This window comes from Microbacterium sp. FW305-3-2-15-F-LB2, from assembly GCF_058787255.1.
Genome location: NZ_JBYSZO010000001.1, coordinates 1290775 through 1401909 on the forward strand (window position 1 = coordinate 1290775; position 111135 = coordinate 1401909).

The following is a 111135-nucleotide window of genomic DNA, read 5'->3' on the forward strand; positions in this document are numbered from 1 at the left end:
GACCGCGCTGGGTGTCACGGCGGCCGACGCCATCGCGCGCCTCGAAACCGTCGAGATCGCGGAGCGCTGGCGCATGCAGCCGCTCGGTTCCGACCGAGTGCGCATCATCAACGACGCGTACAACGCCAGCCCCGACTCCATGGCCGCAGCGCTGCGTACACTCGCGCAGATCACCGGGCCGGAGGAGCGCACCGTGGCCGTCCTCGGGGCGATGAGCGAACTCGGCGAGTACGCCGACGAGGAGCACGATCGGGTCGGGCTGCTGGCCGTGCGCCTGCGCATCCAGCGGATCGTCGTCATCGGTCAGGATGCCCGGCGCATGTACCTCGAGGCCATCGCCCAGGGCTCGTGGGACGGTGAGGCGGTGTTCTTCCCGGATGCCGACTCCGCCTACGACTACCTGCTGGGTGAGCTGCGCGACGGTGACCGTGTGCTGGTGAAGTCGTCCAACTCCGCCGGGCTCAGGTTCCTCGGCGACCGTCTGGGAGAATCGTTCGCGTGAGATCACTTCTGACATCCGCGGGGATCTCTCTGGCCTTCACGCTCTTCCTCACTCCGGTGTTCCTGCGGGGATTCCGGAAGTGGGGCTGGGGACAGGTCATCCGCACCCCCGAGAACGTGCACAACCCGTCGCACGGTGCCAAACGCGGGACGCCGACCATGGGCGGCACGATCTTCATCCTCGGCACGATCATCGGGTACTTCATCGGCGCGTACGCCGGCAACAACCCGCCGACCGTGTCGGGTCTGCTCGTCCTGTGGCTGATGCTGGGTTTCGGTGTCGTCGGGTTCATCGACGACTACATGAAGGTCCGTTTCCAGAACAGTCTCGGACTCTCCGGGTGGCGCAAGATCGCGGGTCAGGTCATCGTCGCCGTGCCGTTCGCCATCGTGGCGCTGAACTTCCCGAACGCGTACGGGCAGACACCCGCGTCCGAATACGTGTCGATCTTCCGCGACATCCAGGTGCTGTCGCTGTTCGCGCTCGGACCGATCCTGGGGTGGCTGCTCTATCTGGCGTGGATCTCCCTGATCGGAACCGCGGCCTCCAACTCCGTCAATGTCGCCGACGGACTCGACGGCCTCGCCGCGGGCTCGGGCATCTTCGTGGTGGGCGCCTACAGCCTCATGGCGTTCTGGCAGAACAAGCAGATGTGCGCCGACGTGCTCGATCCCTCCGTGCAGGCCGGATGCTATGCGGTGCGCGATCCGTTCGACCTGGCGATCGTGTCTGCCTCGTTCGTGGGCGCGCTCGTGGGTTTCCTGTGGTGGAACGCCCCGAAGGCGAAGGTCTTCATGGGCGACTGCGGTTCGATGGCGATCGGCGGCGTGATCGCCGCGATGGCGATCCTGACCCGAACCGAACTCCTGCTCGTCCTCATCGCCGGCGTCTACGTCATCGCTTCGGGGTCGGTGATCCTGCAGAGGATCTACTTCAAGATCACGCGCGGCAAGCGGCTCTTCCTGATGAGTCCACTGCACCACCACCTCGAGATGCGCGGGTGGCCCGAGGTCACGATCGTCGTGCGCATGTGGATCATCGCCGGGCTCCTGGCCGTCTCGGGTGTCGGATTCTTCTACGTCGAATGGCTGGCTCGGGTATGAGCGCGGAGCGGGTGGCATCCCTGCACAGTTGGTATGCGGAGTGGCGCGGTCTGAGAGTTGCCGTGCTCGGCCTGTCTGTCACGGGCTTCTCCGCCGCGGACACCCTCGCCGAGCTCGGGGCCGAGGTGCTCGTCGTCACGGAGAAGGCCGATCCCGAGTACGCGCGGCTCGTGCCGGTGATCGGAGCGGAGCTGCACATCGGCCCGCTCGACGCCGTGCCCACCGTCCTCTCCGACTTCGCGCCCGACGTCGTGATCGCGTCCCCCGGCTTCCCGCCGACGCACCCGCTCATCGCCTGGGCTCAGGACAACGGCATCCCGCTCTGGGGGGACGTCGAGCTCGCGTGGCGGGTCCGCGACAAGGTCGTGCGCCCCGACGGACGCCCCGCCGACTGGATCCTCATCACGGGCACGAACGGCAAGACCACCACGACCCGCCTGACCGCCGAGATGCTCGTCGCGGGCGGTCTTCGCGCCGTTCCCGTCGGAAACATCGGCACACCCGTGCTCGATGCGGTCCGCGACCCGAACGGATTCGACGCGCTCGTCGTCGAGCTGTCGAGCCACCAGCTCTGGTACCTCAACCTGCAGACCGGCCCCGACGCGCTCTCTCCCCACGCGGCCGTGTGCCTCAACCTCGCCGACGACCACCTCGAGTGGCACGGCAGCTTCGCCGCCTACCGGGATGCCAAGGCCGGCGTGTACGCCCGGACCCGCGTCGCGTGCGTGTACAACAAGGCCGACGTCGTCACCCGCGAGATGGTCGAAGAAGCGGAGGTCGTCGAGGGCGCCCGCGCCGTCGGGTTCGACCTCGGCGTTCCGGGACCGAGCGACCTCGGCGTGGTGGACGGCATCCTCGTCGATCGCGCGTTCCTCGAGGAGCGGGCGACCTCGGCCCTCGAGCTCACGACCGTCGCCGACCTGGCCGAGCACGGCCTCGCCGCGCCCCACATCGTGTCGAACATCCTGGCCGCCTCCGCGCTCGCCCGATCCCTGGGCGTGGCGCCGGCCGACATCCACGACGCCCTCGACCGCTTCCGTCTCGATCCCCACCGCATCCAGGTGGTCGCCGCCCACCGCGGCGTCACGTGGGTCGACGACTCTAAGGCGACCAACCCGCACGCGGCGGGGTCGTCGCTCGCGGCCTATCCTCAGGCCGTGTGGGTCGTCGGGGGACTCCTGAAGGGCGTCGACGTCACCGACCTCGTGCGTACCCGTGGCTCCGCCGCCCGCGCCGCGATCGTCATCGGCACCGAGCGCGGTGACATCGTGGCCGCGTTCGAGCGACACGCCCCGGCGGTTCCGCTTTTCGAGGTCGACCACACCGAGACTGAAGACGTCATGGCACGGGTCGTCGAACTGGCGGCCGACGTGGCCCGGGACGGAGACACCGTGCTCCTGGCTCCCGCGGCGGCGTCGTTCGATCAGTTCAGCTCCTACGCCGACCGAGGCGAGCGATTCGCCGAGGCGGTGCGGGCGTGGATCACCGGTCAGGATGACGGCACCGCACGACCGTAGGACGAGGGGAACACCGCGTGACCACCACCGCACCCCCGCCCCGCCAGGCGCCGGATAGCGAGCCGGCCCGTTCCGGCCTCGCGGCCCGCGTCTCCCTCGGCCGCGCGTTCCAGCCCGTCCCGAGCGAGTTCCTGCTGATCGCGTCCGCGGCGCTGCTCCTCACAGGCTTCGGGCTGGTCATGGTGTTGTCGGCGACCTCGGCCGCCGACGGAGGGCAGAACCCCTTCGACCACGTCCTCAAGCAGGGGATCTTCGCGGTGGTCGGCATCCCGCTGATGTTCGTCCTCAGCCGGGCGCCCATGCAGTTCTGGAAAGGCATCGCGTGGCCCGTCCTCATCGCGGCGACGCTGTTCCAGCTGCTCGTGTACGTCCCGGGCCTGGGCATCGAGTCGTACGGAAACCGCAACTGGGTGCAGATCGCGGGCTTCCAGTTCCAGCCCGCTGAGTTCCTCAAGCTCGCCCTCGCCCTGTGGATGGCCACGGTCCTCTATCGGAAGCGCCGCCTGCTGACCTCGTGGAAGCACGTGTTCATCCCGGTCGTCCCGGTGGCGGTGCTCGTGATCGGGACGGTGCTCGGCGGTCGCGACCTCGGCACGGTGATGATCCTCGTGCTCGTCGTCCTCGGCGCGCTGTTCTTCGCCGGGATCAAGCTGCGGATGTTCATCGTCCCCGCGGTGCTGTCGATCGCGGTCGTCCTGCTCTCCGCCTTCGGCAGCGAGAACCGCATGGCGCGCATCGCCAGCCTCTTCGACCCCGACGACGCCTCCTGCTACTACACCTCCTGCTACCAGTCGCTGCACGGCGTGTGGGGTCTGGCGAGCGGGGGAGTGCTGGGCCTGGGCCTGGGCAACTCGAAAGAGAAGTACGACTGGCTCCCCGCGGCGGCGAACGACTACATCTTCGCGATCATCGGGGAAGAGCTCGGGCTCATCGGCTGTCTCGTCGTCCTGGTCCTCTTCGCGCTCTTCGCCGTCGGCGCGTTCCACGTCGTCCGTCGCACCGACGACGCGTTCGTGCGCATCGTCGCGGGGGGAATCACGCTGTGGATCGTCGGTCAGGCGCTCGTGAACGTCGGAGTCGTGCTCCGCATCTTCCCGGTTCTGGGCGTGCCGCTGCCGTTCATGTCGCAGGGCGGGACGTCACTGCTGTCGGTGCTGATCGCGTGCGGCGTCTTGCTGTCGTGCGCGAGGACGCTGCCTGATCGACGCGCCGTCACGGCCACCCCGGTACGGGCGACCAGGCGTCGTCGCACGAGCTCGGCGCAGCCTACCGAGTGACCGCGAGCGGGTGGCCGTGGGATCCGGGGTCCGTCGCTCTCGTTAGGGTCGAAGGGTGACGACCACCCTTCTGGCCGGCGGCGGGACCGCCGGGCACGTGAACCCGCTCCTCGCCGTCGCCGACGGCCTCCGTGCCCGCGCATCCGACGACGACGTGCTCGTTCTCGGGACTCGCGAGGGGCTCGAGGCGCGACTCGTGCCGCTGCGCGGGTACGAGCTGCTGTTCGTCGACAAGGTGCCTTTCCCGCGGCGTCCCGACCGAGCGGCCGCGGCGTTCCCGTCCCGGTTCCGTCGAGCGGTGGCCCAGGTGCGTCGCATCATCCGCGAGCGCGGTGTGGATGTCGTGGTCGGCTTCGGCGGGTACGCCTCGGCGCCGGCGTACGTCGCGGCCCGGTGGGAGCGCGTGCCCTTCGTCGTGCACGAGGCCAACGCAAAGCCGGGGCTGGCGAACGTCCTGGGAGCGCGAGCGGCGGCCGGTGTGGGCGTGGCGTTCGAGGGCACTCCCTTGCGCGGGGCCCGTGTGGTCGGCATGCCGCTGCGCCGCGAGATCGTCGAGCTCGACCGAGACGCCCTGCGTCCCGAGGCCGCCGCGCATTTCGGGCTGGATGCCGCGGCCCCCACGCTCCTCGTGTTCGGCGGGTCGCTCGGGGCGCAGCGTCTGAACGAGGCGTTCGGCGGGGCGTGGCGGGACGTGCTCGACGCCGGGTGGCAGGTGCTGCACGTCACGGGCGAGAAGTCCGACCTCCCGGATCCCGGCGTCGCGGGCTACGCCGTCGTCCGGTACGTCGATCGGATGGACCTCGCCTTCGCTCTGGCCGACTTCATCGTGTCGCGTTCGGGTGCGGCCACCGTGAGCGAGATCAGCGCGCTCGGAATTCCCGCGGTCTACGTCCCGTACGCCGTGGGCAACGGCGAGCAGAGCTTGAACGCCGGCTCCGCGGTACGCGCGGGAGCCGCGCGCCTCATCCCGGACGCCGAGTTCACCGCCGACCGCGTGCGGAGCGAGATCGTTCCTCTGCTGGCCGACGCCGACGGGCGGGCGGCGATGCGCGCCGCGGCGGATCGGACCGGAACCCGCGCGGGCACCGAGAACGTCATCGAGCTCGTCGACGCGGCGCTCTCGCGCTGAGAAGGCCGGCCCCTCCGCGCGCGCTGCGGCCCGGGCGCGGGCGTCGTCAGCACGGGCGCGCCGGGCCCGGGCGGTCGCTCGCGCGACGTAGGATCGCAAGGTCATGATCAGACCCGACCTGAGCCTCCCCATCCCCGAGACCATCACCTCCGCGCACTTCATCGGAGTGGGCGGCTCGGGCATGTCCGGACTCGCGCGCATGTTCCTCGACCGCGGCATCCGGGTCTCGGGTTCCGACCGCTCCGACAGCGCCGCGTTGCGCGATCTCGCCGCCCACGGCGCGACGGTGTACGTCGGTCACGACGCTGCTCACCTCGGCGACGCCGACACCGTTGTGCACACGGGAGCCATCTGGCCCGAGAACCCCGAGTTCGTCACGGCCAAGGAGCGCGGCCTGCACGTGATCCACCGTTCACAGGCTCTGCACTGGCTCATCGGTCAGCGGCGTCTCGTCTCGGTCGCCGGCGCGCACGGCAAGACCACCTCGACCGGCATGATCGTCACGGCGCTGCGCGAGCTCGACGCCGACCCGACGTTCGTCAACGGTGGCGTCATCGCTGACCTCGGAGCATCCAGCGGCACCGGGTCCGACGAGCTGTTCGTGATCGAGGCCGACGAGTCCGACGGCACGTTCCTGCTGTACGACACGTCGGTGGCGCTGATCACCAACGTCGACCCCGACCATCTCGACCATTACGGCTCCCGCGAGGCCTTCGACGCCGCGTTCGCGCGCTTCGCCGACGCCGCTCGTGAGGCCGTCGTCGTCTCGGCCGACGACCCGGGCGCGCGCATCGTGACGGAACGTCTGACGCACACGAACGTCGTCACCTTCGGCGAAGACGCTGCGGCCGACGTACGGCTGAGCGGCATCCGCACCGACGGTCCCGTCTCCTTCACGCTCGCCGCCGACGGCGAGAGCGTCGATGTCCAGCTGCGGGTTCCCGGAGCGCACAACGCGGTCAACGCCGCCGGGGCCGTCGCGGTTCTGCGTGTGCTCGGGTACGGCCTGGCCGAGGCCGCTCGCGCCATCGAGGGGTTCGGCGGCACCGTGCGCCGCTTCGAACTGCACGGCGTCGAGCGCGGCGTGAGCGTGTACGACGATTACGCGCATCACCCGACCGAGGTCGCCGCCGCGCTCTCCGCGGCGCGCACCGTCGTCGGCGACGGGCGCATCATCGCGATCCAGCAGCCGCACACGTACTCGCGCACTCAGGAGATGTACCGCGAGTTCGCCGAGGTCCTGGAGTCGCTCGCCGACCACACGGTGATGCTGGACGTCTATGGCGCGCGTGAAGATCCCATTCCCGGCGTCACGGGCGAGCTCGTGAGCACCGCGTTCGCCGACCCGGCCCACGTCCACTACGTGCCCGACTGGCAGAGCGCGGCGGACTACACCGCACACATCGCGCGTCCGGGCGACTACGTCATCACGCTCGGCTGCGGAAACGTGTACCAGATCATCCCGCAGGTGCTCGAGGCGCTCTCCCGCACCGAGGCCGCGGCGGTCTGAGCCGTGCGTCGACCCTCGCCCCTCCCTCCGACTCCCGGGTCGTCGCCCGGGGCGTCGCAGGATGCCGAGAAGGTCACGACCGCTCGCTCGTCCCGGGTCGTCCAGGGGGAGGTCCTGCCCCTCCCCTTCCCGGCCGACCCTGGCGAGGCCCCGTCGGATCCCGCCGACCTGGGGCTGCGCGACGTGTGGCGCGCGTCACGGGCGCGGCGGCGTGCGCTGCGGGCCGAGGTTCGGCGCTTCACTGTCCGCCAACGTCGGCGTCGGCGCATCTGGATCGGTGTCGGCATCGCTTTCGTCGTCATGGTGCTCGGCACCGCGGGTGCCGCGTACAGTCCGCTTTTCGCCGTCGAGCGCGTCGATGTCGTGGGGACCTCTCAGCTGGATGCCGGGGCCGTCGCCGATGCGCTGAGCGGTCAGGTGGGCACACCGCTCGCGATGGTGGATGAGAGTGCGGTCAAGGCCGCGCTCGTGCGCTTCCCCCTCGTGGAGTCCTACACGCTGGAGGCCCGCCCGCCCCACGACTTGATCGTGCGCGTCGTGGAGCGGACGCCGGTCGGCGTGGTTCAGACCCCGGCGGGATTCACGCTCGTGGACGCGGCCGGGGTCGTCCTGTCGACCACCCCGACCGCGCCTGGCGGGCAGCCCGTGATCGAGGTGTCGGGTGGCACGAACGGCGAGCCGTTCCACGCGGTCGGCCGCGTCATCCGGGCCCTTCCCGACGGCATCCGTTCGCAGGTGACCGGTGTCACCGCCACGACGCCCGACGACGTGACGCTGACTCTCGGTGCGACGGAGACCAAGGTGGTCTGGGGGAGCGACGACCGGTCGGCCGAGAAGGCCCGCGTCCTCGACCTGCTCATGCAGAAGAGTCCGCCCGATCGCACGCGCGAATACGACGTCACCTCGCCCGAGGCCGGCGTCCTCCGCTGATTGTCTCCGAGATAATCCGACACGCCGCGTGTCGGGCGGGCGTGACGGAGGCGTCCGCATACCTTCGAGCTAAGGAATTGCATACCGGGCAATTCTTTAACCCTCAACATGAGGTTTAGAGTTTCAGGTTCGGGGATAACGGAGGCCGGCATGAGCCAGAATCAGAACTACCTCGCCGTCATCAAGGTGGTCGGTGTGGGCGGAGGTGGCGTCAACGCCGTCAACCGCATGATCGAGCTGGGCTTGCGCGGCGTGGAGTTCATCGCGATCAACACCGACGCCCAGGCATTGCTGATGAGCGATGCCGACGTGAAGCTCGATGTCGGACGCGAACTGACCCGCGGCCTCGGCGCCGGTGCGGATCCCGAGGTCGGGCGTCGCGCGGCAGAGGATCACGCGGAGGAGATCGAGGAGGCGCTGCGCGGCGCGGACATGGTCTTCGTCACCGCCGGCGAGGGAGGCGGAACGGGCACCGGTGGTGCGCCGGTCGTGGCCAAGATCGCCAAGTCGATCGGCGCGTTGACCATCGGCGTCGTGACCAAGCCTTTCTCGTTCGAGGGTCGCCGACGTCAGAGCCAGGCCGAGGCGGGTGTCTCTCGACTGAAGGAAGAGGTCGACACCCTCATCGTCGTCCCCAACGACCGCCTGCTCGAGATCAGCGACCGCGGCATCTCGATGATCGAGGCGTTCGCCACGGCCGACCAGGTGCTCCTGGCCGGTGTGCAGGGCATCACCGACCTCATCACGACGCCGGGTCTCATCAACCTCGACTTCGCCGACGTCAAGTCGGTCATGCAGGGCGCGGGCTCCGCGCTCATGGGAATCGGGTCGGCGCGCGGTGCCGATCGTGCCATCAAGGCTGCCGAACTCGCCGTCGAGTCTCCGCTCCTCGAAGCCTCCATCGAAGGAGCGCACGGTGTCCTGCTGTCGATCCAGGGCGGATCGAACCTCGGCATCTTCGAGATCAACGACGCGGCCCAGCTGGTGAAGGAGGCCGCGCACCCCGAGGCCAACATCATCTTCGGAACCGTGATCGACGACACCCTCGGCGACGAGGTACGCGTCACGGTCATCGCGGCGGGCTTCGACGGCGGCGGACCGTCTCTGCGCATCGAGCCGGTGGGCGCGCAGCGACCGGTCTCGGCGCCGGCCGTTCCGGCGATCCCCGCCGACGACGTCGCGCGTGACCTCAACGCCGCCGAGGAGCAGAAGGCGCAGGCGCCCGAGCGCGCGCCCGAGCCCGCCCCCGTGGCTGCACGCGTCCCGGACACGTCCTACGACTCGGGTTTCGCCGATGACGACCTGGACGTGCCCGACTTCCTCAAGTGAGCACGAACGTCTGACGCAGCGGGTCCGGTGACACCGGGCCCGCTGCGTCGTCGAAGGAGAACCCATGGATGCCGCCCTCGCCGACCGGCTCGCCGACGTCGATGCGCGGATCGTCGACGCCGCCCGCGGCGCCGGCCGCGACCCCGACGAGATCACCCGGATCGTGGTGACCAAGTTTCATCCGGTATCCCTCATCTCCGACCTCTACGCGCTCGGCGTCCGCGACGTCGGAGAGAACCGTCAGCAGGAGCTCACCGCGAAGCACCGCGAGGCGGGTGGTCTCGCGGGGCTGCGGTGGCATTTCATCGGTCAGGCCCAGACGAACAAGGCCCGTGCGGTGCGTGCGGCGTCGGACGTGGTCCACTCCCTCGACCGGACGAGACTCGCCGATGCGCTCGACGCCGCGGGTGAAGGTACGGCGCTCGATGTGCTGCTGCAGGTGAATCTGACCGACGATCCCGCTCGTGGGGGCGTCGCCCCGGCGGATGTGGAGGCGTTGGCGACCCACGTGATCTCCCGCGAAACCCTGCGGGTCCGCGGCGTCATGGCGGTGGCCCCGCTCGACGAAGATCCGGCGCGTGCCTTCGAGCGCTTGCGCGCATGCTCCGACGTCGTGAGGCGGGTCGCGCCCGACGCGACCTGGATCTCGGCCGGCATGACGGGAGATTTCCCCGCGGCGATCGCGATGGGCGCGACACACCTGCGGATCGGCTCCGCAATCACGGGTCCGCGCCCCCCTCGCGACTAGCCTCGAAACAGACGAGCGAACGGAGGATGCGATGTCGAACCCGCTCAAGAAGACGATGGTGTACCTGGGCCTCGCCGACGAGGAGGAGACCTATGAGGAGACTGCCCCGCAGCCGGTCGCGCGCAAGCAGTCCGCGCAGCCCGCGCCGGTCGAGAAGGCCGCTCCGGTGACCCCTCTGCACCGGCCCGCCGTGGTGCGGCAGCCGGCCGCCGGCCCCGTGAGCGAGATCCTCACCGTGCACCCCAAGCAGTATCGCGATGCGCAGACGATCGCCGAGAACTTCCGCGAGGGGATCCCGGTCATCATCAACCTGTCGCAGATGAGCGACGCCGACGCGCGCCGCCTGATCGATTTCGCGAGCGGTCTGTCGCTCGGTCTCTACGGACGCATCGAACGGGTCACGAGCAAGGTCTTCCTGCTCTCGCCTGAGAACATCGCCGTCTCCGGCGAGGGTGCGATCGCGCAGGCCGATCCCGAGGCCGCCCCGTTCGCGTCCCAGTAAGCGATCGTGGCCGTCCTGAGCCTGGTCGGCTCCATCCTCAGCGCGCTCCTCTTCATCTACATCGTTCTCCTGTTGGCCCGGTTGGTCCTCGAGTACATCCCGATGTTCAATCGCGAGTGGCGCCCTCGTGGCGCCATGCTGGTGGTGGCCGAGATCGTGTACACGGTCACAGACCCACCCATCCGGCTCCTTCGGCGGGTGATTCCGCCCCTGCGGATCGGCGGGATCGCGATCGATTTCGCGTTCGCGATCACAATGTTCGCGTGCTTCCTGCTGTTGAGCGTCACGCGGTCGCTCGCCGCTCTGTGACCCTGCCATAGCCGTCGCCCTTCGACACCGGAGAAGGGCGGCGGCTATGCTGTTCCGAAGCGGTGTGCCCCGGTGCGACACCCCCCACGTTCCGATTCAGAGCTCTCGAAAGAGGAATCACCATGGCACTGACCCCCGATGATGTCGTCACCAAGCAGTTCCAGCACGTGCGTTTCAAGGAGGGCTTCGACCCCGACGAGGTCGACGACTTCCTCGACGAGATCGTCGTCGAGTGGCGTAAGACGATCGCCGAGAACGAAGAGCTGAAGGCCAAGCTGGCCGCGTACGAGTCCGGCGACGCAGCCCCCGCTGCGCCCGCGGCCGAAGCGCCCCAGGCCGAGGAGCCCGTCGTTTCCGAGGTGCCGGCTCCCGCTCCCGCTCCCGCCGCGGCCCCCGCCGCCGAGTCGGACGTGGCTCCCGCCGCGCAGAGCGCCGGCATCATCGAGCTGGCTCAGCGCCTGCACGACGAGCACGTCGCCGAGGGCAAGGCGCAGCGCGACCAGCTCATCTCCGAGGCTCAGGCTCAGGCGGCATCCATCGTCGCCGAGGCCGAAAAGCAGGGCCGCGATGAGCGCGCCCGTCTCGAGCAGGAGCGCACGACGCTCGAGGGCCGCATCACCGAGCTGCGCAACTTCGAGCGCGACTACCGTTCGCAGCTGCGCACGTACATCGAGGGCCAGCTCCGCGACCTCGACACCGCCGGTTCGTCGTCGGGCTCGACGCCCGTGTCGGCGATCGGTCTGTAGGCCGACTCTTTGCGCAGTCGATCTCCTCTGCGTTCGGCGGCGGCCGGCGCCCTCGTTGCGATCCTCGCGGCGACGGTGCTGGCCGCCGACCAGTTGGCGAAGACGCTGGCCATCGCCAACCTTCCGCCCGAGCGGGTGGTGCCGGTCATCGGCGAAGCCCTGCAGCTGTATCTCGTCCGCAATCCGGGGGCGGCGTTCTCGCTCGGCGAGAGCGTCACGTGGATCTTCACGATCGCGCTCGCGGTCGTGGCCGGCATCATCGTTTACCTCGCCGTTGCCCGGGTGCGTTCGCGTCTGTGGGCCGTGGTCCTCGGACTCCTCCTGGGCGGCGTTCTGGGGAATCTGAGCGACCGGCTGTTGCGTGCACCCGGCTTCCCGGTCGGGCACGTCGTCGACTTCATCTCCACGCCGTGGATGATGCCCGCGATCTACAACGTCGCCGACATCTTCATCGTGTCGATGATGATCTCCGTGGCGCTCCTGGTCCTCTTCGGTCTGCGGCTCGACGGCACGCGAGAGACGCGTGCTTCCCGCGCGGCCGCAGACGCCGCGGACGAGCCGGTCGAGACCCCCGGTGAGCAGGGCGCGCGCTGACATGGACTCGCGGAGTCTGCCCGTTCCCGACGGGCTCGAGGGGGCGCGCGTCGACCAGGCCTTGGCCAAGATGCTCGGTTTCTCCCGCACCTTCGCAGCCGAAGTGGCCGATGCCGGCGGGGTGACCGTTGACGGGCGCACGGTCGGTCGTTCCGACCGCCTCCGCGCCGGGACATGGCTCAGCGTCGAGTGGGAGCCCAAACGCGACCCCGAAGTGATTCCGGTCGAGGTCCCCGACCTCGGGATCGTCTGGGATGACGACGACATCGTCGTGGTCGACAAGCCCGCCGGAGTCGCGGCGCACCCGTCCGTGGGGTGGGAGGGACCGACCGTCCTCGGCGCCCTCGCGGCCGCGGGCTTCCGGATCGCTACCAGCGGCGCCGCGGAACGCCGCGGGATCGTGCACCGTCTCGACGTCGGGACGAGCGGCCTGATGGTCGTCGCGAAGACCGAGCGCGCCTACACGCTGTTGAAGGCGGCGTTCAAGGACCGCACGGTCGACAAGATCTACCACGCGGTGGTTCAGGGCCACCCCGACCCGCTCGCGGGCACGATCGACGCGCCCATCGGGCGGCACCCCCATCACTCGTGGAAGTTCGCCGTCACACCCGACGGCAAGGACTCCGTGACGCATTACGAGACCCTCGAGGCGTTCCCGCGCGCCTCCCTGCTGGAGATCCACCTCGAGACCGGGCGGACGCATCAGATCCGCGTCCACATGGCCGCTCATCGGCATCCCTGCGCGGGGGATCCGCTCTACGGGGCCGACCCCACGCTTTCGGCGCGTCTGGGTCTCACGCGCCAGTGGCTCCACGCTCACCGACTTGCCTTCGCGCATCCGGCGACGGGGGAGTGGGTCACCTTCGACTCGCCCTACCCGGCGGACCTGCAGCACGCGCTCGACGTGCTGCACGACGGCGTCTGACGCGCCCCGGATCGGCTCAGCGGCCGCCCTCGAACCGCGTCGGTCCGCTCGCGAGCGCCGCGCGCACGCGCCCCGCCATATCGGCATCCAGGATTCGTTCGATCTCGGCGATCGGATGCCATCCGACCTCGGTCATCTCGCCGTCGACCGGCTCGGGATCGCCGTCGGTCCACGTGCACGCGAACGTCAGATCGAGGTAGTCGCTCTGGTCGCCGTTGTCATACGTGACGCGGGGGATCTGGTGCACCCAGGCGAGGCGATCGACCCGGATGCGGACGCCGGCCTCCTCCTCGGCCTCGCGGGCGGCGGCGTCGGCGGGTTCCTCGCCGGGGTCGACGATTCCGGTGATCGGCGTCAGCCGGCCGGTGTCGCTGCGGCGACCGAGCAGTAGATCATCGCCGCGGACGATCACCGCGGTGACACCCACCAGCGGCAGCGGCATCGTGCCGACGTGACGGCGGAGTTCCAGGATGAAGTCGGGAGTGGGCACGCGCCCACGTTAACCCCGACCGATGTCGGAGGGGGAACGTACACTCGACGGGTGGCAGCAGACTCCTTCGTTCACCTTCACGTGCACAGCGAGTACTCGATGCTCGACGGGGCCGCGCGCATCGGCCCGATGGTGCAAGAGGCCGTCAAGCTCGGCATGCCGGCGATCGCCGTGACCGACCACGGCAACACCTTCGCCGCCTACGAGTTCTACAAGACGGCGAAGGATGCCGGCATCAAGCCGATCATCGGCATCGAGGCCTATGTCACTCCCGGAACGCACCGTTCCGACAAGTCGCGCGTCCGGTGGGGAACGCCGGAGCAGCAGAGCGACGACGTGTCCGGGTCGGGTGCCTACACGCACATGACGCTGCTGTCCGAGACGACCGAGGGCATGCACAACCTGTTCCGGCTGTCGTCCAAGGCCAGCATGGAGGGCTACTACTTCAAGCCCCGGATGGACCGCGAGCTGCTCGAGACGTACTCCGCGGGTCTGATCGCGACGACCGGATGTCCGTCGGGCGAGGTCCAGACCCGTCTGCGCCTCGGCCAGTACGACGCGGCCAAGGCGGCCGCCGCCGAGTTCCAGGACATCTTCGGCAAAGACAACTACTTCGCCGAGATCATGGACCACGGGCTGTCGATCGAGCGGCGCGTGATGTCCGATCTGCTCAAGATCGCGAAAGAGCTCGACATCCCGCTGCTCGGCACGAACGACCTGCATTACACGCACCAGCACGACGCCACGAGCCACGCGGCCCTGTTGTGCGTGCAGTCCGGCTCGACTCTCGACGACCCCAAGCGGTTCAAGTTCGACGGAGACGGCTATTACGTCAAGTCGGCGGCCGAGATGCGCCAGGTGTTCCGCGACCACCCCGAGGCGTGCGACAACACGCTGCTCATCGCAGAGCGCTGCGAGGTGGAGTTCAACACCTCCGCCAACTACATGCCGCGCTTCCCCGTTCCCGACGGTGAGACCGAAGACAGCTGGATGATCAAAGAGGTCGAGAACGGTCTGCGCGACCGCTACCCCGACGGCATCCCGGACGCGGTCCGCAAGCAGGCCGAGTACGAGACCGGCGTCATCCTGCAGATGGGATTCCCGGGCTACTTCCTGGTCGTCGCCGACTTCATCAACTGGGCCAAGGACCACGGCATCCGCGTCGGCCCCGGGCGTGGATCCGGTGCCGGCTCGATGGTCGCCTACGCCATGAAGATCACCGATCTCGACCCCCTGCAGCACGGTCTGATCTTCGAGCGCTTCCTCAACCCCGATCGCGTGTCGATGCCCGACTTCGACGTCGACTTCGACGACCGCCGCCGCGGCGAGGTGATCCAGTACGTCACCGAGAAGTACGGCGACGAGCGCGTCGCCCAGATCGTCACGTACGGCACGATCAAGGCCAAGCAGGCGCTCAAAGACGCGGGTCGTGTGCTCGGCTTCCCGTTCAGCATGGGCGACAAGCTCACGAAGGCGATGCCGCCCGCGGTCATGGGCAAGGACATGCCCCTCGACGGGATGTTCAACCCCGAGCACCCGCGCTACAAGGAAGCGAGCGAGTTCCGGACGCTCATCGAGACGGATGCCGAGGCCAAGACGGTGTTCGACACCGCTCTCGGTCTCGAGAACCTCAAGCGGCAGTGGGGCGTCCACGCCGCCGGCGTCATCATGTCCAGCGAACCGTTGATCGACATCATCCCGATCATGCGCCGCGAGCAGGACGGCCAGATCGTCACACAGTTCGACTACCCCGCGTGCGAGTCGCTCGGACTGATCAAGATGGACTTCCTGGGGCTTCGCAACCTCACGATCATCAACGACGCGCTCGACAACATCGAGGCCAACCGCGGTCACCCGCTCGTCCTGGAAGACCTCGCGCTCGACGACGTCGCGTCGTACGAGCTGCTGGCGCGCGGCGACACCCTCGGCGTGTTCCAGTTGGACGGCGGGCCGATGCGCTCCCTCCTGCGGCTCATGCGCCCCGACAACTTCGAGGACATCTCGGCGGTGCTGGCGCTGTACCGCCCCGGCCCGATGGGCGTGAACTCGCACATCAACTACGCGCTTCGCAAGAACAAGCAGCAAGAGATCGAGCCGATCCACCCCGAGCTCGAGGAGCCTCTGGCAGACATCCTCGACACCACCTACGGCCTGATCGTCTACCAGGAGCAGGTGATGGCCGTCGCGCAGCGCGTGGCCGGTTACACCCTGGGTCAGGCCGACCTGCTGCGCCGCGCGATGGGTAAGAAGAAGAAGTCCGAGCTCGACAAGCAGAAGGAGATCTTCTTCGGCGGTATGACCGAGCGTGGATTCTCGGACGAGGCGCAGCAGACGCTGTGGAAGGTCCTGGAGTCCTTCGCCGATTACGCCTTCAACAAGGCCCACACCGCCGCGTACGGCCTGGTCTCGTACTGGACGGCTTATCTGAAGGCCCACTATCCCGCCGAGTACATGGCCGCGCTGCTCACCAGCGTCGGCGACTCGAAAGACAAGATGGCGGTGTACCTCAACGAGTGCCGCCGCATGGGGATCCGAGTGCTTCCCCCGGACGTCAACGAATCGATCCGCTACTTCGCGGCCGTCGGGGAAGACATCCGCTTCGGTCTCGGAGCCGTGCGCAACGTGGGCGCGAACGTCGTCGACGGGATCGTCGCCGCGCGTGAGGCGGCGAAGTACAACTCCTTCCATGACTTCCTGTCGAAGGTGCCTCTGCACGTGGCCAACAAGCGGACGGTGGAGTCCCTGATCAAGGCCGGGGCCTTCGACTCGCTCGGCTCGACGCGCCGCGCACTCGTCGAGATCCACGAAGACGCGTGCGAGGGCGCCGTCCTCGACAAACGGCGGGAGGCCAATGGCGAGGTCGGTTTCGACTTCGACTCGCTGTGGGACGAGCCCCAGCAGGTGACCAAGGTGCCCGATCGGCCCGAATGGACGAAGAAGGACAAGCTCGCGTTCGAGCGCGAGATGCTCGGTCTGTACGTCTCCGACCACCCGCTCGCCGGCCTCGAGGTACCGCTCGCCAAGCACGCATCCACGTCGATCCACGACTTGCTCGCCTCGGACGACGTCCAGGACGGCGACCAGGTCACTGTTGCCGGACTCCTCACGAGCGTGCAGCATCGGGTCGCCAAACAGAGCGGCAACCCGTATGGAATGGTGACGGTCGAGGACTTCAACGGTGAGGTGACCGTGATGTTCATGGGCAAGACCTACGCCGAATTCGCTCCCGTGCTCCAGGCGGACTCGATCCTCGTCGTGCGCGGCCGAGTGTCGCGGCGCGACGACGGGTTGAACCTGCACGCGCAGTCGGCATTCACACCCGACCTCGAGGGTTTCGACGCGCTCAGCGGGCTCACACTCGTCGTCCCCGAGCAGCGCGCGAACGAGACCCTGGTGGGCGAACTCGCCGAAATGCTGCGTCGGCATGCCGGCGACACGGAGGTGACTCTCAAGCTCCACAAAGGTGGGACGGCGAAGGTCTTCGAGGTGCCGATGCCCGTGCGGGTGACCGCCGACCTCTTCGGAGAACTGAAAGGACTGCTCGGCCCGAACTGCCTGGGCTGATGTACGGGGCAGGTTGTCAACCCCGGGCGACCCCCGCGGCTGCGCGGCCAGTCTCACAATGACGACGGACGCCGGAGGCGTCCGAAGGAAGGACCATCGTGACCGATCGCTACGACGAATCGTCAGCGCAGGGCTTCGATTCGACGCCGGAGGGCGACTCCGAACGCTGGCGGGATGCTCCGCCGCCCGCGGCCGTCTCGGGCGTCACCGAGGGAGTGCGTGACACGCACTCCGACACCGGCGACATCGAGTTCGACGGGCAGGACGATGTCGCCCCGGCACAGCAGATGGGCGCGCGTACGCACGTCAACGCACGTCGCTCGACGCACACCGAGCTGCCCGACTCCGACGACCACGCGGCACACCACGCAAGCGAGACGTCTCTCCCGTCGGACGAGGCGCAACAGTACGGTGTGGGGCCGTTCTCGGTCCGAGAGGTCGTGCTTCTCGGTATCTGGGCAGTGACGTTCCTCGTGTCGTTCTTCCCGCTGAACAACCTTCCGGTGAACGTGCGTGTGCTCGGTGGCGGGGCCAATGTCTGGCTGTCGGGCCTCTGGTGGATCCCCGCCGTCGCACTCCCCACCGTCGCCGTCGGCCTGCTCGTCCTGCGTCGCCTCTCGCCGCAGGGCATTCGTCGGGTCGGATCCCTGGGCATAGACCAGTTCGCCTCGGTCGCCTTCTCCGTTGCGGCTCTCGTCTGGGTCGCCTGGGTCTGGGACACCGTGTCGGTGGTCGCGGAGACCGGGATCTGGACGCGCACCTGGGTCGTGTGGGTCGGTGCCGTCTTCCTGCTGGCCGGCGTCGTGCTGACGGTCTTCGCGCCGATCATCCCGCCGTTCGAGCAGGACTTCCAGGGTCGCCCCGAGACGCCCGCGCACCGGAATGCCCGGCCGGTCCGCGCCGTCGTGAAGCGACCCGCGCGCCCGCGCCCCGTGCGCGCGGCCGCGACGGTCGAGCACGACGGGCCCGATGATGACATCGCGGGGGAGCGCGGTCCGGTTCCCGGGAGCTACACCGGCTCCACCGACCTGCCCCACTCGCCCGAGGCCGAACCTGCGACCTCGGTCTTCCCCGCGCACGGCGACGCGCACGACACCGACGTGATCAGCGCGGGATCGTCGGCACCCTCCGCGCACGCCTCCGAGTACTCCGCCGCGGCGGGGCACGACGACGCCCCCCGCCACCCGCAGCCCCAGGCGTTCTGGGCCCTCGCCCCCGAGGAGCGCGACGTCGTCGACGACTACGGCACCCCGATCTTCCGCATCGGACCCACCGCGTGGGCACTGGTGATCGAGGACCGTGGTGAGACCTTCGTCATCCGCCACGACGACGGCCGCATCGGCTACTTGCACGACGTCGCCGGCGTCACGCGCGGCTGAGCACCGCCTGCGAGCCGCCCGCCCCACGGCGGGCGGCTCGTCGCCGACCGGTAGCCTGGAACCATGCTCCGCACCATCGATCTGCGCGGCCGCGTGCTCTCGCCGGCCGAGTTCCTCGCCGTGGTTCCCCGGGCCGATGCGGCTCGAGATGAGGCCCTCGCCACCGCCGCTCGCATCGTCGAGGACGTCGCCCGACGGGGCGAGGAGGCGCTGCGCGAGCAGGCCTCGGCTTTCGATCGCGTGAGCGACCACGACATCGCGGTTCCCGCCGCGCACCTCGACGAAGCTCTGGCCGACATCGATCCCGGCATCCGTGCCGCGCTCGATGAAGCCATCCGTCGGGTGCGCGCCGCGTCCGCGGCCCAGATTCCCGCGCCGTCAGTGACCGAGTTGGGCCCCGGCGCCCGCGTCACGCAGCGCTGGCAGCCCGTGCGCCGCGTCGGGCTCTATGTGCCGGGCGGCAAGGCCGTGTACCCGTCGAGCGTCGTGATGAACGTCGTTCCCGCGCAGGTGGCCGGGGTGCGCGAGGTGGCGCTCGCGTCGCCCCCGCAGGCCGAGTTCGGCGGTCGCGTCCACCCCGTGATCCTCGCCGCCGCGAAGCTCCTCGGTGTGACCGAGGTCTACGCGATGGGGGGTGCCGGCGCGATCGGAGCTTTCGCGTTCGGCGTCTCGTCCCTGGGGCTCGACCCGGTGGACGTCGTCACCGGGCCGGGCAACAACTTCGTCGCGTCCGCGAAGCGGGCCGTCGCGGGACGCGTGGGTACCGACTCCGAGGCCGGCGCGACCGAGATCCTCATCGTCGCCGACGGCGCGGCCGACGCTGCGCTGGTCGCTGCCGACCTCGTCAGCCAGGCCGAGCACGACGAGCAGGCGTCGGCCGTCCTCGTCACGGACGCGCCCGAGCTGGCCGACGCCGTCCGTGTCGCACTCGACACCCGCGTTGCGGCGACCCGCCACTCTGAGCGCGTTCGCGCGGCCTTCGGCGGTCCGCAGTCGGCGATCGTCCTGGTCGACGACGTCGCGCAGGCGACGGCGTTCAGCAACGCGTACGCGCCCGAGCACCTCGAGCTGCACCTCGCCGACCCGCGACCAGAAGACTTCGTCAACGCCGGTGCCGTCTTCGTCGGCCCCTACACCCCGGTGAGTCTGGGCGATTACCTCGCCGGCAGCAATCACGTGCTCCCCACCGGTGGTCAGGCCCGCTACGGCGCCGGTCTGTCCGCCGCGACGTTCCTACGGCCGCAGCAGGTGGTCGAGTACGACCGCGCCGCATTGGCCGCGGTCCACGAGTCCATCGTCACGCTCGCCGAAGCCGAGGCCCTGCCTGCGCACGGCGAGGCCGTCACGGCGCGATTCGCCGACTGATCGAGGTCTCGTCATGCACTGTCCCTTCTGCCGCAACCCCGACTCCCGGGTCATCGACTCCCGCACGAGCGACGACGGCCTCAGCATCCGTCGTCGCCGACAATGCCCGAAGTGCGGCGGGCGTTTCTCGACCGTGGAGACGGCGAGCTTGAACGTCATCAAGCGCTCCGGGGTCGTGGAGCCCTTCAGCCGTGAGAAGGTCATGTCCGGCGTCCGCAAGGCCTGCCAAGGACGACCCGTGACGGATGCCGATCTCGCCATGCTCGCTCAGCAGGTCGAGGAGACGATCCGTCAGACCGGGTCGTCGCAGATCGAGGCGAATGAGATCGGGCTGTCGATCCTCGGGCCGCTGCGCGACCTGGACGAGGTGGCCTACCTGCGCTTCGCGAGCGTCTACCAGGCCTTCGAGTCGCTCGAGGATTTCGACGCGGCCATCGCGCAGTTGCGCGCCGATCACGCCGCCCGGCCGGTGGGCGAGCCCGTCCCGGTCGACGACGTCCAGTAGCCTGGCGGGGATGTATCCCCTTCTTTTTCGCGCGGTCTTGACCCGCTTCGACCCCGAGTTCGCGCACCACCTGGCGGCCCTCGTCATCCGTGCCGCGGGGGTCTGGCCGGCGGCATCCGTCGTCCGACGCGTGACGGCGCCCGACTCCTCCACGCGGGTGCAGGCACTCGGCCTGACGTTCGACTCTCCCTTCGGCGTGGCCGCAGGGTTCGACAAGAACGTGACCATGGTCCGCGGTTTGGCCGCCCTGGGTTTCGGTCATGTCGAGGTGGGGACGGTCACCGCACTCCCGCAGCCGGGCAACCCCAAGCCCCGACTGTTCCGCCTCATCGCTGACCGCGCGGTGATCAACCGCATGGGGTTCAACAACGAGGGGGCCGAGGTCGCCGCACGGCGGCTTCGCTCCCTGCGTCGATCGCGTCGGCTTCCGGTCGTCGGGGTCAACATCGGGAAGAGCCGGGCGGTCGCCGTCGAGGACGCCACGACCGACTACGTGCGCAGCGCGCGTCTGCTCGCCCCGCTCGCCGATTATCTCGTCGTCAACGTGTCCTCGCCCAACACCCCGGGTCTGCGGGGACTCCAGGCCGTCGAGACGCTCCGTCCTCTTCTGTCCGCCGTCCGGGAAGCCGCCGGTGCGACCCCTCTCCTGGTGAAGATCGCGCCCGACCTCGCCGACGACGAGGTGGGGGACATCGCTCGGCTGGCGGTGGACGTGGGTCTCGCCGGGATCATCGCCACCAACACGACCATCGGGCGCGAGGGGCTGCGCACCGCCCCGGACACCGTCGAGGCGGCCGGTGCCGGAGGGCTCTCCGGCGCGCCTCTGAAGAAGCGCGCCATCGAGGTGCTCGACCTCGTGCGCGCCGCCGTTCCCGCCGACTTCGTCGTAATCTCGGCGGGGGGAGTGGAGACCGCCGCCGACGTCCGCGAGCGGCTGGCGCACGGGGCAACCCTCGTGCAGGGGTACACCGCGTTCCTCTATCGCGGACCGTTGTGGGCTCGGCAGATCAACCGCGGGCTCGCTGCACGGTCGTGACAGGGCCGACGCCGGCGCGGTGATCGACCGTCGCACGGCCACCCGCCGAGGACGCGGCCACCCGGAAGCGGCGACGGCGGCGCGTCCCGGGAGATACGCCGCCGCTGAGGCCGGATCCCGCTCAGGCGGGGTGCTGGCCGCGCTTGACCTGCGCCTTGGGCAGGCGCATGAACCGCATCTGCACGGTGCGCATCGCGGCATACCAGCCGAGGCCCTTTTCGAGCCGGCTTTCGCCGAACTTCTCTTTGGCGGCGCGCTTCACGCGGATCGACGTGATGACCATGTCGCCGATGACGAAGAGGATGAAGATCCACAGCGCCACGAAAGACCAGTACTGGAAGAACCCGTTCGGGACGAGCGTCAGAACGATCACGAGGACCATGAAGGGCATCACGCCCTCGCCGAGGTGCCAGCCCGCGTCCACGAAGTCGCGCGCGAAACGGCGCTGCGGACCCTTGTCGCGCACGGGCAGGTAACGCTCGTCGCCGGCGGCCATGCCGACGCGGGCCTTCTCGCGCTGGGCGGCGAGATCGGCGCGGGCTCGGGCCTTCGCCTCCTTCGTATCGGCCACGAGGGGACGCTTGCGCGCGGCCTCCTGCTCGGCCCGAGACGGCGTTGCGCGCCCCTTGCCCGTGGCGGTGGCATCCGATTCGACGGGGGTGTCGTTCGGGACGGGGGCGGGGGACTTGGCCACGGATAACCTCGAGAGCTCACTGGATCGGAGACTTAAGATTACCCGCATGACCCCTGACCTGTCCCGGCAGGATGCCGTGCGCGCCACCGCGTCCGACGGCATCCCCGCAGCCCTCGCCGATCTCGGTGCGCTCGTCCGCATCCCCTCCATCGCCTGGCCCGCTTTCGACCAGTCGGCGGTGGCCCGCAGCGCGGACGCCGTCGCCGAGCTGCTGCGAGGCACCGGCGTCTTCGAACGGGTGGATGTGGCGCGCGCCGCGATCGCCGACAGCGACGACCTCGGACAGCCCGCCGTGCTGGCATCCCGTCCGGCACGCAACGGTCGGCCGACCGTGCTGCTGTACGCCCACCACGACGTCCAGCCTCCCGGCGACGACGCCCTGTGGGACTCCCCGCCGTTCGAGCCCACGGTCCGCGATGGTCGTCTCTACGGCCGCGGGGCCGCCGACGACAAGGCCGGAGTCATGGTGCACGTCGGGGCGATCCGAGCCCTGAGCGAGGCGCTCGGCGATGATCTCGATCTCGGCATCGCGGTGTTCATCGAGGGCGAGGAGGAGTACGGCTCCCGCTCCTTCGCGCAGTTCCTCGTCGATCACGCGGACGTCCTCCGGTCCGACGTCATCGTCGTGGCCGACTCCGGCAACTGGGACGAGCGGACCCCCGGCCTGACGGTGTCGCTCCGCGGGAACGCGCGTTTCACGCTCACCGTGCGCACTCTCGCCCACGCGTCCCACTCGGGGATGATGGGCGGCGCGGTCCCGGATGCCATGCTCGCCACCGTCAAGCTGCTCGCGACGCTCTGGGACGACGACGGCGCTGTGGCGGTGGACGGACTCGCCGTCCGCGACGCCGAGACGCCCGAGTACGACGAGGCCACCCTTCGCGCCGAGTCGGGACTCCTCGACGGCGTGTCGCCGATCGGGCGCGACAGCATCCTGAGCCGGCTCTGGAACAAGCCGTCCGTGACCATCACCGGGTGGGATGCCACCCCGGTCGAGTCCGCGTCCAACACCCTGGCCCCGCAGACCCGCGTCGTCATCAGCGCCCGTGTCGCTCCGGGGCAGTCGGCCGAGGAGGCCTTCTCCGCCATCGAGTCGCACCTGCGCGCCCACGCACCCTTCGGTGCGCAGCTGGAGTTCAGCGATGTCGACTGCGGCGATGCCTTCCTCGTCGACACCGGCGGCTGGGCGGTCGAGGACGCCCGCGCGTCGTTCGCGGAGGGGTACGGGGTGGATGCCGTCGACGTCGGCGTCGGTGGCTCGATCCCGTTCATCGCCGACCTCGTGCGGGAGTTCCCCGGCGCCCAGATCCTCGTCACCGGTGTCGAAGACCCGCACGCCCGGGCGCACAGCCCGAACGAGTCGTTGCATCTCGAGACGTTCCGCAACGCCCTCGTCTCGGAGGCGCTCCTCCTGGAACGCCTGAACCGCCGTACCGTCTGATCGGGTCCACGGGGACGAGGCGGGCGTAGAATCGTCTCGTCCCCGCGACCGAACGACCCGAAGGGCCACGCCATGACCGACACGACACTGTCGCCCCACGCCGTCACCCGCGAGCACGGAGTCGCCCTGACCGACGCCGCTGCCGACAAGGTGAAGAGCTTGCTGTCCCAGGAGGGCCGCGACGACCTGCGCCTGCGCGTCGCCGTGCAGCCGGGTGGCTGCTCGGGCCTGATCTACCAGCTCTACTTCGACGAGCGGTACCTCGACGGCGACAAGGTCGCCGACTTCGACGGTGTCGAGGTCATCGTCGACGACATGAGCGTGCCCTACCTCGACGGTGCGAGCATCGACTTCAAGGACACCATCTCGGAGCAGGGCTTCACGATCGACAACCCCAACGCGCAGGGCTCGTGCGCGTGCGGCGACAGCTTCCACTGACGCCCGACAGGACGCTCCGGCGCCGAATCTCTCGGCCCCCGGGAATCGCGGATCACACCGCGAATCCCGGGGGTTTTCGATGCTTCGGTACTGGACGATTGGCCAGAGAACCGTAAGAGCTTGCTCTAGACTGTCGAGAGCAACATCCACGACCCGGAAAGGTGCACTGTGCCCTCCAAACGTCGCCTTCGTTGGGCAGCCGTCCCCGTCGGGATCGCTTCCGTCGCACTTCTCGCCGGATGCAGCACATCGCAGCTGCACGGGTTCCTCCCCGGCTTCGTGGACGACGGAACGCCTGCGACGAACCACACCGACATGGTCGCCGGTCTGTGGGTCAACTCGTGGATCGTGCTGCTCGCGGTCGGTGTCATCACGTGGGGCCTCATGCTCTGGGCCGTCATCGCGTACCGCCGCCGCAAGGGCCAGGCCGGTCTTCCGGTGCAGTTGCGGTACAACATGCCCGTCGAGATCTTCTACACGGTCGTCCCGCTGATCCTGGTCGTCGGTTTCTTCGCTTTCACCGCGCGTGATCAGAACACGCTCGAGACGCAGTACGAGAACCCCGATGTATCGATCACGGCATACGGCAAGCAGTGGGCATGGGACTTCCAGTACAACGGCACGCGCGAGGACAACTCCGACGCGGTGTACTCGATGGGGGTCCAGGCCAAGGCGACCGGCGAAGGTTACGACCTGCAGGACGTTCCCACGCTGTACCTCCCCGTCAACAAGACGGTGAAGATCGACCTCCGCTCGCGCGATGTCATCCACTCCTTCTGGATCATCGACTTCCTGTACAAGAAGGACATGTACATCGGTCGCGACAACGAATGGTCGTTCACGCCCACTCGTGAGGGCACGTACGAAGGCAAGTGCGCCGAGCTCTGCGGTGAGTACCACTCCGCAATGCTCTTCAACGTCAAGGTCGTCAGCGAGGCCGAGTACGAGTCGTACCTCGACTCGCTGCGCGAAGCCGGTGACGTGGGCGACATCAGTGATCTGTCCCGCCTGCAGAACCTCAGCACGGCCGGCGGCACCGAAGGGAACGAGTGATCATGGCCACGACTCTTCCGCTCCAGGGCACGGGGCCCTCGCGCCCGACGACCCTGCCGCCGCGCCAGGCAGCGCTGCTGAGCAGCACGCGCGTCGAACAGAAGGGCAACCTGGTCGTCAAGTGGATCACCTCCACCGACCACAAGACGATCGGGTACATGTACCTGATCGCCTCGGTGCTCTTCTTCATGCTCGGCGGTGTGATGGCGCTCATCATCCGTGCGGAGCTGTTCGAGCCCGGGATGCAGATCATCCCCACGAAAGAGCAGTACAACCAGCTCTTCACAATGCACGGCACGATCATGCTGCTCATGTTCGCGACGCCGTTGTTCGCCGGCTTCGCCAACGCGCTGCTGCCCCTGCAGATCGGTGCGCCTGACGTGGCGTTCCCGCGCCTGAACGCTTTCGCCTTCTGGCTCTTCCTCTTCGGCTCGACGATCGCCGTGTCCGGCTTCCTCACCCCTCAGGGTGCGGCTGGCTTCGGCTGGTTCGCGTATCAACCGTTGGCCAACGCGAGCTTCTCTCCGGGCGTCGGAGGAAACCTCTGGATGCTCGGTCTCGGCATCAGCGGTTTCGGCACCATCCTCGGTGCGGTGAACTTCATCACGACCGTCCTGACGATGCGAGCTCCGGGCATGACGATGTGGCGCATGCCGATCTTCTCGTGGAACACGCTCATCACGAGCATCCTGATCCTGCTGGCGTTCCCCGTCCTGGCCGCGGCGATCTTCGCCGCCGCCGCCGACCGTGTGTTGGGCGCCCAGATCTACAACCCCGAGAACGGCGGCGTGCTGCTGTGGCAGCACCTGTTCTGGTTCTTCGGCCACCCCGAGGTCTACATCATCGCGCTGCCGTTCTTCGGCATCGTTTCGGAGATCTTCCCGGTGTTCAGCCGTAAGCCGATCTTCGGGTACAAGACCCTCGTCTACGCCACGATCGCGATCGCGGCGCTGTCGGTGGCGGTGTGGGCGCACCACATGTATGTCACCGGTGGTGTGCTCCTCCCGTTCTTCGCGCTCATGACGATGCTCATCGCGGTGCCGACCGGCGTGAAGATCTTCAACTGGATCGGCACGCTGTGGCGCGGCTCGGTGACCTTCGAGACGCCGATGGTGTTCGCGCTCGGCTTCCTCGTGTCGTTCGTCTTCGGTGGTCTCACCGGCGTCATCCTGGCGTCGCCGCCGCTGGACTTCCACCTGTCGGACTCGTACTTCGTCGTGGCCCACTTCCACTACGTGGTCTTCGGAACCGTCGTGTTCGCGATGTTCGCCGGCTTCTACTTCTGGTGGCCGAAGTGGACGGGCAAGATGCTCAACGAGCGTCTCGGCATGGTCCACTTCTGGATGCTGTTCGTCGGCTTCCACATGACCTTCCTCATCCAGCACTGGCTGGGCGTGGACGGCATGGTGCGCCGCTACGCGGACTACGCCGCCGCCGATGGATTCACGTGGGGCAACCAGCTCTCCACCGTCGGATCGATGATCCTCGGCGCCTCGATGATCCCGTTCCTGCTGAACGTCTGGATCACGGCACGCAAGGCACCGCGTGTGACCGTCGACGACCCGTGGGGTTACGGAGCGTCGCTTGAGTGGGCGACCTCGTGCCCCCCGCCACGTCACAACTTCACGTCCATCCCGCGCATTCGCAGTGAACGTCCCGCCTTCGACCTGAACCACCCCGAGGCCGGCGTTCCTGTCGGTGTCGGTCCGGCCAAGGACGCCCCCGATGCACCCGTCGTCGACGCGGCGGCCGGAGAGGTCAAGTAACCCATGCGTACCAATGTCGGACTCTGGTGGCTCCTCGCCGCCTTCGGTTTCTTCATCGCCGCCGTGTACACGGTGTGGAGCCTCATTCAGCACGGTGGTGTCGAGTGGGTCGGCACCGTCGCCCTCGTCTTCCTCGGGCTGATGTCGTCGATGATCGCGTTCTACATCGGGCGCGTGGTCAAGGCGCAGCGTGGAGAGCTTCCCGAGGACTCGCTGACGGCCGACATCGATGACGGCGACCCCGAGATGGGCGAGTTCAGCCCCTGGTCGTGGTGGCCCATCGTCCTGGCGGGTTCGGCGGCCATCGCCGCGATCGGCCTGGCGGTCGGCAGCTGGCTCGTGCCGGTGGCCTTCTGCATCTTCGCCATCGCCATCGTCGGCTGGGTCTACGAGTACTACCGCGGGTACTTCGCGCGCTGATCCTGTGCCCCTTCGGTTGAATACGGCCGCCGTCTCTGACGCCGGCGCCCACCGTCCGACCAACCAGGACGCCGCGTTCGCGGCGTCCTGGGGTGCGGCGGTGGCCGATGGCGTCGGCGGTGGCCCCTCCGGCGATCTGGCGTCTGCCGCTCTCGTGCATCGTCTGGTCGCCACTCGCGGTGCCGGACTCGATGCCGACGGGCTCCTCGTGCGCATCCGCGAGGCGAACTGGGACATCCGCGCTCACGTCGAACGCAACCCGGCCCTGGAGGGCATGGCGACGACTTTCACGGGGGTCTTCCTCGGTGCGGGTTCCGAGCTGCTCCTCGCGCACGCGGGCGACTCTCGGGCCTATCTCCTTCGGGACGGAGAGTTCTCGCGTCAGACGCGCGACGACTCCTACGTGCAGGCCCTCGTCGATCATGGGATCATCTCGCCGGAGGCCGCGGCCGCGCACCCGCGACGCAACATCATCACCGCGTCGCTCGCGGGCTCTGAGGGAGACGTGGTGTCGGTCGCGACGCACGAGCCCCGGCTCGGCGATCGATGGGTGCTCTGCAGCGACGGACTCACCGACTATGTGCCCGAAGCGGATGTCGCACGCCTCGTCTCGGAAGCCGGCGACCCCCGTGCGGCGGCCGCCTCGTCCGTCGAGCTCGCTCTGGAAGCCGGCACTCGTGACAACGTCACGGTCGTCGTCTGCGATGTCGTCGACGATGAAGACCCGGATTCAGCGCCCGTCTTCTTCGGATCGGCGGCGCGGTGGTTCACCGAGGACGTCGAGACCGCCTGAGGGCGGCATCCTGACTCACACCGCGCTGGCGCGCGTGGCGAAGTCGTCGATCGCCCGGGTGGCGATCTCGACGCTCGCGGGCCCACCGTGCCCGTCCTCCTCGACGACGTGTAGGAGGCTTCCCGGCCAGGTTCGATGCAGTTCCCACGCCGTGAGGACGGGGCCGCTGATGTCACGTCGTCCGTGCACGAGGACTCCGGGAATCCCGGCCAGTCGATGAGCGCGAGCCATGACCGCGTTCTCGCCCGGCAGGAAGCAGTCGTTCGCCCAGTAGTGAGTCACGAGCGTGGCGAAGTTCAGACGGTGCCGTGCGTCGTCGTGCAGCGGCCCGGGGGTGGCGAGGGGCCCCAACGAGATATGTGTGGCTTCCCATGCATCCCACCGCTCCGCGGCATCCGTGCGCACCGCGGGGTCGACGTCGCGCAGGAGGCGGGCGTATCCCTCGATGGTCCGCTCGTCCGGGCGCAGAGGCTCTCGCAGGTGCGAGTGCGCCTCCGGGAACACCGGTCTCATGCCGTCGGTGATCCAGTCGATCTCGGTCCGCCCGCCAGTCGTGACCGCGAGGTTGACGATCTCCGTCACCCGCTCGGGATGTGCGAGCGCATACGCGAGCGCGAGCGTCGATCCCCACGAGACGCCGTGCAGCAACCACTCGTGGATGCCGAGATGCTCGCGTACCGCTTCGATGTCGGCGATGAGGTGGGTCATGGTCTGCGTCTCGAGCGTGTCGAGGCGGTCGCATGCCCAGGGGGTGCTGCGTCCACATCCGCGCTGGTCGATTCCCACGATGAGGTGCCGAGTCGGATCGAAGTGTCGACGGTAGCCACCCCGACCGAGCCCACCGCCTGGGCCGCCATGCAGGTAGAGCGCGGGGCGTCCATCGGGGTTGCCCGATGCCTCCCAGTACAACTGAGCGCCGTCGGGCCGAGAGAGGAAGCCTGTCATGAAAGGTTCGAGGGGAGGATGCACCACTGGGTCAGCCTAGGCCAGAGCTCGGGGCGGCTCTCCTCAGCGCCGGACGACCATCACGGTCGGGTCGAAGACGCGCTCGAGCGGGCCCTCATCGTTCTCGTACGGTTGGCCTTCGCGCACCCAGTACTCGTACCCGCCGATCATCTCGCGAACCTGGTACCCGAGCCGGGCGAACTCGAGGGCACCCTTCTGACCGGCGTTGCATCCGGGGCTCCAGCAGTACACCACCACCGGAATCTTGCGATCGAGTTCACTCGGGGCGCGATCGGCGATCTGGCGATAGGGGATGTGGACCGCGCCGGTGATGCGTCCCTGTGCCCACGCGTCGTCACCGCGGACGTCGACCAGGACGAAGGAGTCGCCCGCCCGCTGCGCGGCATAGACGTCGGAGGGATCCGTCTCGAAGGCGAGTCGGTGTGAGAAGTAGCTCTCGGCGTCGTTCATGGCACCACGGTAGAGCTGCGTGCCCCGGCGGGGGAGTGCCTGGGATGCCACTCAGCCACGGCATCCTGCCAGTTCGGCATCCCGTCGCGAAGAACCCGAGAACGACGGAACCCCGATGCCGAAGCACCGGGGTTCCGTCGTGATGACTACTCGCTCTTGTCGCCGTGAGGCGGGTTCTGCTCACCCAGGCCCTTCGGGGCGGGGAGCTCGACCTCGACGCGCTCACCGATTGCCATGTGAGGCCGGCCCTCGGCGTCGGCCCGAGCATTCGCACCGGCGATCTCGTCGGTCTCCTCGTGGTCGATGTGGTCGAGCTCGTGGTGCTGGTGAGCCACCGCGGAGTCGAGCTCGGCCTGCGTCAGCGGAGTGAGGCGGTCTTCGAAGAACCACCGCGACACCGAAGCGCGGAAGTTCTGGAGAGCCGAGATCTGACCCTTGGCGTTCGGCCGCACCACGAGAGGCTCGTACGTCTCGTTGTCGACCAGCTTCCAGCGCTCGTACTCGTCCACGGGCTGGTGGACCTCGATGTACTCGCCCCCGGGGAGACGCACGATGCGGCCGGACTCGTAGCCGTGCAGCGCGATCTCGCGATCCTTCTTCTGCAGCGCGATGCAGATGCGCTTCGTGACGAAGTACGCGATGATCGGGCCGACGATGAGCAGCGCCTGCAGGGCGTGGATGACGCCCTCCATCGTGAGGTGGAAGTGCGTCGCCATGATGTCGGACGAGGCGGCAGCCCACATGACCGCGTAGAACGTGACACCGGCGGCGCCGATGGCCGTGCGAGTGGCGGCGTTGCGGGGACGCTGTGCGATGTGGTGCTCGCGCTTGTCACCGGTGATCCACGCCTCGATGAACGGGTAGATCAGCACGAGCACGATGAACAGACCCAGCACACCGACCGGGATGATGATGTTCCAAGACCAGGTGTGGCCCCAGAGCACGAACTCGAGGTGCGGCGGGATCAGGCGCAGCATGCCGTCGGCGAAGCCGATGTACCAGTCGGGCTGAGTACCGGCCGACACCGGGGACGGGTCGTACGGACCGTAGTTCCAGATCGGGTTGATCGTCACCAGTGCGGCGATCAGCACGATCACACCGAAGGTGATGAAGAAGAACCCGCCCATCTTGGACGCGTACACCGGGAGGATCGGGTAGCCCACGACGTTGCTGTTCGTCCGGGCCGGGCCCGCGAACTGCGTGTGCTTGTTGATGATCATCAGCATGAGGTGCACGGCCAGCAGCGCCACGAGGATCGCCGGCAGCAGCAGGATGTGCAGCGTGTAGAGGCGCCCGACGATCGCGGTGCCCGGGAACTCGCCGCCGAACAGCAGGAACGACGTCCATGTGCCGATCAGGGGGAGACCCTTGATCATGCCGTCGATGATGCGGAGACCGTTACCCGAGAGGAGGTCATCGGGGAGGGAGTAGCCGGTGAAGCCCTCGGCCATCGCGAGGATGAAGAGGATGAAGCCGACGACCCAGTTCAGTTCGCGCGGCTTGCGGAAGGCGCCGGTGAAGAACACGCGGAGCATGTGCACGCCGATACCGGCGACGAACACCAGCGCGGCCCAGTGGTGGATCTGACGGACGAGCAGGCCGCCGCGGAGATCGAACGAAATGTGCAGCGCGGACTCCATCGCCGCGGACATCGCGATACCGCGCATCGGCTCGTAGGCGCCGTTGTAGTGCGTCTCGACCATCGAGGCCTGGAAGAAGAACGTCAGGAACGTGCCCGAGAGCAGAACGACGACGAAGCTCCACAGGGCGATCTCGCCCAGCATGAACGACCAGTGGTCAGGGAAGATCTTCCGACCGAGCTCTTTGACGATGCCCGAGATGCTCGTGCGCTCGTCGAGGTAGTTCGCGGCGGCGCCGACGAACCGGCCACCGAGGGGCTTGCCGTTGAGGTCTGCCTTCGGCGGGCCCGAGTAGACCGCCGGTTCGGTGGTCACGTTCTCCGTGGGGTGGGTGGCGGTGCTCATGAGCGCTCCCAGAAGCTGGGGCCGACGGGCTCTTCGAAGTCACTCTGCGCGACGAGGTAGCCCTCGGCGTCGACGGAGATGGGGAGCTGCGGCAGGGGACGGGCGGCCGGGCCGAAGATGACGGCCGCTCCGTTGGCGACGTCGAACTGCGACTGGTGGCAGGGGCACAGGAGGTGGTGGGTCTGCTGCTCGTACAGGGCGACGGGGCAGCCGACGTGCGTGCAGACCTTGGAGTACGCGACGATGCCGTCGTACGTCCAGTCCATGCGGTTGGTCTCGGGGTTCAGCTGCTCGGGCTGCAGACGCATGAGCAGGACGATCGCCTTCGCCTTCTCCTCGAGATAGCCCTCGTCGTGGCCGAGGCCCGCGAGCTCTTCGGGGATGACGTGGAACGCGGAGCCGAGCGTGACGTCGGCGGCGCGGATCGGCCGTCCGGACGGGTCGTGCGCCAGGCGCATGCCGCCCTTCCACATGGTGTGGCTGAGCGCCTCAACCGGGTCGACGTCCTGAGGGGCGAGACCGCGGAACAACGTGATGCCGGGGATCACCGAGGCGAGCAGCGCCGCGAACATCGAGTTGCGGATGATCTCACGTCGACCGAAACCGGAGTCTTTGTCGGCCTCGACGAAGGCGTTGATCGCACCTTCGCGGGTCGCATCGCGCCCACGCGTCGCGTGGCGGTCTTCGATGTGCTCCTTGTCGGACATGACCGACTTCGACCAGTGGATCGCGCCGATGCCGATCGCCAGCAGCGCGAACGCGATGCCCAGACCGATGAAGAGGTTGTTGTACCGGATGTCGATCAGCGCGCCCGACTCGATCGGGAAGATCATGTAGGCGATGCTCGCCCAGATGCTCGCCGCGACCGAGAAGTAGAACAGCGTGTAGACCGTGCGGACCGCACGCTTCATCGCCTGCGGGTCCTGATCGGTCATGCGCTGGCGGTGCCCCGGGATACCGGGGTTCTGCACGGGGTCGGGAACCGCGACGGCGAGCCCGGAGCCGGGCTTCCATGAAGCCCTCTCGTGCTCGAGTGCGTCTTCCTCGTGTGCCATGGTGCTCCTCGTACGTTACGTAATGTCGATGACGACGATCAGTTGGACTTCGCCGTGATCCACACGGTGAGCGCGATGAGCGCCCCGATGCCGAAGATCCAGATGAACAGACCCTCAGAGACCGGACCGAGTGATCCGAGTGCGTACCCGCCGGGGGACTCGGACTTCTGAAGGAACATCAGGTACGAGATGACGTCGCGCTTGTCTTCGGGCGTGAGGTTGAGGTCGTTGAAGACCGGCATGTTCTGCGGACCGGTGACCATCGCCGCATACATGTTGACCGGGGTGACCGTGTGCAGGTCGGGCGCCCACTTGCCCTCGGTGAGAGCGCCGCCGGCGCCGGCCACGTTGTGGCACATGGCGCAGTTGATGCGGAACAGCTCGGCGCCGTGGGACACATCGCCCTCGCCGTCGACGATCTCCTCGGATGGGTACGTCGGCCCGGGAGCGGCGGACTGCACGTAGGCGGCGATCGCGTTGATCTGCTCGTCGGTGAACTGCACCGGCTTCTGCGGAGCCTGCGGGCCCTGGGCCTGCAGCGGCATGCGACCGGTCGACACCTGGAAGTGGACCGAGAGCTCGCCGACGCCGAACAGCGAGGGCCCCTGCTGGCTGCCCTGCAGGTCGAGACCGTGGCAGGTCGCGCAGTTGGCCTGGAAGAGCTTCTTGCCCTCGTCGACCGTGCTGGCCGAGTTGGAGGCGCTCGTGGGGGTGTCGGTCGCGGCCATAGCGGCCGATGCGCCGGCGTAGATGCCGCCGGTCAGCAGCAGACCGATACCGATCAACGCGGCGGCGGCCAGGGGGCTGCGGCGTCCGTTGGAGCGACGCGGCTTCTTCTCTCGTGCCATGTGGGGTACAGCTCTCTTACTTCAGGAAGTAGATGACGAAGAACAGTGCAATCCAGACGACGTCGACGAAGTGCCAGTAGTAGGACACGACGATCGAGGTGGTCATCTCTTTGCGACCGAAGTTCTTCACGGCGTACGCCCGGCCGATCACGAGCAGGAAGGCGATGAGGCCGCCCGTCACGTGCAGGGCGTGGAAGCCGGTGGTCAGGTAGAAGGCCGACGCGTAGGGGTTGGCGCTGATGGGCATGCCCTCGGTCACCAGCGTCGCGTACTCCCACACCTGACCCGACACGAAGATCGCGCCAAGGATGAAGGTGAGGTAGAACCACTCCACCATTCCCCACTTGGCCAGACCGACTCGCTTGCCGGTGCGGTACGGCTGGTACCGCTCGGCGGCGAAGACGCCCATCTGGCACGTGACCGAGGACAGCACGAGGATGATCGTGTTGACGGTCGCGAAGGGGACGTTGAGCAGCTGCGTCTCTTCGGCCCATAGGGGCGCGGACGTGCTGCGCAGAGTGAAGTAGATCGCGAACAGGCCGGCGAAGAACATGACTTCGCTGCCCAGCCACACGATGGTGCCGACGGCGACCGGATCGGGCCGCTTCACGGCACGCACGGCCTGGGAGTACGTCGCTGGGGTCGTCACCATCCCATTATGCGGGATCCAACGCGGCGATATTCCCATCTCCCGCTGGAGTTATTCCATCGTCGAGACTTAGGGATACCTAAGAATCCGCAAGGAATCCCCGGTGCGGAACGGGTTCTCCAACCGTGCCCCACGACCGAGGACGACACGCCGTGTGTGGAAGGATCGTGGCATGGCGGAACCCTTCACCTGGCCCGATCTGCTCACCTCTCTGCTGGAGGGTCGCGACCTCAGCGTGTCGGAGTCGACGTGGGCGATGCGTCGCGTCATGGCGGGCGAGGCGACACCCTCTCAGCTGGCCGGCTTCCTCATCGCGCTGCGCGCGAAGGGCGAGACGGTCGAGGAGATCGTCGGGTTCCGCGACGCGATCCTGGAAGCCGCCGTACCGCTGCCCGTCCGCGCCGAAGTGCTCGACATCGTCGGCACCGGCGGCGATCGCTACGGCACCGTCAACGTTTCGACGATGGCGGCGGTCGTGGCTGCGGCATCCGGAGTCCCCGTCGTCAAGCACGGCAACCGCGCCGCCAGCTCGGCCTCCGGATCCTCCGACGTGTTGTCCTCCCTCGGTATCGCGCTGACCCTCGACCCTGACGCCGTGGCCGCGACTCTCGAGCGCACCGGCATCACGTTCGCCTTCGCCGCCGCATTCCACCCGGGATTCCGTCACGCGGGCCCGACGCGTGCCGAGCTCGGCGTCCCCACGGTGTTCAACTTCCTCGGTCCGCTGTGCAACCCTGCCCGCGCCGAGGCCAACGCGGTCGGGGTTGCGCATCTCGATCGGGTCCCGCTCATCACGGGCGTCTTCCGCACGCGCGGGGCGACGGCCCTAGTGTTCCGCGGCGACGACGGACTCGACGAGCTCACGACGACCGGGCACAGCCGCATCTGGGAGATCAGCCGGGGCGACGTGCACGAGCACGATCTGGATCCCCGGGATCTCGGCATCCCCCTGGCCGACATCGACGACCTGCTCGGTGGGTCGCCCGATCATAACGCCGAGGTCGTGCGACGGACGCTCGCGGGCGAGACCGGGGCCGTGCGCGACATCGTCCTGCTCAACGCGGCTGCGGGGCTCGTGTCGTACCGGTTGTTCCAGGATGCCGCCGAGGTGCAGCGCCCGATCCTGGAGCGCCTCGCCGAGGCCATGTCCGACGCGGCGGCGGCGGTCGACGATGGTCGTGCGCTGAAGAAGCTGGACGAGTGGGTGGCGACGACCCGCGAGCTGGCGGGCTGAACATGCACCCGCTCGACGCGCTCACCGAGATCGCGTACCTGCTCGAGCGGGAGAGATCGTCGCGCTACAAGTCGAAGGCGTTCCGCACGGCCGCCGCGGCCATCGACGGACTGAGCGACGAGGAGCTGCGCGATCCCGGGCTGCGCCGGCGTCCGGGCATCGGAGACTCGACGTTCGCGGTGATCCGCGAGGCGCTGGACGGCGGTGTGCCCGAGCGCTTGGCGGTGTTGCGCGCAGCGGCAGGGGTGGTCGGCGGGGGAGAACTGCGGGCGGCGCTCCGCGGCGATCTGCACAGCCACAGCGACTGGTCGGACGGACTGACGCCGATCGAGCCGATGGTCGAGGCCGCGCGGCGGCTGGGGCACGAGTACCTCGCGCTGACGGATCACTCGCCTCGGCTCACCGTGGCCAACGGGCTGTCGCCCGCGCGGCTGCGTGAGCAGATCGAGATCGTGCGCGGATTCTCGGACGATCGCTTCTCGCTGCTGACGGGCATCGAGGTCGACATCCTGGATGACGGCGGTCTCGACCAGGAGGACGCCCTGCTTCGCGAGCTCGATGTCGTCGTGGCATCCGTTCATTCGAAGCTGCGCATGGAGGCGCCGGCGATGACGCGTCGCCTCGTCGCGGCGGTCGGTGATCCGCGGGTGAATGTGTTGGGCCACGTCACGGGGCGACTCGTGGAGGGCTCACGCGGGACACGCCCGCCATCGGAGTTCGACGCGAGAGCGGTGTTCGCGGCGTGCGTGGCGTCGGGGGTAGCCGTCGAGATCAACTCGCGTCCCGAACGCCAGGACCCGCCGGACGATCTGCTCGCCCTCGCCCTGGCGGAGGGATGCCTGTTCTCGATCGACTCGGACGCGCACGCGCCGGGCCAGCTGTCGCTGCTGGATCATGGCGCGGCCCGCGCCGAGGCGGCGGGCGTGCCGGCCGAACGCATCATCACGACGTGGCCTTTGCACCGGCTGCGAGAGTGGCTCGCGCGCGACCGCTGACGTCAGCGGCGCAGGGCCGCGACGGCTCGGGTCATCGACGTACCGAGGTTCCACCGCTCGGCCAACTTCGCGGCGGCCTCGGCGCGGGCGTCGTCGACGAGGATGCGGTCATCGGTCGGGACGAGGTCGAGGTCGCGCGCGACCCGCACCACCGTCGGCGCCACGTCGAGGTACTCGCCGGCGGCCAGGATCTTGGCCCGTTGGGCGGGGGTTCCCGCGGTGCCGTCGGCGGCGGCGGCCCGGATGCCGTCGAGGTCGCCGGACGCGGCCAGCAGCGCCGCGGCAGATTTCTCGCCGATGCCCGGGACACCCGGCAGCCCATCGGAGGGGTCACCCCGCAGGGCCGCGAAATCGGCGTATTGACTCGCGCGGATTCCGTAGCGCGCCTGGACGGCTGCGTCATCGATGATCTCGAGGTTGCTCATTCCCCGGGCGGTATAGATGACGCGCACGGCGCGCTCGTCGTCGACGAGCTGGAACAGGTCGCGGTCGCCGGTGACGATGTCGACGGGGGCGTCGGCGTGGGTGGCGAGTGTGCCGATGACGTCGTCCGCCTCGTGGTCGGCGGCGCCGACGATCGAGATACCGAGCGTTTCGAGCGTTTCGCGGATGAGCGGGATCTGCGCCGTCAGCGCGGGCGGGACCTCTTCGACGTCGGGCGCGCCGTCGACGGTCTGCACGACTCGGTGAGCCTTGTACGTCGGAAGCAGATCCACCCGCCACCCCGGCCGCCAGTCATCGTCCCAGCAGGCCACGAGCCGCGTCGGTTCGTAGGTCGTGCCGAGCTTGGCGATGATGTCGAGCAGACCCCGCACGGCGTTGACGGACGTGCCGTCGTCGGCCTTCACCTTGTCGGGGACGCCGTAGAACGCGCGGAAGTACAGCGACGCGGTGTCGAGAAGCATGAGGCGGTCAGACATGCCGGGCCCTTCCGGCGATGATCATGGCTCGCCTCCGCCCATCGTACGGACCGCGACGTGCGGAGAACCTAGAGTGACGGGGTGTCCTTCGGCGCTCGCTTCCTCCGACCGTCCGCGGCCGCGCCCTGCCCGTGCGGGCGCGCGGTGTTCGGCGAATGCTGTGGGCCGCTCCTGGACGGCGCCCCGGCGCCGTCGGCCGAACGTCTCATGCGGTCGCGGTACACCGCCTTCGTGGTCGGCGACGCCGACCACCTCGTCCGGACGTGGCATCCGCGTACCCGGCCGACCGAGATCGCTCTCGACGACGACACGGTCTGGGAGGGGCTCGTCGTCGACGAGGCGGTCGAGGACGGGGATGCCGCGGTGGTCGTGTTCCGCGCGTCGTGGCGGCGCGAGAGCGAGCAGGGTGTGCTCTCGGAGCGGAGCAGGTTCGCGCGCCGCGGAGGTCGCTGGGTGTACGTCGACGGTGACGTCGGCTGACCCCGTCAAGCCCGGCTCCGGTGTCGGAGGCGGTGCGTAGGCTCGCGAATCGACACCCGATGAGAGGACACGCATGATCCCCGATGCGCTTCGCGATCTGCTCGAGAATCCGAACTACGGTGCGCTGGGCACCGTTCGTCCCGACGGATCGGTGCAGGTCAATCCGATGTGGTTCGAGTTCGACGGCGAACATCTGCTCTTCACCCACACGACGACGCGGCAGAAGTATCGCAACCTGCAGGCGAACCCGTCGATGAGCCTCATGGTCTTCGACCCCGATCAGCCGTACCGCTACATCGAAGTGCGCGGACGCCTGGTGGACGAGGTCGCTGATCCCGAGGGAGCGTTCTACGTGCGCCTCGGACAGCGCTACGGCAACCCCGCGCAGCAGGCGCCGCCCGACCGGGCGCAGCGCGTGATCCTGAAGATGTCGGTCGAGAAGGTCGGAGGGCAGTGACATGGAACGCATCGTGATCATCGGTGGGCACGGCAAGGTCGCCCTGCATCTGGCGGGTCTGCTGGCCGAACGCGGCGACCAGGCGATCTCTGTCGTCCGCAACCCGGATCACCGCTCCGACGTGGAGGAGGCGGGCGGTCAGCCGCTCGTACTCGACGTCGAGACCGCGGATGTCGACGATCTCGCCGCGGCCTTCGACGGCGCCGACGCCGTCGTGTGGTCGGCCGGCGCGGGCGGTGGCTCGGCGGAACGCACCTACGCGGTCGACCGCGACGCCGCGCAGCGCGCGGTCGACGCGGCCGGCCAGGCCGGCGTGCGGCGGTTCGTGATGGTGTCGTGGATCGGCTCGACGCCGGACCATGGCATCCCTCGGGACGACCCGTTCTTCGCGTATGCCGACGCCAAGCTCGCGGCCGACGATCACCTCCGCGCGAGCGACCTGGACTGGACGATCCTCGGCCCCGGCACCCTCACGCTCGACCCGCCGACCGGACGCATCACCACGGCGCCCCAGGGGAAGGCCGAGGTCGGCCGCGCGGATGTGGCGGCCGTCGTGGCGGCGACCCTCCTGCAGCCGGCGACGATCGGCCGCTTCATCCGTTTCGGTGCGGGCGACACGCTGATCGCCGAAGCCCTCACCGACATCCCCGAAGGAGAGAACGAATGACCGCCCTGTCCCCGAAGGCCGAGGCCCTCGCCGCCCTGCACCACGCGCCCGAGATCCTGCGGGTGGTGAACGTATGGGACGTCGTGTCGGCCCGCGCCGTCGCCGACCTTCCTCAGACACGCGCTCTCGCGACCGCCGGTCACTCGATCGCCGCGACGTTCGGGTACGAAGACGGCGAGAAGATCCCGCTCGATCTCATGCTCGACATGGTCGGGCGCATCGTCGCCGCGGTCGATGTGCCCGTCTCGGCCGACCTCGACTCGGGGTACGGCAACCCGGGCGAGACCGTCCGCCGCGCCATCGGTGTGGGCGTCGTGGGTGCGAACGTCGAGGACCGCATGCAGCCGCTCGCCGATTCGGTCGCTGCCGTCGAAGCGATCATCGCCGCGGGGCAGGCCGAGGGCGTCCCGTTCGTCCTGAACGCGCGCACGGACGCCGTCCTGAAGGGCGGCGACCGTCCGCTGCAGGACAAGCTGACGGATGCCATCGAGCGCGGCCGCGCCTACCTCGCCGCCGGTGCCACCACTGTCTTCGTGCCGGGGTTGCTCGATGCGGACTCCACCCGGCGGCTCGTCGACGGGATCGGGGAACGCAAGGTGAGCGTCATCGGCGTCCCGGGCGCGCTCACCGCGGCGGAATACGAAGCCCTCGGCGTCGCACGGATCTCCTACGGCCCGCAGACCCAGCGTGTCGCACTCACCGCCCTGCAGGACCTCGCGATCGACCTGTACGCCGACGGGGTCATCCCGTCGTCGGTGCGCGCGCTGAACTGAGGGGTCTCAGTCCTCGACGTCGTCATCGGGATCGTCCACGACCACGATGACGCCGTCGGGGATCGGGTCGCCCAGCAGCGGTTCGGCCGCGATCGTGAGGTCGATGGTGGCGCGCAGCAGTCCGCCCATCGTGGGCGAGCGCAACAACTGCATCTGATCGAGTTCCCCGAGCGGGGCGATCGCGGCGACCTGCCAAGCGCGCTCGAGCGGCTCCTCCGACAGCTCCACCTCGGGGTCCCATCGTGTCGCACCGAACTCCCGAGCACGTCCCAGGACGCGGCGGACGATGCGTTCGGCCTCCTCGAGGAGGGGCGCGAGCGCGTCGTTCCATTCGAGATCCGGGAGGGGACGCACCTCGGCCCGCGGATAGGGGGCGTCGTCGAGCCACTCGACGATCTCGAACCGCTCGGCGCCGCGGGCGACGATCGACATCTGCCCGGCCTGCGGCACGACGTGGCTGAGACGCGCCATCGTGCCGAGCGCGAAACGCTGGTCGCCGCCACCGGTCTCGGTGCCGCGCTCGATGAGGACGACGCCGAACTCCGGGTCCGCTTCGTCGAGCAGCATGCCCAGCATGACGAGGTAGCGCTCTTCGAAGATCCGCAGCGCCAACGGCGTGTGGGGGAAGAGAACGGCTCCCAACGGGAACATCGCGGTACCCATGGCTCCAGTCAACCAGCGCTGCGGGGGACCGGGGTCGTCACGGGAGGTTTCGCCGCCGTTCAGGGCGATTCGTCGCGAAGCGTCTCGTGAATCCGGTGGAGGTCCATCAGCAGCGAGCCGATCAGGACCCAGTGCTCGGGCGAGGGCGTCCGGATCTGAAGGGGCCGCGTCAGCGCGGGCTCCTCGGCGACCGGCTCGCGTTCGCTGCCCGGGTCGAGCGCGAAATCGAGGCGCACGTCGTGCGCCGCGCGGTGCAACTGCTCGGCGATGGCCCGGACGGACGGATCCTCGACGATGGACGACGTGTAGCCGTCGTAGACGGCGCGCGTCATCCCGACCGCCTGCGTCACGACCGGGGAGAACCGATCCAGCCGCGCCTGCATCTCGGCGAGGTCGGCACGGTGACGCGAGCTGCGCGGATTGAGCGAGAGGGAGTCCGCCCCGTCGCCGATCGCCTCGGCCGCGGCATCCCGGACGGGGCGCAGCAGGCGCGCCTCGAGCAGGAGCCCCTCGAGCGATTCGCGAGTCTGTGGGCTCTCGAGGGCGTCGGCGAGACGTTCCAGGGCCGCGGCGAGTTCACGGCCGAGGATGCCGAGCTTCTGGCGCGCCGGCGGGACGAGCACCGGCGGAACCAGCACGGTGTTCACCACGATGCCGATGATCGCTCCGATCACGGTCTCCACGACGCGGTCGAGCGCGTAGTTCGGTGTGGCCGTCCCGAGGGCCAAGACGAGCACCGCGCTGATCGCGACCTGGTTGGTGGCGCCGGGCGACATCCGCAGGGCCCACGCGACGAGGAGGGAGATGGCGCCGGCCAGCAGGATGACCCACGTCGGGGAGCCGAGAACGATGCCGAGCACCGACGCGATGACGACGCCGACGATCACGCCCACGCTCCGCTCGACGGCGCGCGTGAACGACTGGTTGATGCTCGGTTGGACGACCAGCACCGCCGCGATCGCGGCGAAGATCGGCGGAGGACCCGGCACGAGGATGTCGGCGACGATCCAGGCGGCGATCATCGCCACCGCCGATTTCGCCACCTGGAGGAACGGTCCGCGGCGCGCGGAACGGAAGCTCAGGCTTTCGCTCGGGAGTCGCAGCGGGAGGCGCATGAATCGAGCGTAGGACGCGCCGGCGCTCAGGACGGCCGGTCCAGCATGCCGGCGGCGTTGTCGGCGACCCATTCCATGAGCGGCAGGACTCGCTCCATGAGGTCACGTCCGAGGTCGGTCAGGGCGTACTCCACCCGAGGCGGCACCTCCGGGTAGGCGGTGCGCCGGACGAGGCCGTCGGCTTCGAGCGTCTTGAGGGTGCTGGCGAGCATCTTCTCGCTGATGCCCGTGATGTTGCGGCGGAGCTCGCCCCAGCGTTGCGTCCCGTCGGACAGGCCGACGAGGACCAGCACGCCCCACTTGCCCATCACGTGGTCGAGGACCGTCCGAGTGGGACATCCCTCCGTGAAAACTTCGGGACGCTCGGCGCGGATTTCCGCGAGACTCACCATCACGTGAGTACCTAACCACTAAGTGGGTACCGTCATTCCGGAATGTGCCCCTCCGAGACGCGTTGGTTTCGACATACCAACGAAAGGACACCCCATGACCCTCCTCGTCTCCGCCGCCACCGGCCACCTCGGACGACACGTCCTCGACGCCCTCCTCGAGCGCGGCGTCCCGGCATCCGACATCGTCGCCGGCGTCCGCACGCCCGCCAAGGCGGAGGACATCGCCGCGCGCGGCATCCGCGTCGTCGAGTTCGACTACGTCCGTCCCGAGACCCTCACCGCCGGGCTCGAGGGCGTCACACGCGTTCTGCTCATCTCGGGCACCGACGCGGACCGCGCCACCGGCCACCGCAATGTCATCGAGGCCGCGCGGGCCGCGGGCATCGAGCGCCTCGTCTACACCAGCGCCCCGCGCGTCGACGAGATCGAGTACGCGCTCGGTGCCGATCACCTCGCCACGGAGCGCGCGATCGCCGAGTCGGGAGTGGATGCCACCATCCTCCGCAACAACTGGTACAACGAGAACTACCTGGACGCCGTCTCTCGCGCCGCGGACTCGGGCGTCATCGTCGCCGCCGTCGGTGACGGGCACGTCGCCAGCGCGAACCGCCGCGACTACGCCGAAGCGGCCGCCGTCGCCTTGACCACCGACGAACTGCGCGGTCAGACCCTCGAGCTCGCCGGCGATGTCGCGTGGACGTACGACGCGCTCGCCGCCGCTGCGTCGGAGGTGCTCGGGCGCGATGTCGCGTACCAGGCCGTCTCGGTCGAGCAGCTCGCCGCCGGCCTCGAGCAGGCGGGGCTGGATGCCGGAACCGCGGCGTTCGTCGCCGGCATCGACGACGCGATCGCCCGGGGTGTGCTGTCGCAGACCGACGGCACGCTCGCCCGGGTCATCGGTCACCCGACGACGCCGCTCGTCGAGGGACTGCGCGCCGGCCTGAAGGGCTGACGACACCGGCGTGGGTCGCCAGGGCCTGTCGCGCAGGATCTCTTGCGGGCGCCAAGCCTGGCGACTCACGCCTGGCGACTCACGCCCTGCGGCGGGCCGTCAGCCTCCGCTCCCGCATCGCGAGGAAGAGCGGGAACGTGAAGGCGAACGCGGTCAGCCCGGACAGCACGACGTAGACCCACGCGTGCCGCATGCCTTGGCGACGTGCCTCGACGAGGATGAACACGCTGCCGGCCACGGCGACCACCAGCAGGTCGACGGTGATCGACGACACGGCGGGGCCGCTCGATACGAGGCCGCCGAAGAAGTCGGCCATCTGGACCACCGCGAGGACGTTGAAGGTCCACGTACCGACGAGTCCGAGGATCGACAGCACGAGGAACGCCGCCGCGAGCGGGGTCCAATCCTTGGTGAGAGCAGCCATGCACCGATCGTGTCGGTTGGGCCGCGAGCGATCCAGCCCCGCGCCCGTGTCGATGGTCCGCGGTACCGTCAAGGGATGGATGCCGCCCGTGCGACCGCGCTGCTCGACGAGCTCGACCGCGCCGCCGGCCGTCGGCTGCGGCACCTGACCGCCGACGCCGAGAGCCTGCGTCTCGATCGGGCGGATGCCACGGCCGACGACGAGCACGATCCCGAAGGTTCGACCCTGTCGGGCGAGTGGGCGCACGTCGATGCGCTCTCACGCGAGGCGCGCGAGGAACGAGACGAGATCCGTGCGGCGCGCGAGCGCGTGGCATCCGGCACCTTCGGTGTGTGCGAGGTGTGCGGCCAGCCGATCGCGGATGCGCGATTGGAAGTGCGTCCGACCGCGCGACGCTGCATCTCCTGCGCGATCTGATTCCGGTCCCCACGCGTAGGCTCGAGGGGTGGAACCGCTCCTCATCGTCCTGCTGTTCGCCAACGCCGTCTTCAACGCCGTCGTCTGGCCGCGGTTCTACCCGCGTATCGCGAAGGACCCGCGTGCCCGCGACGCCGCGGGCAAGCCCACGGCGTTCCTGATCGTGCACACCGTGTTGATCGCGATCGCTCTCGTGCTGGCGCTCGTGTCGGTGATCGCGGCGATCGCCGCCCTCGTCTCCTAGGCCGACGCGCGCGGAGGTTCGGTAGAATCGGGATGCGGGTTCGCCCGCCGCACCTCGTGCATCTACCTACCGGACCGGCAAGGCGGCACCGCCCCCTGCCCCGGAGATCCCCATGCACCACCCCGTTCCCACCGCCACGCACCGCCCCCTGATCCACCACACGGGCCTCTGGTATTTCCCGGTCGCCTTCGTCGCCCGGCTGCCGTTCGCGATGATGACGGTCGGTGTCCTGGCCCTCGTCGTGTCGGTGCGCGGCTCGGTCGCGCTCGGCGGCCTCACCTCGGCGGCCGTCGGCATCGGCGTGGTCGTCGCCGGCCCCATCCTCGGTGATCTCGCTGACCGCTTCGGGCAATCGCGCGTGCTCGTTCCCACGGGCCTGGCCAATGGCATCCTTCTCGCCCTCTTCCCGGTCGTCGTGGGCTCGCCGGCCGCCGACGGGTTCGTGCTCGCGACGGCCGTCGCGATCGGTCTCACCGGTCCGCAGACGGCGGCGATGTCGCGCAGCCGGGTCATGGCGCTGATCGGCGCGCGGGTCGTCCCCGAGCGGCGGGAGCGCACGTTCTCGCGCGCGATGGCGTACGAATCCGCCGCAGACGAGACGGCGTTCGTCATCGGGCCGTTCGTCGTCGGCGTGCTCGCGGCCGTGATCGCGCCGTGGGCGCCGATCGTCGCGGCGGCCGTGCTCAGCTTCGTCTTCGTCACCGCTTTCGCGCTCCACCCCACGGGGCGGGTGGTTCCGATCGCGGCCGAGCGCGGCGACATGGCCCCCGCTCGCGACCTGCTGCAGCCGCGCATGCTGATGCTCGTGGTGGCGGTGTTCGGCGTGGGCGCCTTCTTCGGCTCGACGCTGACCTCGCTCACGGCGTTCATGGAGGCCCGCGGCGCCCCCGAGGCCGGCGCGCTTCTGTACGGAGTCATGGGCGTCGGTTCCGCGGTGCTCGCGCTCGCGGTGGCCGTCCTGCCTGCGCGGTTCGCGCTGCGGTGGCGCCTCGTGGCCTTCGCGATCGTGCTGTTCGCCTCCGCGGGGGCCTACTCGGTGGGCGGATCCGTGACCACCGTGACGGCGGTGCTGTGCCTCATGGGCATCGGGGTCGGGCCGTCGCTCGTGACCCTGTTCAGCCTCGCCGGACACCGGGCTCCGGCCGGACGCACCGCCACGACGATGACGCTGCTCGCCTCGGCGCTGACCCTCGCCCAGGCGCTGTCCTCCGCCGTCACCGGCGCGGTGGCGGAACGCGGGTCGGTGGAGACGGCGATGCTCTTCCCGGCGGGAGCAGCCCTGCTCGTCTTGGCCATGGCGGCGCTCAACGCCGTCCATGCGCCCCGGTGGGATGCCGTCCGTCACTCGATCGGGTAGAACCTCCGGAGGATCAGACGCTGCCCGAACGTCCACACCGTCGTGACGGCGAGGTACAGGCCCGCGGCGAGCGGAACGAAGAGGGCGACGACCGCGGTCGTGAACGGCAGGGCGGTGACGATCCACCCGGTCCAGGCCGGGGCGGCCGGGTCCTGCGCCGGCCGAAGGAAGCGCCGGGTCAGCTCGCCCGCCCCGGCGATCACGGCGACGACGACGCCGAGGAGGAGGAGCGTCCCGGCATCCGCCGTTCCTCCGGTGACGGCGGCGAGCAGGCTCGTCCCCAGCGGCACGCCGGAGAGGGTCTGCGCGAGCAGCGCGTTGGCGTGGCCGCCGACCTGCGCGTGCAGAAACACGGCGTACAGCAGACCGACCACGGGGGCCTGGGCCAGGACGGGAAGGCATCCCGCGGTCGGTGAGACCCCGGCGTCGCGGTAGAGCTGCAGGGTCTCGCGCTGCAGGCGTTCGGGGTTCTTGCCCCACCGCTCGCGCAGGAGGCGCAGTCGTGGGGCCAGGCGTGCGCGGTCGCGCTCCGCGCGGGCCTGCGACACCCCGACGGGGATGAGCGCGGCACGGACGACGACGGTGACGAGGAGGACGGCGAGCGCCGCGGCCGCGCCGCCGGCGACGGGGGAGAGGAGGGCGGTCAGGGCGAGGAGGCCCTGGGTGGTCAGGTCGAGCAGGGCCGCCAACGGCGGCAGGGCGAAGAGGTCCAAGGAAGTGTCCGTTCGTGGGAGCGATCAGGGCGCGATCGGCCACGAAGGGATGCCACAGCGGTGCCGTCGACGGCGCCCGGGCGTTCTACGCGGCCGGAGCCGCGCGTCCGGGAGCTCGCGGGCGGGGGTGCCCGGCGGCGTCGGGATCGCTCTGCGCGAGCGGGGCGGAGGGGTCGATGGGCCGTGTCGGTCGAGCGGGGGGAGCGCCGGTGAGGAGCCGGAACACCAGCACGGCCACGGCGACCGTCAGCACCACGGCGGCCGCCAACGCCAGGGCGAGCAGAGGTGCGGGGGAGGCGCCGCCGTCGGGGGTGAGCGCGAGCTCCGCGGTGACGAGGAGGAGGTTCAGGGCGGTCAGGAACGACGCGATCATCCCGTGCCCCCTCTCATCGGTCCAGCCCTCACGCTACCAGCGGCCCGGTGGCTACGCTTTCGAGCATGACGACTCTCGTGATCACCCTGGTCGGCGACGACCGTGCAGGCCTCGTGGCATCCGTCGCCGACATCGTCGATGCGCACGGCGGCAACTGGGAGACGAGCGAGATGGCGGAACTGGCCGGAGCGTTCGCGGGCATCGTCGAGGTGTCGGTGGCCGCTGAACGGGCGGACGACCTGCGTGCCGCGCTCGAGGCGTCCGCCGAGACGCTGCGCGTGACGGTGCACGGTCCGGCGACCGTGCGCGAGACCGCGGCGCGGACGGTGGCGCTGACCGTGATGGGCAACGACCGGCCCGGGATCGTGCGGGAGATTACCGGTGCCCTGAGCGCGCGCGGCGCGAGTATCGAGCGGATGTCGACGCAGACGACGGATGCCGCGATGGCGGGCGGCCGTCTGTTCGAGGCGTCGCTGACCGCGACGCTGGGCGAGGACGGTCGAGTCGACGACCTCGTCGAGGACCTTCAGAACCTGGCGGCGGAGATCCAGGTCGACGTCACGCTGACCGACTGACGCGGATGCGGGCCACGAGCGCTGCGACCGCACGCCAGCCGACGAGGAACAGCAGCAGCGTGATCCCCGCGACGATCACGAACGCCACCGCGATCCCCTGACCGCTGAGCGCCCGGAGCAGCAGGCCGGCGACGAGCGTCACTCCCCAGACGGGCAGTCCCGTGCGGACGGGTGAGAAGGGGCGACGCCATCCCCGACTGACGATCCAGCCCAGCAGCATCGCCGCGAGGAACGGCCACGCCGTCGTGGCGAGCCCCGAGCCGGCGGGACCGAGCACATCGCCGTCGTGCGTGGCCCGACCGATCGCGGCGAACACGACGATGAGGACGGCATCGACGACGAGGGCGAGGAGGAGCGAGCGGCGATCGGGGGTCACCGATCCATCCTCGCACCCGGGCGAGGCGTATCGCGGGTCTATCGTTCCGCGCAGACACGGACGCAACGGCCGACGCGATCGGATGGAGTCTCCGACCTCCGGAGGTTCCCCGTGCATGACCGCGATCGTTCCGCCCCCTCATTCACCCCCGCGCGCGTGCTCGTGGCGGCGTCCGTACTCGCCGCGGTGGTGGGGCTGACTCTGGCACCGCGCACCATCGCGTGGCCCGTCCGCTCCCTGTTCCTGGATGCTCTCGCTCGCCTGCCCGCCCGAGTGAGCGACGTGCTCCTGGGCGGGGACGCGGACACCGTGCTGAACGTGGCCTTCTTCGTGCCGCTCGGAATCGTGGTGGCGATGCTGCTGCCGCTGCGGTGGGCGCCGGCATCCGTTGTGCTGGGGGCCGCGGTCTCGCTCGCGGTGGAGATCGCGCAGTCGGTGATCCCGGGTCGTGTTCCCGATGCGGGTGACGTCGTGGCCAATACGACGGGCGCCCTCATCGGCACGGTCGTGGTCGTGATCGTGCGGCTTCTCGCGCGGCGGTGACTCCCGGCCTCGTACGCCCGCCCGGTCGCCCTGCACGGGAGTCAGCGCGGCAACCGCAGCCGCGCGTGGAGTCCACCGCCGTCGCGCGGCCACAGTTCGAGGGTTCCGCGATGAGCGCGCGCGATCGATGCCACCAGGGCGAGCCCGAGACCCGCGCCATCGGCTCCGGTGCGGGTGCGGCCGGCTCCCCGGACGAAAGGCTCGGGGAGTGTCGCCACGAGTGCGCGCGAGAGCGCGGGGCCGGTGTTCGCGATGTTCATGACGACCGAACCGCCGTCGGCGGCGACGGCGACACGCACCCACCCACCGGCGACGTTGTGCAGGACCGCGTTGCGCACGAGGTTCGTCACCGCCTGGCGCGCGAGCAGGGCGTCGGCATCCGCGAGGATCCCCGCGGACTCCGTCATCGCGAGATCGACGCCGGACTCCTCGGCGTGGGGGCGCTCCTCGGCGACGACCGACTCGACGAGGGCGCCCATGTCGACGGCGTCGTGCGAGAGTGCACCGCCCCGCGACGCGCGGGCCAGTGCGAGCAGAGCCTCGGTGAGGCGGATGGCGCGCTCATTGGTGACGTCGAGCCGGTGCAGAAGGACGGGCAGATCGACCGCGGCCGGGTCCGCCCGCGCGACCTCGAGCAGCGTTCGCATGGTCGCCAGCGGGGTGCGCAGCTCGTGCGAGGCGTTCGCCGCGAAGCGCTGCTGTTCGTCCAGGGTCTCGGCGACGCGGGTGAGCATCGCGTCGAACGTGTCCGCCAGATCGGTGAGCTCGTCGCGGCGCCCGTCGAGGTCGACGCGGCGCGAGAGATCACCGTCGCGGACGGCTCGCGCAACGTCGGCGATCCTCGTGAGCGGGCGAAGCATCAGTCCGGAGACGATCCATCCGCCCCCGAGCCCGACGACAGCGAGACCCGCGACGGTGAACCAGGCGTAGCGGACGAACGCCTCGATGAGGTCGCGGCGTGCGGGCGTGAAGGCGCCGCTGTCGGAGAACAGGTTGCCCTCGGGTACGAATCGCAGCACGAGGAACCCCAGCGCGAACACCGCCGCGCCGACGAGGACCACGAACACGGCGTAGCTCAGCGTGAGCTTCAGCCGGACCGAGAGACCCGGGGCTCGCTCACGCATCGGCGGGACCCATCCGGTAGCCGACGCCCGCGACCGTCTGGATGAGCCAGGGCTCCCCGAGACGCTTCCTCAGCGTCGAAATCGTGATGCGCACGGCGTTCGTGAACGGGTCGGCGTTCTCGTCCCACGCCCGCTCCAGAAGGGTCTCGGCGCTCACCACCCCGCCCCCGGCGCTCATCAGCACCTGCAGGACCGCGAACTGCTTGCGCGTGAGAGAGACGTAGCGACCGTCGCGATACACCTCGCGACGGAACGGATCGAGCCGGATGCCGTGCTGCTCGAGGACCGGTGGGGTCGAGGCGGCGGGCCGACGCGCAAGAGCCCGCAGCCGTAGGACGAGCTCGCGCAGCACGAACGGTTTCGTGAGGTAGTCGTCCGCGCCGTTCTCGAACCCCGAGGCCTTGTCGTCGAGGCGGTCGGCGGCGGTGAGCATCAGAACACGCGGGCCCGCCGGCCGGGTCGACAGGTCGCGGGCGATCTCGTCGCCGTTCGGCCCCGGGATGTCACGGTCGAGCACGACGACGTCGTACGACGTGTAGCTCAGGAGGTCGAGGGCGGTGTGGCCGTCGCTCGCGATGTCCGCGGCGATGGCCTCCAGACGGAGACCGTCACGGATCGCCTCGGCGAGGAAGGGCTCGTCCTCGACGATCAGCACGCGCATGCCGTCATCGTAGGCGGGGACGTGTATTGCGGGTGTAAGTAGCGTGGGGTCATGGCGACCCGACTGCTGCTCCTGGCCGACACCCATGTGCCCACACGCGCGCGGGTACTACCGAAGGCGGTTCTGCTCGCGGCATCCGATGCGGATCTCATCGTGCACGCCGGTGACTGGGTCGACGCGGCCGTGCTCGATGAGCTGAGCGCCCTCGGTCCGGTGCTGGGGGTGTGGGGCAACAACGATGGCGCCGATCTCCGCTCCCGGCTGCCCGAGGTGGCGCGCGCCGAGATCGAGGGCGTGCGGATCGCGGTCGTCCACGAGACCGGGCCGGCGGTCGGGCGGGAGACGAGGATGGATGCCGCCTTCCCCGACACCGACCTCCTCGTCTTCGGCCACAGCCACATCCCGTGGGACACCGTGACACCTCGCGGCCTGCGCCTCCTCAATCCGGGTTCGCCGACCGATCGCCGCCGTCAGCCCGCGTGCACGTTGATGACCGCCACCCTCGCCGACGGTGGCATCCACGACGTGCGACGGCACGAGGTGTCGCGCGCTCCCGGTCGCTGACACCCGCGACGTCGGCGCCTATCGTCCGCGTATCGCCCGCGACATACGCGACCGCAACGCCGCAGACGCTGCACTGGGGACATGGCATCCTCGTCCACCGCGTCCACCACGCGTCGCGGCCTCGCACTCCTCGCGGTCGGCGGCGGCCTCGCCGTCCTCATGATCCTCGTCGCCGTCCTGTTGGCATCCACGACCGCCTCGTCGTTCACCGCGCGCGTCGTGGCCGGCGTGTCCTTCTCGCCCACGGAGACCGACGGCGTGATCGAGGAAGGAGCGCCGCTCTCGGTCGACGACGATACCCACGTCGCGATGACGAAACTGGACCCTGCGTTGCGCGATGCCCTCCGTGATGCACAGAACGCGGCGGCCGAGGACGGCGTCGTCTTCGACGTCACCAGCGGCTGGCGCAGTGTCGCGTACCAGCGCTGGCTCCTCGACGACGCGATCCGCACCTACGGCAGCGAGGACGTGGCGCGCGAGTACGTCGCCTCTCCCGAGCGCTCCAGCCACGTCACCGGGCACGCGGTCGATATCGGCTCCCTGGACGCCCAGCTGTGGCTGATGGAGCACGGTCGCCGGTGGGGGCTGTGCCAGACCTACGCCAACGAGCGCTGGCATTTCGAGCGAGCAACGGATGCCGGCGACGAATGCCCGACGCCGCATGCAGACGCCCGCGGTTGACACGGGCGGACGAAAAGACGGCGCCGACCCCGGAATCCGGAGTCGGCGCCGACGTGTCGAGCGTGGGTCAGACGCGGCGTGCGGCCGAGGTCATGGGGCACTCGAACGGGTCACGCGCGGCCAGGCCCACCTCGTTGAGGTACCTGATGACGATGCCGTAGGACTGCAGGAGCGACGTCTCGACATACGGCACGCCCAGGGTCTCGCAGTGCTCGCGCACGATCTCGCGCGTGCGGCTGAGATAGGGCCGCGGCATGTTCGGAAAGAGGTGGTGCTCGATCTGGTAGTTCAGGCCGCCCATGAGCCAGGTCGCCCACCACCCGCCGGCGATGTTGCGCGAGGTGTAGACCTGCTTGCTGAAGAAGTCGAGCTTGGCACCGGGTGCGATGACGGCCATGCCCTTGTGGTTCGGGGCGAACGAGGCGCCCATGTACACGCCGAAGACGGCCAGCTGCACGCCGAGGAAGGCGAACGCCATCCCGACGGGCAGGAAGATGAACACGGGGGCCACGAACACGGCGAAGCGCAGGGTGAGCAGCGCCAGCTCGGTCCAGCGTCCCTTGACCTCGCCGCGCGAGAGCAGGTGACGGAACGCGAGGGCGTGCAGGTTCAGTCCCTCGAGCGTCAGGAGCGGGAAGAACAGCCACCCCTGGCGAAGCGTGATCCAGCGGCGCAGGCCGCGAGCGGTGGCGGCGTCCTCGTCGAGGAAGGAGATCGTGTCGATCTCGATGTCGGGGTCTTTGCCGACGCGGTTGGGGTTGGCGTGGTGACGCGTGTGCTTGGTGGCCCACCACGACTGGCTCATGCCGACGATGCCGTTACCGATCCACAGCGCCAGGCGGTCATTGGCGCGACCGGAGGTGAAGATCTGGCGGTGATTGGCCTCGTGAGCGAGGAAAGCGACCTGCGTGAACAGGATGCCGAGGGCTGCGGCGATGAGCAGCTGGAACCAGCTGTCGCCGAGAAGGATGAAACCGGTGATCGCTCCGCCGAAGCCGAGCACGATCGCGGCGCCGACGAGGGAGTAGAAGACGGGGGTGCGGGCGAGGAACCCGCTCTCGCGAACGACCTGCGACAGCTCCGTGTAGGCCTTGGCGATCGGGGGGAATTCGGTGGTGCCGGAATAGGTCTGACGAACGGGGCCGAGACGGGACTCGACGATGGTGGAGGCGATGAAGATGCTCCTCGCGGTGATGACCGAAGTCGGGAACCGAGGCGTTTACCCGGGCTGTGGCCCACACTACGGGGGAGTCCATAAGGGTGCCGGTATACGACCTCATGCACGGCATACTCACCGGAAGTCGACACCTCGCGGACACCGCCGCATCGTTCGTCGGGTACCGCGTTGCGGGGAACGGCGAAGGCCGGGAGCCCGCCGAAGCGGCCTACCCGGCCTTCGCTGAGGAGCGTGAGCTCAGAGGGGGCGGATGTTCGCCGCCTGCATGCCCTTGGGGCCCTGCTCAGCGTCGAATTCGACCTTCTGTGCTTCCTGCAGCTCCTTGAAGCCATTGCCCTGGATCGCGCTGAAGTGCGCGAACAGGTCGGCCGAGCCGTCGTCGGGTGCGATGAACCCGTAGCCCTTCTCGGAGTTGAACCATTTCACGGTGCCAGTGGCCATCGTGTTCTTCCTTTTTCTTTTCGGGCCGCTGTTGCGACCGTGGGCGCCGCTCCGACGCATGCGGAGCGGACGTGGGCGCCGCGCGACCGGGAGGGTCGTGCGGAGTCGGTGAACGTCGATCGCGGCGCGGGCCGCGTCGACGGAGTCGTGGATGCCGAGATCTTCGCCGCGCGGCCCCTGGGCTTCGAAGCCCTCGGGGACGGCGCCGACGAAACCGGCGTATGCCGAGTCAGCCGTCGCGACGAAAACGTCGAGATCGGCCTGTCGCCACGACAGGGGCGGGGGGAGCAGAACAGACACGCAAACTTTCCGCGACCGAGGAGCGACCGAAGGTCGCTTCCGTGCAGGTCGCGCGGAGATGAGGAGGGAATCGCATCGACAACGGCTCGGTGCCGTGCGCCCGGCATCTCAGCGATGAGGCGGACGTCGATGAAGCAAGTCCCAGAACGAATACTCCACGGTAGCACGGAACACGCCGCAGACCTAAGGGTCTCGTGAGAGCAGACCCCGACCGCGGCGTCAACCGGTAGCGGGCGGCCGTTCCAGAGGCTGGGCTGAAGCCGCCCCATCGAACAGAGGATGACTCCATGACCGGCACCACGTCTGAACTCGACACGCTCAACGACCTGCTGAAGAAGTTCCGCTTCGCGATGCTCACGACGCGGACGACGGAGGGGGATTTGCACGCCCACCCGCTCACGGTGCAGGAGACGGAGTCTGACGGCGACCTGTGGTTTATCGTCGGGACGCATGCTTCCGCCGTCGAGAACGTCCGGCTCGACCCGAAGGTCGGGCTGTCGTTCAGCTCCGACGGACTGTGGCTCTCGCTCGCCGGCGAGGCCGAGGTGATCGACGACCTGGAGAAGCTGAAGGATCTGTGGTCCACGAGCGTCGAGGCATGGTTCCCCGACGGCCCGGAGTCGCCCGGCGTGACCCTCCTGAAGGTGTCGGCGTTGAGCGGCGAGTACTGGGGGAGCGCCGGCGGGCGCATCGCGACGGCGGTGGCCCTCGTGACATCCAAGGTCACCGGTGAGCGCCCGCGCGGCGAGAACGAGAAGTTCGACCTGCCCGCCTGACCGGCGGACAGGCCGTTCGGCGTCAGCCCGCGGGGTTGTCGACGGGCGCGTCGTCGGAATCGTCCGTGGTCGAGGGCAGGCTCGGGGCGTCAGCCGTTTCGAGCTCGTCGGGGCTGTCGGCATTGTCGGGTGTGGAGGTCATGGCATCCACCCGACCAGCCTCGCGCGATGAGCGCACGACCCTTGCGCGGGAGCGGTCGGTGTGCAGGGCGCAAGCCCCGAATCCGTGGGAGCGCGTGCTGGCACCATGACGCCATGGCACGACCTCCGTTGCGGACCAAACCCTGCGCCCACTGCGGCAGGCCTTTCTCCGATCGCAAGCGCTGGAGCGGGCGCGACCAGTGGGACGAGGTCCGGTATTGCTCGCGCGGATGCCGTGCGAAAGCGGCCACGCAGCGGCGGCGCTCATGAAGGCGGCGCTGATCCTCGCGACACAGCAGTTCGCGGAGCATCCGGCGTTCGCCGCGGACGACGTGGAGGAGTTCTTCTTCATCGAGTCGGGGCCACGGTTCGCGAAACTGCCCTACCACCGGCACAAGATCGTCCTGCTGGTCTCGGCGATGCGCCACACAGCCGCGCGACTTGAGGCCGAGGGCCGCACGGTGCGGAGGATCGCGCTCGAGGACAACCTGGGGTTCGCCGCGGGTCTCACGCGCCTCCTGATGGAGCACCGGGTGACCGAACTGACGTGGATGAGCGACCCCAACCGGCCGGTCGACGAGCGCATCGCCCGGCTGTGCGAAGCACACGGCGTCGCGACCGACATCCTTCCCGACGGGCTGTTCCTCACGCCCGAAGAGGAGGTCGACGCGTGGTTCGCGGAGCACCCGACTCCCCTGATGGAGGACTTCTACCACTGGCAACGTCGACGCACCGGCATCCTGATGGATGGCGGGAAGCCCGCGGGGCGACGGTGGAACTTCGACGCCGACAACCGCAAGCCGCTCCCGAAGAAGGGGATGGACCTCCCCCCGCTTCCGCAGCTCGAGCACGACGAGATCACCCGGGAAGTCATCGCCGAGGTCGACGAACGCTTCCCCGACTACCCCGGCGCGGCGACGGACTTCTGGCTCCCCGTCACCCCGGATGACGCCCGCGCGTGGCTCGACGTCTTCGTCGCCGAGCGCCTCGCCGACTTCGGCCGGTACGAGGACGCGATGCGGGCCGACGAGCCCTTCCTCTTCCATGCCGTGATCTCGCCGATGCTCAACATCGGCCTGCTCACCGTCGAGGAGGTGATCGCCGCCGTCACGCGGACCGACGCGCCGTTGGCATCCGTCGAGGGGTTCGTGCGGCAGGTGATCGGCTGGCGCGAGTACATGCGGGGCATGTACCGGGCGCACCCGAAGCTCGAGCGCGTGAACGCCCTGCACCTCGAGAAACGGGTGGAGAAGTACTGGTACTCGGGGGAGCGGATGCCGTCCGAGCTGCCGGTGCCGGTGCGGACCGTGCTCGAGCGCGTGCACCGCTGGGGTTACGCGCACCACATCGAGCGGCTCATGGTGCTGGGCAATTGGTTCCTGCTGCAGGGGTATGCGCCGCGCCAGGTCAACGCCTGGTTCCTCGCGCTGTTCGTCGATGCGTACGACTGGGTGATGGTGCCCAACGTCATGGGCATGAGCCAGTACGCCGACGGCGGCTTCGTCGCGACCAAGCCGTACGTCTCGGGCGGGGCGTACCTGCAGAAGATGGGGTCGTGGTGGCCGTCGGCCCAGGATGCCAAGGACTCGGTCTTCACCGAGGCCTACTGGGCGTTCCTCGAGCGCCACGAGGACGTTCTCGCCGGCAACCATCGGTTGTCCCTCGCGCTCGCGCAGATGCGCAAGCGGAGGGACGCCGCGGGATAGTGCGGCGCACCGGTCTTCTCGACGGGCTGGGCGCCGGGGGCGGGCGCGGGCCGAACTCCTGAGAAACCGGCGCGGCACCCGGCCCCTGCGGCGTCGGTGGGCGATGTGCGGCGATGACTCAGGAGTTCGGCACAGGTCAGCCCTTCAGCTTGCGGAGCGCGGAGCCCTTGTGGGCGGCCGTGGCGTCGGTCTTCTCGGACTTCACGATGTAGGCCGGGTCGTCGTCGGAGGCCGTGAACTTCTGGCCGTCGTGCTGGAAGTCCTTCGTCTTCTTCTCCACCACCTCGCCTTGCGTGCGGCCCTGGGACGTGTCCCAGCTGACGCGGTCGCCCTTCGACAGATCCTTCGACATGATGCGGTCCTCTCTTTCGGTCCCGCCATGCTCGCGAGGCGTCCGGGCGGCCCGTGGGGGATTGACAGGTGCCGGACGGTAGGCGACCGGGCCGCGAAGCGCAACAGGTCGCCCATGGCGGACGCCCTGCGTAGCGTCGAAGGATCCCACCGATTCCCCGGACGTGAGGAGCGCCATGACCACCCCCACCACCGCCAACAACGGAGCGCCCGTCGCCAGCGACGAGCACTCGCAGAGCGTGGGAGCCGACGGCTCCATCTCCCTGACCGACCACTACCTCATCGAGAAGCTCGCGCAGTTCAACCGCGAGCGCGTGCCCGAGCGCGTGGTGCATGCCAAGGGCGGCGGGGCGTTCGGCACGTTCCGCACGACGGGCGACGTGTCGGCCTACACGCGGGCGGCACTGTTCCAGCCGGGCGCCGAGACCGAGATGCTCGCGCGCTTCTCCTCCGTCGCGGGCGAGCAGGGCAGCCCTGACACGTGGCGCGACCCCCGCGGATTCGCGCTGAAGTTCTACACGACCGAGGGCAACTACGATCTCGTCGGCAACAACACGCCCGTCTTCTTCGTCAAGGACGGCATCAAGTTCCCCGACTTCATCCGGTCGCAGAAGCGCCTCCCCGGCAGCCACCTGCGCGACAACACGATGCAGTGGGACTTCTGGACCCTCTCGCCCGAGAGCGCCCACCAGGTCACGTGGCTCATGGGCGACCGTGGCATCCCGGCCTCCTGGCGGCACATGAACGGGTACGGGTCGCACACGTACCAGTGGATCAACGCCGAGGGCGAGCGGTTCTGGGTGAAGTACCACTTCCACACCGATCAGGGCCATAAGACCCTCTCGCAGGACGAGGCCGATCAGATCGCCGGTCAGGACGCGGACTTCCACATCCGCGACCTGTACGCCGCGATCGAGCGGCACGAGTTCCCGACGTGGACGCTCAAGGTGCAGATCATGCCCTGCGAGGATGCCAAGACTTACCGCTTCAACCCGTTCGACCTGACGAAGGTGTGGCCGCACAGCGACTACCCCGAGATCGAGGTCGGCACGATGGAGCTCAACCGCAACCCGGGCAACTACTTCGCCGAGATCGAGCAGGCGACGTTCGAGCCGTCGAACTTCGTGCCCGGCATCGACGGCAGCCCCGACAAGATGCTGCAGGCCCGCATCTTCAGCTACGCCGACGCGCACCGCTACCGCGTCGGAACGAACTACCAGCAGCTGCCGGTGAACCGTCCCCACACCGAGGTGCACTCCTACTCCAAGGAGGGCGCGATGCGGTACGAGTACAACCCGCCCGAGGTCCCGGTCTACGCGCCGAACTCGCTCGGCGGTCCCGCGGCCGACCCGCGCCGGACGGGCGACGGCGGGTGGCAGAGCGACGGCGAGCTCGTCCGCTCCGCGGCGACGCTGCACCCCGAGGATAACGACTTCGGTCAGGCGGGAACACTCGTCCGCGAGGTCATGTCGGCCGAGCAGCGCGACCGTCTCGTCGAGACGATTACCGGTCACGTCGGCGGTGTCACCCGCCCGGACGTGCGGGCCCGTGCCGTGCAGTACTGGAAGAACGTGGATGCCGAGATCGGCGCCCGCCTTGAGGCGGCGCTGCCGCCGCTGGCGGACGCGACCGCTCCGGGCGAGCAGCTCAGCGAGCCGAACCCCGATGGCGACCTCGTGGGTCGCGACGTGGCCGGCCGCATCTGACGCCGTCCCGGGGCGACCGCGCGCTCATAGTGCCGCGCGGTCGCCCCGGGTCAGCCGGAACCGGGATGCCAGGATGCCGACGACGAGAGCGCCGATCCCGCCCGCGGCCATGTCGCCGATCGTGTCGTCGTAGGTGACGAAGATGCTGTCGGTGAGGAAGCGGTAGCCGAACCACTCCACCATCTCCCACACCGCGCTGAGGGCGAGTCCTGCGACCGTCGCCACGACGATCGGTGTGCGGCGCCGGCCGGTCGGGGCGAGGACGCCGGTGTCGTCGAGGACGACCAGGGCGACGGCGGCGAGAACGCCCGTGCACGCCGTGTGGACGACGAGATCCCACCCCGTCCAGGAACGGTACAGATCGATCACGTTGCTACCGGCGGCGACGAAGACCGTGACACAGGTCACGAGGTCCAGCCCCGAGCGGAGCCCCAACATGCGCGAGAGCATGACGGCGGGCAGGGCCATCGACAGCACCGCGGTGTCGGTCGCCGGGTGCGTGAACGCCGACACGACGACCGTGAGGATCGCCACGGCGCGGACGGCATCCGCGATCCACTCCACCGCGGTTCGGGGCGGTCGCTTCAGGTTCGCGTACATCGCGCGGATCATCGGGCCCCCGGAACCGGGATCCGCACCACGGCCTGGATCGGAAGGTGATCCGAGGGCCAGCTCGTTCCCGTGGGACGCGGGTCGATGCCCACGCCTCGCACTCCGACGTCGGGGGTCGTGAGGATCGCGTCGATGCGGCGCGCGCCGAGCTTCGGCCGGCGGTAGTTGTTGAACGTGCCCCACTCGGCGGTCCGGCGCACCGGGGCGTACGACCACGTGTCGACGAGGTGCCCTTCGGCGAACATCGCCGACAGCTCGGCGGAACGGACGGGGGCGTTGACGTCGGCGGTGAACACCAGCGGCAGATCCTCTCCCGCGACGAGGTCGGACAGCCAGCGCGCCGACCGGCGGCGGGCTCGGTGGGAGAACGCGTCGAAGTGGCTGTTGACGAAGACGAACGGCGCGGTGGTCTCGATGTCGCGGAAGCGCGCGATGACGGCGATGCGGGGGATGGTGTTGCCCCACCCCGTCGACCCGTCGACCGCGGGGGTGTCGGACAGCGCTGTCTGCCTCCAGTCGAGCAGCTCGAGGCGGTCGCGGTCGTAGAAGATCGGCGTGCCCTCGCCGCCGCGGTCGCGTCCGCGGCCGAGCCCGACCCGGCCGTACGTCGTGCCCAGGGAATCCTGCACCCAGCGGGCTTGATCGGGGAGGGCCTCCTGCGACCCCAGCACGTGGGGCTTGTTCGCACCGAGGAACACGCGCAGGCGTTGCTTGCGCAGACCCCATCGGTCGTCGGAGGGCCATGTGATCCGCTCGAACCGCCGTCGGATGTTGAAGCTCATCACGTGCAGGTCGGGGGCATCCACGTTCGGGAAGAGCACCGCCGCCATCAGCCGCGCCGCCGCAGCCGTCGCGCCCACCGGAGCGGGGGGATCTCGCGCGGCCAGTGCGCGAACACCGTGCCCATGCCGCGGGAGAAACTCCTCGCGAACCGTCGCGGCCGCACCGTACGGGAGGAGACGCGCATGTGGTGGTGGCCCGGCACGATGCGGATCCGGTGATCCTCGCCGAGGTGGAACGCCAGGTCGAGGTCGTCGTGCAGGCGCGGGTCGAGGTGCACACGATCGCGCACGCTCTGCCAGGCCCGGCGGCGGAACGCCATGTTCGATCCCCACAGTGGGGCGTGACCGAGGGCCGGGTACGCGAACGCGGTGTAGGTCCCGAGGAACGCCCAGGCCATCGGCCGACGCTGACGTTCGGGACCGTCGTGGAAGACGGCGCCGGCGGTAACGGCATCCACCTCCGGATCCGAGAGGGCGTCGACCATGCTCGCGACCCACCCGCTGCCCGGGAGGCTGTCGGCATCCAGCCGCAGGACGAGGTCGCCGCGGGCCGCGTCGTACCCGGTCGCCGCGGCAACGGGGATGCCGGGCTCGCCGCAGAACACCACCCGGGCCCCAGCGGCTCGGGCAACGGCCGCGCTGTCGTCGCGGGACGCGTTGTCGACGACGACGATCTCGTCGGCGGGGCGCGACTGAGCGGCGAGGGCCTGCAGGCAGGCGGCGAGGGGGACGGCGTCGTCGCGGACGGGGATCACGATCGACACGGTGGGACCTTCGGGCACGGCACCTCCAGGGAAGCGGTCCTGCAACGCTACCGAGCGCTGCGGTGGGATCGGGCGGCCTTGCGCTCTGCGTACCCTGGATGCCATGGCATCCGCGGCATCCGTCCTCAACGTCTCGGCGTATCTCTTCACACGGATCGACGACCCCGCGGCGCTGCGCCCGGTGCTCAAGGCGCGCGCGGCGGCGGCGGGACTACGCGGCACGATCCTGCTCGCGGAAGAAGGCGTCAACCTTTTCCTCGCGGGCGAGCCCGATGCGGTGCGCGGCTTCCTCGACGATCTGCGCGCCGACGCGCGGTTCGCGCCCCTCGCCGCGAAGGAGAGCTGGTCGGAGACCGTGCCGTTCGGGCGTCTTCTGGTGAAGGTCAAGCGCGAGATCATCCGCATGGATCGCCCCGAGGTGCGCCCGCAGGACGGGCGCGCGCCCGCCGTGTCGCCGGCGACGCTGCGCCGCTGGCTCGACCGGGGGACCGACGACGAGGGCCGCGAGGTCGTCCTCGTCGATACGCGCAACGCGTTCGAGGTCGACTACGGCACGTTCGCGGGGGCGAAGGACTGGCGCATCGAGCGCTTCACCCAGTTCCCGGATGCCGCGAGCACCCACCGCGACGAGCTCGCGGGCAAGACCGTCGTCAGCTTCTGCACGGGCGGGATCCGCTGCGAGAAGGCGGCGCTGTACCTCCGCGACGAGGGGCTCGACGCGTACCAGCTCGACGGCGGCGTCCTCGGCTGGTTCGCTGACCAGGGCGACGCGCACTGGGACGGCGAGTGCTTCGTCTTCGACGAGCGCGAGGCCCTCGACCCGGCGCTCTCCGCCCGCACGGGCGCCTGACCGATGCTGTGGGACCAGCACGCGTGCGCCGAGCTCGTCGAGACCGCTGACCTGGCGGAGCTGCAGCGCTACCGTCCGGCCGGCGGCGGATTGGTGTCGCTCAACGTCGGTTACGCCCCGCACGGGCCCGAGGTCACGGCCTCCCTCCTCCGGGCTTTCCGCGCGCAGGTGACCGGGATCGACGGGCTGGAGCTCGCCGAGTCGGTCGCCGACGTCGACCGGATCGCCGCCGCGGGCGACACGGCGATCGTGTTCGACCTCGAGGACTGCGCTCCGCTCGGCGGCGACCTCGACGCCGTCGCGCCCCTCGTCGCGCAGGGCGTGCGCACGCTCGGGCCGGTCTACAACTACGCCAATGCGGCCGGAGGCGGATGCCTGGACGCCGACGACCCCGGCCTCACCCGGTGGGGGCGTGACCTCATCGCCGAGCTGAACCGCCGGGGAATGGTGCCCGACGGTTCGCACGTGGGCGCCCGGACCTCCCTCGACATGTGCGCCGTGTCGACGCGCCCGGTGGTGTTCAGCCACTCGTGCCTGAGCGCCGTGTGGGCCCACCCCCGCAACATCACCGACGACCAGGCACGCGCCGCCGCCGACACCGGGGGAGTTGTCGGCATCACCGGCGTCGGCATCTTCCTCGGCCCCAACACGCCCACGCTCGACGCGATAGTGCGCCACATCGAGTACGCCGTGGAGCTCGTCGGCATCCGTCACGTCGGAGTGAGTACGGACTTCTCGTTCGACTGGGAGACGTTCCAGACGACCCTCGCTCACAGCCCGGCGCTCTACGACGCCAGCTACACGGCGTGGGGACCGGTGGAATGGATGCCGCCCGAGACCTTCATCGGCCTCGGGGCGACGCTGCGCGGGCGCGGGTGGAGAGAAGACGACATCGCGGCGGTGCTGGGCGGGAATTTCCGCCGCGTCGCGACCGAGAGCTGGGAGGCTCAGCCATGACCGACCTGACCGACGGCGCCGTGCTGCGCCGGGCCCGCCCCGGCGATGAGGCCGGCATCCTCGCGTGCATTCAGGCGCTCGCCGACTACGAACGCGAACCGGATGCCGTGGACAACACGGTCGAGATGCTCACCGAAACGCTCTTCGGCGACGACCCGCGCGCGTTCGCGTTCGTCGTGGACGGCGGGGACGGCGAGATCCGCGCCATCGCGATCTGGTTCCTCACCTACTCGACGTGGACCGGGCGCCACGGCATCTGGCTGGAAGACCTCTACGTGCACGAGCGGTACCGGTCGAACGGGTACGGCGTGGCGCTGTTGTCGGCGCTCGCCGCCGAGTGCCTCGAACGCGGGTATCCGCGCCTGGAGTGGACGGTCCTGGATTGGAACGAGCCCGCGATCGGGTTCTACCGCGCCCTCGGCGCCGAAGCCATGGAGGAGTGGACGACGCGGCGCGTCACGGGCGCGGCGCTCGAGGCTCTGGCGCGGCGCGGCTGAGCTCCGTCTCGACGCGGACCAGAGAGAGGTCGAGGAACGGCAGGGCGTCCCGGGGCAGGACAGAGGTGCAGACGACGTGTTCGTCCACGCGGAAGCCGACGGCGTAGACGAACGGGTCGGTGTCGATGTGCACGCCCGGACGTTCTTCTCCGTTCACGCTGATCGAGGAATCGGCGACCGCGCTCGCTTTCACCCTCCACCCGTCCGACGTCGTGGGGCCGGCCGGAAGCCCGAGTTCCTCACGGAAGCTGTTCCGCAGGACGTGATTTGTGTGGTCCACGAGCTGCTGCGAGAGGGAATGCCGATCGCGGTCGGGTGACGCGTGCCACGCCGTCCGGGTCGCTTCCCACAGCATCGGATAAAGGAAGATCCGCGCCTGCTCCCGCAGCCAGGCGGGTCGGCCCCACGGCGGCTCGTCCTCGATCGCGCGTCGGGTCCGGTCATCCAGCTCGACCTCGTTCCGCGGGTCGGAGCGATCGTCGGGATACCGCCACAGCGTGTAGGTGAACTGCACGGACAGCTCGCCCAGGCCGTTCGGCCCGCCTGACTCGGTGAACCCTGTGATCGGGACGCGAGTGAGCGAGCGCTGCGGCCGGAGCTGGAACACCGGGAACGAAACGGCGCGCAGCCGGGCGTCGGACGCGATGCCCGGATCGGGAGCGTCCATGGGCACGGTTCCGCCGAACTCCATGTTCTCCAGTGTCCCCCAGGGACGTGTCCATTCCCAGCCCCGTCGCGGGACTGCACGGCGAGGGCATCTGTGCACCGAGCACGCGAATCGGCGGGGTGTCGCGTCGAGGAGCGTCAGTGGCCGAACTCGGCGCGGACCTCCGCGACGCCCGCGAGTTCGGTCCGCAGTCGGTGCACGAGCGCGAGGCCGTCCGCGATCCAGCGATCCTCGTCGGTGAGCGGATCCTCCGGCTGACGATCCTGCCACTCGTCGTTCCACGCCGTCAGAGCGTCGAGGAGATCATCCGAGAGGGGGAACGTCTCCCGTGTCGCCGGGTAGGCATCGCTGAAGTTCTCCCAGAGGGGCAGTTCCACAAACCACTCCGGGAAGACGCGGATGAGCCGCCGACCGTCGTCCAGTCGCGGCGGTCTGGACGCTCGCAATTGCCGATCCTGCCAGCTCCACAGTGCCAGCCGGCCCCGCCGTTGCTCCTCGGTCTCGCGCTCAGGCACGGCCCCACTCCGGCTGCGGGTACTCGCTCGCGGGAGCGGCGACTGAGAGGACGGCGATCAGGCCGGCCAGGACGACGGCAGCAGCGATCGCCAGCGTGATGCCCACGATGACTCGGCGGCCACGGCCGGACCTCGAGCCGCGGAGTCCGACGAGCGCCGCGCCGATGAGCCCGATGATCCAGATCCCGAGTCCCAGGGCGCCCATGGCTAGGCCGATGGCGCGCTCGGAATCGTCCGAGTCCGAGTAGGGGATGACGGTGATCCCGGGGCCGGCCAAGGTCAACCCGGATGCGCCGAGCATCAGGACGCCGAGAAGGCCGGACAACGTCGCCGCGACAGACAGGAGGAGTGCGCCGGTGATCCGCATGCTCCCATCTTGACGGGTGCGTCCCGCCGGTTCAGTGCTGCAAATCCTGCAGCACGGCCTCGGCGGCCCGCTGCCCCGACACGAGAGCGCCCTGGATCGATGCGGTGTCCCGGTGGTCGCCCGCGACGTACCGGCCGTCGCCGAGCCGCACGGGCCGGCGGAGCTGGAGCGGCGGGTCTTGGGCGGGGAGGGCGGCCGCGATGTCGTCGCGACGGAGCAACCGCCACGTGCGCGTGTCCACGCCCCACAGTTCGGTGAGGTGCTGTCGGACGTCCGCCTCCGTCGCGGTCGTGGGCAGCACGTTCGTCGCCTCGACGAGGTGCTGGCCGCGGGGCGCATACGTGGGCGCGGTGTTGGTCACGATCGCCGTGTGGACGATCGGTCCGCGACGCAGACCGTCCACGCGCAACGCGGCATCGTCGTTGTGGCGTTCGTCGGTGGCGAACCACCACGTCTGCAGCCCTCGGGGGCGGGGCAACGGCACGTCCAGCGCGGGGTTCAGCCCCGTCGCCACCACGACGGCGCGGGCGTCGATGGCATCCGCGCCCTCGGTCTCGACACGCCAGCCGCTCCCGTGCGGCCGGGTGGCGGTGACCCGGCGGGACAGCTGGATGCCGGCTCCGGCGCGCCGCGCGGTGTCCGCCAACTGCGCGGGAAGGGCGCCGATCCCCGCGGCCGGCACCCCGGGCGCGCCGAGGGCGAAGCTGCGGACGAGGAGCCGCACGAAGGTGTCGGACGACTCCTGCCGGTCGTCGGCGAGAACGCCCGCGAGGAACGGTTCCAGGACACTCTCGCGCACCGGTCCGCGCACACCCGCCCGGTCCCACGCCTCGGCGAGACGGCGATCGGGTCCGTGCTTCACGGTGCGCGGCCGCGTGAGGGCCGGAAGCGCCCACCGGGCGAGAGGCACGAGGTCGGCGGGGCGCACGAGCCCGCTCGCCAGCGACCTCGGGATCGTGGTGGGATGGCGCAGGGGATGAGCGATCCGTGCCACTCCGTCGTCGAGCCGGACACCGAGCGCCACGGGGAAGGAACGCAACGCCAGGGCGCCGAGGTCGACCCAGCGCCGCACAGCCGGGTACGCCGGGTTGAGCACGTGGAATCCGCGGTCGAGCCGGAAACCGTCGACAACGTCCGTGCGTTCGCGTCCGCCGACTGCGTCCTCGGCCTCGATGACGACGACGTCGCGCCCGGCCTCGGCCAGCCGTGTCGCGCACCGGAGCCCCGCCAGTCCTGCCCCGATCACCACGACGTCGTATTCGCTCATGGTTCGAGCGTAGGTAGCCGCGCCCGCCGATCAGCGGGGGTTGCGCGCGTCGGTGCTACGCGCCGAGATGACCGCTGTTGAGCGACGTGACCGGCATCCCGCCGGAATCACTCGTCATTTCGGGAGGCGGAGGTCATCTCGTTCCCCAGCGCCGCCCGCGCGAGATCCAGCGCGTCCGACGGCGCGACGGCGAGGTCGCGCATCGCGCGCGCGAATGCCGCCGCGGCCTCGGCGGCGCGTGCGCGCGTGGCATCCATTCCGGCCGACACGAAGGTGCCCGCGCGGCCGCGGGTCTCGACGAACCGCGCTTCCTCGAGTTCTTTGTAGACGCGTGCCACGGTGTTGGCGGCCAACCCGAGGTCGGTGGCGAGCGTGCGCACCGGCGGCAGACGCGTGCCGGTGGGCAGGTCGCCCGCGTCGATCAACGCGATGATCTGCGCGCGCACCTGCGCGAACGGCGGCGTCGACGACGCGGGGTCCAGACGGATGTCCATGGTGCCGCCACCGTATCAACCGTCCGGCCGCGCGGCCGGCACGACGAAGGGCCCGGATGCCATGGCATCCGGGCCCTCGTTCACAGACTTACGCGTTCGCGTCCTCGCGCTTGGGCAGTACCCAGCCGGGGCGCACGAAGTGGCACGTGTACCCGTTGGGGATGCGGATCAGGTAGTCCTGGTGCTCGGGCTCGGCCTCCCAGAACGGGGCCTCGGGCTCGATCGTGGTGACGACCTTGGCGGGCCAGATGCCCGACGCGTCGACGTCGGCGATGGTGTCGCGGGCGACCTGCTCCTGCTCGGGGGAGAGCGGGAAGATCGCGGAGCGGTAGCTCGTGCCGATGTCGTTGCCCTGGCGGTTCAGGGTCGACGGGTCGTGGATCTGGAAGAAGAACGCCAGGATGTCGCGGTACGACGTCTTCGTCGGGTCGAAGACGATCTCGACCGCCTCGGCGTGGCCGGGGTGGTTGCGGTACGTCGCGTGGTCGTTCTGTCCGCCGGTGTAGCCGACGCGCGTGTCGAGCACGCCGGGCTGGCGACGGATGAGGTCTTCGACGCCCCAGAAGCAGCCGCCCGCGAGGACGGCGGTCTCGGTGCCGGGGCGGCGGGTGATCTCGCCGGTGTCGGTGGGTCCGCTGGTCATGGTGTCGCTCCTTTTGCGATCGCGGTGAGAGAAGAGGGAGAGAAGGTTCACGACGCGCGGCTCTCGCGGAAGAGGGCCAGGTACGCGCCGTAGCCCTGGGTCTCGAGTTCGTTGACGGGAACGAACCGGAGCGCGGCCGAGTTCATGCAGTATCTCAGTCCGCCGGCCTGGCGGGGGCCGTCGTCGAAGACGTGGCCGAGGTGGCTGTCGGCTCCGCTGGAGCGCACCTCGGTGCGCTTCATCCAGAGCGTCCGGTCGGTCTTCTCCACGACGGCGGCGTCGTCGATGGGCTTGGTGAAACTCGGCCAGCCCGACCCGCTGTCGAACTTGTCGGTCGAGGAGAACAGCGGCTGCCCCGAAACGACGTCGACGTAGATGCCCTGCTCGTGGTTGTCCCAGTACTCGTTGCGGAACGGCGGCTCGGTCGCGTCGTCCTGCGTCACGGCGAACTGGCGGTCGGTGAGACGTCCCAGCGCCTCCGACGTCTTGCGGTACTCCGTGGTCACGGTGTGATCCTTTCGCCTGCGATGCCCGCTGCGGGCATCACTGAGGAGAACGCGCGACCCCGCGGATTTGGTCCCGCGGGGCTGGGAGCGGGCTGTGAGTTCACGGAGGTCCCGGATGCCGGGGGCAACCCCCGGTTCTCTCATCGGTGACATCGCTAGCGTTGCGGGTCCACACCCAGGAGGATCCATGCCCCGCACCATCGTGATCACCGGAGCCAGCGACGGAATCGGCGCGGCCGCGGCACGCCAGCTGCACGAGATCGGCGAGGAGGTCGTGGTCGTGGGCCGCAATCCCGACAAGACGCGGCGCGTCGCGGACGCGCTCGGGGTCCGGTCGTTCACCGCCGACTTCTCCGACCTGGAGCAGGTGCGCGAACTCGCGGAGTCCCTGCGCGCCGAGTATCCCCGCATCGACGTCCTCGCGAACAACGCGGGCGGCATCTTCGGTGACCGCAAGCTCACAGGCGACGGGTTCGAGGTCACTTTCCAGGTGAACCACCTCGCTCCGTTTCTCCTGACGAACATGCTGCGCGAGACGCTCCTCGAGTCGCGTGCGTCGGTCATCCAGACCTCCAGCGCCGCCGCCCGACTCTTCTCGCGCTTCGACGTCGACGACCTGCAGGGGGAGCGCCGCTACTCCGCGTCGCGCGCGTACGGCAACGCCAAGCTCGCGAACGTCCTCTTCACGAAAGAGCTGAACCGACGCTTCGGCGACGCGGGACTCGCAGCCGTCGCGTACCACCCCGGCGTGATCGCCTCGAGTTTCGGCTCCACCGGCAGCGGATCGTGGCAGTTCCTCTACGGGGGCCCGCTCGCCGAACGCTTCATGACCTCGACCGACGTCGGCGGCGCCCGCCTCACCTGGCTCGCGCTCGGCAAGCCCGGCGTCGACTGGCAGCCCGGCGGCTTCTACGCGAACAACAAGCCCGCCAGGACGCATCGACGGGCCGATGACCCGGCGTTGGCGCGTCTGCTATGGGATCGCAGCGCCGAACTCGTCGGTCTCGCACGCTGAGAAACTGTCCGTTTCCTCCGGGATGACCCAGGATGCCGAATCCTCGGGGTCGTCTGGGTGGACGCTCATCGCGGGTCCGTCACCGCACGCCCGCGCGCGGCGGCTCGACGGTCCACCCGAGACGCTCCAGGGCGGCGTGGAGTCGCCGCGCCTGCGCCAAGGCGACCTCTCTCGAGACGTCGGAGTACACGTCGATGGCGAACGGCGGCGGGTCGGCGAACTTCGGGATCTCCACTTCCGCCCACGCGTGCGGGGCGAGCCAGACGCGCGGATGCGAGGTGCGGGCATCGTCGACCCCGCCGTCGGCCGCGAACGCGATGACATCGAGTGCGTCGATCTTGGTGATGGGCATGTCGACGACGAGGGTCACGGCGTGGAGTCTTTCGGTCATCGGGCACCTCCCGCGATCATCCTCACACGCGGGCTTCCGTCTCGGGCAGGCTGACCGTCTGCGGTCGCCCCGGACTACCCTCGATCCATGCCTTCCCCTCGCGACGACCTCCAGGTTCTCGTCGACGCCGCGGCGGGCGAGATGTTCGCGGATCTGCGCGCGCTCCCGGTCGAGGGCGACGCGCGAGACGCGGCGGTGCTCATCCTTTTCGGAACCCTGGATGCCATTCCGAGCTCCCACACCTCGCGCGCGGTCCCGTCCGACCTCGACGTTCTCCTCCTCTCCCGCGCCGACACCCTGCGCGCGCATCCCGGGCAGGTCGCCTTCCCCGGCGGGCGCGTGGATCCCGGCGATGACGGCCCCGTCGCCGCCGCGCTCCGCGAGGCGCGGGAGGAGACCGGACTCGATCCCGCGGGGGTCGACGTCATCGGGACCCTTCCGCGCGTACCGCTGGCCTATTCGCGCCACGTCGTGACCCCCGTCATCGCGTGGTGGGAGCGGCCGACGCCGGTACGAGCGGTGGATGCCGCCGAATCGGCGGCGGTGTTCCGGGCTCCTGTCGCCGACCTCCTCGACCCGGCGCGCCGTGGGGTCACCACGATGCGCCGGGACGGCCGCGAATGGCGGGGGCCGGCATTCGTCGTCCCGCACGCGGCCGGCGCCCACGTGGTGTGGGGCTTCACGGCGATGCTGCTGAGCGGCATGTTCGACCGCCTCGGATGGACGGAACCGTGGGATGGGACGCGCGAGATCGCGCTGCCTCCAGTCGGCGCGACCCCGGGGACGGCTCCTCCCCGGGCGACCATTCCCTAGCGTTTTCCCTTCCGTTCGTCATCCCGCGCTCCCGGGTGCCCGCGGGTCGCTAGCGTGGTGTTCGTGACTGCGCCCGTTGATCCCACCACCACCTCCGCCTGGACTCGCCTTACGGCCTTGCGCGAGAGCTTCGACCCCGATCTGCGCGGATGGTTCGCCGCCGATCCCGGCCGCGTCGATAGCCTCACGCGCACCGTGGGTGATCTGCACGTCGACCTCTCCAAGAACCTCGTCACGTCCGAGATCCTCGAAGCGCTCGTCGCGCTCGCCGACGAGACGGGCGTGCGCGAACGATTCGCCGAGATGCTGAGCGGCGTCCACCTCAACACCTCCGAGGATCGTGCGGTCCTGCACACCGCACTACGGCGCCCGGCGGGTGCCACGCCTCCGCTCCACGTCGACGGGCAGGACGTCGACCACGACGTCCAGGCCGTGCTTTCCGCGATGGCGGAGTTCGCCGAGCGTGTGCGCAGCGGCGAGTGGCAGGGTGTGACCGGCAAGAAGGTCACGCACGTCGTCAACATCGGCATCGGGGGGTCCGACCTCGGCCCGGTGATGGTCTACGAGGCTCTCAAGCCGCTGGCGGATGCCGGCATCCAGGCCCGTTTCGTGAGCAACATCGACCCGACCGACATCGCCGAGAAGACGGCCGACCTCGACCCGGAGACGACGCTGTTCATCGTCGCGTCGAAGACCTTCACGACGCTCGAGACGCTCACCAACGCGCGCCTCGCGCGCGATTGGCTCTGGGCGGGTCTCGCGGGTACGGGCGCGATCGACGACTCCGACGCGGCTCGTGTCGACGCTGTCGCGCACCACTTCGTCGCGGTGTCCACCGCGCTCGACAAGGTGGAGGCGTTCGGCATCGACCCGGCGAACGCGTTCGGCTTCTGGGACTGGGTCGGCGGTCGGTACTCTGTCGACTCCGCGATCGGGCTCTCCCTCATGATCGCCTTCGGGCCGGCGGCGTTCCGCGACCTGCTGAGCGGCTTCCACACCGTCGACGTGCACGTCGCGACGACGCCCGTCGAGCAGAACGTCCCGGTCCTCATGGGCCTCCTCAACGTCTGGTACACCAACTTCCTCGGTGCCCAGTCGCACGCGGTTCTGCCGTACGCGCAGCAGCTCAGCCGCTTCGCCGCCTACCTGCAACAGCTCACGATGGAGTCCAACGGCAAGTCCGTCCGCTGGGACGGCTCGCCGGTCACGACCGACACGGGCGAGATCTTCTGGGGCGAGCCGGGCACGAACGGCCAGCACGCCTTCTACCAGCTAATCCACCAGGGCACGCGGCTCATCCCCGCCGACTTCATCGCCTTCGTGAACCCGGCCTATCCCCTCGCCGATGACGGCCGTGACGTGCACGGACTGTTTCTGGCGAACTTCCTCGCCCAGACCAAGGCGCTGGCGTTCGGGAAGACGGCCGAGGAGGTCGAGGGGGAGGGAACCACCGGCGCACTCGTGGCCGCCCGCACCTTCCCCGGCAACCGGCCGACCACGTCGATCTTCGCCCCGGCTCTGACGCCCGCCGTGCTCGGCCAGCTCATCGCGGTGTACGAGCACATCACCTTCACCCAGGGCACGGTATGGGGCATCAACTCCTTCGATCAGTGGGGCGTTGAGTTGGGCAAGCAGCTCGCGCTGCAGATCGCGCCCGCGATCGAGGGCGACAACGACGCTCTCGCGGCCCAGGATGCCTCGACGGCAGCGCTTCTGAACTACTACCGGGCGCACCGATCCTGACGGTTTCGGCGCCTTGAGTCGGGACCAGGTCCCGTAAACGCTGCGAACGGGTCGATTCGCGAGATTTTTCTCGCCGGATCGACCCGTTCGACGTTCGTCCCCGCGAGGGGTCCGTCCGAGACGGATGTCGCCGAAGGGGCGTTGGCTGCTGGCGGTAGATAAACCCCTGGTCAGGCACCTATGCGACGGAGGGTGCGTTTCGCGCGCCGCGGTCGTTATCGCCAGCCGTGCCGCCCCGCGACGACCGCCCCATCGTGGCCGCCGCACTCACGACCCTTTCAGGTAACGGAGAGATAACGCTCAGAAGCGCCACCCACACTCGGGGACTCGTGTCGACCCGACGGCACGGTTCCCGCGTTCGTACCCGACGAAACGCGCTGATGACGAAAGATTCCCTCCGTTTTGCTGCGTTCCGACCTCAAGCTCGCCCATGTCCGCCGCGCCCGCCGCACCCTTGCCACCGCCGCCACGTGCGCCGGTGTCGCCCTGGGCATCGTCGTCACGACGGGAGTAGCCGCGGCGTCTCCGATCTCACTGCCGGATGCTGCGGCATCCACCTTCGCCGCGCCCGCGTTCCGCTCGGTGCAGGCGGTCACCACGTCCCCGACTCTCGAGGCGGTCGTCGGCGACGCCGATGCCGCGCTCACGCGCGCGCAGACGACCCTCTCCGACTCCGCAACCGTGGAGTCCGACATCGCCACGGCGGGCCTCCCGCTCTCGGTGGGCGACACATCGGTCGACACGTCCGCGTTGCAGACGGCTGTCGACCGGCTGTCGTCCTCCGACCTGCTGCCGGTCGTGCTCGTCCCCGCGCTCAGTCAGAACGCGGCCAGCGAGGCCGAGCGCGTTTCCGAGCGGGTCGCCGTGCTCCGCGGCAGTCTGAACGACGCCGTGGCCGCCAAGGCCGCAGCCGACGCGGCGGCCGAAGCGAAGAGGCAAGCAGAGGCGGCTGCGGCTGCCGAGGCGCAGCGCCAGAAAGAGGCCGCCGAGGCGCTGGCGCGCGTCAACACGCCGGCGGGTGCCAAGGAGTTCGCGGCCACCCTCGCGGCGGAGAAGTACGGGTGGGGTTCCGATCAGTTCTCGTGCCTGGAGTCGCTGTGGACCAAGGAGTCCGGCTGGGACTACCAGGCCTATAACCCCAGTGGCGCGACCGGGATCCCGCAGTCGCTCCCGGGGAGCAAGATGGCGACGTTCGGCGACGACTGGCAGACCAACGCCGCAACCCAGATCGCCTGGGGGCTCGATTACATCTCCCGCGGCTACGGCACGCCGTGCAGCGCGTGGGGCCACTCGCAGGCGACCAACTGGTACTGAGCGGAAACTCTCAGCCTGAATCCTCATCAGCGATATATCGTTGTATATCGCTGGACCCGTTCGGGGTCCGCATTTCGGGAGGTCATCATGAGTGGTTCGTTCCTAGGAGATGCATTCGGCGCCCGCGGAGGTGCCGCCGGCCAGGGCTGGCCGATGTCGAACATCATGGACGCGGTCGAGCAGCTGCGCGCGCAGTTCGAGCAGAAGACGTCCGGCGCGACGCGCATGAACAAAGGCGACGTGCGTTCCGCCGTGCTTTCGCTCCTGCTCGAGCAGCCGATGCACGGCTACCAGATCATCCGCGAGATCGAGGAGCGTAGCGGCGGCTCGTGGAAGCCGAGCCCCGGTTCGGTCTACCCGACCCTGCAGCTGCTCACCGACGAGGGCCTCGTTCAGGCCGAGGAGTCGGGCGGTCGCAAGACCTACTCACTCACCGAGGAAGGACGCGCTGCCGCAGGCGAGGAGACCACCGAGCGCTCCGCGCCCTGGGAGTCGGCCACCACGCGCGACAGCGGACGTATGACCGCTCTCCCCAAGGCCGGTGTCGAGCTCGCGCAGGCGGCGGCTCAAGTGGCGCGTACGGGCAACAAGGAGCAGGTCGCGGCGGCTGTCGAGGTCCTCGACGACGCCCGCCGTAAGCTCTACTCCATCCTCGCCCAGAGCTGAGGGTGCCCGAGCCCGACGGCAATCGCCGGGTCATCGGCATCCCGGAGATCCGATGACTGACGACGCCCTCCTGCGCGCCCGCTATCGGCGCATCACGCGGTTCGCCGCGCGCTACCTGGTCCAAGCCTGGTGGTACGAGCTGTTCCTGCCGCGGTTCGGCCTTGAGCGCATCTCCGCTCGCGGCCGGACCCGGCGACTTCAGCTCATCGCTCGACGCTTTCACGCTCTGGCCATCGATCTCGGCGGTCTGATGATCAAGGTGGGGCAGTTCATGTCGTCGCGCCTCGACGTCCTGCCGCCGGTCATCACGAAAGAGCTCGAGGGCCTTCAGGACGAGGTCCCCTCGGTCCCGTTCGCGCAGATGCGGGCGCGCGCGGAAGAAGAGCTCGGGATGCCACTGGAGCGCGCGTTCGCGTCGGTCGACGAGCGCCCGCTCGCGGCCGCGTCGCTCGGGCAAGCGCACCGTGCGGTCTTGACCGACGATCTCGCCGCCGACACGGGTCTGCGCGACGTGGTTCTCAAGATCCAGCGCCCCGGAATCGACAGGATCGTCGACGTCGACCTGCGCGCCCTGCGCAAGGTCGGTGTCTGGTTGAGCCGGGTCGCCCTCGTTCGCGACCGTGTCGATATGCCGGCGCTCGTCGAGGAGTTCGCCGCGACGAGCCTCGAAGAGATCGACTACCTCCATGAGGCCGCGAACTCTGAGCGCTTCGCCGAGGACTTCGGCGGCGAAGGCGGAGTCGCCGTGCCTGAGGTCGTGTGGGAGCGCACCACGCGGCGCGTGCTCACCTTGCAAGACGTCACGGCCATCAAGATCAACGACGTCGACGCCCTCCGCGCGGCGGGGATCGATCCGTCCGAGGTCGCCGCACGTTTCGCCGCGGTCATGTTCGACCAGCTGTTCGACGACGGGTTCTTCCACGCCGATCCGCACCCGGGCAACGTGTTCGTGACTCCGATGCCCGCGGCGATGGATGCCGACTCCCCGGAGTGGCGGTTTACCTTCATCGACTTCGGAATGATGGGCGAGGTTCCGCCGAACCTGCGGCGCGGGCTCCGACGTGTGCTGATCGCGGCCGCCTCCCGTGACGGCAAGGGGCTCGTCGATGGCATCCGCGACATCGGGGTGCTGCTGCCTTCGGCCGACACCGTGCAGCTCGAGCGCGCGATGACGCAATTGTTCTCGCGCTTCGGCGGGATGGGATTCGCCGAACTGCAGGAGGTGGACCCCCGGGAGTTCCGAGCCTTCGCGGTCGAGTTCGGCGACGTGGTCCGGGCGCTGCCGTTCCAGCTGCCCGAGAACTTCCTCCTGATCGTGCGGGCGATGTCGCTCACCAGCGGCATGTGCAGTGCGCTGGACCCCGCCTTCAACATCTGGGACGCCGTCGAACCCTATGCGCAGCGCCTCATCCGCGAGGAGGGCGGCAACACTGTCCAGGCGCTGGCGCGCGAAGCCGCCTCGGTGGCGGGTGTGGCGGCTCGCCTTCCGCGGCGTCTCGACGCGCTCATCTCGCGCGTGGAGGAGGGCGGTGTCTCGGCGCAGGTGCCTCGCGTCGAGCGCCGACTGCGTGACCTCGAGCGCATGGTCCGTCGCGTCGTGTCTGCCGTGCTGTTCACGGGGTTGCTGATCGGCGGCGTCCTGCTGCAGGCGGAGCAGGCGGCCTTCGGCACCGTGCTGATGGTGCTCTCGGTCGGGCCTCTCGCTCACGCACTTCTCGCCGGGGTGGTCGCTCGCCGCAGCGGGCGCTGACGGTCAGCCCCCGCCCACCAGGGCGACGCACGGTCCGAGAAGCACGAGCCACGACGCCGCACTGACGATCAACACGCCCGTCGACACTCTGCGGGTGGCGTCGAAGAACATCCCCACGATGGCCGCGATCGCGATGAGGTAGAACGGCCAAAGAGCACCCCAGATGCCCATCGCACTCAGCAGTGACCCGAGCATCACCGGGAAGCCGATGACGTGTGCCAGGCACCCGAGGCCGACGCCGGCGCCGACTCCCGGACCGCGAGAACCCGGCGGTGGCGGTGCGGAGATACCCGCCCCCGGCGCAGACGCGGTCGCTTCCGGCGGTGCCGTGTCCCGGGGCGGCGCGGGGATGCGGATCTCGGTCTCGTCCGGTGGAACGAATCCGGCCGGATCCGCGGGCTCGACCGGGTGCGCGGTCCCGGCCGCAGCCTCGGTCCCGCCCGCAGCTGCGGTCCCGGCCGCCGCCTCGGCCCCGCTCCCCGCCCCGTGCCCCTCCGGTGCTCCAGGTCCGTCGGGTTGCGCCCCGCCGTCCGGCGGCACCTCGGCGTCGTCGTCAGGAGCGTCAGGTGGCTGAGGCATCCACGTGCCTTTCTGTGCGAGGGGAGCCGGAGGTGAAGTCGCCGCGCCGCGCCATCCAAGCGAGGCGTGCGAGGAGCAGGGGGATCGACACGGCCAGGAAGAGCTGCGGGCGCGTGAGTCCCGCCCACGCCACGTCGTTGCCGCGGACGAACTCGACACCGAACCGGAACACCGCGTACGCGGCGATGAAGAGCGTGAGCGTCTCGCCCGCGGCGATCGGTCGGTGCCGCAGCCAGAACCACAGCAGGCAGAACGCCGCCACGTGGAAGGCGATCTCGTAGACGAAGCTCGGATGCAGCGCGACGCCCGCGGGCGCGCCGACCCGTGCGGCCGCGGCGGGGTCGAGGACGATGCCCCAATCTCCCCCTGTCGGCGTCCCGGGCTTCTCGGTCAGGAAGCATCCGATCCGGCCGATCGCGAGCGCGAGGGCAACGGCGGGAGCGAAGAGATCGCCGCTGCGGTGCGGGTAGCGCACGATGCGCTTCGCGACGTGGACACCGGCCCACGCGCCTACCAACGCCGACAGCATCGATGCGTTTCCACGCGCGAGCTGGTCGAGCAGACTCAGGTTCTGGCTCGGATCGAGATGCTGTGCCCACGTGCCCAGGCGCGAGAACACCGCGGCACCGACCAGGGCACCGAGCACCAGGTACACGACCCGGGGATCGTCGGCCTTACGCCGACGCTTCTCGATCAGGAAGACGATTCCCGCGCCGGCGAGCGCGATCGTGACCAGCGTGGAATGGGTGTCCCACGGCGGCAGCCACGGGGCGAGATCGGTGAGCGTGGGGAACACGGTCAGCTCCAGACCCGGATCCACATCAGCACCCACAGCGGGATGCAGATCACCGCGAGAACCTCGACGACCCAGAGGTACGCCAGCACCACGCGGGTGTCGCCGAGCTTGCAGCGTGAGCGGAGGAGACCCCCGCGGCGGGCGGCGCGATAGCCGCCGATGGCCACGCCCGCGAAGAAGGCGACCGCGAGGGGGCCGAACAGCGCGGCGAGCACCGCGATCGTCGTGAACACGCACAGCCGCAGCGGATCGAAGTCGCCCGGCGGATCCGCCACCGACGGGTCCCGTTGATTGAGGTGTGCGAACTCCCGGGCGCTCATCGCACCGCCACCGGCAGGGATCGCCGACCCGTCGCCGTCGAGAGGCGCGTGCGCGACAGCGGGGCCCACGCCTGTACGGCACAGAAGGGCGCGCACTGGTGGGCATCGGTCGTCGCATTGACCGTCCCCACGTGCACACAGCACTGGGTCAACCGCTCTTCGATCATCGTGTTCATGTCCATGAACGGTTTGACGGTGACGCGCAGCACCCGCTCGCCCAGCATGGCGCGCAGGCGCGCGTGCTGGCCGGGGAGCTTGGAGGCGGCCAGCGTCGCGAGCGTTCCGATGCCCAGGTCGCAGTTTCGACAGATATCGCCCCAGATGGATGCCATCGACGGGTGCGACAGCGAGGACTGCTCGCTGAGCAGGTCGAGGAGCGATGTCTTCACCACTTCTCGGATCGCCTTGTTCACGTTCGAATCGGCGATGCGGTTCGCAACGAGGTCGGGGGAGAGGTCGAGGAACTCCTTCAGCCGATCGTGGCCGATGAGTCCCACGAGCGACTTCCACTCGCCGGAGTCGTCCTTAAGGAAGTACCCCACGGAGCAGCAGTGCGGATGACTGCAGGGCAGAGCGGTCAGATCGCGCCAGGTGATGTCGTCGTCGGTCTGCGGTCCGAGGCGGGCGAGGACGCCCGTGTGGGTCAACCGTTCGTTCGGATCGATGCCCGACCCTCGCCCGGACCCGAAGACCGGCTGGATGGTGACGCCGCCCACGTACGGGGTGTTCTGCGCGCGCCGGATGACGGCTCCGATCTCGTCGTCGTTGACGCCGAGCGTCGCGGTCATCGTGAGAGTCGTGAAGACCCCCGCAGCCGAGAGCCGCTCCAGGGCGCGCTCCTTGAATCGGCGGATGTCCGCACCGCGGTGGTAGCTCGACGACTCCGCTGATTCGCCGTCGTACTGCAGGTAGATCTCGACCCGTTGCCGGTGCTTCTTCAACACGTCGACGAACGCGTCATCCTGAGCAATACGCAGCCCGTTCGAGTTGATCAGGATGCGAACCACCGGCCGGGCGACCAGGTGCTCGAGCAGCTGCTCCAACCACGGATAGAGCGTCGGCTCGCCGCCGGAGAGCATGAGGACGTCGATCCGGTCGCGCTCTCTCTCGAGTCGGGCGTCTACCGACGCGAGCACCTCCGCCAACGGGGCGACGGCCGACGCAGCAGGACCGGACTCGGCGAAGCATGTCGGACAGCGAAGGTTGCAATGGTCCGCGAGGTCTTCGAGCAGGATGCACGTGTGCTGCGTCTGCATCGCCGGAAGGCCGTTCTCGTACGCCGCCGGCACGGGCGCGAAGTTGCCGATAGCGTCCGGCGTGTGCACCTTGGTCGGTGCCGTCCACTGCTCGAGATAGGTCAGGATCTCCGCCGACTCGTCGTACAGCGTCCGCACGAGCCCGTGAGTGGCGCACCCGCGTTCCAGCCAGACGGTTCCGTCGCGGTCGGCGAGCCACCCCGACAAGCGCTGCACCTGGTCCAGCGGACGCTCCGGATCCTCTTCGTGACACAGCGGGCAGAAGGCGTTCACGTATCGGTGGATGCGGTAATCGCGAAGGGGCATACCGGTTCCGGGGGGAGTCATCCGGCCACCCTAGCCATGCCGTCGCGGCACCCACCAGGCCTTTTCCACGGCCCACTCGTTGGGGAGGAGCGGTCCTGGGCGCCGCCCGCCGCGGCTCGCCGCCGCGAAAGACGGAAGCGCCGCACCGGATCTCTCCGGTGCGGCGCTTCAGGGTTCGTCGCGGATCAGTACCATCCGGACGACTGCGAGTGACCCCAAGCGCCGCACGGGCTGCCGTAGCGACCCGAGATGTACCCGAGACCCCACGAGATCTGCGTCGCGGCGTTCGACTGCCAGTCGGCGCCGGCGGACCCCATCTTGCTGCCGGGCAGAGCCTGCGGGATGCCGTAGGCGCCGCTACCGGCGTTGTACGCGTGGACGTTCCACCCCGATTCGCGGTTCCACAGCGAAACGAGGCAGGAGAACTGGTCGTCGCCCCAGCCGTAGCCGGCCAGCATGCCGCGGGCGGTCGCCTGCGCGCCGCCCGGGCTGTTGTCGCCGGAGCCTCCACCGGTCGAGGGAGCCGCGATCGGCGCCGAGGCAGACGAGGATGACGACGAACCACTGGACGACGACGAGGTCGCCCGTGCCGCGGCGGCCTCTTCCTCGGCCTTCGCCTTGGCGGCGGCTTCGGCCTCCTCGCGCGCCTTCTCCGCGGCTTCCTCGGCCTGCTTCTTCGCCACAGCGGCGTCGAGGCTGCCACGCAGCTGCGCGACGCGCTGGTCGACGGCGGAGGCGGCCGTGGTCACCTGGTCGGTGAACTCGGGCAGGAACGTCGCGGGAAGCGACTCGGCCTCGGTCAGTCGCTGGGTCGCGGCGCTGAGCGCGGCCGTGTCGATCGTGGCGGGCTGGCCGATGTCGAGCCCGGATGCCGCGATGTCGTTCTGTACGCCGGTGGCGGCCTGCGCGGTGGTGCCGGCGGCGGCGACGGCCGCGCGAGCGGCGATGGCTTCGGGGGCGGCATTCGCCGTGGGCGTGCTGTAGGACGCGAGGCGGAACGATGCCGACGCGAGATCGGTCGACGAGGCGGCGGATGCCAGCGGCGCGGTGCCCGTAAGGGCGGCGGTCGCGATCACTCCGACGGCGAGGACGCCGGCGGTCAGAGCGGGTCTGCGACGTGCTCGGCGGGAGGCCAGGCGACGGTCGCGGCGGTTGGATGAGGGCGTTGCATCAGAGCGCATAAAACCGGTTTCGTGTCACGGGGACGGCGCGGGTTTCGCACGTCCGACCCGCGAAGAGCGGGCACGAAACGGGGAGCCTGGCACGGCAGTCTGGACGGAACCTGGGTGGACTGCGCTTTCCGGGGGTCGGAAAATGGCTGATCTGCGGCTCTTACGGCAGGGGGGTCGGGGCGGTTCTCCCGCGCCCCGACCCCGCTCTCTCAGCCGACGACGACGGGTTCTGCGGGCACGCCGTCGGATTCCGAAGCGGCCAGCGTCGCGCGGGAACGACGACGGAACAGGACCGCGGCGAGCACCGCCCCACCCGCGAAGAAGGCCGCGCCCCAGGTGAACGCGGTCGTGTACCCGGCGACGGCGGCGGGGCCGAGGGCAGCGGGTCCGTCCGCCAGGTGGTCGGTCAGGTAGGTCGTCGTCGCGGTGGCGGCGATCGTGTTGAGCAGGGCTGTGCCGATGGATCCGCCGACCTGCTGGCTCGTGTTGACCATGGCGGATGCCACGCCGGCGAAGTGGCGGTCCACGCCCAGCGTCGCCGTCTGCATGGAGGCGGGCATGATCGAGCCCATCGCGAGGCCGAGGAGCACCAAGCCGGGCAGGACGTCGCTCACGTAGACGCTGTCCACGGTCAAACGCGTGAGAAGGAGCATGCCGATCGCGCCGAGGAGCATGCCGATGGGAACCATGACCTTTGCGCCGAGGCGGGGGAAGAGGAGATTCGTCGACAGCTGCGCGGCGACGACGAGCATCGCCACCATCGGGAGGAATGCCAGCCCGGTCTGAATGGGACTGAACTTCAGTGTCGCCTGCAGGAAGTAGGTGACGAACAGGAAGATGCCGAACATGCTCGCGCCCGCGATGAGGATCGACAGGTACGCGGCCGACCGGTTGCGATCGACCAGGATGACGAGGGGGAGGAGCGGGTGGGACGCCCGGCGCTGCCACAGCACGAACCCGGTCAGAAGGACCGCGGCCGCCGCGAGCGGTACCCAGCTCAGCGGCGAGTCCCATCCCTCGGTCTCCGCGTTGGCGAATCCGTAGACGACGCCGAACAGACCGGCCGACACCAGGACGGTGCCGGGGAGGTCGAGGCGCGGCCGCGGGCCGTCGCTCTCGACGCGGCCGACGAAGACGAGGGTGCCGATGATCGCGACGATCGCGAACGCCACGTTGATGTAGAGGTTCCAGCGCCAGTCGAGGGCCTCGGTGAGGAAGCCGCCGAGAAGCAGCCCGACGGCGCCACCGGCGCCGGCGATCGCGCCGAAGACGCCGAACGCACGGGCACGCTCCTTCGGGATGGTGAAGGTCGTCGTCAGAACGGCGAGTGCGGTCGGCGCGAGCAGCGCGCCGAAGACGCCCTGCAAGGCGCGGGCCGCGACGAGCACGCCGAAGTCGGGCGCGGCCCCGCCGAGCGCGGAGGCTGCGGCGAATCCGATGAGGCCGACGATGAAGGTGCGCTTGCGCCCGAAGAGGTCGGAGAGCCGGCCGCCGAGGAGCAGGAGCGAGCCGAAGGCGAGGGAGTAGGCCGTGACGACCCACTGGCGGTCGCCGTCGGAGAAGCCGAGGTCGGCCTGGGCGGACGGAAGGGCGATGTTCACGACGGTCGCATCGAGGACGACCATCAGCTGGGCGATGCCGACGATGGCGAGTGTCAGCCAACGTCGGCGGGACGGAGTCGCGGAAGCCGACCCAGCGGTCGGCGCGGCGGAGGTGGAGGTCATGCGCACAACATATACGGAACGTCAGAGTTTCGGAAATGAAATGTTCCTGAAACACTGTGTCTCGTAATGACGTAGGCTCAAGGCATCCGAACGGAAGGACGCTCGATGACGACGGCCCCGGAACAGACCGCCACCGAGGCTCCCCGGCTCGGTCGCAAACGCGACCTCAGCCGAGACCCGGAGATCCTCGAAGCGGCGCTCGATGTGCTCGCCGAGACGGGTTTCGAGCGAATGACGATCGATGAGGTCGCGACCCGGGCGCGCGCCGGCAAGGCGACGCTCTACCGACGCTGGCCATCGAAGTCCGAGCTCGTGATCGACGCGGTCGCGTGCATGAAGCGGGGCGCCTACGACCTCTCCGCCCTGCCCGACACCGGCACGCTGCGCGGAGACCTCGTCGCGATGATCAAGGAGCCTTCGATCGCCGACGCCCAGCGCAAGATGCAGGTGATGGCGGGCATCGTCTCGATGCTGTCGCGGTCGCCCGAACTCGCCGATGTCGCCGAACAGGCGCTGGTGGCCCCGCGCCGCGAGGCCAATCGTCTCCTGATCCAGCGCGCGATCGCGCGGGGAGAGGTGTCGGATGCCGTCGACGCCGACCTCGTCGCCTCTGTCGGCTCCGCCATGGTCGCCCAGCGCATGCTCATCGAGCGCAAGCCGGTCACGCGGGCGTTCCTGCTCTCGATCATCGACTCCATCGTCTTGCCCGCGCTCGGTCTGCGCGCAGGGGACTGAGTGTCGGAGGCGGGCAGCTCGGCCCGACTTCTCGGGGCTGGATTCTGATAGCCTTGAGCGTCACTTGTGTGGCTCGTTCCGCACGCCTGGGCCCTGGGCCCTGTGGCATCGCACGAAAACACTCCGCTTCGCTTCGGCTCGTCGCATCCGCTCGCCTCCGGGCGGCGAACGCGTCGGCCGACGCGATCCACCCGGGTCGCGTCGTAAGAGTCGAAGCCCGACACCAATCCAACTAGGACAACCCACTACATGACTACCGCAACGACCGCCCCGGCCATCAAGCAGGTCGCGATCAACGACATCGGCTCTGCTGAAGACTTCCTGGCCGCGGTCGAGAAGACCCTGAAGTTCTTCAACGACGGCGACCTCATCGAGGGCACCGTGGTGAAGATCGACCGCGACGAGGTGCTCCTCGACGTCGGTTACAAGACCGAGGGTGTCATCCCCTCGCGCGAGCTTTCGATCAAGCACGACGTCGACCCCAATGAGGTCGTCAACGTCGGCGATCACGTCGAGGCCCTCGTTCTCCAGAAGGAGGACAAGGAAGGCCGTCTCATCCTGTCCAAGAAGCGCGCCCAGTACGAGCGTGCATGGGGCGACGTCGAGAAGATCAAGGAGAACGACGGTGTCGTCACCGGCTCCGTGATCGAGGTCGTCAAGGGTGGCCTCATCGTCGATATCGGCCTCCGCGGCTTCCTGCCGGCGTCGCTCATCGAGCTGCGCCGCGTCCGTGACCTGACGCCGTACCTCGGTCAGGAGATCGAGGCGAAGATCCTCGAGCTCGACAAGAACCGCAACAACGTCGTGCTCTCGCGCCGTGCCCTGCTCGAGCAGACGCAGTCCGAGTCGCGCACCACGTTCCTCAACAACCTCCACAAGGGCCAGGTCCGCAAGGGCACGGTCTCGTCGATCGTCAACTTCGGTGCGTTCGTCGACCTGGGTGGCGTCGACGGTCTCGTGCACGTCTCCGAGCTCTCCTGGAAGCACATCGAGCACGCCTCCGAGGTCGTCGAGGTGGGCCAGGAGGTCACCGTCGAGATCCTCGAGGTCGACCTCGACCGCGAGCGTGTCTCCCTGTCGCTCAAGGCGACGCAGGAAGACCCGTGGCAGGTGTTCGCCCGTACCCACGCGATCGGCCAGATCGCTCCGGGCAAGGTCACCAAGCTCGTTCCCTTCGGTGCGTTCGTTCGCGTTGCCGACGGCATCGAGGGCCTCGTGCACATCTCGGAGCTCTCGGGCAAGCACGTCGAGCTCGCCGAGCAGGTCGTATCGGTCGGCGAAGAGGTCTTCGTCAAGATCATCGACATCGACCTCGAGCGTCGTCGCATCTCGCTGTCGCTGAAGCAGGCCAACGAGTCGGTCGACCCCAACGGCACCGAGTTCGACCCGGCCCTGTATGGCATGGTCACCGAGTACGACGAGCGTGGCGAGTACAAGTACCCCGAGGGCTTCGACCCCGAGTCCGGTGCATGGCTCGAGGGCTTCGACACTCAGCGCGAGCAGTGGGAGCAGGAGTACGCCGCTGCCCAGGGTCGCTGGGAGGCTCACAAGGCCGCTGTCGCCAAGGCCCTCGAGGCCGAGGCGGCCAACCCGACGGACGCTGGTTCCTTCGGTGGTTCGTTCTCGTCGGAGTCGCCCGTCCAGGGCACCCTCGCCGACGACGAGTCCCTCGCGGCTCTGCGGGAGAAGCTCAGCGGTCGCTGATCCTCTCGCCCTCACTGAAGGCCGGTACCTCCTCGGAGGTATCGGCCTTCGGTCGTTCCGACGCAAGCCCCGGCTTCGGCTGAGACGGTTCGCGACAATGGACCCATGGCTTCTCGACTTCCTTTGCTCCTCGCCCTCGCCGGCTCCGCCGTGCTCTTCCTCGCGATCGCGTTCGTGTACGTCCTGGTGATCGGTGCGATCTTCTTCGGCGGCATCGAGTTCACCGGGGGATCGGTGGATGCCGCCGCCTCGGTGCCGTCGATCCCCTCACTGATCTGACCCTCCCTGACCGCAGACCGCCCGCTGCGGGCCAAACGTGCCGATTCCGCGTTTTTCCGCGGTTTCGGGGGTGCGACACGCCCGGGGCGTGGTGTGGATTGGACGAGTGGGCGGGATCCGCGTAACTTATTACTTGTTCGCCCCACAGGGGAGAGCGGAGCGGCCGAAAGGCCCCGCGTCCTCTCAAGCGGCGAACAAGACCCAAGACCTGCTCCGCATGGTGTAGAGTTTTGGTTCTGGTCTTCGACCGGCTTCCACGACGCTGATCCCTTGATGGGTCCCACTGTGTGAGGCAGGGCGGAGGTCGAATAAGGTAGTGAGTTGCCTCATGGTTACGGTCTTTTGGGCTGGTTCTGTGGGTGCGTCCGTTCCTTGAGAACTCAACAGCGTGCACTTGTCAAATGCCAATTTATTCCTCGTTGGTCCGTTTCGGCGGATTGCGAGTAATTCCTTTGGATCAAAGTCCAACCCTTTGGGGTTGGCATCTGGATAGTCAGTTTTGACTTCCTGTTTGGTCAGATTGAACTCGTCTGTCCCGACCTTATTCCGGTTGGGTGGGCATTTTTCTTTTACGGAGAGTTTGATCCTGGCTCAGGATGAACGCTGGCGGCGTGCTTAACACATGCAAGTCGAACGGTGAAGCCAAGCTTGCTTGGTGGATCAGTGGCGAACGGGTGAGTAACACGTGAGCAACCTGCCCTGGACTCTGGGATAAGCGCTGGAAACGGTGTCTAATACTGGATATGAGCTCTCATCGCATGGTGGGGGTTGGAAAGATTTTTCGGTCTGGGATGGGCTCGCGGCCTATCAGCTTGTTGGTGAGGTAATGGCTCACCAAGGCGTCGACGGGTAGCCGGCCTGAGAGGGTGACCGGCCACACTGGGACTGAGACACGGCCCAGACTCCTACGGGAGGCAGCAGTGGGGAATATTGCACAATGGGCGGAAGCCTGATGCAGCAACGCCGCGTGAGGGATGACGGCCTTCGGGTTGTAAACCTCTTTTAGCAGGGAAGAAGCGAGAGTGACGGTACCTGCAGAAAAAGCGCCGGCTAACTACGTGCCAGCAGCCGCGGTAATACGTAGGGCGCAAGCGTTATCCGGAATTATTGGGCGTAAAGAGCTCGTAGGCGGTTTGTCGCGTCTGCTGTGAAATCCCGAGGCTCAACCTCGGGCCTGCAGTGGGTACGGGCAGACTAGAGTGCGGTAGGGGAGATTGGAATTCCTGGTGTAGCGGTGGAATGCGCAGATATCAGGAGGAACACCGATGGCGAAGGCAGATCTCTGGGCCGTAACTGACGCTGAGGAGCGAAAGGGTGGGGAGCAAACAGGCTTAGATACCCTGGTAGTCCACCCCGTAAACGTTGGGAACTAGTTGTGGGGACCATTCCACGGTTTCCGTGACGCAGCTAACGCATTAAGTTCCCCGCCTGGGGAGTACGGCCGCAAGGCTAAAACTCAAAGGAATTGACGGGGACCCGCACAAGCGGCGGAGCATGCGGATTAATTCGATGCAACGCGAAGAACCTTACCAAGGCTTGACATACACCAGAACACCGTAGAAATACGGGACTCTTTGGACACTGGTGAACAGGTGGTGCATGGTTGTCGTCAGCTCGTGTCGTGAGATGTTGGGTTAAGTCCCGCAACGAGCGCAACCCTCGTTCTATGTTGCCAGCACGTAATGGTGGGAACTCATGGGATACTGCCGGGGTCAACTCGGAGGAAGGTGGGGATGACGTCAAATCATCATGCCCCTTATGTCTTGGGCTTCACGCATGCTACAATGGCCGGTACAAAGGGCTGCAATACCGTGAGGTGGAGCGAATCCCAAAAAGCCGGTCCCAGTTCGGATTGAGGTCTGCAACTCGACCTCATGAAGTCGGAGTCGCTAGTAATCGCAGATCAGCAACGCTGCGGTGAATACGTTCCCGGGTCTTGTACACACCGCCCGTCAAGTCATGAAAGTCGGTAACACCTGAAGCCGGTGGCCCAACCCTTGTGGAGGGAGCCGTCGAAGGTGGGATCGGTAATTAGGACTAAGTCGTAACAAGGTAGCCGTACCGGAAGGTGCGGCTGGATCACCTCCTTTCTAAGGAGCATCTGGCATCGTCGGGTTTTTCCTGGTGGTGTCCAGGCGCCGGATCAGACCGAATGTGTCTGCCGGTTAGCTCATGGGTGGAACATTTGATGGGGTGCTCATGCCGATGGTTCGGGTCTAGTACGCAGCTTGCTGTGGGAACGGTTCGGGTTGTGGGGGTGGGTACATGCACGCTGTTGGGTCCTGAGGGGCCGGGCGCTGATTGCGGGTCTTTGGGCTTGTGGTTGGTGGCTGTTCCTCTAGGGCCTTTTCCTGGTGTCACGGTTGTGGCATGTCGGGGAGGGTACCGCCCGTACTTTGAGAACTACACAGTGGACGCGAGCATCTTCCATGCAACCTTTTGGGGTTGTGTGGTGTAGATGATCTTAAAGATCATTAGTCAATTTTTTGACGATTCAACTCATGTGATTTCAAGTCTTTAAGAGCAAACGGTGGATGCCTTGGCATCTGGAGCCGAAGAAGGACGTAGCAATCTGCGATAAGCCTCGGGGAACTGATAAGCGAGTTTTGATCCGAGGGTGTCCGAATGGGGAAACCCCGCCAGGGCGCGTGCGTACCTGGTGACTCCCGCCTGAATATATAGGGCGGGTAGAGGGAACGTGGGGAAGTGAAACATCTCAGTACCCACAGGAAGAGAAAGCAAAAGCGATTCCGTGAGTAGTGGCGAGCGAAACCGGAAGAGGCTAAACCTAGCGTGTGTGATAGCCGGCAGGTGTTGCATGTTGGGGGTTGTGGGACTTTTCTGATTGTTCTGCCGAGCAGTCGACGTGACAAGAGGGTATAGACGAACGGTTTTGAATGGCCGGTCATAGAGGGTGCGAACCCCGTAGTCGAAATGCCTGTTCTTGGCGTGAAGAGTATCCCAAGTAGCACGGGGCCCGAGAAATCCCGTGTGAATCTGTCAGGACCACCTGATAAGCCTAAATACTCCCAGATGACCGATAGCGGACAAGTACCGTGAGGGAAAGGTGAAAAGTACCCCGGGAGGGGAGTGAAATAGTACCTGAAACCGTTTGCTTACAAACCGTTGGAGCCTCCTTAGTAGGGGTGACAGCGTGCCTTTTGAAGAATGAGCCTGCGAGTTAGCGATACGTGGCGAGGTTAACCCGTGTGGGGTAGCCGTAGCGAAAGCGAGTCTGAATAGGGCGATTCAGTCGCGTGTCCTAGACCCGAAGCGAAGTGATCTATCCATGGCCAGGTTGAAGCGACGGTAAGACGTCGTGGAGGACCGAACCCACTTAGGTTGAAAACTGAGGGGATGAGCTGTGGATAGGGGTGAAAGGCCAATCAAACTTCGTGATAGCTGGTTCTCTCCGAAATGCATTTAGGTGCAGCGTTGCGTGTTTCTTGCCGGAGGTAGAGCTACTGGATGGCCGATGGGCCCTACAAGGTTACTGACGTCAGCCAAACTCCGAATGCCGGTAAGTGAGAGCGCAGCAGTGAGACTGTGGGGGATAAGCTTCATAGTCGAGAGGGAAACAACCCAGACCACCATCTAAGGTCCCTAAGCGCGTGCTAAGTGGGAAAGGATGTGGAGTTGCTTAGACAACCAGGAGGTTGGCTTAGAAGCAGCCACCCTTGAAAGAGTGCGTAATAGCTCACTGGTCAAGTGATTCCGCGCCGACAATGTAACGGGGCTCAAGCACGCCACCGAAGTTGTGGCATTGACATTTTTGGTAGGCCTTCGTGGTCCAGCCGTGTTGATGGGTAGGAGAGCGTCGTGTCGCGAGTGAAGCGGCGGGGTGACCCAGCCGTGGACGCGACACGAGTGAGAATGCAGGCATGAGTAGCGAAAGACGTGTGAGAAACACGTCCTCCGAAAGACCAAGGGTTCCAGGGTCAAGCTAATCTTCCCTGGGTAAGTCGGGACCTAAGGCGAGGCCGACAGGCGTAGTCGATGGACAACGGGTTGATATTCCCGTACCGGCGAAGAACCGCCCAAGCTAATCCAGTGGTGCTAAGAGTCCTAGCTCAGAATTTTCCGGATCCCTTCGGGGTGATGGTTGTCTGTGTGAACGCTCGACCCCATGCTGGTGCGGCTAGCGTATTAACAGGTGTGACGCAGGAAGGTAGCCCAAGCCAGGCGATGGTAGTCCTGGTGCAAGTGCGTAGGCCGAGTGATAGGCAAATCCGTCACTCATACAGGCTGAGACACGATGCGGATAAAAAGTGGGTGATCCTATGCTGCCGAGAAAAGCATCGACGCGAGGTTCTAGCCGCCCGTACCCCAAACCGACTCAGGTGGTCAGGTAGAGAATACCAAGGAGATCGAGAGAATCGTGGTTAAGGAACTCGGCAAAATGCCCCCGTAACTTCGGGAGAAGGGGGGCCATCCACTTATTAGGACTTGCTCCGAAAGGGTGTGGTGGCCGCAGAGACTAGTGGGTAGCGACTGTTTACTAAAAACACAGGTCCGTGCCAAGTCGCAAGACGATGTATACGGACTGACGCCTGCCCGGTGCTGGAAGGTTAAGAGGACCGGTTAGCCGCAAGGCGAAGCTGAGAATTTAAGCCCCAGTAAACGGCGGTGGTAACTATAACCATCCTAAGGTAGCGAAATTCCTTGTCGGGTAAGTTCCGACCTGCACGAATGGCGTAACGACTTCCCAACTGTCTCAACCGCGAACTCGGCGAAATTGCATTACGAGTAAAGATGCTCGTTACGCGCAGCAGGACGGAAAGACCCCGTGACCTTTACTACAGCTTGGTATTGGTGTTCGGTGTGGCTTGTGTAGGATAGGTGGGAGACTGTGAAGCGGACACGCCAGTGTTCGTGGAGTCATTGTTGAAATACCACTCTGGTCACTCTGGATATCTAACTTAGGACCGTGATCCGGTTCAGGGACAGTGCCTGGTGGGTAGTTTAACTGGGGCGGTTGCCTCCCAAAATGTAACGGAGGCGCCCAAAGGTTCCCTCAACCTGGTTGGCAATCAGGTGGCGAGTGTAAGTGCACAAGGGAGCTTGACTGTGAGACTGACAGGTCGAGCAGGGACGAAAGTCGGGACTAGTGATCCGGCAGTGGCTTGTGGAAGCGCTGTCGCTCAACGGATAAAAGGTACCTCGGGGATAACAGGCTGATCTTGCCCAAGAGTCCATATCGACGGCATGGTTTGGCACCTCGATGTCGGCTCGTCGCATCCTGGGGCTGGAGTAGGTCCCAAGGGTTGGGCTGTTCGCCCATTAAAGCGGTACGCGAGCTGGGTTTAGAACGTCGTGAGACAGTTCGGTCCCTATCCGCTGCGCGCGTAGGAAGTTTGAGAGGATCTGACCCTAGTACGAGAGGACCGGGTTGGACGAACCTCTGGTGTGTCAGTTGTTCCGCCAGGAGCACCGCTGATTAGCTACGTTCGGGATGGATAACCGCTGAAAGCATCTAAGCGGGAAGCCGGCCTCAAGATGAGACTTCCATACCATTTATGGTGAGAGGCTCCCAGCCAGACTACTGGGTTGATAGGCCGGATGTGGAAGCGTAGTAATACGTGAAGCTGACCGGTACTAATAAGCCGATGACTTGATAACACACCGTTTTTGGTGCTTGCGTCCACTGAGTGGTTCTCGATGTACGGTCGGGAACACAACAATGACATTCGTTGTTGGTTTTTGAAACATCAATAGTGTTTCGGCGGCCATAGCGAGAGGGAAACGCCCGGTTACATTCCGAACCCGGAAGCTAAGCCTCTCAGCGCCGATGGTACTGCAGGGGGGACCCTGTGGGAGAGTAGGACACCGCCGGACTTCTTCTAAGACGAAATGGCCACCCAACGCTGGGTGGCCATTTCGCATATACGGACATCTTCGTCATCGCGGCGTCGATCATTGCCCAGCTCGGGAAGTGATCGGCGCCGCTTTTGTGTCTATGCCCGTGTACGGTCGAGGTAGGGTCGCAGCGTGAGCGGCTTCTCAGGACACGTCCCGGGCAGTCGCGAGTACCGACGTCTGCTCGTCGGACTCTTCTTCGGCGGGGTGGCCACCTTTGCGCAGCTGTACGCCACCCAGGCCTTGTTGCCGCAGATCGCCCTGGGCACCTCCGCGGCCCCGGCAACCGCGGCCTTGACGGTCTCCGCGTCGACCCTGGGGCTCGCGATCGCGGTTCTCCCGTGGTCCTTGGTCGCGGACAGGATCGGCCGGGTGCCGGCGATGGGCGTGGGTATCGTCCTGGCAACGCTCTTCGGCGGCGTCGCACCCTTCTCGGGAGACATTTCCGCGCTTCTCTTGCTGCGCCTGCTCGAGGGCGCGGCTCTGGGAGCAGTTCCCGCTGTGGCGCTCGCGTACCTCAGCGAGGAGGTCGACGCGCGGTATGTCGCGGCCGCGGCGGGGTCGTACATCGCCGGAACGACCGTCGGTGGGCTGAGTGGTCGTGTCGTGTCGGGGTTCGTCGGTGAGTTCTCGGACTGGCGATGGGGCGTGGCATCCGTCATCGCCCTCTGCGCGGTCGCGTCCGCGATCTTCCTCGGGCTCGTTCCTCGGGCGCGCGTGTTCGTCCCGGGGCGGGGCAGAGCGAGGTCTGGGCCGTCCATCGCTGCCCGTTTGTTCGTGAACCTTCGTTCACCCGTGCAACTCACGCTCTACGCGCAGGGCTTTCTTCTCATGGGAGCGTTCGTCGCCGTCTACAACTACCTGGGGTTCCACCTGACCGAGCCCCCGTTCTCCCTGGCGCCCGGGGTCGTGACGTTGCTGTTTCTCGCCTACCTGGCGGGAACCGTCTCGTCTCCTCGCGCCGGGGCCCTCGCGGTTCGTCGGGGGCGCTATCCGGTCCTGCTGGGGGCGATCACGGCCATGGCCGGCGGCGCCGCTCTCCTGGCGGTGCCGGTGACCATCGTCGTCATGTCGGGTCTGGTCGTCTTCACCGCCGGGTTCTTCGGGGCTCACGCTGTCGCTTCCGGTTGGACTCCTGTGGCCGCTGATCCGGAGGCCCGGGCTCAGGCCTCGTCGTTGTACTACTTGGGGTACTACGGAGGATCGAGCGTGTTCGGGTGGCTCCTGGGTGTCGTGTTCGCCGCGCTCGGATGGGGAACGTTCCTGGCCGTCGTGATAGCGATGTGCGCCGTGTCGGCCGCGTTGGCGGCGTCCGTGCTGCGGCCCGGCCGGTTCGCGTGAAGCGAGCCGCCGAACGCTCGCGGTCAATCCCTCACCACGATGTCGCCGGTGGCGACTAGCGTCGTTACGACGACATGAGGAGGTCGCGGGTGGACGACGCCGATGAGCTGACGACAACACGGACGCCGGAGGACGGTATCGACGCGGGGCTGGGGGATGAGACCACCGAGCCGGTGGCCGAGATCAGCTATGACGAACAGCGCTACCCGGCTCGTCCACGGCGCCTCCGCCCTCGCGATCAGTTCCGAGGCGGCACGCTTCGGCGGTTTCTCACCGACCCGAGGAACGCGAACGGCGGAAATCCGTCCTACGTGGAGTGGCTCGTTCGCCAATCGATGCTCAAGGACGCCGACGTCCTGAGCCGTCAGCTGTCGGGACAGCCGTCGATGTGGCGCAACCCCTACGCACGACCCGATGCCCGCCGCGCGATCGAGTCCACCGACGTCTGGTTCACCGCGTACCCGATCTCGCTCATGGCCCGACCGGGGGAGTCCTTCCTCGATGCCCTCGGCGACGAGGCTCTGTGGGAGGCCTTCGAGTGGGTGGGGATCAACGGCATCCACACGGGTCCCGTCAAACGCGCGGGCGGCATCAGCGGATGGCAGGAGACGCCGAGCGTCGACGGTCACTTCGACCGCATCAGCACGCAGATCGACCCCGAGTTCGGCGACGAGAACGCCTTCCGGCGGATGGCGGATGTCGCGGATGCCCACGGGGGCAGCGTGATCGACGACATCGTCCCCGGTCACACCGGTAAGGGTGCCGATTTCCGGCTCGCGGAGATGGCGTACAAGGACTACCCGGGGATCTACCACATGGTGGAGATCCCACGTGAGGACTGGGGCCTTCTGCCGGAGGTTCCGTCCGGACGCGATTCGGTCAACCTCGACGCGGAGACCGAGCGCGAACTCAGTGCGCGGGGGTACATCATCGGCGAACTCCAGCGTGTGATCTTCTACACCCCCGGCGTCAAGGAAACGAACTGGAGCGCAACGGCGCCCGTCGTCGGCACCGACGGACTCGAGCGCCGCTGGGTCTACCTGCATTACTTCAAGGAGGGGCAGCCCTCGATCAACTGGCTCGACCCGACGTTCGCGGGGATGCGTCTCGTGATCGGGGATGCGCTGCACTCGCTGGGCGACCTCGGGACGAGTGCTTTGCGCCTGGATGCCAACGGCTTCCTCGGCGTGGAGAAGAGCGCCGAGGGTCTTCCTGCCTGGTCGGAGGGCCACCCGCTGTCGCACGCGGCGAACCACATCATCGCCGGCATGGTGCGCAAGGTCGGCGGTTTCACGTTCCAGGAACTGAATCTCACGATGGAGGACATCCGAGACACGAGCGCCGTCGGGGCCGACCTGTCGTACGACTTCGTGACTCGACCCGGTTACCACCATGCGCTGGCGACGGCCAACACGGAATTCCTCCGGCTCGCGCTGAACACCGCGCTCGAGACGGGGGTGGAGCCCGCCCAACTCGTGCACGGCATGCAGAACCATGACGAGTTGACGTACGAACTGGTGCACTGGGCCACGGCGCACCGCGACACGCTGTACGCGTTCCGGCACGGCGAATCGACCGGAGGGGAGATCGCGGAGACGGTGCGGGCGGAGCTGACCCAAGCGCTCACCGTCGACGCGGACTACAACCTGGTGTTCACCCAGAACGGAATCGCCTGCACGACGGCGTCGCTCATCGCCGCCACTCAGGGCAAGGCGACGTTGGACGAGATCACCGAGGCCGACGTTCCGGCCATCCGGGACGCGCACCTGCTTCTGGCGAAGTACAACTCCTGGCAGCCCGGTGTCTTCGCGCTGTCAGGGTGGGACCTCACCGGCTCCCTCACGCTTCCCGCCGACGAGGTACGCCACCTCATCGCCTCCGGCGACACTCGTTGGATCGAACGTGGTGCGCACGATCTCCTCGACGTCGCCCCCGACGCCGCCACTTCCGCCTCGGGAATTCCGCGGGCGCGATCCCTCTACGGCTCGCTCGGACACCAGCAGGCCGACCCCGACTCCTTCCTCTCCGGACTGCGGGACATCCTGCGGATCCGTCGTGAGAACGAGATCGCCATCGCCTCCCAGGTGGACATCCCGCAGGTCGGGCATCCCAGCATGCTCGTGATGGTGCACCGGCTGGACGGCGGCGACCGTCGTGTCGACGACGCTCCGCTTCAGATCACGGTGCTGAACTTCTCGGGCGAGACCATCGAGGGGACCGTGCGCTCGGAGTGGTTGGTGCCGCAGAGTACGGCCGTCGACGCGGCGACGGGGGAGGTCGTCGGACGCGTGGACGAGCTGCAGAGCTTCGCCCTCGAACTGGGACCTTATTCGGGCCTGTTCCTGCGCATGCGCGCTCCGGAGGTCACGGAGGACTGAGGCGCCCGATGTCGGGGGGCACGCATACGCTCCGACCATGAGCGAATCGCCTTCGTGCCTCATCCCCGGATGCGGGGATGTCGCCTCACCCGAGGCCCCGTTCGCCCTGTGCGGCGAGCACCTGGCCGTCGCCGCGGAGTGGGCGGCATCCCGTGACGGCGTCACCGACGTCTTGCCGGCCCCGTGCACCTTGTGCGGTTCACGGCTGGGTGTGCGGTGGCCGAGCGGGTGGTTGTGCGCCGTATGCGAGTGGCGGCACGGCGACCCGATCGACGGAGAACTCCCTCCGCCGCGCGTGGACGTCGTCTACTACCTGAGGTTTCGCGACCGCGTGAAGATCGGCACCAGTGCGCAGCCGCGGCAACGACTACGAGCAATCCGTCACGAGGAGTTGTTGGCCTTCGAACGCGGCGATCGGGGGCTCGAACGGCGTCGTCATTCGCAATTCGCCGCCGACCGCCTGGGGGAGTCCGAGTGGTTCCAGCACAGTGACGCTCTCGCTGCGCACGTCGCGGCGCTGCGCGAAGGGGTAGTCGATCCGTGGAGCCTTCACGCACGCTGGATGAGCGAGGCCATCGCTCGGCGAGGGTGAGCGGGCCCCCGCGACACAGGGGACTCAAAGGCGGCGGCCTTACCGTGAGGTCACCACACACCGGGAGGGCACCCATGGGCTTCCTCGATCGACTCTTCGGCGGCCGCGACGACGAGCGTCACGCCCCTACCCCATCCGTGCCCCGCACGTCAGCCGGGAGGTACCGGGACGCGGAGGGCCGTTACGCCCCGCCGCCGCCGGGAAGCTCCGGGTCGGCGTCCGCGCCCTCGAGCGACGATGCGCAGGCGCTCGAACGGTACCGCTACCTGCTGCGAACGGCCCCGCCCGAAACGGTGGAACAGGTCCACGCGGAAGCGTTCGCCCGGCTGACCCCGAGCCAGCGTCAACAGGTGCTCCAGGAGATGTCGTCAGGACTCCCCGCCTCGGAGCGACCGCTCGGCGACGACCCGGCCTCGCTCGCACGCGCCGCGACGCGGGCGGAGTACATGCGGCCCGGCTTCATGGAGCGAACGTTCGGTGGCCGCTCGTTCGGTGGGGGCATGGGTGGCGGTGGCATGGGCGGCGGGGGCTTCGGATCGATGCTCGGCGCATCGATGCTGGGGACGATCGGCGGCTACGTCATCGGCTCCGCGCTCGTCGGATCGCTGTTCGACCCGGGGTACGCCGAGGGATACCAGGACGGGGTGGCCGCCGACGGCGGTGACGCGGCATCCATCGACAATTCCGGTGCGGCGGACGTGGGCGGATTCGACGACGTCGGCGGAGATTTCGGTGGCGATTTCGGGGGAGACTTCGGGTTCTGACGCCGGGGACGCCGGTGGACCACCCGGACGCGGGATGCCGTGATCTCGCGGCGTGGCGCGTGCGGGGACCGTCCGTGCGGGGCCCTCCCGCGCTAGGGTCGAGGCCATGTCCGGCCCGTCGCCGAGCGAGCGGCTCGGCCTTCACCGCAGCCTGCTGACCAGCCAGCTCCTGCAGGCATCGGCGACCGTTCTCGCGGTCGCGGTGACTTTGTTGCTCGGGCAGATCCAGAACGTCACGCTCTTCGTGGCGGGAGCGGGCATCATCTTCGCCTGTGCCGCACTCGTCGTGCTTCTGCCGCGCGACCGTATGCCGTCGTGGATCCTGCTGGTCGCGCCCGTGGTCGACGTCGCCGCGATCGGGTTGTTGCGCGACAGCGCCCCCGTCGCCGGCATCGGTCTGCTCTGGGCTTTCCCCGCCATGTGGATCGGTTCGATCTTCGGGGTCCGCGGCGTCGTCGGTGTGACGGCGGCCGTCTCGGCCATCATCGCGTACCAGGCGATCGACGAGAGCCAACTCGTCGCGGCGTCGACGTTCGTGCTGCCGTTCACCCTCGCCGCGCTGGCTACGATGTCGCACTTCGCCGCGCGGCGTACCCGAGCGCAGCGCGCGCTGCTCGAGAAGCAGTCCGCCGAACTACGCCGGTCGCTCGAACACGCACGGCGCCAGGAGGACCTCGTGACCGAGGTGCTGGATGCGGTGGACTTCGGTGTCATCCGTATCACCGCCGAAGGAGAATTCGCCGTCAGCAACGAGGCGCACGCCCGTCTTCAAGCAAGTGCCGACCCGGTCGGACCTTCTCCCGCGTTCAGCGCCGACGGCATCACACCGCTCGACCCCATCGCGACGCCGCTGGCGCGAGCCCGTGCCGGCGAGGTGTTCGAGGGTGCGCTCGTGTGGTACGGGATGCCAGGAGCAGACCGTCGCGCCTTGAACGTCACCGCGCGGCACCTCCCGTCCCGCGACGGCAGGGACGGTGGCAGTGTCGTCGTCTCGCGGGATGTCACGGCCGAGGAGCTGGCGCTGCGGGCACGTGAGGATCTCGTGGCCAGTGTCTCGCACGAGCTCCGCACGCCGCTCACCTCGATCATCGGCTATCTCGAACTCGCGCTCGACGACGAGAACCTCGACACCGTGACCCGTGAGCAGCTGGAGGTCGCGGAGCGCAACGCCACGCGCTTGCGGGAATTGGTTGCCGACATCCTGGCGATGTCGGCGGCCTCGCGGCACGGCGTCGGTTTCGCCCTGCACCCTGCGCCCACGGATGTCGCCGAGATCGTGGAGAGCGCGGTGACATCGGTGGCCCCGCGGGCGGCGGCGCACGGCATCCGAATCGATGCGTCCAGTGTGCGCTCGTGCCCGGCCCTCGTCGATGCGCACCGCTTGCGGCAGGTCGTGGACAATTTGCTGACCAACGCGGTGAAGTACAACAGCCGCGGGGGAGTGGTCGTGGTGTCGGTGAGGCGCGAGGACGACACCGTTCTGATCACGGTCGCGGACGACGGCCCCGGCATCTCCCCGAGCGAGCAGGGGCGCATCTTCGAGCGGTTCTTCCGCGCCGACGCCGTTCGCAATTCCAGCGTGCACGGCAGCGGCCTGGGACTGGCCATCAGCCGCGACATCGTGCGCGCACACGGCGGCGACATCACGATGGAGACCGAGCCCGGATCGGGGTCGGTTTTCACCGTGCGTCTGCCTCAGAGGGAAGGAACGGCGTCATGGTCTTCGACGTCCTGAGTCTGCAGACAGCCTCGTCGCTCGTCATCCTGGTGTCCGCGGTGATGTACCTGCTGGACACCCTCATGCTGCGGGACGCGCTGCCGGGTCGGCTGTGGGCTGCCGCCTACCTCTCGGGCGTGTTCTCCGCGGTCTGCTACCTGGTGTGGATCGCTGTACCGGGGGCGTTCGTCGCCGTCGCGCTCGGCAACGGCGCGTTCGTCGCGGCGACGGCGTTCTTCTGGCTGGGAAGCGCCGCCTTCAACGGGCGCTCGCTGCGGATCCCCGCCGTCATGACGTCCGCAGCCCTGGTGGTCGTCGTCGTCGTGGCCCTCGTCGAGGGGGCCTGGGCGGGGGACTGGGCGGGAGCCATTCCGCTCTTCCTCGCCAACGCGCTCTTCGCGCTGCTCGGTGCCATCGAGACGCGGCGCGGGGCGATCAGCCGGCGGTGGAGCTCTGCCGGGCTGAGTGTGGTGCTGGGGATCGAGGCCGTCTGGTTCTTCGTCCGCACCATCGTGTTCCTGGCCCAGGGGCCGGACAGCACGGTCTTTCTCACGTATTTCGGTACGAGCGTGTCCGCCTTGCTGACGATGGCGCTGGTCGTCGCCGCCGTCGTGGTCACCTCGGTGCTGCGGACGAACGAATCCGCGCTGCGCGGCAACCCCGAGACGAGACAGCTCGTCGTCGACCGGAACGGAGTGCTGCTGCGTGAGTCGTTCGGTGCGGTCCTGACGATCCTCGTGGCGCGTGCCCGCGCCGCAGGAGAAGACCTCTGCGTCATCGGTGTTCGCGTGGACGACCTCCGCCGCGTCGCGACCGCCTTCGGCCCCGAGGAGGCGGAGGAGATGGCGCGGGCCTTCCGGGCATCCGTTCGCAGGCACGCGCCCACTATGGCTCTCGTCGGTGAGGCGGATGCCTCAGGTCTGTCGATCGCGTTCTCCACCGCGCTCGCCACGGACCACCACCGGGTGGTCCGTGCGCTGCACGAGCGCCTGGTCGCCGATCTGTCCGACCTGGGCACCTCGGTGGTCCCGGTGGTGGGAATCGGCGTGGCTCTGGCCTCGACGGACGGGGCGGACGGACCGACACTGATCGACCGCGCAGACTCGAGGGCAAGCCGCGCGGCGTTGACCGGCGAGCAGCCGTTCGGTCTCCCCGGAGACTGAGCCGGGCCGGTTACTCGTCCTCGGGAGGACCCGGTTCGACGAGGGCCTGAACCCGGGCGCGCAGTTCGCGCGGTCGGAACGGCTTGGTGAGGTAGTCGTCCGCGCCCGCCTCGCGCGCGAGTCGCTCCTCCGTGGCATCCACTCGAGCACTCACCATCAGGATGCGCGTGTCGCTGAATGCGCGGATGCGACGCGCGGTCTCGAATCCGTCGAGCCCTGGCATGCTGACGTCGAGAGTCGTCACGGCCGGGTCGGTGCGACGCACCGCGTCGATGCCCGACAGCCCGTCGACGGCGGTATGCACGACGAACCCCGCGGGTTCGAGGATCGCGGTGAGGAGTGAGCGGATATCGACGTCGTCTTCGATGACGACCACGACGTTCGGATTCGGCATGATGACACTCTCGCCAACCGGTCGGGAGGCGCGACTGCGGCCCTCAACAAATCGTAGACCACCGTCGCGGGAGCGGGGTTCGGGGCTGCGGTGGCTGTGGCATCCTCGAGGGGTGACCCTCCTCGCGCTGACCGGCGGAATCGCGTCGGGCAAGTCCACGATCTCCCGGATGCTCGCCGAGCGCGGAGCCGTCGTCGTGGATGCCGATGCCATCGTCCGCGAGGTCCAGTCGCCCGGCTCGCCGGTGCTGGATGCGATCGTCGCCGAGTTCGGCGACGACGTGCTGCGGCCGGACGGCTCACTCGACCGTCCCGCCCTGGGCGCCCGTGTCTTCGGTCATCCGGACCGGCTGGCGGCCTTGAACGCGATCGTCCATCCTGCGGTACGCGACGAGTCGCACCGGCGGTTTCGTGCAGCCTTCGCCGACGCTCCCGACGCGGTCGTGGTGTACGACGTGCCGCTGCTCGCGGAAGCCCGGGGAACGGGGGAGTGGGATCTCGTCGTCGTCGCGCACGCGCCCGCCGAGCAGCGAGTGCAGCGGCTGATCGAGCAGCGGGGTTTCGTCGAAGCGGACGCCCGCGCGCGCATCGCCGCGCAGGCCGGAGATGACGAGAGGCTCGCGCTCGCCGACGTCGTGATCGACACGACGGGCGACCTGGATGCCACTCGGCGGCAGGTCGACGAGCTGTGGGAGCGTCTCACGGGTCGGTGACACCCGCTCGCGCACGGCGAACGCCCTCCTGGCCCCGATGTCGGAGGCCCCGCCTACGCTGGAATCATGCAGGCCACGCGTTCCGTCCGTCCGTTCGAGGTCATCAGCGAATACTCCCCGTCAGGTGATCAGCCGCAGGCGATCGCCGACCTCGCCGCGCGCATCAACGCGGGAGAGACCGACGTCGTGCTGCTCGGCGCCACCGGTACGGGCAAGTCGGCGACCACGGCCTGGCTCGTCGAGGCCGTGCAGCGTCCCACGCTCGTCCTCGCGCACAACAAGACCCTCGCCGCACAGCTGGCCAACGAGTTCCGCGAGCTTATGCCGAACAACGCGGTCGAGTACTTCGTCTCGTACTACGACTACTACCAGCCCGAGGCGTACGTCCCGCAGACGGACACCTTCATCGAGAAGGACTCCTCGATCAACGCCGAGGTGGAGCGCCTGCGCCACTCGACGACGAACTCGCTCCTGTCCCGCCGCGACGTCGTGGTCGTCTCGACGGTCTCGTGCATCTACGGTCTCGGTGCGCCCGAAGAGTATCTGCGCGCCATGGTGGCTCTGCAGGTGGGGGAGCGGTACGACCGCGACGCCCTGATCCGCAAGTTCATCTCGATGCAGTACAACCGCAACGACGTCGATTTCTCGCGCGGCAACTTCCGGGTGCGCGGCGACACGATCGAGATCATTCCCGTCTATGAGGAATACGCGATCCGGATCGAGATGTTCGGCGACGAGATCGAGGCGCTGTACATGCTGCACCCGCTGACCGGCGACGTGGTGCAGAAGATGGAGTCCGTGCCGATCTTCCCCGCCTCCCACTACGTCGCGGGGACCGACACCGTCCAGCGCGCGATCGGCACGATCGAGCATGAGCTCGCCGAACGGCTGAAGGAGCTCGAGTCGCAGAACAAGCTCCTCGAGGCCCAGCGACTCCGGATGCGCACGACGTTCGATCTCGAGATGCTGCAGCAGCTCGGGTTCTGCTCGGGCATCGAGAACTACTCGCGCCACCTCGACGGGCGCATGGCCGGCGACCCCCCGCACACGCTGCTCGACTTCTTCCCCGACGATTTCCTTCTCGTCATCGACGAGTCGCACGTAACGGTTCCGCAGATCGGCGCGATGTACGAGGGTGACGCCTCGCGTAAGCGCACGCTCGTCGAGCACGGCTTCCGCCTGCCGAGCGCGATGGACAACCGTCCGCTGCGGTGGGACGAATTCAAGAACCGCATCGGGCAGACGGTCTATCTGTCGGCAACGCCCGGTCGCTACGAGATGGGCATCGCCGACGGCATCGTCGAGCAGATCATCCGCCCGACGGGTCTGATCGACCCTGAGATCGTGGTGAAGCCGTCGAAGGGACAGATCGACGATCTGCTCGAGCAGATCCGCGTCCGCGTCGATCGTGACGAGCGCGTGCTCGTCACGACGCTGACGAAGAAGATGGCCGAAGAGCTCACGGACTTCCTCGGCGAGCACGGCGTGCGGGTCCGGTACCTGCACTCCGATGTCGACACCCTGCGACGCGTGGAGCTCCTCACCGAACTGCGCGCGGGCGTCTACGACGTGCTCGTCGGCATCAACCTCCTGCGTGAGGGTCTCGACCTTCCCGAGGTGTCGCTCGTCGCGATCCTGGATGCCGATAAAGAGGGATTCCTCCGCAGCGGCACGTCTCTCATCCAGACGATCGGCCGCGCCGCTCGCAACGTCTCGGGCGAGGTGCACATGTACGCCGACAAGATCACCGATTCGATGCGGAATGCGATCGACGAGACCGAGCGTCGTCGTGAGAAGCAGATCGCTTACAACACTGCGCACGGCATCGACCCCCAACCGCTCCGGAAGAAGATCGCCGACATCACCGAGGTCCTGGCCCGAGAGGCATCCGATACCCGGAGTCTGCTTTCCCGTAATGACAAAGCTGGCAAGGGCAAGTCGCCGACCCCGCAGTTGCGACGTACCGGCATCGCGGCGGAGGGAGCGGACCAGCTCGAATCCACGATCGCCGACCTCACGCAGCAGATGCTCGCGGCGGCGAGCGAGCTGAAGTTCGAACTCGCCGGGCGACTCCGCGACGAGGTGCAAGACCTCAAGAAAGAGTTGCGGGCCATGGAGCGCGCGGGTCACGCCTGATCGAAGGGAACCGCGATGGAGCAGAGGGTCTCGTTGATCACCCTCGGGGTGTCCGACCTTTCGCGGTCGATCGACTTCTACGAGAGTCTGGGATGGCATCGCCATCCGACGTCTGTCGAGGGGGAGGTCGCCTTCTTCGATCTCGGCGGAATGGTGCTCGCGCTGTGGTCCCGAGACAACCTCGCTGCGGACTCCGCCGTTGCGGACGGCGGCGGATGGGGTGGTGTAACTCTGGCGCACAACGTCCGTGGGTCCGACGAGGTCGACGCTCTCCTCGCCGAGGCGGTCAGCGCGGGCGCGACCCTGGGTCGTCCGGGTGCCGCGACGGAATGGGGCGGCTATTCGGGGGTGTTCGTCGATCCGGACGGCCATCCGTGGGAGATCGCGGTCAACCCCGGCTGGCCCCTCGACGAGGACGGCCGCCCGCGCCTGGAGTGATGGAGGGCGGAGGCGCACCACCGGGAACAGCCGCCGGGCGGCGAAAGCGGCCGGCGCGGGGACGGGTCGTCGGGCTGAGGTTGAGCGTCGGGAGTTCCTCGGCGCGGTGACGGGTCGTCGGCCTGATGTTTAACGCTTCGGAGCCCGGCGGCGCGGGGACGGGTCGCCGCACAGGGGTTCGCCGCTATCAGGGGCAGTGCAGAAGAGGCTTGGGCCCTGAGCGATCCACGCTGTGCTCCGACATCGGGTGCCCGCACAGCGGGCAGGGTCGGGCCGTGCGAACGGGCTCGGGCGTCGTCTCGTACGGTCCCACGGACGCGGGGCCGGCGACGCGGATCAGCCGTGTGTTGATGTACTGGTACCAGCCGCCGGCGGCCCGCACACGTTCACGGAGCGGGGGTCGGTCGGCGTCCTTTTGTGCCATGATCATTAGTGTACTAAGTAATCGAGGAGGCGGCACGTGAACGACCCTTTGCGGTTGGAGAATCAGGTCTGCTTCGCCCTGGTCACAGCGGCGCGCAACGTCGTGTCGCTGTACCGGCCCGTGCTCGAGCCTCTCGGGCTGACGCATCCGCAGTACCTCGTGATGCTCGCGTTGTGGGAACGTTCGCCGCGGTCGCTGAGCGCCCTCGCCGGCGAACTCGCGATGGAGCCGGCGACGCTCTCCCCCCTCGTGAAGCGACTCGAGGCGCAGGGACGAGTGCAGCGCGCTCGGCGTGCCGACGACGAACGCGTCCTCGATATCGACCTCACCGATGAGGGTCGCGCGCTGCGCGAGCGCGCCCTCGAGGTGCCGGGGAAGATCATGGAGCGGGTCGGAATCGATGAACCCGCACTCGTGGCACTCCGAGACGGGCTCGCCCCCTTCGCCGCGCGGATCGATCCCGCCGACTGAGCACCGGGACGGGGCGCGTACCCTCGCACATCCGTGCGCCGGCGGCGAACCCGGGGCCGATGTCGGAGGGGGAACCTAGACTTGAACGGTGCCCATCGTTCCTGTCTCGTCCCACGGAAACCCCAGCGGAAAGCTCAGTGTTCGCGGTGCCCGCGTCCACAATCTGAAGAACGTCGATCTCGATATTCCGCGCGACTCGCTCGTGGTGTTCACCGGCCTTTCGGGCTCGGGAAAGTCGAGCCTGGCATTCGACACGATCTTCGCCGAGGGTCAGCGTCGTTACGTCGAGTCGCTGAGCGCCTATGCCCGTCAGTTCCTCGGGCAGGTCGACCGTCCCGACGTCGATTTCATCGAGGGCCTGAGCCCCGCGGTCTCGATCGACCAGAAGTCGACGAACCGCAACCCGCGGTCGACCGTCGGCACGATCACCGAGATCCACGATTACATGCGACTGCTGTGGGCGCGCATCGGTGTGCCGCACTGCCCCGAGTGCGGTGCCCGCATCCAGCGTCAGACGGTGCAGCAGATCGCCGACCAGCTGATGGAGCTGCCCGACCGCACGCGCTACCAGATCGTGGCTCCCGTCGTGACTCAGAAGAAGGGCGAGTTCGTCGACCTCTTCAAGGAGCTCAGCGCGAAGGGATACGCGCGTGCCGTCGTCGATGGCGAGCTCGTGCAGCTCGCCGAGCCACCGGTGCTGAAGAAGAGCTACAAGCACGACATCGCTGTCGTTGTCGACCGACTCGTGGCATCCGGCGACATCCTGAGCCGCATCACCGACTCGGTCGAGACCGCTCTCGGGCTCGCCGGCGGAATCATGCAGGTGAACTTCGTCGATGAGGAGGGGGATGACGCCTGGCAGTCGTTCTCCGAGAAGCTCGCCTGCCCGAATGGCCATCCGCTGCAGCTGACCGAGATCGAGCCGCGGACCTTCTCGTTCAACGCCCCCTTCGGCGCGTGCCCGGTGTGCTCGGGCCTGGGGACGCGCATGTCGGTCGACGTCGACCTCATGCTGGGAGACGAGGAACTCTCGATCCGTGACGGCGCGATCCTGCCGTGGACGACGCAGGGCAAGGGACTTTTCCAGTACTACGAGCGCCTCCTCGAGGGGCTCGCGCGTGACCTGGACTTCTCGCTCGACACCCCGTGGCGCGACCTGGCGAAAGAGGTGCAGGACGCCGTCCTTCGCGGCGAGAACTACAAAGTCACCGTCAAGTGGAAGAACCGCTACGGCCGGGAGATGCGGTACTCGTCGGGCTTCGAGGGCGTCGTCCCGTACATCGAGCGGCAGTACCTCCAAGCGGAGTCGGACGCACAGCGTCAGCGCTGGTCGGAGTACCTGCGCGAGGTGCCGTGCGCCGTCTGCGACGGCGACCGGCTCAAGCCCGAGGTGTTGGCCGTGCTGGTGGACGGAACGTCGATCGCGGCCGCGTCTCGCATGAGCCTGTCGGACGCGCGGGAGTTCTTCTCGAAGCTCACCCTCACCGAGCGCGAGGCGACGATCGCCGCCGCAGTGCTCCGTGAGATCCGTGCGCGTCTCGACTTCTTGCTGCAGGTCGGGTTGAACTACCTCAGCCTCGGTCGCGCCGCCGGCACGCTCTCGGGCGGTGAGGCACAGCGCATCCGCTTGGCGACCCAGATCGGTTCGGGTCTCACGGGTGTCCTCTACGTTCTCGACGAGCCATCGATCGGTCTGCACCAGCGTGACAACCGTCGGCTGATTCAGACACTCGAAACCCTCCGCGACCTCGGGAACACCCTGATCGTCGTCGAGCACGACGAAGAGACCATTCACGCGGCCGACTGGGTCGTCGACATCGGTCCGCGGGCCGGAGTCGACGGCGGCAACGTGGTGCACTCCGGGCCGCTCGCCCAGCTCCTCGACGACGATCATTCGCTCACCGGCGCGTACCTCTCGGGGCGCCGGTCGATCGAAGCGCCCAAGAAGCGCCGCAAGATCGACAAGAAGCGCCAGGTCACGGTCGTCGGCGCCCGCGAGAACAACCTGCAGAACGTCACGGTGGACTTCCCGCTCGGCGTGCTGACGTCGGTGACCGGCGTCAGCGGCTCGGGCAAGTCGACGCTGGTGAACGGCATCCTGTACGAAGTCCTCGCCTCGACGCTGAACGGTGCGCGGCGCGTGCCCGGCAAGCACACGCGCGTGACGGGTCTCGACAACCTCGACAAGGTCGTGCACGTCGACCAGGCTCCGATCGGCCGCACCCCGCGCTCCAACCCCGCGACGTACACGGGTGTCTTCGACCGGATCCGGACGCTCTTCAGTGAGACGCCCGAGGCGAAGGTGCGCGGCTACCAGGCGGGGCGCTTCAGCTTCAACGTCAAGGGCGGCCGCTGCGAGGCCTGCTCGGGTGATGGCACGCTCAAGATCGAGATGAACTTCCTCCCCGACGTCTACGTCGACTGCGAGGTCTGTCACGGCAAGCGGTACAACCGCGACACGCTCTCGGTGCACTACAAGGGCAAGAACATCGCGGAGGTGCTCGAGATGCCGATCTCCGAGGCCGCCGAGTTCTTCGAGCCGATCCAGGCGATCCACCGGTATCTCAAGACGCTCGTCGACGTGGGGCTCGGCTACGTGCGCCTGGGACAGTCGGCCACGACACTCTCGGGCGGTGAGGCCCAGCGCGTGAAGCTCGCGACCGAGCTCCAGCGTCGCAGCAACGGCCGTTCGATCTACGTGCTCGACGAGCCGACGACGGGGCTGCACTTCGAAGACGTCTCGCTGCTGCTGAAGGTGCTCAACGGTCTCGTCGACAAGGGCAACACCGTGATCGTCATCGAGCACAACCTCGACGTCATCAAGAGCTCGGACTGGGTCATCGACCTCGGCCCCGAGGGCGGCGCCGGTGGCGGCACGATCGTCGCGACCGGCACGCCCGAACAGGTGGCGACCGTCCCCGAGAGCCACACGGGGGCGTTCCTGGCCGAACTCCTCGAGACGGGTCGCACCGGCACGCAGCGCAACACCGCCGAGCGCGAGCCGGAACTGGCCCGCGCGGGGGCCTGAGCCGTGGCATCCCGGGAACGGGTGTCGCAGCTGCCCTACCGGCCCAAAGCGGGGGAGATCCCCACCAATCCGGGGGTGTACCGGTTCCGCGACGCCGAGGGGCGGGTGCTCTACGTCGGCAAGGCGAAGAACCTTCGGGCCCGCCTGTCGAACTATTTCGCTCCTCTGTACTCGCTGCACGAACGCACGCGGCGCATGGTCACGACGGCGGCGTCGGTCGAATGGACGGTCGTGCCCAGCGATGTCGATTCGCTGCAGCTGGAGTACATGTGGATCAAAGAGTTCGATCCGCCGTTCAACGTCCGCTACCGCGACGACAAGTCGTACCCGTTCATGGCGATCACTCTCGCCGACGAGGCGCCGCGGGTCATCGTCACGCGTAATTCGAAGATCCGGGGGGCCAAGTACTTCGGGCCCTATCCGAAGGTGTGGGCCGTCCACGACACGATCGACCTGATGATCAAGGTCTTCCCGATCCGCACGTGCAGCGACGCCTCCTACAAGAAGGCCATGCAATCGGGCAGACCCTGCTTCCCGGGACAGATCGGACGCTGCGGCGGACCCTGCTCGATGAAGGTGACCATCGAAGAGCATCGGGCGATCGTCGACGACTTCGTCGCCTTCATGTCCGGCGGCGATCAGCGCTTCACTAAGGCGCTCACGGCTCGGATGATGGAAGCCTCGGCCGCCATGGACTACGAGGCTGCCGCCCGGTACCGCGACAAGCTGCAGGCCATCGACGCGGTCCTCGGCAAGAGCGCCCTCGTCCTCCCCGCGGACACGGATGCCGATCTCTTCGGCATCGCCGAGGACGAGCTCGCCGCGACGGTGCAGCACTTCGTCGTGCGCGGCGGCCGCGTCCGCGGTGTCCGCGCCACCACGATCGAGAAGGAGATCGACATCTCCGGGCCCGATCTGGTCGACCAGGTGCTGCAGCGGACATACGGCGACGCCGTCGCCGCCGACATCCCTCGCCAGGTGCTGGTGCCCGAGCTCCCCGACGATGCCGAGCAGCTCGAGGCATGGTTGCGCGAGCGCCGAGGGCGACCCGTTTCCCTGCAGGTCGCGCAGCGCGGACCCAAGGCCGACCTCCTCAAGACAGCGACGCTCAACGCGCAGCAGGCGCTCATGCTCCACAAGACGCGTCGGACGAGCGATTACGTCGCGCGATCGCAGGCGCTCACCGATCTCCAGGAGGCCCTGGGGCTGGCCGAAGCGCCGCTGCGCATCGAGTGCTACGACGTCTCGCACCTCGCGGGCACCAACGTCGTGGCATCCATGGTCGTGTTCGAGGACGGCCTGCCGCGCAAAGACCAATACCGGTCGTTCGGCGTCGCCGAGACCACCGACGACACCGACTCGCTCTACCAGGTGCTCACGCGTCGGCTGGCGTATCTCGACCGACCCGAGGACGACGAGCGCGAAACGCTCGGCGGAGCGATCATCGCGGATGCCGAGAGCCCCGAGGCGACCGCCGACGGCGAGGTCGTGACCACGCGGAAGCGCCCCCGATTCGCGTACCGACCGCAGCTGCTCGTGGTCGACGGCGGGCAGCCGCAGGTGGCCGCCGCCGCGCGGGCACTGGCGGATGCCGGGCACGAGGAGATCGCGCTGTGCGGCATTGCGAAGCGATTGGAAGAGGTGTGGCTGCCGGGGGAGGACTACCCGGTCATCCTGCCGCGGACGTCCGAGGCGCTGTACCTGCTGCAGCGGCTGCGCGACGAGGCGCACAGGTTCGCCATCACCCATCAGCGCAAGCGTCGGAAGCGGGACATCTCCAGCGTCCTGACCGAGGTGCCGGGTCTCGGCGACGCCCGCATCAAGGCGCTGCTGCGACACTTCGGCTCGGTGACGGCCCTCAAGAATGCCTCGCCCGAAGAGATCACGGTGCTTCCCGGCATCGGTCCGACCCTCGCCGAGGCGATCCACGCGCGGTTGTCTCGATAGGCTGGACTCGACGAAAGGGCGAATCATGCAGGCGTCACGGGCTGCGCCCGGCGAGGTGCTGATCGTCACGGGGATGTCGGGTGCCGGCCGATCCACCGTTGCCAACGCCCTCGAGGATCTCGACTGGTACGTCGTCGACAACCTCCCGCCGCGCATGCTGCGCCCGCTCCTGGATCTGACGGAGCGCGCCGGCGGGGCTGTGCCGAGGGTCGCGGTGGTCGTGGACGTCCGAGGGCGCTCGATTTTCGGCGACCTTCCCGAGGCGATGCGGGCCCTGCAGGCCGACGGCCAGGTGCGCGTGGTCTTCCTGGATGCCTCGGATGCGGTGCTCGTGCGCCGGTTCGAGGCCGTCCGACGTCCGCATCCCCTCCAGGGGGACGGCACGATCCTCGATGGCATCCGGCGGGAGCGCGAGCGCCTGACGCCTCTTCGCGAAGCGGCGGACGTCGTCATCGACACCTCCGCGTACAACGTGCACCAGCTCTCGCTGCGGACGGTGGAGCTCTTCGGTGAAGAGGGTGCTGCCCGTCACACGGTCACGCTCATGAGCTTCGGGTTCAAGTACGGGCTGCCCACCGACGTCGACCTGGTCGCGGACATGCGGTTCCTGCCGAACCCCTTCTGGAACGAGCAGCTGCGACCGCTGACCGGTGAAGACCCGTCGGTACGGCAGTACGTGCTCGAGCAGGAAGGCGCGACCGAGTTCCTCGATTCCTACGCTGCCGCCCTACGGCCCGTGCTCGCCGGCTACGAGCGGGAGAACAAGCGCCATTCCGTCGTCGCCGTCGGCTGCACCGGAGGCAAGCACCGCTCCGTCGTGATGGTGCGTGAGCTGGCTGCGCGCATCAGTGAGCTCCCCGGCGTCGCGGTCCGGGTGACTCACCGAGACCTCGGCCGCGAGTAGGCTGTACCCTCGTCCCCGCCGCCTCGACAGTGTCACCCACGCCGTCGCGAGCGTTGCCCCCATTGTCCTGAACCGAGGAGAACCGTGCCGCTGACCGCCGACGTGAAGGCCGAGCTGATCACCGTACGCGACCCGCGTCCGACGGCCCGGGTCGCCGAGCTCACGGCGATCCTTCGCTTCTCGGGCGGTCTGCACTCCATCGCCAACCGCGTTGCCGTCGAGGCGGAGCTGGACTCCGATGTCCTCGCTCGTCGCGTCGCCCGCGATCTGATGGAGCTTTACGGTGTGCGGCCGGAACTGCACCACGTCCAGGGATCCGGTGGCCGCGCCGGCGGTCACTTCGCCGTCCGTGTCATCGAGGCCGGCGAGACGCTCGCACGTCAGACCGGATTGCTCGACCAGCGTCGGCGCCCCGTCCGCGGCCTCCCCAACAAGCTCACGACGGGGTCGCGGCCCGATCTCAGCGCCATCTGGCGGGGCGCCTTCCTCGCGAGCGGTTCGCTCAGCGACCCGGGCCGTTCGGCGGCGCTCGAGATCTCCTGCCCCTCGTCCGAGGCCGCGATGGCGCTCGTCGGCGCGGGGCACCGCATCGGCATCCCCGCCAAGGCGCGCGAGGTCCGGGGAGTTCCGCGCGTCGTCGTGCGCGACGGCGAGGCGATCCGCAACGCGCTGCACGAGATGGGCGCTCGTCGCACGGCCAGCGAGTGGGACCAGATGCGGCAACGGCGCGAAGTGCGCGCGGGCGTGAACCGCCTGGTCAACTTCGATGACGCCAATCTCCGCCGCTCGGCGCAGGCCGCGGTTGCCGCCTGCGCGCGCGTCGAGCGCGCGCTCGAGATCCTGGGCGACGAGGTTCCCGCGCATCTGCAGCAGGCCGGCGAGCTGCGTCTCGCGCACCGAGACGCGAGTCTCGACGAGCTCGGCCACCACGCCGACCCGCCCCTCACCAAGGACGCGGTGGCCGGTCGCATCCGCCGTCTCCTCGCCATGGCCGACAAGAAGGCCGAAGCGGAGGGGATCCCCGGCACCGAGTCCGCGGTGCCCGTCGGCGCCGAGGACTGACCCCGGCGCGACGGACCACTACGCGACGGACCCCCTTCGCGACGGACCGACGGATGCCGAACCCTCGGCATCCGTTCGTCGTTTCTGCGACCCGCCCGGGCGAATACTCTCCGTCATTCGGGGAAGCAACCCTGCGGTCCGTGCGTTGCCGCTCAGTAGGATGAAGACGTCACCCTCGCTGCGCCGAGGCTTCGGTGCAGCGCCGATTCGGAAGTTGAGAACATGGCGAAGTACACGCTGCCCGAACTGCCCTACGACTACGCCGCGCTGGAGCCCCACATCAGCGCGACGATCATGGAGCTGCACCACAGCAAGCACCACCAGACGTACGTGAACGGCGCGAACACCACGCTCGACCTGCTCGCGGAGGCGCGCGAGAAGGGCGATTTCGCGAACATCAACCGTCTGCAGAAGGATCTCGCCTTCAACCTGGGTGGTCACACCAACCACTCCATCTTCTGGACGAACCTCTCCCCGAACGGCGGCGACAAGCCGACCGGCGACCTCGAGGCAGCCATCGACGACCAGTTCGGTTCGTTCGACGCCTTCCGCGGTCAGTTCACCGCCGCCGCCCTCGGCGTGCAGGGGTCGGGCTGGGCGGGCCTCTTCTGGGATTCGATCGGTGAGAACCTCCTCATCCAGCAGTTCTTCGACCAGCAGGGCCAGATCGTGGCCGGCACGGTCCCGCTCCTGCTCCTCGATGTCTGGGAGCACGCGTACTACCTCGACTACAAGAACGTCCGCGCCGACTACGTGAAGGCGTTCTGGAACATCGCCAACTGGGCCGATGCGCAGCAGCGCTTCGCCGCCGCCCGTGAGAAGACCGCGGGTCTGCTGGTACTGTCGTAAACGGCGTGGGCGTCCCGGCGGGACACTCCGCCGGGACGCCGTTGTCCGCCAGCGAATACCGCAATCACGCGCTTCTCGCGCACAACTGATTCAGGAGAAATTCCGTGACCGTCAAGATCGGAATCAACGGCTTCGGCCGAATCGGACGCAACTACCTCCGCGCGGCTCTCGCGCAGGGTGCAGACCTGGAAATCGTGGCGGTGAACGACCTCACCGACAACAAGACCCTGGCCCACCTCCTCAAGTACGACTCCGTCGGAGGCGTCCTGGCCGAAGAGGTCTCGTACACCGAAGACTCCATCACCGTCGGCGACAAGACCATCAAGGTCTTCGAAGAGCGCGACCCCGCCAACCTCCCCTGGGGCGAGCTGGGCGTCGACATCGTCATCGAGTCGACCGGCCGCTTCACCAAGGCCGAGGACGCGAAGAAGCACGTCGCCGGCGGCGCCAAGAAGGTGCTCATCTCCGCTCCGGCCACGGGCGACGACGCCACCATCGTCATGGGTGTGAACGAAGAGACGTACAACCCCGAGACCGACGTCATCATCTCGAACGCCTCGTGCACCACGAACTGCCTCGCGCCCCTGGCCAAGGTCTTCGAAGACGCGTTCGGCATCGAGCGCGGCTTCATGATGACGGCGCACGCCTACACCGCCGACCAGAACCTGCAGGACGGCCCGCACAGCGACCTGCGTCGTGCGCGCGGCGCGGCGATCAACATCGTCCCCGCCTCGACCGGTGCCGCCAAGGCCATCGGCCTCGTGCTTCCCGAGCTCAACGGCAAGCTCTCCGGCTCGTCGTACCGCGTCCCGGTTCCCACCGGCTCGATCGTCGACCTCACGATCGTCACCCCCACCGAGGGTCTGACCGTCGACCAGGTCAACGAGGTCTACAAGAAGGCCGCCGCCGAGGGACGTCTCGCCGGAATCCTGGCCTACACCGAGGACCCGATCGTCTCGAGCGACATCCAGGGCAACCCGCACTCGTCGATCTTCGACGCCGAGCTGACCAACGTCTCGGGCAACCTCGTCAAGGTCTCGTCCTGGTACGACAACGAGTGGGGTTACTCCAACCGCCTCGTCGACCTGACCGAGTACGTCGCCGAGCGTCTCTGACCCTCCATGGCTCTGCGCACCCTCGAATCGCTGGGGTCGCTGGCCGGCACGCGCGTCATCGTCCGTTGTGACCTGAACGTCCCCCTCAAGGACGGCGTCATCACGGACGATGGCCGCGTGCGCGCGTCGCTGCCGACTCTCAACGCCCTGATCAACGCCGGCGCCCGCGTCGTCGTGTGCTCGCACCTCGGGCGCCCCGACGGGTCGCCCGACCCGAAGTACTCCCTCGAGCCGGTCGCGCAGCGCCTGTCCGAGCTCCTCGGCCAGCCGGTCGCGTTCGCGCGCGACACCGTCGGCGAGTCCGCCCGTGAGGCCGTCGCCTCGCTCGAGGACGGAGACGTCGCCGTCATCGAGAACCTCCGGTTCAACGCGGGGGAGACCTCGAAGGACGAGGCCGAGCGCCAGGGTTTCGCCCGTCAGCTCGCCGAGCTCGGCGACGCCCTCGTGTCCGACGGCTTCGGTGTCGTGCACCGCAAGCAGGCGAGCGTCTACGACCTCGCCCAGATCGTGCCGTCGGCGGCGGGCCTGCTCATCCAGAAAGAGCTCGAGGTCCTGGACCGTCTGACCGAGAACCCCGAACGGCCCTACACGGTCGTCCTCGGGGGATCGAAGGTCAGCGACAAGCTCGGTGTCATCGAGCACCTGCTGCCCCGGGTCGACAAGCTCCTGGTCGGCGGCGGAATGATGTTCACGTTCCTGGCCGCGGAGGGCAACAAGGTCGGATCGAGCCTGCTCGAGAAGGACCAGATCGACACCGTGAAGGGCTACCTCGCCTCGGCGAAGGAGCGCGGCGTCGAGATCGTCCTCCCCGTGGATGCCGTCGTCGCGGCGTCCTTCTCGGCCGACGCCGAGCATGTCGTGGCGGATGCCGTTGCTCTCGAGGAGACCCCGTTCGGTGCCTCGGGTCTCGGCCTCGACATCGGTCCGCGCACGGCGGACCTCTTCGCCGAGGCCATTCGCGACTCGCGCACGGTGTTCTGGAACGGCCCCATGGGCGTGTTCGAGATGGCGGCCTTCGCCGCGGGCACCAAGACGGTCGCTCAG

Annotated in this window: 112 protein-coding genes and 3 rRNA genes (2 of these 115 cut by a window edge); 75 read left to right on the forward strand and 40 right to left on the reverse strand. The window is 68.3% G+C overall.

Going from position 1 to position 111135, the window contains the following annotated elements; translation table 11 throughout:
- The 14 genes from AC3WLZ_RS06220 to AC3WLZ_RS06285 form a co-directional block, all read left to right on the forward strand.
- Positions 1-502, forward strand: partial view of a UDP-N-acetylmuramoyl-tripeptide--D-alanyl-D-alanine ligase gene (locus tag AC3WLZ_RS06220; protein ID WP_412924225.1) — the 3' portion only. It extends 911 nt beyond the left edge of the window; 502 of the gene's 1413 nt are visible here — the last part of the coding sequence; its start codon lies off the left edge, out of view; the stop codon is at positions 500-502.
- Entirely contained in the window at positions 499-1605 is a 1107-nt protein-coding gene (mraY, locus tag AC3WLZ_RS06225) for a phospho-N-acetylmuramoyl-pentapeptide-transferase (protein ID WP_492469470.1), read from the forward strand. The genes AC3WLZ_RS06220 and mraY overlap by 4 nt, the downstream gene beginning before the upstream one ends.
- Positions 1587-3122, forward strand: coding sequence for a UDP-N-acetylmuramoyl-L-alanine--D-glutamate ligase (gene murD / locus AC3WLZ_RS06230; protein ID WP_492469471.1), 1536 nt, complete (start codon positions 1587-1589; stop codon positions 3120-3122). Before mraY ends, murD begins: the two co-directional genes overlap by 19 nt.
- A gap of 17 nt (positions 3123-3139) precedes the next feature.
- Positions 3140-4399 carry a putative lipid II flippase FtsW gene (gene ftsW / locus AC3WLZ_RS06235; RefSeq protein ID WP_492469472.1) on the forward strand — a complete coding sequence of 420 codons (1260 nt, stop codon included), beginning with the start codon at positions 3140-3142 and terminating at the stop codon, positions 4397-4399.
- A gap of 55 nt (positions 4400-4454) precedes the next feature.
- Positions 4455-5528, forward strand: coding sequence for a UDP-N-acetylglucosamine--N-acetylmuramyl-(pentapeptide) pyrophosphoryl-undecaprenol N-acetylglucosamine transferase (locus AC3WLZ_RS06240; RefSeq protein WP_492469473.1), 1074 nt, complete (start codon positions 4455-4457; stop codon positions 5526-5528).
- 103 nt (positions 5529-5631) lie between these two features.
- A complete protein-coding gene (gene murC, locus AC3WLZ_RS06245) occupies positions 5632-7038 on the forward strand; it encodes a UDP-N-acetylmuramate--L-alanine ligase (protein ID WP_412924230.1) in 1407 nt (468 codons plus the stop codon).
- A gap of 3 nt (positions 7039-7041) precedes the next feature.
- Positions 7042-7968 (forward strand): cell division protein FtsQ/DivIB, encoded by a 927-nt coding sequence (locus AC3WLZ_RS06250; protein WP_492469474.1) that lies wholly within the window; start codon positions 7042-7044, stop codon positions 7966-7968.
- A 150-nt stretch (positions 7969-8118) separates the two neighbouring features.
- Positions 8119-9297, forward strand: coding sequence for a cell division protein FtsZ (gene ftsZ, locus AC3WLZ_RS06255; RefSeq protein WP_412924232.1), 1179 nt, complete (start codon positions 8119-8121; stop codon positions 9295-9297).
- A gap of 64 nt (positions 9298-9361) precedes the next feature.
- Positions 9362-10045: a YggS family pyridoxal phosphate-dependent enzyme gene (locus AC3WLZ_RS06260; RefSeq protein WP_412924233.1), complete on the forward strand. Its 684-nt coding sequence runs from the start codon at positions 9362-9364 to the stop codon at positions 10043-10045.
- A gap of 31 nt (positions 10046-10076) precedes the next feature.
- Positions 10077-10547 (forward strand): cell division protein SepF, encoded by a 471-nt coding sequence (locus AC3WLZ_RS06265; RefSeq protein WP_412924234.1) that lies wholly within the window; start codon positions 10077-10079, stop codon positions 10545-10547.
- A gap of 6 nt (positions 10548-10553) precedes the next feature.
- Positions 10554-10856 (forward strand): YggT family protein, encoded by a 303-nt coding sequence (locus tag AC3WLZ_RS06270; protein WP_022877736.1) that lies wholly within the window; start codon positions 10554-10556, stop codon positions 10854-10856.
- 122 nt (positions 10857-10978) lie between these two features.
- Positions 10979-11602: a DivIVA domain-containing protein gene (locus AC3WLZ_RS06275; protein WP_412924235.1), complete on the forward strand. Its 624-nt coding sequence runs from the start codon at positions 10979-10981 to the stop codon at positions 11600-11602.
- A 9-nt stretch (positions 11603-11611) separates the two neighbouring features.
- Positions 11612-12196, forward strand: coding sequence for a signal peptidase II (lspA, locus tag AC3WLZ_RS06280; RefSeq protein WP_492469475.1), 585 nt, complete (start codon positions 11612-11614; stop codon positions 12194-12196).
- Position 12197: 1 nt separating this feature from the next.
- Positions 12198-13121, forward strand: coding sequence for an RluA family pseudouridine synthase (locus AC3WLZ_RS06285; protein WP_492469476.1), 924 nt, complete (start codon positions 12198-12200; stop codon positions 13119-13121).
- 16 nt (positions 13122-13137) lie between these two features.
- Here the strand turns inward: AC3WLZ_RS06285 and AC3WLZ_RS06290 are convergent, their stop codons facing one another.
- The gene (locus AC3WLZ_RS06290; RefSeq protein WP_492469477.1) at positions 13138-13611 is read right to left on the reverse strand and encodes an NUDIX domain-containing protein; all 474 of its coding nucleotides are present in this window, start codon (positions 13609-13611) and stop codon (positions 13138-13140) included.
- Between the two features lie 99 nt (positions 13612-13710).
- On the opposite strand from AC3WLZ_RS06290, the gene dnaE reads away from it, so the two are divergent.
- The 5 genes from dnaE (at position 13711) to AC3WLZ_RS06315 (ending at position 21460) form a co-directional block, all read left to right on the forward strand.
- Entirely contained in the window at positions 13711-17175 is a 3465-nt protein-coding gene (gene dnaE / locus AC3WLZ_RS06295) for a DNA polymerase III subunit alpha (RefSeq protein ID WP_492470948.1), read from the forward strand.
- Between the two features lie 98 nt (positions 17176-17273).
- Entirely contained in the window at positions 17274-18554 is a 1281-nt protein-coding gene (locus AC3WLZ_RS06300; RefSeq protein ID WP_492469478.1) for a hypothetical protein, read from the forward strand.
- 63 nt (positions 18555-18617) lie between these two features.
- Complete coding sequence (hisD, locus tag AC3WLZ_RS06305) at positions 18618-19919, forward strand: histidinol dehydrogenase (protein WP_492469479.1); 1302 nt, start codon at positions 18618-18620, stop codon at positions 19917-19919.
- Positions 19920-19932: 13 nt separating this feature from the next.
- Positions 19933-20424: a transcriptional regulator NrdR gene (nrdR, locus tag AC3WLZ_RS06310; RefSeq protein ID WP_412924240.1), complete on the forward strand. Its 492-nt coding sequence runs from the start codon at positions 19933-19935 to the stop codon at positions 20422-20424.
- Positions 20425-20434: 10 nt separating this feature from the next.
- Positions 20435-21460, forward strand: coding sequence for a quinone-dependent dihydroorotate dehydrogenase (locus AC3WLZ_RS06315; protein WP_492469480.1), 1026 nt, complete (start codon positions 20435-20437; stop codon positions 21458-21460).
- Between the two features lie 121 nt (positions 21461-21581).
- Here AC3WLZ_RS06315 and AC3WLZ_RS06320 read toward each other — a convergent pair whose 3' ends face one another.
- Positions 21582-22154, reverse strand: coding sequence for a DUF3043 domain-containing protein (locus AC3WLZ_RS06320; RefSeq protein ID WP_412924242.1), 573 nt, complete (start codon positions 22152-22154; stop codon positions 21582-21584).
- Positions 22155-22200: 46 nt separating this feature from the next.
- On the opposite strand from AC3WLZ_RS06320, the gene AC3WLZ_RS06325 reads away from it, so the two are divergent.
- The 6 genes from AC3WLZ_RS06325 to AC3WLZ_RS06350 all read left to right on the forward strand — a co-directional run bounded on the left by AC3WLZ_RS06325 (position 22201) and on the right by AC3WLZ_RS06350 (position 28065).
- Positions 22201-23595, forward strand: a complete 1395-nt coding sequence (locus tag AC3WLZ_RS06325) for a dipeptidase (protein ID WP_492469481.1) — start codon at positions 22201-22203, stop codon at positions 23593-23595.
- Positions 23596-23667: 72 nt separating this feature from the next.
- Positions 23668-24033 (forward strand): iron-sulfur cluster insertion protein ErpA, encoded by a 366-nt coding sequence (gene erpA / locus AC3WLZ_RS06330; RefSeq protein WP_412924244.1) that lies wholly within the window; start codon positions 23668-23670, stop codon positions 24031-24033.
- Between the two features lie 168 nt (positions 24034-24201).
- The gene (gene ctaC, locus AC3WLZ_RS06335; protein ID WP_492469482.1) at positions 24202-25086 is read left to right on the forward strand and encodes an aa3-type cytochrome oxidase subunit II; all 885 of its coding nucleotides are present in this window, start codon (positions 24202-24204) and stop codon (positions 25084-25086) included.
- Between the two features lie 2 nt (positions 25087-25088).
- On the forward strand, positions 25089-26852 hold the full coding sequence (gene ctaD, locus AC3WLZ_RS06340) for an aa3-type cytochrome oxidase subunit I (RefSeq protein WP_412924246.1): 1764 nt from the start codon (positions 25089-25091) through the stop codon (positions 26850-26852).
- Positions 26853-26855: 3 nt separating this feature from the next.
- Positions 26856-27272 carry a cytochrome c oxidase subunit 4 gene (locus AC3WLZ_RS06345; protein ID WP_412924247.1) on the forward strand — a complete coding sequence of 139 codons (417 nt, stop codon included), beginning with the start codon at positions 26856-26858 and terminating at the stop codon, positions 27270-27272.
- Positions 27273-27288: 16 nt separating this feature from the next.
- A complete protein-coding gene (locus AC3WLZ_RS06350; protein ID WP_492469483.1) occupies positions 27289-28065 on the forward strand; it encodes a PP2C family protein-serine/threonine phosphatase in 777 nt (258 codons plus the stop codon).
- Between the two features lie 15 nt (positions 28066-28080).
- Here AC3WLZ_RS06350 and AC3WLZ_RS06355 read toward each other — a convergent pair whose 3' ends face one another.
- From AC3WLZ_RS06355 to ctaE, 6 genes are all read right to left on the reverse strand, one after another.
- Entirely contained in the window at positions 28081-29010 is a 930-nt protein-coding gene (locus tag AC3WLZ_RS06355; protein WP_492469484.1) for an alpha/beta fold hydrolase, read from the reverse strand.
- Positions 29011-29073: 63 nt separating this feature from the next.
- Positions 29074-29481 (reverse strand): rhodanese-like domain-containing protein, encoded by a 408-nt coding sequence (locus AC3WLZ_RS06360; protein ID WP_492469485.1) that lies wholly within the window; start codon positions 29479-29481, stop codon positions 29074-29076.
- A 146-nt stretch (positions 29482-29627) separates the two neighbouring features.
- Positions 29628-31466 (reverse strand): cytochrome bc1 complex cytochrome b subunit, encoded by a 1839-nt coding sequence (qcrB, locus tag AC3WLZ_RS06365; protein WP_492469486.1) that lies wholly within the window; start codon positions 31464-31466, stop codon positions 29628-29630.
- Entirely contained in the window at positions 31463-32521 is a 1059-nt protein-coding gene (gene qcrA, locus AC3WLZ_RS06370; RefSeq protein WP_412924252.1) for a cytochrome bc1 complex Rieske iron-sulfur subunit, read from the reverse strand. The genes qcrB and qcrA overlap by 4 nt, the downstream gene beginning before the upstream one ends.
- Before the next feature lie 38 nt (positions 32522-32559).
- Positions 32560-33369 carry a cytochrome bc1 complex diheme cytochrome c subunit gene (qcrC, locus tag AC3WLZ_RS06375; RefSeq protein WP_412924253.1) on the reverse strand — a complete coding sequence of 270 codons (810 nt, stop codon included), beginning with the start codon at positions 33367-33369 and terminating at the stop codon, positions 32560-32562.
- A 16-nt stretch (positions 33370-33385) separates the two neighbouring features.
- Entirely contained in the window at positions 33386-34021 is a 636-nt protein-coding gene (ctaE, locus tag AC3WLZ_RS06380) for an aa3-type cytochrome oxidase subunit III (protein WP_412924254.1), read from the reverse strand.
- Between the two features lie 169 nt (positions 34022-34190).
- Here ctaE and trpD point away from each other — a divergent pair, with 169 nt between their 5' ends.
- Together trpD and AC3WLZ_RS06390 are read left to right on the forward strand one after the other, a co-directional pair.
- On the forward strand, positions 34191-35252 hold the full coding sequence (trpD, locus tag AC3WLZ_RS06385; protein ID WP_492469487.1) for an anthranilate phosphoribosyltransferase: 1062 nt from the start codon (positions 34191-34193) through the stop codon (positions 35250-35252).
- 2 nt (positions 35253-35254) lie between these two features.
- Positions 35255-36247, forward strand: coding sequence for a PHP domain-containing protein (locus AC3WLZ_RS06390; protein WP_492470949.1), 993 nt, complete (start codon positions 35255-35257; stop codon positions 36245-36247).
- A gap of 2 nt (positions 36248-36249) precedes the next feature.
- Here the strand turns inward: AC3WLZ_RS06390 and AC3WLZ_RS06395 are convergent, their stop codons facing one another.
- A complete protein-coding gene (locus tag AC3WLZ_RS06395; RefSeq protein WP_492469488.1) occupies positions 36250-37167 on the reverse strand; it encodes a 5'-3' exonuclease in 918 nt (305 codons plus the stop codon).
- Positions 37168-37248: 81 nt separating this feature from the next.
- Here AC3WLZ_RS06395 and AC3WLZ_RS06400 point away from each other — a divergent pair, with 81 nt between their 5' ends.
- The 4 genes from AC3WLZ_RS06400 to AC3WLZ_RS06415 all read left to right on the forward strand — a co-directional run bounded on the left by AC3WLZ_RS06400 (position 37249) and on the right by AC3WLZ_RS06415 (position 39544).
- Positions 37249-37647 carry a YchJ family protein gene (locus tag AC3WLZ_RS06400; RefSeq protein WP_492469489.1) on the forward strand — a complete coding sequence of 133 codons (399 nt, stop codon included), beginning with the start codon at positions 37249-37251 and terminating at the stop codon, positions 37645-37647.
- Between the two features lie 73 nt (positions 37648-37720).
- Entirely contained in the window at positions 37721-38104 is a 384-nt protein-coding gene (locus AC3WLZ_RS06405; protein WP_412924260.1) for a PPOX class F420-dependent oxidoreductase, read from the forward strand.
- Position 38105: 1 nt separating this feature from the next.
- Positions 38106-38771 carry an SDR family oxidoreductase gene (locus AC3WLZ_RS06410; RefSeq protein ID WP_492469490.1) on the forward strand — a complete coding sequence of 222 codons (666 nt, stop codon included), beginning with the start codon at positions 38106-38108 and terminating at the stop codon, positions 38769-38771.
- Positions 38768-39544 (forward strand): isocitrate lyase/PEP mutase family protein, encoded by a 777-nt coding sequence (locus tag AC3WLZ_RS06415; RefSeq protein ID WP_492469491.1) that lies wholly within the window; start codon positions 38768-38770, stop codon positions 39542-39544. Before AC3WLZ_RS06410 ends, AC3WLZ_RS06415 begins: the two co-directional genes overlap by 4 nt.
- Before the next feature lie 6 nt (positions 39545-39550).
- On the opposite strand, the gene AC3WLZ_RS06420 is transcribed toward AC3WLZ_RS06415, so the two are convergent.
- The 3 genes from AC3WLZ_RS06420 to AC3WLZ_RS06430 are packed head-to-tail and all read right to left on the reverse strand — an operon-like array spanning position 39551 to position 41717.
- A complete protein-coding gene (locus AC3WLZ_RS06420) occupies positions 39551-40207 on the reverse strand; it encodes an LON peptidase substrate-binding domain-containing protein (RefSeq protein WP_412924264.1) in 657 nt (218 codons plus the stop codon).
- A gap of 59 nt (positions 40208-40266) precedes the next feature.
- The gene (locus AC3WLZ_RS06425; protein WP_492469492.1) at positions 40267-41322 is read right to left on the reverse strand and encodes an FUSC family protein; all 1056 of its coding nucleotides are present in this window, start codon (positions 41320-41322) and stop codon (positions 40267-40269) included.
- Positions 41323-41348: 26 nt separating this feature from the next.
- Positions 41349-41717 (reverse strand): winged helix-turn-helix transcriptional regulator, encoded by a 369-nt coding sequence (locus tag AC3WLZ_RS06430; RefSeq protein ID WP_492469493.1) that lies wholly within the window; start codon positions 41715-41717, stop codon positions 41349-41351.
- A 91-nt stretch (positions 41718-41808) separates the two neighbouring features.
- Here AC3WLZ_RS06430 and AC3WLZ_RS06435 point away from each other — a divergent pair, with 91 nt between their 5' ends.
- Positions 41809-42666: an SDR family oxidoreductase gene (locus tag AC3WLZ_RS06435; RefSeq protein ID WP_492469494.1), complete on the forward strand. Its 858-nt coding sequence runs from the start codon at positions 41809-41811 to the stop codon at positions 42664-42666.
- A gap of 79 nt (positions 42667-42745) precedes the next feature.
- Here AC3WLZ_RS06435 and AC3WLZ_RS06440 read toward each other — a convergent pair whose 3' ends face one another.
- Positions 42746-43090 carry a DUF2834 domain-containing protein gene (locus AC3WLZ_RS06440; protein WP_492469495.1) on the reverse strand — a complete coding sequence of 115 codons (345 nt, stop codon included), beginning with the start codon at positions 43088-43090 and terminating at the stop codon, positions 42746-42748.
- Between the two features lie 75 nt (positions 43091-43165).
- On the opposite strand from AC3WLZ_RS06440, the gene AC3WLZ_RS06445 reads away from it, so the two are divergent.
- The 3 genes from AC3WLZ_RS06445 (at position 43166) to AC3WLZ_RS06455 (ending at position 45108) form a co-directional block, all read left to right on the forward strand.
- Positions 43166-43507: a TraR/DksA family transcriptional regulator gene (locus AC3WLZ_RS06445; RefSeq protein ID WP_412924269.1), complete on the forward strand. Its 342-nt coding sequence runs from the start codon at positions 43166-43168 to the stop codon at positions 43505-43507.
- A 28-nt stretch (positions 43508-43535) separates the two neighbouring features.
- Entirely contained in the window at positions 43536-43751 is a 216-nt protein-coding gene (locus tag AC3WLZ_RS06450) for an SCO4848 family membrane protein (RefSeq protein ID WP_492469496.1), read from the forward strand.
- Between the two features lie 112 nt (positions 43752-43863).
- On the forward strand, positions 43864-45108 hold the full coding sequence (locus AC3WLZ_RS06455) for an MFS transporter (RefSeq protein WP_492469497.1): 1245 nt from the start codon (positions 43864-43866) through the stop codon (positions 45106-45108).
- Here the strand turns inward: AC3WLZ_RS06455 and yidC are convergent.
- Positions 45093-45821, reverse strand: a complete 729-nt coding sequence (yidC, locus tag AC3WLZ_RS06460) for a membrane protein insertase YidC (RefSeq protein ID WP_492469498.1) — start codon at positions 45819-45821, stop codon at positions 45093-45095. The genes AC3WLZ_RS06455 and yidC overlap by 16 nt on opposite strands.
- Positions 45822-45906: 85 nt before the next feature.
- A complete protein-coding gene (locus AC3WLZ_RS06465; RefSeq protein WP_412924273.1) occupies positions 45907-46194 on the reverse strand; it encodes a DUF6412 domain-containing protein in 288 nt (95 codons plus the stop codon).
- Positions 46195-46259: 65 nt separating this feature from the next.
- Here AC3WLZ_RS06465 and AC3WLZ_RS06470 point away from each other — a divergent pair, with 65 nt between their 5' ends.
- Positions 46260-46769, forward strand: a complete 510-nt coding sequence (locus tag AC3WLZ_RS06470; RefSeq protein ID WP_412924274.1) for a glycine cleavage system transcriptional repressor — start codon at positions 46260-46262, stop codon at positions 46767-46769.
- On the opposite strand, the gene AC3WLZ_RS06475 is transcribed toward AC3WLZ_RS06470, so the two are convergent.
- On the reverse strand, positions 46753-47145 hold the full coding sequence (locus tag AC3WLZ_RS06475; protein WP_492469499.1) for a DUF3054 domain-containing protein: 393 nt from the start codon (positions 47143-47145) through the stop codon (positions 46753-46755). The two genes, AC3WLZ_RS06470 and AC3WLZ_RS06475, sit on opposite strands and share 17 nt — an antisense overlap.
- A 111-nt stretch (positions 47146-47256) precedes the next feature.
- Between AC3WLZ_RS06475 and AC3WLZ_RS06480 the strand changes: the two genes are divergently transcribed.
- Positions 47257-47688 carry a VanZ family protein gene (locus AC3WLZ_RS06480; RefSeq protein ID WP_492469500.1) on the forward strand — a complete coding sequence of 144 codons (432 nt, stop codon included), beginning with the start codon at positions 47257-47259 and terminating at the stop codon, positions 47686-47688.
- A gap of 41 nt (positions 47689-47729) precedes the next feature.
- Here the strand turns inward: AC3WLZ_RS06480 and AC3WLZ_RS06485 are convergent, their stop codons facing one another.
- Together AC3WLZ_RS06485 and AC3WLZ_RS06490 are read right to left on the reverse strand one after the other, a co-directional pair.
- Entirely contained in the window at positions 47730-48812 is a 1083-nt protein-coding gene (locus AC3WLZ_RS06485) for a sensor histidine kinase (RefSeq protein WP_492469501.1), read from the reverse strand.
- The gene (locus tag AC3WLZ_RS06490; RefSeq protein WP_412924278.1) at positions 48805-49473 is read right to left on the reverse strand and encodes a response regulator transcription factor; all 669 of its coding nucleotides are present in this window, start codon (positions 49471-49473) and stop codon (positions 48805-48807) included. The genes AC3WLZ_RS06485 and AC3WLZ_RS06490 overlap by 8 nt, the downstream gene beginning before the upstream one ends.
- Before the next feature lie 51 nt (positions 49474-49524).
- Here AC3WLZ_RS06490 and AC3WLZ_RS06495 point away from each other — a divergent pair, with 51 nt between their 5' ends.
- Both AC3WLZ_RS06495 and AC3WLZ_RS06500 read left to right on the forward strand, forming a co-directional pair.
- Positions 49525-50037 carry a metallophosphoesterase family protein gene (locus AC3WLZ_RS06495; RefSeq protein ID WP_412924279.1) on the forward strand — a complete coding sequence of 171 codons (513 nt, stop codon included), beginning with the start codon at positions 49525-49527 and terminating at the stop codon, positions 50035-50037.
- Between the two features lie 81 nt (positions 50038-50118).
- Complete coding sequence (locus tag AC3WLZ_RS06500; protein ID WP_412924280.1) at positions 50119-50718, forward strand: M15 family metallopeptidase; 600 nt, start codon at positions 50119-50121, stop codon at positions 50716-50718.
- 67 nt (positions 50719-50785) lie between these two features.
- Here the strand turns inward: AC3WLZ_RS06500 and AC3WLZ_RS06505 are convergent, their stop codons facing one another.
- Both AC3WLZ_RS06505 and AC3WLZ_RS06510 read right to left on the reverse strand, forming a co-directional pair.
- The gene (locus AC3WLZ_RS06505; protein ID WP_412926118.1) at positions 50786-51880 is read right to left on the reverse strand and encodes a fatty acid desaturase family protein; all 1095 of its coding nucleotides are present in this window, start codon (positions 51878-51880) and stop codon (positions 50786-50788) included.
- A 252-nt stretch (positions 51881-52132) separates the two neighbouring features.
- A complete protein-coding gene (locus AC3WLZ_RS06510) occupies positions 52133-52336 on the reverse strand; it encodes a cold-shock protein (protein ID WP_026095524.1) in 204 nt (67 codons plus the stop codon).
- A 587-nt stretch (positions 52337-52923) separates the two neighbouring features.
- Here AC3WLZ_RS06510 and AC3WLZ_RS06515 point away from each other — a divergent pair.
- From AC3WLZ_RS06515 to AC3WLZ_RS06525, 3 genes are all read left to right on the forward strand, one after another.
- Positions 52924-53412, forward strand: coding sequence for a pyridoxamine 5'-phosphate oxidase family protein (locus AC3WLZ_RS06515; protein ID WP_412924281.1), 489 nt, complete (start codon positions 52924-52926; stop codon positions 53410-53412).
- 255 nt (positions 53413-53667) lie between these two features.
- Entirely contained in the window at positions 53668-53823 is a 156-nt protein-coding gene (locus AC3WLZ_RS06520) for a DUF2256 domain-containing protein (protein ID WP_412924282.1), read from the forward strand.
- Entirely contained in the window at positions 53820-55259 is a 1440-nt protein-coding gene (locus tag AC3WLZ_RS06525; RefSeq protein ID WP_492469502.1) for a cryptochrome/photolyase family protein, read from the forward strand. The genes AC3WLZ_RS06520 and AC3WLZ_RS06525 overlap by 4 nt, the downstream gene beginning before the upstream one ends.
- A gap of 136 nt (positions 55260-55395) precedes the next feature.
- Here the strand turns inward: AC3WLZ_RS06525 and AC3WLZ_RS06530 are convergent, their stop codons facing one another.
- Positions 55396-55611: a hypervirulence associated TUDOR domain-containing protein gene (locus tag AC3WLZ_RS06530; RefSeq protein ID WP_412924284.1), complete on the reverse strand. Its 216-nt coding sequence runs from the start codon at positions 55609-55611 to the stop codon at positions 55396-55398.
- A 175-nt stretch (positions 55612-55786) separates the two neighbouring features.
- On the opposite strand from AC3WLZ_RS06530, the gene AC3WLZ_RS06535 reads away from it, so the two are divergent.
- Positions 55787-57316, forward strand: a complete 1530-nt coding sequence (locus AC3WLZ_RS06535; protein WP_492469503.1) for a catalase — start codon at positions 55787-55789, stop codon at positions 57314-57316.
- Positions 57317-57340: 24 nt separating this feature from the next.
- Here the strand turns inward: AC3WLZ_RS06535 and AC3WLZ_RS06540 are convergent, their stop codons facing one another.
- The 3 genes from AC3WLZ_RS06540 to AC3WLZ_RS06550 are packed head-to-tail and all read right to left on the reverse strand — an operon-like array spanning position 57341 to position 59474.
- Positions 57341-57916 carry a DUF2238 domain-containing protein gene (locus AC3WLZ_RS06540; RefSeq protein ID WP_492469504.1) on the reverse strand — a complete coding sequence of 192 codons (576 nt, stop codon included), beginning with the start codon at positions 57914-57916 and terminating at the stop codon, positions 57341-57343.
- A gap of 8 nt (positions 57917-57924) precedes the next feature.
- Positions 57925-58758, reverse strand: coding sequence for an endonuclease/exonuclease/phosphatase family protein (locus AC3WLZ_RS06545; protein WP_492469505.1), 834 nt, complete (start codon positions 58756-58758; stop codon positions 57925-57927).
- Positions 58758-59474, reverse strand: coding sequence for a glycosyltransferase family 2 protein (locus AC3WLZ_RS06550; RefSeq protein WP_492469506.1), 717 nt, complete (start codon positions 59472-59474; stop codon positions 58758-58760). The genes AC3WLZ_RS06545 and AC3WLZ_RS06550 overlap by 1 nt, the downstream gene beginning before the upstream one ends.
- A 103-nt stretch (positions 59475-59577) precedes the next feature.
- Here AC3WLZ_RS06550 and AC3WLZ_RS06555 point away from each other — a divergent pair, with 103 nt between their 5' ends.
- The 3 genes from AC3WLZ_RS06555 to AC3WLZ_RS06565 are packed head-to-tail and all read left to right on the forward strand — an operon-like array spanning position 59578 to position 61778.
- Entirely contained in the window at positions 59578-60324 is a 747-nt protein-coding gene (locus tag AC3WLZ_RS06555) for a sulfurtransferase (protein ID WP_412924289.1), read from the forward strand.
- 3 nt (positions 60325-60327) lie between these two features.
- The gene (locus AC3WLZ_RS06560; protein WP_492469507.1) at positions 60328-61281 is read left to right on the forward strand and encodes a dipeptidase; all 954 of its coding nucleotides are present in this window, start codon (positions 60328-60330) and stop codon (positions 61279-61281) included.
- Entirely contained in the window at positions 61278-61778 is a 501-nt protein-coding gene (locus AC3WLZ_RS06565; RefSeq protein WP_492469508.1) for a GNAT family N-acetyltransferase, read from the forward strand. The genes AC3WLZ_RS06560 and AC3WLZ_RS06565 overlap by 4 nt, the downstream gene beginning before the upstream one ends.
- Here AC3WLZ_RS06565 and AC3WLZ_RS06570 read toward each other — a convergent pair.
- The 7 genes from AC3WLZ_RS06570 to msrB form a co-directional block, all read right to left on the reverse strand.
- On the reverse strand, positions 61738-62469 hold the full coding sequence (locus AC3WLZ_RS06570; protein ID WP_492469509.1) for a hypothetical protein: 732 nt from the start codon (positions 62467-62469) through the stop codon (positions 61738-61740). The genes AC3WLZ_RS06565 and AC3WLZ_RS06570 overlap by 41 nt on opposite strands.
- 113 nt (positions 62470-62582) lie before the next feature.
- Complete coding sequence (locus AC3WLZ_RS06575; RefSeq protein WP_492469510.1) at positions 62583-62960, reverse strand: immunity protein CdiI family protein; 378 nt, start codon at positions 62958-62960, stop codon at positions 62583-62585.
- Positions 62953-63327 (reverse strand): hypothetical protein, encoded by a 375-nt coding sequence (locus tag AC3WLZ_RS06580; RefSeq protein ID WP_492469511.1) that lies wholly within the window; start codon positions 63325-63327, stop codon positions 62953-62955. The genes AC3WLZ_RS06575 and AC3WLZ_RS06580 overlap by 8 nt, the downstream gene beginning before the upstream one ends.
- Positions 63328-63358: 31 nt before the next feature.
- Positions 63359-64594, reverse strand: coding sequence for an NAD(P)/FAD-dependent oxidoreductase (locus AC3WLZ_RS06585; RefSeq protein WP_492469512.1), 1236 nt, complete (start codon positions 64592-64594; stop codon positions 63359-63361).
- Between the two features lie 107 nt (positions 64595-64701).
- Entirely contained in the window at positions 64702-65088 is a 387-nt protein-coding gene (locus tag AC3WLZ_RS06590) for a GntR family transcriptional regulator (protein ID WP_412924296.1), read from the reverse strand.
- 88 nt (positions 65089-65176) lie between these two features.
- Complete coding sequence (gene msrA / locus AC3WLZ_RS06595; RefSeq protein WP_412924297.1) at positions 65177-65731, reverse strand: peptide-methionine (S)-S-oxide reductase MsrA; 555 nt, start codon at positions 65729-65731, stop codon at positions 65177-65179.
- A gap of 47 nt (positions 65732-65778) precedes the next feature.
- Positions 65779-66237 carry a peptide-methionine (R)-S-oxide reductase MsrB gene (gene msrB / locus AC3WLZ_RS06600; RefSeq protein ID WP_412924298.1) on the reverse strand — a complete coding sequence of 153 codons (459 nt, stop codon included), beginning with the start codon at positions 66235-66237 and terminating at the stop codon, positions 65779-65781.
- A 187-nt stretch (positions 66238-66424) separates the two neighbouring features.
- Here msrB and AC3WLZ_RS06605 point away from each other — a divergent pair, with 187 nt between their 5' ends.
- Positions 66425-67252: an SDR family NAD(P)-dependent oxidoreductase gene (locus tag AC3WLZ_RS06605; RefSeq protein ID WP_492469513.1), complete on the forward strand. Its 828-nt coding sequence runs from the start codon at positions 66425-66427 to the stop codon at positions 67250-67252.
- 79 nt (positions 67253-67331) lie between these two features.
- Here the strand turns inward: AC3WLZ_RS06605 and AC3WLZ_RS06610 are convergent, their stop codons facing one another.
- Positions 67332-67643, reverse strand: coding sequence for a hypothetical protein (locus tag AC3WLZ_RS06610; protein ID WP_492469514.1), 312 nt, complete (start codon positions 67641-67643; stop codon positions 67332-67334).
- Between the two features lie 141 nt (positions 67644-67784).
- Between AC3WLZ_RS06610 and AC3WLZ_RS06615 the strand changes: the two genes are divergently transcribed.
- The 5 genes from AC3WLZ_RS06615 to AC3WLZ_RS06635 all read left to right on the forward strand — a co-directional run bounded on the left by AC3WLZ_RS06615 (position 67785) and on the right by AC3WLZ_RS06635 (position 73929).
- Entirely contained in the window at positions 67785-68456 is a 672-nt protein-coding gene (locus AC3WLZ_RS06615; RefSeq protein WP_492470950.1) for an NUDIX hydrolase, read from the forward strand.
- 63 nt (positions 68457-68519) lie between these two features.
- Positions 68520-70199, forward strand: coding sequence for a glucose-6-phosphate isomerase (gene pgi / locus AC3WLZ_RS06620; RefSeq protein ID WP_492469515.1), 1680 nt, complete (start codon positions 68520-68522; stop codon positions 70197-70199).
- A 402-nt stretch (positions 70200-70601) separates the two neighbouring features.
- The gene (locus AC3WLZ_RS06625; RefSeq protein WP_492469516.1) at positions 70602-71513 is read left to right on the forward strand and encodes an aggregation-promoting factor C-terminal-like domain-containing protein; all 912 of its coding nucleotides are present in this window, start codon (positions 70602-70604) and stop codon (positions 71511-71513) included.
- Between the two features lie 87 nt (positions 71514-71600).
- Positions 71601-72179, forward strand: a complete 579-nt coding sequence (locus tag AC3WLZ_RS06630) for a PadR family transcriptional regulator (RefSeq protein WP_412924303.1) — start codon at positions 71601-71603, stop codon at positions 72177-72179.
- Between the two features lie 52 nt (positions 72180-72231).
- Entirely contained in the window at positions 72232-73929 is a 1698-nt protein-coding gene (locus AC3WLZ_RS06635) for an ABC1 kinase family protein (RefSeq protein ID WP_492469517.1), read from the forward strand.
- Positions 73930-73932: 3 nt separating this feature from the next.
- Here AC3WLZ_RS06635 and AC3WLZ_RS06640 read toward each other — a convergent pair whose 3' ends face one another.
- The 6 genes from AC3WLZ_RS06640 to AC3WLZ_RS06665 all read right to left on the reverse strand — a co-directional run bounded on the left by AC3WLZ_RS06640 (position 73933) and on the right by AC3WLZ_RS06665 (position 80082).
- Positions 73933-74508: a hypothetical protein gene (locus tag AC3WLZ_RS06640; protein ID WP_492469518.1), complete on the reverse strand. Its 576-nt coding sequence runs from the start codon at positions 74506-74508 to the stop codon at positions 73933-73935.
- The gene (locus tag AC3WLZ_RS06645) at positions 74492-75328 is read right to left on the reverse strand and encodes a prolipoprotein diacylglyceryl transferase (RefSeq protein ID WP_492469519.1); all 837 of its coding nucleotides are present in this window, start codon (positions 75326-75328) and stop codon (positions 74492-74494) included. Before AC3WLZ_RS06645 ends, AC3WLZ_RS06640 begins: the two co-directional genes overlap by 17 nt.
- Positions 75307-75579 (reverse strand): hypothetical protein, encoded by a 273-nt coding sequence (locus AC3WLZ_RS06650; RefSeq protein ID WP_492469520.1) that lies wholly within the window; start codon positions 75577-75579, stop codon positions 75307-75309. The genes AC3WLZ_RS06645 and AC3WLZ_RS06650 overlap by 22 nt, the downstream gene beginning before the upstream one ends.
- A 41-nt stretch (positions 75580-75620) precedes the next feature.
- Positions 75621-77207, reverse strand: coding sequence for a radical SAM protein (locus AC3WLZ_RS06655; protein WP_492469521.1), 1587 nt, complete (start codon positions 77205-77207; stop codon positions 75621-75623).
- 164 nt (positions 77208-77371) lie between these two features.
- Complete coding sequence (locus AC3WLZ_RS06660) at positions 77372-78367, reverse strand: aggregation-promoting factor C-terminal-like domain-containing protein (protein ID WP_492469522.1); 996 nt, start codon at positions 78365-78367, stop codon at positions 77372-77374.
- Between the two features lie 200 nt (positions 78368-78567).
- Positions 78568-80082: an MFS transporter gene (locus tag AC3WLZ_RS06665; RefSeq protein WP_492469523.1), complete on the reverse strand. Its 1515-nt coding sequence runs from the start codon at positions 80080-80082 to the stop codon at positions 78568-78570.
- 105 nt (positions 80083-80187) lie between these two features.
- Here AC3WLZ_RS06665 and AC3WLZ_RS06670 point away from each other — a divergent pair, with 105 nt between their 5' ends.
- The 12 genes from AC3WLZ_RS06670 to AC3WLZ_RS06725 all read left to right on the forward strand — a co-directional run bounded on the left by AC3WLZ_RS06670 (position 80188) and on the right by AC3WLZ_RS06725 (position 96611).
- Positions 80188-80817 carry a TetR/AcrR family transcriptional regulator gene (locus AC3WLZ_RS06670; RefSeq protein WP_492469524.1) on the forward strand — a complete coding sequence of 210 codons (630 nt, stop codon included), beginning with the start codon at positions 80188-80190 and terminating at the stop codon, positions 80815-80817.
- 249 nt (positions 80818-81066) lie between these two features.
- Positions 81067-82521 (forward strand): 30S ribosomal protein S1, encoded by a 1455-nt coding sequence (rpsA, locus tag AC3WLZ_RS06675; protein ID WP_412924312.1) that lies wholly within the window; start codon positions 81067-81069, stop codon positions 82519-82521.
- 105 nt (positions 82522-82626) lie between these two features.
- A complete protein-coding gene (locus tag AC3WLZ_RS06680) occupies positions 82627-82800 on the forward strand; it encodes a hypothetical protein (RefSeq protein WP_412924313.1) in 174 nt (57 codons plus the stop codon).
- 568 nt (positions 82801-83368) lie between these two features.
- Positions 83369-84890: ribosomal RNA gene (locus tag AC3WLZ_RS06685) — 16S ribosomal RNA — on the forward strand.
- A gap of 417 nt (positions 84891-85307) precedes the next feature.
- Positions 85308-88419 (forward strand): 23S ribosomal RNA (locus AC3WLZ_RS06690).
- Between the two features lie 99 nt (positions 88420-88518).
- Positions 88519-88635 (forward strand): 5S ribosomal RNA (gene rrf / locus AC3WLZ_RS06695).
- The 16S, 23S and 5S rRNA genes sit together here, the layout of an rRNA operon.
- Before the next feature lie 153 nt (positions 88636-88788).
- Positions 88789-89997 carry an MFS transporter gene (locus AC3WLZ_RS06700; RefSeq protein ID WP_492469525.1) on the forward strand — a complete coding sequence of 403 codons (1209 nt, stop codon included), beginning with the start codon at positions 88789-88791 and terminating at the stop codon, positions 89995-89997.
- A 74-nt stretch (positions 89998-90071) separates the two neighbouring features.
- Entirely contained in the window at positions 90072-92375 is a 2304-nt protein-coding gene (treS, locus tag AC3WLZ_RS06705) for a maltose alpha-D-glucosyltransferase (RefSeq protein WP_492469526.1), read from the forward strand.
- 37 nt (positions 92376-92412) lie between these two features.
- Positions 92413-92967 (forward strand): GIY-YIG nuclease family protein, encoded by a 555-nt coding sequence (locus tag AC3WLZ_RS06710; protein WP_492469527.1) that lies wholly within the window; start codon positions 92413-92415, stop codon positions 92965-92967.
- A 74-nt stretch (positions 92968-93041) separates the two neighbouring features.
- The gene (locus AC3WLZ_RS06715; protein WP_492469528.1) at positions 93042-93731 is read left to right on the forward strand and encodes a hypothetical protein; all 690 of its coding nucleotides are present in this window, start codon (positions 93042-93044) and stop codon (positions 93729-93731) included.
- 106 nt (positions 93732-93837) lie between these two features.
- The gene (locus tag AC3WLZ_RS06720; RefSeq protein ID WP_492469529.1) at positions 93838-95466 is read left to right on the forward strand and encodes a sensor histidine kinase; all 1629 of its coding nucleotides are present in this window, start codon (positions 93838-93840) and stop codon (positions 95464-95466) included.
- A complete protein-coding gene (locus tag AC3WLZ_RS06725) occupies positions 95448-96611 on the forward strand; it encodes a hypothetical protein (RefSeq protein ID WP_492469530.1) in 1164 nt (387 codons plus the stop codon). The genes AC3WLZ_RS06720 and AC3WLZ_RS06725 overlap by 19 nt, the downstream gene beginning before the upstream one ends.
- Positions 96612-96621: 10 nt before the next feature.
- On the opposite strand, the gene AC3WLZ_RS06730 is transcribed toward AC3WLZ_RS06725, so the two are convergent.
- On the reverse strand, positions 96622-97005 hold the full coding sequence (locus AC3WLZ_RS06730; protein ID WP_412924320.1) for a response regulator transcription factor: 384 nt from the start codon (positions 97003-97005) through the stop codon (positions 96622-96624).
- Positions 97006-97117: 112 nt separating this feature from the next.
- Between AC3WLZ_RS06730 and coaE the strand changes: the two genes are divergently transcribed.
- From coaE to AC3WLZ_RS06745, 3 genes are all read left to right on the forward strand, one after another.
- The gene (gene coaE / locus AC3WLZ_RS06735) at positions 97118-97717 is read left to right on the forward strand and encodes a dephospho-CoA kinase (RefSeq protein WP_412924321.1); all 600 of its coding nucleotides are present in this window, start codon (positions 97118-97120) and stop codon (positions 97715-97717) included.
- Between the two features lie 66 nt (positions 97718-97783).
- Complete coding sequence (gene uvrB, locus AC3WLZ_RS06740; protein ID WP_412924322.1) at positions 97784-99853, forward strand: excinuclease ABC subunit UvrB; 2070 nt, start codon at positions 97784-97786, stop codon at positions 99851-99853.
- A 15-nt stretch (positions 99854-99868) separates the two neighbouring features.
- A complete protein-coding gene (locus AC3WLZ_RS06745; RefSeq protein ID WP_412924323.1) occupies positions 99869-100291 on the forward strand; it encodes a VOC family protein in 423 nt (140 codons plus the stop codon).
- A gap of 187 nt (positions 100292-100478) precedes the next feature.
- Here the strand turns inward: AC3WLZ_RS06745 and AC3WLZ_RS06750 are convergent, their stop codons facing one another.
- A complete protein-coding gene (locus AC3WLZ_RS06750) occupies positions 100479-100715 on the reverse strand; it encodes a hypothetical protein (RefSeq protein WP_412924324.1) in 237 nt (78 codons plus the stop codon).
- A 36-nt stretch (positions 100716-100751) separates the two neighbouring features.
- On the opposite strand from AC3WLZ_RS06750, the gene AC3WLZ_RS06755 reads away from it, so the two are divergent.
- The 8 genes from AC3WLZ_RS06755 to AC3WLZ_RS06790 all read left to right on the forward strand — a co-directional run.
- Positions 100752-101186, forward strand: a complete 435-nt coding sequence (locus tag AC3WLZ_RS06755) for a MarR family winged helix-turn-helix transcriptional regulator (protein WP_492469531.1) — start codon at positions 100752-100754, stop codon at positions 101184-101186.
- Positions 101187-101274: 88 nt separating this feature from the next.
- A complete protein-coding gene (gene uvrA / locus AC3WLZ_RS06760) occupies positions 101275-104214 on the forward strand; it encodes an excinuclease ABC subunit UvrA (RefSeq protein ID WP_492469532.1) in 2940 nt (979 codons plus the stop codon).
- A 3-nt stretch (positions 104215-104217) separates the two neighbouring features.
- Positions 104218-106161, forward strand: a complete 1944-nt coding sequence (gene uvrC / locus AC3WLZ_RS06765; RefSeq protein WP_492469533.1) for an excinuclease ABC subunit UvrC — start codon at positions 104218-104220, stop codon at positions 106159-106161.
- A gap of 25 nt (positions 106162-106186) precedes the next feature.
- Positions 106187-107065, forward strand: coding sequence for an RNase adapter RapZ (gene rapZ / locus AC3WLZ_RS06770; protein ID WP_492469534.1), 879 nt, complete (start codon positions 106187-106189; stop codon positions 107063-107065).
- Between the two features lie 84 nt (positions 107066-107149).
- Positions 107150-108127, forward strand: a complete 978-nt coding sequence (whiA, locus tag AC3WLZ_RS06775) for a DNA-binding protein WhiA (RefSeq protein WP_412924329.1) — start codon at positions 107150-107152, stop codon at positions 108125-108127.
- A 222-nt stretch (positions 108128-108349) separates the two neighbouring features.
- Positions 108350-108976 carry a superoxide dismutase gene (locus AC3WLZ_RS06780; protein ID WP_412924330.1) on the forward strand — a complete coding sequence of 209 codons (627 nt, stop codon included), beginning with the start codon at positions 108350-108352 and terminating at the stop codon, positions 108974-108976.
- A 104-nt stretch (positions 108977-109080) separates the two neighbouring features.
- Complete coding sequence (gene gap / locus AC3WLZ_RS06785; RefSeq protein ID WP_412924331.1) at positions 109081-110091, forward strand: type I glyceraldehyde-3-phosphate dehydrogenase; 1011 nt, start codon at positions 109081-109083, stop codon at positions 110089-110091.
- 6 nt (positions 110092-110097) lie between these two features.
- Positions 110098-111135: the 5' portion of a phosphoglycerate kinase gene (locus tag AC3WLZ_RS06790; RefSeq protein ID WP_412924332.1), read on the forward strand. 177 nt of this gene lie beyond the right edge of the window; only the first 1038 of its 1215 coding nucleotides appear in the window; its start codon is at positions 110098-110100; its stop codon lies off the right edge, out of view.

What these genes read in the sequence shown, in the direction of transcription:
- AC3WLZ_RS06260 (WP_412924233.1), top strand. Translation starts at nt 9,362, where the DNA reads ATGGATGCCGCCCTCGCCGACCGGCTCGCCGACGTCGATGCGCGGATC.
- AC3WLZ_RS06345 (WP_412924247.1), top strand. Translation starts at nt 26,856, where the DNA reads ATGCGTACCAATGTCGGACTCTGGTGGCTCCTCGCCGCCTTCGGTTTC.
- AC3WLZ_RS06510 (WP_026095524.1), bottom strand. Translation starts at nt 52,336, where the DNA reads ATGGCCACTGGCACCGTGAAATGGTTCAACTCCGAGAAGGGCTACGGG.
- AC3WLZ_RS06405 (WP_412924260.1), top strand. Translation starts at nt 37,721, where the DNA reads ATGATCCCCGATGCGCTTCGCGATCTGCTCGAGAATCCGAACTACGGT.
- msrA (WP_412924297.1), bottom strand. Translation starts at nt 65,731, where the DNA reads ATGACCAGCGGACCCACCGACACCGGCGAGATCACCCGCCGCCCCGGC.
- uvrB (WP_412924322.1), top strand. Translation starts at nt 97,784, where the DNA reads ATGCAGGCCACGCGTTCCGTCCGTCCGTTCGAGGTCATCAGCGAATAC.
- murD (WP_492469471.1), top strand. Translation starts at nt 1,587, where the DNA reads ATGGCTGGCTCGGGTATGAGCGCGGAGCGGGTGGCATCCCTGCACAGT.
- AC3WLZ_RS06495 (WP_412924279.1), top strand. Translation starts at nt 49,525, where the DNA reads ATGGCGACCCGACTGCTGCTCCTGGCCGACACCCATGTGCCCACACGC.
- AC3WLZ_RS06635 (WP_492469517.1), top strand. Translation starts at nt 72,232, where the DNA reads ATGACTGACGACGCCCTCCTGCGCGCCCGCTATCGGCGCATCACGCGG.
- AC3WLZ_RS06725 (WP_492469530.1), top strand. Translation starts at nt 95,448, where the DNA reads ATGGTCTTCGACGTCCTGAGTCTGCAGACAGCCTCGTCGCTCGTCATC.
- AC3WLZ_RS06715 (WP_492469528.1), top strand. Translation starts at nt 93,042, where the DNA reads ATGGGCTTCCTCGATCGACTCTTCGGCGGCCGCGACGACGAGCGTCAC.
- AC3WLZ_RS06655 (WP_492469521.1), bottom strand. Translation starts at nt 77,207, where the DNA reads ATGACTCCCCCCGGAACCGGTATGCCCCTTCGCGATTACCGCATCCAC.
- AC3WLZ_RS06605 (WP_492469513.1), top strand. Translation starts at nt 66,425, where the DNA reads ATGCCCCGCACCATCGTGATCACCGGAGCCAGCGACGGAATCGGCGCG.
- AC3WLZ_RS06680 (WP_412924313.1), top strand. Translation starts at nt 82,627, where the DNA reads ATGGCTTCTCGACTTCCTTTGCTCCTCGCCCTCGCCGGCTCCGCCGTG.
- trpD (WP_492469487.1), top strand. Translation starts at nt 34,191, where the DNA reads ATGGCGGAACCCTTCACCTGGCCCGATCTGCTCACCTCTCTGCTGGAG.
- dnaE (WP_492470948.1), top strand. Translation starts at nt 13,711, where the DNA reads ATGCTCGACGGGGCCGCGCGCATCGGCCCGATGGTGCAAGAGGCCGTC.
- AC3WLZ_RS06360 (WP_492469485.1), bottom strand. Translation starts at nt 29,481, where the DNA reads ATGAACGACGCCGAGAGCTACTTCTCACACCGACTCGCCTTCGAGACG.
- AC3WLZ_RS06265 (WP_412924234.1), top strand. Translation starts at nt 10,077, where the DNA reads ATGTCGAACCCGCTCAAGAAGACGATGGTGTACCTGGGCCTCGCCGAC.
- AC3WLZ_RS06565 (WP_492469508.1), top strand. Translation starts at nt 61,278, where the DNA reads ATGACCGACCTGACCGACGGCGCCGTGCTGCGCCGGGCCCGCCCCGGC.
- qcrC (WP_412924253.1), bottom strand. Translation starts at nt 33,369, where the DNA reads ATGGCACGAGAGAAGAAGCCGCGTCGCTCCAACGGACGCCGCAGCCCC.
- erpA (WP_412924244.1), top strand. Translation starts at nt 23,668, where the DNA reads ATGACCGACACGACACTGTCGCCCCACGCCGTCACCCGCGAGCACGGA.
- qcrA (WP_412924252.1), bottom strand. Translation starts at nt 32,521, where the DNA reads ATGGCACACGAGGAAGACGCACTCGAGCACGAGAGGGCTTCATGGAAG.
- AC3WLZ_RS06580 (WP_492469511.1), bottom strand. Translation starts at nt 63,327, where the DNA reads ATGCGGATCACCGGCGCACTCCTCCTGTCTGTCGCGGCGACGTTGTCC.
- AC3WLZ_RS06530 (WP_412924284.1), bottom strand. Translation starts at nt 55,611, where the DNA reads ATGTCGAAGGATCTGTCGAAGGGCGACCGCGTCAGCTGGGACACGTCC.
- qcrB (WP_492469486.1), bottom strand. Translation starts at nt 31,466, where the DNA reads ATGAGCACCGCCACCCACCCCACGGAGAACGTGACCACCGAACCGGCG.
- AC3WLZ_RS06415 (WP_492469491.1), top strand. Translation starts at nt 38,768, where the DNA reads ATGACCGCCCTGTCCCCGAAGGCCGAGGCCCTCGCCGCCCTGCACCAC.
- AC3WLZ_RS06465 (WP_412924273.1), bottom strand. Translation starts at nt 46,194, where the DNA reads ATGATCGCGTCGTTCCTGACCGCCCTGAACCTCCTCCTCGTCACCGCG.
- AC3WLZ_RS06545 (WP_492469505.1), bottom strand. Translation starts at nt 58,758, where the DNA reads ATGGCGGCGGTGCTCTTCCCGAACGTGGATGCCCCCGACCTGCACGTG.
- AC3WLZ_RS06440 (WP_492469495.1), bottom strand. Translation starts at nt 43,090, where the DNA reads ATGGCTGCTCTCACCAAGGATTGGACCCCGCTCGCGGCGGCGTTCCTC.
- AC3WLZ_RS06395 (WP_492469488.1), bottom strand. Translation starts at nt 37,167, where the DNA reads ATGTCTGACCGCCTCATGCTTCTCGACACCGCGTCGCTGTACTTCCGC.
- AC3WLZ_RS06615 (WP_492470950.1), top strand. Translation starts at nt 67,785, where the DNA reads ATGTTCGCGGATCTGCGCGCGCTCCCGGTCGAGGGCGACGCGCGAGAC.
- AC3WLZ_RS06500 (WP_412924280.1), top strand. Translation starts at nt 50,119, where the DNA reads ATGGCATCCTCGTCCACCGCGTCCACCACGCGTCGCGGCCTCGCACTC.
- AC3WLZ_RS06490 (WP_412924278.1), bottom strand. Translation starts at nt 49,473, where the DNA reads ATGCGCGTGCTGATCGTCGAGGACGAGCCCTTCCTCGCCGAGGCGATC.
- AC3WLZ_RS06520 (WP_412924282.1), top strand. Translation starts at nt 53,668, where the DNA reads ATGGCACGACCTCCGTTGCGGACCAAACCCTGCGCCCACTGCGGCAGG.
- hisD (WP_492469479.1), top strand. Translation starts at nt 18,618, where the DNA reads ATGCTCCGCACCATCGATCTGCGCGGCCGCGTGCTCTCGCCGGCCGAG.
- AC3WLZ_RS06315 (WP_492469480.1), top strand. Translation starts at nt 20,435, where the DNA reads ATGTATCCCCTTCTTTTTCGCGCGGTCTTGACCCGCTTCGACCCCGAG.
- AC3WLZ_RS06570 (WP_492469509.1), bottom strand. Translation starts at nt 62,469, where the DNA reads ATGGAGTTCGGCGGAACCGTGCCCATGGACGCTCCCGATCCGGGCATC.
- AC3WLZ_RS06560 (WP_492469507.1), top strand. Translation starts at nt 60,328, where the DNA reads ATGCTGTGGGACCAGCACGCGTGCGCCGAGCTCGTCGAGACCGCTGAC.
- treS (WP_492469526.1), top strand. Translation starts at nt 90,072, where the DNA reads ATGAGGAGGTCGCGGGTGGACGACGCCGATGAGCTGACGACAACACGG.
- AC3WLZ_RS06610 (WP_492469514.1), bottom strand. Translation starts at nt 67,643, where the DNA reads ATGACCGAAAGACTCCACGCCGTGACCCTCGTCGTCGACATGCCCATC.
- AC3WLZ_RS06665 (WP_492469523.1), bottom strand. Translation starts at nt 80,082, where the DNA reads ATGACCTCCACCTCCGCCGCGCCGACCGCTGGGTCGGCTTCCGCGACT.
- AC3WLZ_RS06325 (WP_492469481.1), top strand. Translation starts at nt 22,201, where the DNA reads ATGACCCCTGACCTGTCCCGGCAGGATGCCGTGCGCGCCACCGCGTCC.
- AC3WLZ_RS06285 (WP_492469476.1), top strand. Translation starts at nt 12,198, where the DNA reads ATGGACTCGCGGAGTCTGCCCGTTCCCGACGGGCTCGAGGGGGCGCGC.
- AC3WLZ_RS06485 (WP_492469501.1), bottom strand. Translation starts at nt 48,812, where the DNA reads ATGCGTGAGCGAGCCCCGGGTCTCTCGGTCCGGCTGAAGCTCACGCTG.
- AC3WLZ_RS06630 (WP_412924303.1), top strand. Translation starts at nt 71,601, where the DNA reads ATGAGTGGTTCGTTCCTAGGAGATGCATTCGGCGCCCGCGGAGGTGCC.
- AC3WLZ_RS06540 (WP_492469504.1), bottom strand. Translation starts at nt 57,916, where the DNA reads ATGTACGCGAACCTGAAGCGACCGCCCCGAACCGCGGTGGAGTGGATC.
- AC3WLZ_RS06720 (WP_492469529.1), top strand. Translation starts at nt 93,838, where the DNA reads ATGTCCGGCCCGTCGCCGAGCGAGCGGCTCGGCCTTCACCGCAGCCTG.
- murC (WP_412924230.1), top strand. Translation starts at nt 5,632, where the DNA reads ATGATCAGACCCGACCTGAGCCTCCCCATCCCCGAGACCATCACCTCC.
- nrdR (WP_412924240.1), top strand. Translation starts at nt 19,933, where the DNA reads ATGCACTGTCCCTTCTGCCGCAACCCCGACTCCCGGGTCATCGACTCC.
- AC3WLZ_RS06275 (WP_412924235.1), top strand. Translation starts at nt 10,979, where the DNA reads ATGGCACTGACCCCCGATGATGTCGTCACCAAGCAGTTCCAGCACGTG.
- rpsA (WP_412924312.1), top strand. Translation starts at nt 81,067, where the DNA reads ATGACTACCGCAACGACCGCCCCGGCCATCAAGCAGGTCGCGATCAAC.
- AC3WLZ_RS06555 (WP_412924289.1), top strand. Translation starts at nt 59,578, where the DNA reads ATGGCATCCGCGGCATCCGTCCTCAACGTCTCGGCGTATCTCTTCACA.
- AC3WLZ_RS06455 (WP_492469497.1), top strand. Translation starts at nt 43,864, where the DNA reads ATGCACCACCCCGTTCCCACCGCCACGCACCGCCCCCTGATCCACCAC.
- ctaD (WP_412924246.1), top strand. Translation starts at nt 25,089, where the DNA reads ATGGCCACGACTCTTCCGCTCCAGGGCACGGGGCCCTCGCGCCCGACG.
- ctaE (WP_412924254.1), bottom strand. Translation starts at nt 34,021, where the DNA reads ATGGTGACGACCCCAGCGACGTACTCCCAGGCCGTGCGTGCCGTGAAG.
- AC3WLZ_RS06640 (WP_492469518.1), bottom strand. Translation starts at nt 74,508, where the DNA reads ATGCCTCAGCCACCTGACGCTCCTGACGACGACGCCGAGGTGCCGCCG.
- rapZ (WP_492469534.1), top strand. Translation starts at nt 106,187, where the DNA reads ATGCAGGCGTCACGGGCTGCGCCCGGCGAGGTGCTGATCGTCACGGGG.
- AC3WLZ_RS06780 (WP_412924330.1), top strand. Translation starts at nt 108,350, where the DNA reads ATGGCGAAGTACACGCTGCCCGAACTGCCCTACGACTACGCCGCGCTG.
- AC3WLZ_RS06420 (WP_412924264.1), bottom strand. Translation starts at nt 40,207, where the DNA reads ATGGGTACCGCGATGTTCCCGTTGGGAGCCGTTCTCTTCCCCCACACG.
- AC3WLZ_RS06425 (WP_492469492.1), bottom strand. Translation starts at nt 41,322, where the DNA reads ATGCGCCTCCCGCTGCGACTCCCGAGCGAAAGCCTGAGCTTCCGTTCC.
- ftsZ (WP_412924232.1), top strand. Translation starts at nt 8,119, where the DNA reads ATGAGCCAGAATCAGAACTACCTCGCCGTCATCAAGGTGGTCGGTGTG.
- AC3WLZ_RS06670 (WP_492469524.1), top strand. Translation starts at nt 80,188, where the DNA reads ATGACGACGGCCCCGGAACAGACCGCCACCGAGGCTCCCCGGCTCGGT.
- AC3WLZ_RS06445 (WP_412924269.1), top strand. Translation starts at nt 43,166, where the DNA reads ATGGATGCCGCCCGTGCGACCGCGCTGCTCGACGAGCTCGACCGCGCC.
- AC3WLZ_RS06745 (WP_412924323.1), top strand. Translation starts at nt 99,869, where the DNA reads ATGGAGCAGAGGGTCTCGTTGATCACCCTCGGGGTGTCCGACCTTTCG.
- AC3WLZ_RS06525 (WP_492469502.1), top strand. Translation starts at nt 53,820, where the DNA reads ATGAAGGCGGCGCTGATCCTCGCGACACAGCAGTTCGCGGAGCATCCG.
- AC3WLZ_RS06750 (WP_412924324.1), bottom strand. Translation starts at nt 100,715, where the DNA reads ATGGCACAAAAGGACGCCGACCGACCCCCGCTCCGTGAACGTGTGCGG.
- AC3WLZ_RS06585 (WP_492469512.1), bottom strand. Translation starts at nt 64,594, where the DNA reads ATGAGCGAATACGACGTCGTGGTGATCGGGGCAGGACTGGCGGGGCTC.
- AC3WLZ_RS06435 (WP_492469494.1), top strand. Translation starts at nt 41,809, where the DNA reads ATGACCCTCCTCGTCTCCGCCGCCACCGGCCACCTCGGACGACACGTC.
- AC3WLZ_RS06590 (WP_412924296.1), bottom strand. Translation starts at nt 65,088, where the DNA reads ATGGACATCCGTCTGGACCCCGCGTCGTCGACGCCGCCGTTCGCGCAG.
- AC3WLZ_RS06730 (WP_412924320.1), bottom strand. Translation starts at nt 97,005, where the DNA reads ATGCCGAATCCGAACGTCGTGGTCGTCATCGAAGACGACGTCGATATC.
- AC3WLZ_RS06535 (WP_492469503.1), top strand. Translation starts at nt 55,787, where the DNA reads ATGACCACCCCCACCACCGCCAACAACGGAGCGCCCGTCGCCAGCGAC.
- AC3WLZ_RS06470 (WP_412924274.1), top strand. Translation starts at nt 46,260, where the DNA reads ATGACGACTCTCGTGATCACCCTGGTCGGCGACGACCGTGCAGGCCTC.
- AC3WLZ_RS06515 (WP_412924281.1), top strand. Translation starts at nt 52,924, where the DNA reads ATGACCGGCACCACGTCTGAACTCGACACGCTCAACGACCTGCTGAAG.
- AC3WLZ_RS06390 (WP_492470949.1), top strand. Translation starts at nt 35,255, where the DNA reads ATGCACCCGCTCGACGCGCTCACCGAGATCGCGTACCTGCTCGAGCGG.
- AC3WLZ_RS06355 (WP_492469484.1), bottom strand. Translation starts at nt 29,010, where the DNA reads ATGACAGGCTTCCTCTCTCGGCCCGACGGCGCTCAGTTGTACTGGGAG.
- AC3WLZ_RS06410 (WP_492469490.1), top strand. Translation starts at nt 38,106, where the DNA reads ATGGAACGCATCGTGATCATCGGTGGGCACGGCAAGGTCGCCCTGCAT.
- AC3WLZ_RS06660 (WP_492469522.1), bottom strand. Translation starts at nt 78,367, where the DNA reads ATGCGCTCTGATGCAACGCCCTCATCCAACCGCCGCGACCGTCGCCTG.
- AC3WLZ_RS06710 (WP_492469527.1), top strand. Translation starts at nt 92,413, where the DNA reads ATGAGCGAATCGCCTTCGTGCCTCATCCCCGGATGCGGGGATGTCGCC.